The 115,343-nt window shown below is 60.5% G+C and carries 103 protein-coding genes, 2 pseudogenes and 1 riboswitch (2 of these 106 cut by a window edge); of the genes and pseudogenes, 32 read left to right on the top strand and 73 right to left on the bottom strand.

Annotated elements, in window-relative coordinates; all coding sequences use genetic code 11:
* Together ACP59X_RS05400 and rpmB are read right to left on the bottom strand one after the other, a co-directional pair.
* Positions 1–282, bottom strand: partial view of a flagellin N-terminal helical domain-containing protein gene (locus ACP59X_RS05400; protein ID WP_428565863.1) — the 5' portion only. 852 nt of this gene lie to the left of the window's left edge; the window shows 282 of its 1,134 coding nt (coding positions 1–282); the start codon lies at positions 280–282; its stop codon lies beyond the left edge, outside the window.
* 697 nt (positions 283–979) lie between these two features.
* Positions 980–1,186 carry a 50S ribosomal protein L28 gene (gene rpmB / locus ACP59X_RS05395; protein ID WP_428565861.1) on the bottom strand — a complete coding sequence of 69 codons (207 nt, stop codon included), beginning with the start codon at positions 1,184–1,186 and terminating at the stop codon, positions 980–982.
* Between the two features lie 193 nt (positions 1,187–1,379).
* Between rpmB and ACP59X_RS05390 the strand changes: the two genes are divergently transcribed.
* The 10 genes from ACP59X_RS05390 to ACP59X_RS05345 all read left to right on the top strand — a co-directional run bounded on the left by ACP59X_RS05390 (position 1,380) and on the right by ACP59X_RS05345 (position 10,358).
* A complete protein-coding gene (locus tag ACP59X_RS05390; RefSeq protein WP_428565859.1) occupies positions 1,380–1,922 on the top strand; it encodes a YceD family protein in 543 nt (180 codons plus the stop codon).
* A 69-nt stretch (positions 1,923–1,991) separates the two neighbouring features.
* Positions 1,992–2,174: a 50S ribosomal protein L32 gene (gene rpmF / locus ACP59X_RS05385; protein ID WP_006917956.1), complete on the top strand. Its 183-nt coding sequence runs from the start codon at positions 1,992–1,994 to the stop codon at positions 2,172–2,174.
* Complete coding sequence (gene plsX, locus ACP59X_RS05380; protein ID WP_428565855.1) at positions 2,164–3,213, top strand: phosphate acyltransferase PlsX; 1,050 nt, start codon at positions 2,164–2,166, stop codon at positions 3,211–3,213. Before rpmF ends, plsX begins: the two co-directional genes overlap by 11 nt.
* A 25-nt stretch (positions 3,214–3,238) precedes the next feature.
* Entirely contained in the window at positions 3,239–4,231 is a 993-nt protein-coding gene (locus ACP59X_RS05375; protein WP_428565852.1) for a beta-ketoacyl-ACP synthase III, read from the top strand.
* Positions 4,232–4,576: 345 nt separating this feature from the next.
* Positions 4,577–5,305 (top strand): 3-oxoacyl-[acyl-carrier-protein] reductase, encoded by a 729-nt coding sequence (fabG, locus tag ACP59X_RS05370; protein WP_428565849.1) that lies wholly within the window; start codon positions 4,577–4,579, stop codon positions 5,303–5,305.
* A gap of 47 nt (positions 5,306–5,352) precedes the next feature.
* A complete protein-coding gene (locus ACP59X_RS05365) occupies positions 5,353–5,589 on the top strand; it encodes an acyl carrier protein (protein ID WP_009181243.1) in 237 nt (78 codons plus the stop codon).
* A 167-nt stretch (positions 5,590–5,756) separates the two neighbouring features.
* Positions 5,757–7,001 carry a beta-ketoacyl-ACP synthase II gene (gene fabF / locus ACP59X_RS05360; RefSeq protein ID WP_428565847.1) on the top strand — a complete coding sequence of 415 codons (1,245 nt, stop codon included), beginning with the start codon at positions 5,757–5,759 and terminating at the stop codon, positions 6,999–7,001.
* Between the two features lie 94 nt (positions 7,002–7,095).
* Positions 7,096–8,334, top strand: coding sequence for a serine hydroxymethyltransferase (glyA, locus tag ACP59X_RS05355; RefSeq protein WP_428565844.1), 1,239 nt, complete (start codon positions 7,096–7,098; stop codon positions 8,332–8,334).
* A 222-nt stretch (positions 8,335–8,556) separates the two neighbouring features.
* Entirely contained in the window at positions 8,557–9,744 is a 1,188-nt protein-coding gene (locus ACP59X_RS05350) for an AAA family ATPase (protein WP_428565838.1), read from the top strand.
* On the top strand, positions 9,741–10,358 hold the full coding sequence (locus ACP59X_RS05345) for a DUF4276 family protein (RefSeq protein ID WP_428565835.1): 618 nt from the start codon (positions 9,741–9,743) through the stop codon (positions 10,356–10,358). The genes ACP59X_RS05350 and ACP59X_RS05345 overlap by 4 nt, the downstream gene beginning before the upstream one ends.
* A 101-nt stretch (positions 10,359–10,459) precedes the next feature.
* Here the strand turns inward: ACP59X_RS05345 and ACP59X_RS05340 are convergent, their stop codons facing one another.
* The 5 genes from ACP59X_RS05340 to ACP59X_RS05320 form a co-directional block, all read right to left on the bottom strand.
* Complete coding sequence (locus ACP59X_RS05340; RefSeq protein WP_428565833.1) at positions 10,460–11,623, bottom strand: HD domain-containing phosphohydrolase; 1,164 nt, start codon at positions 11,621–11,623, stop codon at positions 10,460–10,462.
* 396 nt (positions 11,624–12,019) lie between these two features.
* A complete protein-coding gene (gene feoB / locus ACP59X_RS05335; RefSeq protein WP_428565831.1) occupies positions 12,020–14,209 on the bottom strand; it encodes a ferrous iron transport protein B in 2,190 nt (729 codons plus the stop codon).
* A 1-nt stretch (position 14,210) separates the two neighbouring features.
* A complete protein-coding gene (locus tag ACP59X_RS05330; RefSeq protein WP_428565829.1) occupies positions 14,211–14,441 on the bottom strand; it encodes a FeoA family protein in 231 nt (76 codons plus the stop codon).
* Between the two features lie 276 nt (positions 14,442–14,717).
* A complete protein-coding gene (locus tag ACP59X_RS05325; protein WP_428565827.1) occupies positions 14,718–14,999 on the bottom strand; it encodes a hypothetical protein in 282 nt (93 codons plus the stop codon).
* Positions 15,000–15,108: 109 nt separating this feature from the next.
* Positions 15,109–15,561 (bottom strand): nucleoside 2-deoxyribosyltransferase, encoded by a 453-nt coding sequence (locus ACP59X_RS05320; RefSeq protein WP_428565825.1) that lies wholly within the window; start codon positions 15,559–15,561, stop codon positions 15,109–15,111.
* Between the two features lie 244 nt (positions 15,562–15,805).
* Here ACP59X_RS05320 and greA point away from each other — a divergent pair, with 244 nt between their 5' ends.
* Complete coding sequence (greA, locus tag ACP59X_RS05315; protein WP_428565823.1) at positions 15,806–16,294, top strand: transcription elongation factor GreA; 489 nt, start codon at positions 15,806–15,808, stop codon at positions 16,292–16,294.
* A gap of 82 nt (positions 16,295–16,376) precedes the next feature.
* On the opposite strand, the gene ACP59X_RS05310 is transcribed toward greA, so the two are convergent.
* Entirely contained in the window at positions 16,377–17,387 is a 1,011-nt protein-coding gene (locus ACP59X_RS05310) for an oxidoreductase (RefSeq protein ID WP_428565821.1), read from the bottom strand.
* Positions 17,388–17,625: 238 nt separating this feature from the next.
* Positions 17,626–18,123, bottom strand: a complete 498-nt coding sequence (locus tag ACP59X_RS05305) for a DUF1269 domain-containing protein (protein ID WP_428565819.1) — start codon at positions 18,121–18,123, stop codon at positions 17,626–17,628.
* A gap of 233 nt (positions 18,124–18,356) precedes the next feature.
* Between ACP59X_RS05305 and ACP59X_RS05300 the strand changes: the two genes are divergently transcribed.
* A complete protein-coding gene (locus ACP59X_RS05300; RefSeq protein WP_428565816.1) occupies positions 18,357–19,526 on the top strand; it encodes a sensor histidine kinase in 1,170 nt (389 codons plus the stop codon).
* Between the two features lie 109 nt (positions 19,527–19,635).
* On the opposite strand, the gene ACP59X_RS05295 is transcribed toward ACP59X_RS05300, so the two are convergent.
* From ACP59X_RS05295 to ACP59X_RS05245, 11 genes are all read right to left on the bottom strand, one after another.
* Positions 19,636–21,279: a sensor histidine kinase gene (locus ACP59X_RS05295; protein WP_428565814.1), complete on the bottom strand. Its 1,644-nt coding sequence runs from the start codon at positions 21,277–21,279 to the stop codon at positions 19,636–19,638.
* A 6-nt stretch (positions 21,280–21,285) separates the two neighbouring features.
* A complete protein-coding gene (locus ACP59X_RS05290; protein WP_428565812.1) occupies positions 21,286–22,509 on the bottom strand; it encodes an HDOD domain-containing protein in 1,224 nt (407 codons plus the stop codon).
* 227 nt (positions 22,510–22,736) lie between these two features.
* Entirely contained in the window at positions 22,737–23,717 is a 981-nt protein-coding gene (locus ACP59X_RS05285) for an AAA family ATPase (RefSeq protein ID WP_428565809.1), read from the bottom strand.
* 22 nt (positions 23,718–23,739) lie between these two features.
* Positions 23,740–25,542 (bottom strand): PilZ domain-containing protein, encoded by a 1,803-nt coding sequence (locus ACP59X_RS05280; protein ID WP_428565806.1) that lies wholly within the window; start codon positions 25,540–25,542, stop codon positions 23,740–23,742.
* A gap of 101 nt (positions 25,543–25,643) precedes the next feature.
* Positions 25,644–26,381 (bottom strand): hypothetical protein, encoded by a 738-nt coding sequence (locus ACP59X_RS05275; RefSeq protein ID WP_428565804.1) that lies wholly within the window; start codon positions 26,379–26,381, stop codon positions 25,644–25,646.
* Complete coding sequence (locus ACP59X_RS05270) at positions 26,378–27,919, bottom strand: BatD family protein (protein WP_428565802.1); 1,542 nt, start codon at positions 27,917–27,919, stop codon at positions 26,378–26,380. Before ACP59X_RS05270 ends, ACP59X_RS05275 begins: the two co-directional genes overlap by 4 nt.
* On the bottom strand, positions 27,916–29,661 hold the full coding sequence (locus ACP59X_RS05265) for a VWA domain-containing protein (protein WP_428565800.1): 1,746 nt from the start codon (positions 29,659–29,661) through the stop codon (positions 27,916–27,918). The genes ACP59X_RS05270 and ACP59X_RS05265 overlap by 4 nt, the downstream gene beginning before the upstream one ends.
* Positions 29,661–30,650, bottom strand: coding sequence for a VWA domain-containing protein (locus tag ACP59X_RS05260; protein WP_428565798.1), 990 nt, complete (start codon positions 30,648–30,650; stop codon positions 29,661–29,663). Before ACP59X_RS05260 ends, ACP59X_RS05265 begins: the two co-directional genes overlap by 1 nt.
* Positions 30,647–31,111 carry a hypothetical protein gene (locus ACP59X_RS05255; protein ID WP_428565796.1) on the bottom strand — a complete coding sequence of 155 codons (465 nt, stop codon included), beginning with the start codon at positions 31,109–31,111 and terminating at the stop codon, positions 30,647–30,649. The genes ACP59X_RS05260 and ACP59X_RS05255 overlap by 4 nt, the downstream gene beginning before the upstream one ends.
* Positions 31,104–32,018 (bottom strand): DUF58 domain-containing protein, encoded by a 915-nt coding sequence (locus tag ACP59X_RS05250; RefSeq protein WP_428565794.1) that lies wholly within the window; start codon positions 32,016–32,018, stop codon positions 31,104–31,106. Before ACP59X_RS05250 ends, ACP59X_RS05255 begins: the two co-directional genes overlap by 8 nt.
* Before the next feature lie 81 nt (positions 32,019–32,099).
* Positions 32,100–33,188, bottom strand: coding sequence for an FUSC family protein (locus ACP59X_RS05245; protein WP_428565792.1), 1,089 nt, complete (start codon positions 33,186–33,188; stop codon positions 32,100–32,102).
* 212 nt (positions 33,189–33,400) lie between these two features.
* On the opposite strand from ACP59X_RS05245, the gene ACP59X_RS05240 reads away from it, so the two are divergent.
* The 3 genes from ACP59X_RS05240 (at position 33,401) to ACP59X_RS05230 (ending at position 36,572) form a co-directional block, all read left to right on the top strand.
* Positions 33,401–34,234, top strand: coding sequence for a threonine/serine exporter family protein (locus ACP59X_RS05240; protein ID WP_428565790.1), 834 nt, complete (start codon positions 33,401–33,403; stop codon positions 34,232–34,234).
* A gap of 17 nt (positions 34,235–34,251) precedes the next feature.
* Positions 34,252–34,707, top strand: coding sequence for a threonine/serine exporter family protein (locus ACP59X_RS05235; RefSeq protein WP_428565788.1), 456 nt, complete (start codon positions 34,252–34,254; stop codon positions 34,705–34,707).
* Positions 34,708–34,940: 233 nt separating this feature from the next.
* Positions 34,941–36,572: a sensor histidine kinase gene (locus ACP59X_RS05230; RefSeq protein ID WP_428565786.1), complete on the top strand. Its 1,632-nt coding sequence runs from the start codon at positions 34,941–34,943 to the stop codon at positions 36,570–36,572.
* 301 nt (positions 36,573–36,873) lie between these two features.
* On the opposite strand, the gene ACP59X_RS05225 is transcribed toward ACP59X_RS05230, so the two are convergent.
* The gene (locus ACP59X_RS05225; RefSeq protein ID WP_428565784.1) at positions 36,874–37,584 is read right to left on the bottom strand and encodes a tetratricopeptide repeat protein; all 711 of its coding nucleotides are present in this window, start codon (positions 37,582–37,584) and stop codon (positions 36,874–36,876) included.
* Positions 37,585–37,706: 122 nt separating this feature from the next.
* Here ACP59X_RS05225 and ACP59X_RS05220 point away from each other — a divergent pair, with 122 nt between their 5' ends.
* On the top strand, positions 37,707–38,267 hold the full coding sequence (locus ACP59X_RS05220) for a LysM peptidoglycan-binding domain-containing protein (RefSeq protein WP_428565782.1): 561 nt from the start codon (positions 37,707–37,709) through the stop codon (positions 38,265–38,267).
* A gap of 37 nt (positions 38,268–38,304) precedes the next feature.
* Here ACP59X_RS05220 and ACP59X_RS05215 read toward each other — a convergent pair whose 3' ends face one another.
* Positions 38,305–39,375, bottom strand: a complete 1,071-nt coding sequence (locus tag ACP59X_RS05215; protein ID WP_428565779.1) for a bile acid:sodium symporter family protein — start codon at positions 39,373–39,375, stop codon at positions 38,305–38,307.
* 130 nt (positions 39,376–39,505) lie between these two features.
* On the opposite strand from ACP59X_RS05215, the gene ACP59X_RS05210 reads away from it, so the two are divergent.
* Positions 39,506–40,279 carry an AraC family transcriptional regulator gene (locus ACP59X_RS05210; RefSeq protein WP_428565776.1) on the top strand — a complete coding sequence of 258 codons (774 nt, stop codon included), beginning with the start codon at positions 39,506–39,508 and terminating at the stop codon, positions 40,277–40,279.
* A gap of 689 nt (positions 40,280–40,968) precedes the next feature.
* Here ACP59X_RS05210 and ACP59X_RS05205 read toward each other — a convergent pair.
* From ACP59X_RS05205 to ACP59X_RS05170, 8 genes are all read right to left on the bottom strand, one after another.
* On the bottom strand, positions 40,969–43,122 hold the full coding sequence (locus tag ACP59X_RS05205; RefSeq protein ID WP_428565773.1) for a SpoIIE family protein phosphatase: 2,154 nt from the start codon (positions 43,120–43,122) through the stop codon (positions 40,969–40,971).
* A 100-nt stretch (positions 43,123–43,222) separates the two neighbouring features.
* Positions 43,223–43,963 carry an SDR family NAD(P)-dependent oxidoreductase gene (locus ACP59X_RS05200; protein ID WP_428565771.1) on the bottom strand — a complete coding sequence of 247 codons (741 nt, stop codon included), beginning with the start codon at positions 43,961–43,963 and terminating at the stop codon, positions 43,223–43,225.
* A gap of 54 nt (positions 43,964–44,017) precedes the next feature.
* Complete coding sequence (locus ACP59X_RS05195) at positions 44,018–44,374, bottom strand: DsrE family protein (RefSeq protein ID WP_428565768.1); 357 nt, start codon at positions 44,372–44,374, stop codon at positions 44,018–44,020.
* An 88-nt stretch (positions 44,375–44,462) separates the two neighbouring features.
* Positions 44,463–45,038, bottom strand: coding sequence for a flavodoxin family protein (locus ACP59X_RS05190; protein WP_428565766.1), 576 nt, complete (start codon positions 45,036–45,038; stop codon positions 44,463–44,465).
* A 14-nt stretch (positions 45,039–45,052) separates the two neighbouring features.
* On the bottom strand, positions 45,053–45,607 hold the full coding sequence (locus ACP59X_RS05185; protein WP_428565764.1) for a flavin reductase family protein: 555 nt from the start codon (positions 45,605–45,607) through the stop codon (positions 45,053–45,055).
* Complete coding sequence (locus ACP59X_RS05180) at positions 45,607–46,176, bottom strand: flavin reductase family protein (RefSeq protein WP_428565762.1); 570 nt, start codon at positions 46,174–46,176, stop codon at positions 45,607–45,609. Before ACP59X_RS05180 ends, ACP59X_RS05185 begins: the two co-directional genes overlap by 1 nt.
* Position 46,177: 1 nt before the next feature.
* Entirely contained in the window at positions 46,178–46,765 is a 588-nt protein-coding gene (locus ACP59X_RS05175; protein WP_428565760.1) for a flavin reductase family protein, read from the bottom strand.
* 10 nt (positions 46,766–46,775) lie between these two features.
* Positions 46,776–47,285, bottom strand: a complete 510-nt coding sequence (locus tag ACP59X_RS05170; protein ID WP_428565758.1) for a nitroreductase family protein — start codon at positions 47,283–47,285, stop codon at positions 46,776–46,778.
* A gap of 117 nt (positions 47,286–47,402) precedes the next feature.
* Here ACP59X_RS05170 and ACP59X_RS05165 point away from each other — a divergent pair, with 117 nt between their 5' ends.
* From ACP59X_RS05165 to ACP59X_RS05155, 3 genes are all read left to right on the top strand, one after another.
* Positions 47,403–47,861 carry a winged helix-turn-helix transcriptional regulator gene (locus ACP59X_RS05165; protein ID WP_428565756.1) on the top strand — a complete coding sequence of 153 codons (459 nt, stop codon included), beginning with the start codon at positions 47,403–47,405 and terminating at the stop codon, positions 47,859–47,861.
* A gap of 306 nt (positions 47,862–48,167) precedes the next feature.
* Positions 48,168–48,399: riboswitch (FMN riboswitch) on the top strand.
* 123 nt (positions 48,400–48,522) lie between these two features.
* Positions 48,523–49,167, top strand: coding sequence for a 3,4-dihydroxy-2-butanone-4-phosphate synthase (gene ribB, locus ACP59X_RS05160; RefSeq protein WP_428565754.1), 645 nt, complete (start codon positions 48,523–48,525; stop codon positions 49,165–49,167).
* A gap of 80 nt (positions 49,168–49,247) precedes the next feature.
* Positions 49,248–50,540 carry a GGDEF domain-containing protein gene (locus ACP59X_RS05155; RefSeq protein WP_428565751.1) on the top strand — a complete coding sequence of 431 codons (1,293 nt, stop codon included), beginning with the start codon at positions 49,248–49,250 and terminating at the stop codon, positions 50,538–50,540.
* 568 nt (positions 50,541–51,108) lie between these two features.
* Here ACP59X_RS05155 and ACP59X_RS05150 read toward each other — a convergent pair.
* A complete protein-coding gene (locus ACP59X_RS05150) occupies positions 51,109–51,837 on the bottom strand; it encodes a YceI family protein (protein WP_428565748.1) in 729 nt (242 codons plus the stop codon).
* 17 nt (positions 51,838–51,854) lie between these two features.
* Positions 51,855–52,490 (bottom strand): nitroreductase family protein, encoded by a 636-nt coding sequence (locus ACP59X_RS05145; RefSeq protein WP_428565746.1) that lies wholly within the window; start codon positions 52,488–52,490, stop codon positions 51,855–51,857.
* A 162-nt stretch (positions 52,491–52,652) separates the two neighbouring features.
* Here ACP59X_RS05145 and ACP59X_RS05140 point away from each other — a divergent pair, with 162 nt between their 5' ends.
* The 3 genes from ACP59X_RS05140 (at position 52,653) to ACP59X_RS05130 (ending at position 59,320) form a co-directional block, all read left to right on the top strand.
* Positions 52,653–54,575, top strand: coding sequence for an aconitate hydratase (locus tag ACP59X_RS05140; RefSeq protein WP_428565744.1), 1,923 nt, complete (start codon positions 52,653–52,655; stop codon positions 54,573–54,575).
* Positions 54,576–54,607: 32 nt separating this feature from the next.
* Positions 54,608–56,557 carry a SurA N-terminal domain-containing protein gene (locus tag ACP59X_RS05135; protein WP_428565741.1) on the top strand — a complete coding sequence of 650 codons (1,950 nt, stop codon included), beginning with the start codon at positions 54,608–54,610 and terminating at the stop codon, positions 56,555–56,557.
* Positions 56,558–57,268: 711 nt separating this feature from the next.
* Positions 57,269–59,320, top strand: coding sequence for a PDC sensor domain-containing protein (locus tag ACP59X_RS05130; RefSeq protein WP_428565738.1), 2,052 nt, complete (start codon positions 57,269–57,271; stop codon positions 59,318–59,320).
* Positions 59,321–59,505: 185 nt separating this feature from the next.
* On the opposite strand, the gene ACP59X_RS05125 is transcribed toward ACP59X_RS05130, so the two are convergent.
* From ACP59X_RS05125 to ACP59X_RS05105, 5 genes are all read right to left on the bottom strand, one after another.
* Positions 59,506–61,344: a cation:proton antiporter gene (locus ACP59X_RS05125; RefSeq protein ID WP_428565736.1), complete on the bottom strand. Its 1,839-nt coding sequence runs from the start codon at positions 61,342–61,344 to the stop codon at positions 59,506–59,508.
* Between the two features lie 141 nt (positions 61,345–61,485).
* Positions 61,486–61,962 carry a metallophosphoesterase family protein gene (locus ACP59X_RS05120; RefSeq protein WP_428565734.1) on the bottom strand — a complete coding sequence of 159 codons (477 nt, stop codon included), beginning with the start codon at positions 61,960–61,962 and terminating at the stop codon, positions 61,486–61,488.
* Positions 61,962–62,630, bottom strand: coding sequence for an HD domain-containing protein (locus tag ACP59X_RS05115; RefSeq protein WP_428565732.1), 669 nt, complete (start codon positions 62,628–62,630; stop codon positions 61,962–61,964). The genes ACP59X_RS05120 and ACP59X_RS05115 overlap by 1 nt, the downstream gene beginning before the upstream one ends.
* A gap of 63 nt (positions 62,631–62,693) precedes the next feature.
* Positions 62,694–63,896 (bottom strand): bifunctional glutamate N-acetyltransferase/amino-acid acetyltransferase ArgJ, encoded by a 1,203-nt coding sequence (gene argJ / locus ACP59X_RS05110; RefSeq protein WP_428565729.1) that lies wholly within the window; start codon positions 63,894–63,896, stop codon positions 62,694–62,696.
* 53 nt (positions 63,897–63,949) lie between these two features.
* Positions 63,950–64,495, bottom strand: a complete 546-nt coding sequence (locus ACP59X_RS05105) for an EF-hand domain-containing protein (protein ID WP_428565727.1) — start codon at positions 64,493–64,495, stop codon at positions 63,950–63,952.
* Between the two features lie 124 nt (positions 64,496–64,619).
* Between ACP59X_RS05105 and ACP59X_RS05100 the strand changes: the two genes are divergently transcribed.
* The 3 genes from ACP59X_RS05100 (at position 64,620) to ACP59X_RS05090 (ending at position 67,855) form a co-directional block, all read left to right on the top strand.
* Positions 64,620–65,744 carry a tetratricopeptide repeat protein gene (locus ACP59X_RS05100; RefSeq protein WP_428565725.1) on the top strand — a complete coding sequence of 375 codons (1,125 nt, stop codon included), beginning with the start codon at positions 64,620–64,622 and terminating at the stop codon, positions 65,742–65,744.
* 254 nt (positions 65,745–65,998) lie between these two features.
* Complete coding sequence (locus tag ACP59X_RS05095) at positions 65,999–66,313, top strand: hypothetical protein (RefSeq protein WP_428565723.1); 315 nt, start codon at positions 65,999–66,001, stop codon at positions 66,311–66,313.
* A 900-nt stretch (positions 66,314–67,213) separates the two neighbouring features.
* Entirely contained in the window at positions 67,214–67,855 is a 642-nt protein-coding gene (locus ACP59X_RS05090) for a hypothetical protein (RefSeq protein WP_428565721.1), read from the top strand.
* A gap of 20 nt (positions 67,856–67,875) precedes the next feature.
* On the opposite strand, the gene ACP59X_RS05085 is transcribed toward ACP59X_RS05090, so the two are convergent.
* From ACP59X_RS05085 to ACP59X_RS05075, 3 genes are read right to left on the bottom strand one after another with little or no spacing between them, the layout of a single operon-like run.
* Positions 67,876–68,121, bottom strand: coding sequence for a hypothetical protein (locus ACP59X_RS05085; RefSeq protein ID WP_428565719.1), 246 nt, complete (start codon positions 68,119–68,121; stop codon positions 67,876–67,878).
* Complete coding sequence (locus ACP59X_RS05080) at positions 68,118–69,485, bottom strand: aldehyde dehydrogenase family protein (protein WP_428565717.1); 1,368 nt, start codon at positions 69,483–69,485, stop codon at positions 68,118–68,120. Before ACP59X_RS05080 ends, ACP59X_RS05085 begins: the two co-directional genes overlap by 4 nt.
* Positions 69,485–70,327 carry a sulfite exporter TauE/SafE family protein gene (locus ACP59X_RS05075; protein WP_428565715.1) on the bottom strand — a complete coding sequence of 281 codons (843 nt, stop codon included), beginning with the start codon at positions 70,325–70,327 and terminating at the stop codon, positions 69,485–69,487. Before ACP59X_RS05075 ends, ACP59X_RS05080 begins: the two co-directional genes overlap by 1 nt.
* A gap of 121 nt (positions 70,328–70,448) precedes the next feature.
* Between ACP59X_RS05075 and ACP59X_RS05070 the strand changes: the two genes are divergently transcribed.
* Positions 70,449–71,378 carry a LysR family transcriptional regulator gene (locus ACP59X_RS05070; protein WP_428565713.1) on the top strand — a complete coding sequence of 310 codons (930 nt, stop codon included), beginning with the start codon at positions 70,449–70,451 and terminating at the stop codon, positions 71,376–71,378.
* A 227-nt stretch (positions 71,379–71,605) separates the two neighbouring features.
* Here the strand turns inward: ACP59X_RS05070 and ACP59X_RS05065 are convergent, their stop codons facing one another.
* A complete protein-coding gene (locus ACP59X_RS05065; protein WP_428565710.1) occupies positions 71,606–73,567 on the bottom strand; it encodes a sensor histidine kinase in 1,962 nt (653 codons plus the stop codon).
* 174 nt (positions 73,568–73,741) lie between these two features.
* On the opposite strand from ACP59X_RS05065, the pseudogene ACP59X_RS05060 reads away from it, so the two are divergent.
* Positions 73,742–74,815 (top strand): annotated as a pseudogene (locus tag ACP59X_RS05060) (YifB family Mg chelatase-like AAA ATPase); the annotation flags it as partial.
* A gap of 460 nt (positions 74,816–75,275) precedes the next feature.
* On the opposite strand, the pseudogene ACP59X_RS05055 reads toward ACP59X_RS05060, so the two are convergent.
* The 8 genes and pseudogenes from ACP59X_RS05055 to tnpA form a co-directional block, all read right to left on the bottom strand.
* Positions 75,276–76,409: pseudogene (locus tag ACP59X_RS05055) on the bottom strand (recombinase family protein); the annotation flags it as partial.
* Between the two features lie 563 nt (positions 76,410–76,972).
* Positions 76,973–78,544, bottom strand: a complete 1,572-nt coding sequence (locus ACP59X_RS05050) for an MFS transporter (protein WP_043637272.1) — start codon at positions 78,542–78,544, stop codon at positions 76,973–76,975.
* 392 nt (positions 78,545–78,936) lie between these two features.
* Positions 78,937–82,155, bottom strand: a complete 3,219-nt coding sequence (locus ACP59X_RS05045; RefSeq protein WP_082140027.1) for a PAS domain S-box protein — start codon at positions 82,153–82,155, stop codon at positions 78,937–78,939.
* Positions 82,156–82,225: 70 nt separating this feature from the next.
* The gene (locus ACP59X_RS05040) at positions 82,226–82,408 is read right to left on the bottom strand and encodes a hypothetical protein (protein WP_043637275.1); all 183 of its coding nucleotides are present in this window, start codon (positions 82,406–82,408) and stop codon (positions 82,226–82,228) included.
* A gap of 850 nt (positions 82,409–83,258) precedes the next feature.
* On the bottom strand, positions 83,259–85,553 hold the full coding sequence (locus ACP59X_RS05035; protein WP_428565704.1) for an ATP-binding protein: 2,295 nt from the start codon (positions 85,551–85,553) through the stop codon (positions 83,259–83,261).
* 278 nt (positions 85,554–85,831) lie between these two features.
* The gene (tnpC, locus tag ACP59X_RS05030) at positions 85,832–87,382 is read right to left on the bottom strand and encodes an IS66 family transposase (protein WP_428565702.1); all 1,551 of its coding nucleotides are present in this window, start codon (positions 87,380–87,382) and stop codon (positions 85,832–85,834) included.
* 49 nt (positions 87,383–87,431) lie between these two features.
* The gene (gene tnpB / locus ACP59X_RS05025; RefSeq protein WP_428565700.1) at positions 87,432–87,782 is read right to left on the bottom strand and encodes an IS66 family insertion sequence element accessory protein TnpB; all 351 of its coding nucleotides are present in this window, start codon (positions 87,780–87,782) and stop codon (positions 87,432–87,434) included.
* The gene (tnpA, locus tag ACP59X_RS05020; RefSeq protein WP_428565698.1) at positions 87,782–88,129 is read right to left on the bottom strand and encodes an IS66 family insertion sequence element accessory protein TnpA; all 348 of its coding nucleotides are present in this window, start codon (positions 88,127–88,129) and stop codon (positions 87,782–87,784) included. The genes tnpB and tnpA overlap by 1 nt, the downstream gene beginning before the upstream one ends.
* A 613-nt stretch (positions 88,130–88,742) precedes the next feature.
* On the opposite strand from tnpA, the gene ltrA reads away from it, so the two are divergent.
* Complete coding sequence (gene ltrA, locus ACP59X_RS05015; protein WP_428565695.1) at positions 88,743–90,047, top strand: group II intron reverse transcriptase/maturase; 1,305 nt, start codon at positions 88,743–88,745, stop codon at positions 90,045–90,047.
* 532 nt (positions 90,048–90,579) lie between these two features.
* Here the strand turns inward: ltrA and ACP59X_RS05010 are convergent.
* The 7 genes from ACP59X_RS05010 to ACP59X_RS04980 form a co-directional block, all read right to left on the bottom strand.
* Positions 90,580–91,320, bottom strand: coding sequence for a hypothetical protein (locus ACP59X_RS05010; RefSeq protein ID WP_428565693.1), 741 nt, complete (start codon positions 91,318–91,320; stop codon positions 90,580–90,582).
* Entirely contained in the window at positions 91,307–91,765 is a 459-nt protein-coding gene (locus tag ACP59X_RS05005; protein ID WP_428565691.1) for a hypothetical protein, read from the bottom strand. Before ACP59X_RS05005 ends, ACP59X_RS05010 begins: the two co-directional genes overlap by 14 nt.
* Positions 91,746–92,258: a hypothetical protein gene (locus ACP59X_RS05000; RefSeq protein WP_428565688.1), complete on the bottom strand. Its 513-nt coding sequence runs from the start codon at positions 92,256–92,258 to the stop codon at positions 91,746–91,748. The genes ACP59X_RS05005 and ACP59X_RS05000 overlap by 20 nt, the downstream gene beginning before the upstream one ends.
* 557 nt (positions 92,259–92,815) lie before the next feature.
* Positions 92,816–93,634, bottom strand: coding sequence for a hypothetical protein (locus ACP59X_RS04995; RefSeq protein ID WP_428565686.1), 819 nt, complete (start codon positions 93,632–93,634; stop codon positions 92,816–92,818).
* 26 nt (positions 93,635–93,660) lie between these two features.
* The gene (locus ACP59X_RS04990) at positions 93,661–94,689 is read right to left on the bottom strand and encodes a hypothetical protein (RefSeq protein ID WP_428565684.1); all 1,029 of its coding nucleotides are present in this window, start codon (positions 94,687–94,689) and stop codon (positions 93,661–93,663) included.
* A gap of 13 nt (positions 94,690–94,702) precedes the next feature.
* The gene (locus tag ACP59X_RS04985; RefSeq protein WP_428565682.1) at positions 94,703–96,856 is read right to left on the bottom strand and encodes a hypothetical protein; all 2,154 of its coding nucleotides are present in this window, start codon (positions 96,854–96,856) and stop codon (positions 94,703–94,705) included.
* A 527-nt stretch (positions 96,857–97,383) separates the two neighbouring features.
* A complete protein-coding gene (locus tag ACP59X_RS04980) occupies positions 97,384–97,551 on the bottom strand; it encodes an integrase core domain-containing protein (protein ID WP_428565680.1) in 168 nt (55 codons plus the stop codon).
* 268 nt (positions 97,552–97,819) lie between these two features.
* On the opposite strand from ACP59X_RS04980, the gene ACP59X_RS04975 reads away from it, so the two are divergent.
* Positions 97,820–98,488, top strand: a complete 669-nt coding sequence (locus ACP59X_RS04975) for a tyrosine-type recombinase/integrase (RefSeq protein WP_428565678.1) — start codon at positions 97,820–97,822, stop codon at positions 98,486–98,488.
* A 147-nt stretch (positions 98,489–98,635) separates the two neighbouring features.
* Here the strand turns inward: ACP59X_RS04975 and uvsE are convergent, their stop codons facing one another.
* Positions 98,636–99,541 carry a UV DNA damage repair endonuclease UvsE gene (gene uvsE, locus ACP59X_RS04970; RefSeq protein WP_428565676.1) on the bottom strand — a complete coding sequence of 302 codons (906 nt, stop codon included), beginning with the start codon at positions 99,539–99,541 and terminating at the stop codon, positions 98,636–98,638.
* Positions 99,542–99,749: 208 nt separating this feature from the next.
* Here uvsE and ACP59X_RS04965 point away from each other — a divergent pair, with 208 nt between their 5' ends.
* Positions 99,750–100,292 carry a MucR family transcriptional regulator gene (locus ACP59X_RS04965; protein ID WP_428565674.1) on the top strand — a complete coding sequence of 181 codons (543 nt, stop codon included), beginning with the start codon at positions 99,750–99,752 and terminating at the stop codon, positions 100,290–100,292.
* 158 nt (positions 100,293–100,450) lie between these two features.
* Here the strand turns inward: ACP59X_RS04965 and ACP59X_RS04960 are convergent, their stop codons facing one another.
* From ACP59X_RS04960 to ACP59X_RS04915, 10 genes are all read right to left on the bottom strand, one after another.
* On the bottom strand, positions 100,451–101,416 hold the full coding sequence (locus ACP59X_RS04960) for a sensor domain-containing diguanylate cyclase (RefSeq protein ID WP_428565671.1): 966 nt from the start codon (positions 101,414–101,416) through the stop codon (positions 100,451–100,453).
* 21 nt (positions 101,417–101,437) lie between these two features.
* A complete protein-coding gene (locus tag ACP59X_RS04955) occupies positions 101,438–103,735 on the bottom strand; it encodes a sensor domain-containing protein (RefSeq protein ID WP_428565669.1) in 2,298 nt (765 codons plus the stop codon).
* Positions 103,736–103,831: 96 nt separating this feature from the next.
* On the bottom strand, positions 103,832–104,155 hold the full coding sequence (locus ACP59X_RS04950; RefSeq protein ID WP_428565666.1) for a GIY-YIG nuclease family protein: 324 nt from the start codon (positions 104,153–104,155) through the stop codon (positions 103,832–103,834).
* A 12-nt stretch (positions 104,156–104,167) separates the two neighbouring features.
* Entirely contained in the window at positions 104,168–106,339 is a 2,172-nt protein-coding gene (gene recD2, locus ACP59X_RS04945; RefSeq protein WP_428565664.1) for an SF1B family DNA helicase RecD2, read from the bottom strand.
* Positions 106,340–106,345: 6 nt separating this feature from the next.
* Positions 106,346–106,756: a nucleoside 2-deoxyribosyltransferase gene (locus ACP59X_RS04940; protein WP_428565662.1), complete on the bottom strand. Its 411-nt coding sequence runs from the start codon at positions 106,754–106,756 to the stop codon at positions 106,346–106,348.
* A gap of 48 nt (positions 106,757–106,804) precedes the next feature.
* A complete protein-coding gene (locus tag ACP59X_RS04935) occupies positions 106,805–107,032 on the bottom strand; it encodes a YcgL domain-containing protein (protein WP_428565660.1) in 228 nt (75 codons plus the stop codon).
* Between the two features lie 218 nt (positions 107,033–107,250).
* A complete protein-coding gene (locus tag ACP59X_RS04930) occupies positions 107,251–107,949 on the bottom strand; it encodes a hypothetical protein (protein WP_428565658.1) in 699 nt (232 codons plus the stop codon).
* Between the two features lie 120 nt (positions 107,950–108,069).
* Positions 108,070–108,687 carry a recombinase family protein gene (locus tag ACP59X_RS04925; protein ID WP_428565656.1) on the bottom strand — a complete coding sequence of 206 codons (618 nt, stop codon included), beginning with the start codon at positions 108,685–108,687 and terminating at the stop codon, positions 108,070–108,072.
* Between the two features lie 400 nt (positions 108,688–109,087).
* Positions 109,088–109,591: a hypothetical protein gene (locus ACP59X_RS04920; protein WP_428565654.1), complete on the bottom strand. Its 504-nt coding sequence runs from the start codon at positions 109,589–109,591 to the stop codon at positions 109,088–109,090.
* Positions 109,592–109,770: 179 nt separating this feature from the next.
* The gene (locus ACP59X_RS04915) at positions 109,771–110,472 is read right to left on the bottom strand and encodes a hypothetical protein (RefSeq protein ID WP_428565652.1); all 702 of its coding nucleotides are present in this window, start codon (positions 110,470–110,472) and stop codon (positions 109,771–109,773) included.
* Between the two features lie 770 nt (positions 110,473–111,242).
* On the opposite strand from ACP59X_RS04915, the gene ACP59X_RS04910 reads away from it, so the two are divergent.
* Positions 111,243–111,671 carry a hypothetical protein gene (locus ACP59X_RS04910; protein ID WP_428565650.1) on the top strand — a complete coding sequence of 143 codons (429 nt, stop codon included), beginning with the start codon at positions 111,243–111,245 and terminating at the stop codon, positions 111,669–111,671.
* A 152-nt stretch (positions 111,672–111,823) separates the two neighbouring features.
* On the opposite strand, the gene ACP59X_RS04905 is transcribed toward ACP59X_RS04910, so the two are convergent.
* From ACP59X_RS04905 to ACP59X_RS04880, 6 genes are all read right to left on the bottom strand, one after another.
* Positions 111,824–112,138, bottom strand: coding sequence for a hypothetical protein (locus tag ACP59X_RS04905; protein ID WP_428565648.1), 315 nt, complete (start codon positions 112,136–112,138; stop codon positions 111,824–111,826).
* 11 nt (positions 112,139–112,149) lie between these two features.
* Positions 112,150–112,869, bottom strand: a complete 720-nt coding sequence (locus ACP59X_RS04900; RefSeq protein WP_428565646.1) for a hypothetical protein — start codon at positions 112,867–112,869, stop codon at positions 112,150–112,152.
* A 13-nt stretch (positions 112,870–112,882) separates the two neighbouring features.
* Complete coding sequence (locus ACP59X_RS04895; RefSeq protein WP_428569810.1) at positions 112,883–113,275, bottom strand: gamma-glutamylcyclotransferase family protein; 393 nt, start codon at positions 113,273–113,275, stop codon at positions 112,883–112,885.
* Between the two features lie 525 nt (positions 113,276–113,800).
* Positions 113,801–114,334 carry a hypothetical protein gene (locus ACP59X_RS04890; RefSeq protein WP_428565644.1) on the bottom strand — a complete coding sequence of 178 codons (534 nt, stop codon included), beginning with the start codon at positions 114,332–114,334 and terminating at the stop codon, positions 113,801–113,803.
* Positions 114,327–114,614 carry a hypothetical protein gene (locus tag ACP59X_RS04885; RefSeq protein WP_428565642.1) on the bottom strand — a complete coding sequence of 96 codons (288 nt, stop codon included), beginning with the start codon at positions 114,612–114,614 and terminating at the stop codon, positions 114,327–114,329. The genes ACP59X_RS04890 and ACP59X_RS04885 overlap by 8 nt, the downstream gene beginning before the upstream one ends.
* A 405-nt stretch (positions 114,615–115,019) precedes the next feature.
* Positions 115,020–115,343, bottom strand: partial view of a hypothetical protein gene (locus ACP59X_RS04880; RefSeq protein WP_428565641.1) — the 3' portion only. 903 nt of this gene lie beyond the right edge of the window; only the last 324 of its 1,227 coding nucleotides appear in the window; the start codon falls outside the window, past its right edge; the stop codon is at positions 115,020–115,022.

Here is a 115,343-nt window from a genome sequence, read left to right as displayed (position 1 = left end):
TTCCTTCATGCGGATAAGCTTCTCGTCGATGACTTGCAGGGCCCCGTCCGCCGTCTGGATCATGGAGATGGCGTCGTTGGCGTTGCGGATGCCCTGGTTGATGCCGGCGATGTCGGCGCGCATGAGTTCGCGGATGGCCAGCCCGGCCGCATCGTCGGCGGAACTGTTGATGCGGAGCCCCGAGGACAGCCGTTGGGTCGAGGTGGCCAGGGCGGCGTACTGGGAACTCAGGTTGCGGGCGGCATTGGCCGCCATGAGATTGTGGTTGATGGACAGCGTCATGACGGTCTCCCCCGGCCTTGCTCCGGTTACAGGCTTGCGGTGACAGAGGAATAAAACGTCCTGGAGCAGCCCTCCCTGGCCGCGATAAAACCGCTCAAACCGTTATGGCGTGAATCAAAGCAAGGATTATGCCCACCGCAAGGCTGTGCCCCGAATAGCAGGCAACCGATACAGCCTTTTTTACCTAGCCTACACTGGTGCTTTACTTTTTTTCTTTTGTTTCAAAGAGAAAGGATGCTGTCGCGTCTTCTTTCCCATCGCAAGACCAGTCCGGCGAAACAGCCCCGCTCTGCCAACCGTCTGACATGGCTCATAATATGAAAAGACGCTTCATCGTGGACATTGCTGTCCTGGCGCGGCGGGCCTGAAAAAATTGCCTCCCCGCTCACGCCTCCACGACAGTGCGGAAAAAACGGCCATGGCCCAAGCGCACCCCCCCCAAATTTCCGACCACAAGAGTTCCATCGCTTCGCCAAAGCCGACCGTGCGAGGCAACAAGAGACCATGATCGCATTGAAACGTACCCGGGAGGCCGCATCAGGCAATGCAAAAGCGATACGCGTTCCAGACGCGGCCTGACGGCTCGCAACAATCGCGACACAAGAGGGGAGATGGCCGGCAAGGCGAGGAGACGGCAATAAAAAAAGGGCGATGCCGGCTTGCCGCATCGCCCTTTTGGGGAACGTGAGGAAAAAAACTAGGCGCTTTTCACGGCCGGCTTGGTCACCACGCCGGAACGCAGGCAGCGGGTGCACACGGTCACGGTGGTCACTTCGCCGGAAGGCAGCTGGGCGCGGACCTTGACCAGGTTGGGCTCGAAGCGGCGCTTGGTCTTGTTGTTGGCGTGGCTGACGTTGTTGCCGCTCTGGGGCTTCTTGCCGCAATGCTCGCAAATCTTGGCCATTATTCGGTTCCTCCCGGAAACATGATTCGCGTCGCCCCCCGCTCGAAAGCCCTTACGGAACCGGCGGCGGCAGCGCGTTTTTCGCAGTGACGCAAAGAATTTTGTGAGGTACATGGGAAGCCCGGCCTTGGCAAGCTTTTTCTTGACAACGGCCGGACCACGGACTAGCACTCACTTCTTCGCGAGGAAACCCATGTCCGAACTCTGGCTCGACATCACCGACCTCCCGGCCGAAGGCCGGGAATTTTCGTTTTCCGACCAGGCCCTGTGGACCGGTCCCATCGCGGAATTCGCCCTGCCCCACGTCCTGACCGCCCCGGGGACCGGCCTTGCGGCCACCTTTTCCGTGCTGCCCCAGACCCGGGGAGCGCTGGTGCGGGGAAAGCTTGCCGGCACGGTCGTCGTGCCCTGCGACCGCTGCGCCGAGGACGTGCGGCTGACCCTCGACGAGGACTTCGAACTCTTCGAGGAAGCGCCCCTGGAAGGCGAGGAAGCCCTGGAACCCGGGCTGCTGCGCCGCCGGGGCAAGGTCCTGGAACTGGACGTGGGCAGCCTTTTGTGGGAACAATACCTGCTTGCCCTGCCGGTCAAGCCGCTTTGCGACGAAAACTGCCGGGGGCTTTGCCCGCGCTGCGGCGCGCCGTTGCGGGAAGGGCCGTGCGGCTGCGCCGAGGCGGACGGCGACCCGAGGCTTGCCGTGCTCAAGAACCTGAAGGTGCCGCGCGGCTCCAACTGAGGCGGCCTTGCCGCTTTCTTGCCGCGCGATTGTGACGCGCTGACCCTAAACCCCTAGCGAGGTATCGCCATGGCCGTCCCCAATAGAAAAATCTCCAAGTCCCGCAAAGGCATGCGCCGCGCCCACGACCACGTGCCCGTTCCCTCGGTCGTGCTGTGCTCCTGCGGCGAGCCCACCTTGCCCCACCGGATCTGCCCCAGCTGCGGCACCTACCGCGGCCGCCAGATGCTGCGGAAGGACGATGCCGAATAACAAGCCGCGCATCGCCGTGGACGCCATGGGCGGGGACTTCGGCCCCCACGTGGTCGTGCCCGGCGCGCTGCACGCCGCCAAGGCCGGCAAGGCCGAGGTCATCCTGGTCGGCGACGGGGACGCCGTGGAGGCCCAACTGGCCCGCTACGACGTCAAGGGCTTGCCGATCTCGGTGGTCCACGCCTCCCAGGTCGTGGAGATGGAGGAAAAACCTTCCGAGGCCATGCGCCGCAAGAAGGATTCCTCCATCCAGGTGGCCTGCAACCTGGTGCGCGACGGCGAGGCCGACGGCGTCATCTCCGCCGGCCATTCCGGCGCCACCCTGGCCTGCGCCATGTTCACCATCGGCCGCGCCCCGGGCGTGGACCGGCCGGCGATTGCCACCTTCATGCCCACGGAGAAGTCCCACTGCGTCATCATCGACGTGGGCGCCAACGTGGACTGCAAGCCCTTCCACCTGCTCCAGTTCGGGGTCATGGCCTCGGTGCTGGCCCAGACGATGCTCGGGCGGGAAAACCCGGCCGTGGCGCTTTTGTCCAACGGCGAGGAATCGGGCAAGGGCAACCTGCTGGTCAAGGAAACCTTCGACCTGCTGCGGCTGTCCTCGCTCAATTTCGTCGGCAACATCGAGGGCCGCGACCTGTTTACCGGCAACGTGGACGTGGTGGTGTGCGACGGGTTCGTCGGCAACGTGGTGGTCAAGCAGGCCGAAGGCCTGGCCTCGTCGCTCGGCCGGCTGCTCAAGGGCGAGCTGCGCCGGGGCTTTTTCGGCAAGATCGGCACCATGCTGGCCCTAAACGCCCTCAAGCGCTTCTCGCGCCTGGTCGACTACGCCGAATACGGCGGCGCGCCGCTGCTCGGGCTCAAGGGCATCTGCCTCATCTGCCACGGCGCCTCCAACAGCAAGGCCATGTCCAGTGCCGTGCGCATGGCCGCCCGCTTCGTGGACATGGAAGCCAACGACCACCTCTCCGAGGCCGTGGCAAAAAACATCGACCTGGCCGGCTCCCGCCGCCAGGCCGCCAACGACCAGCACTAGACACGCCAACAACCTCCCCCATCGCATGAAACACGAAGCCTACATTCGCGGCATCGGCTACTACGCGCCCGAAAAGGTGCTGACCAACGCCGACCTGGAAAAGATCGTCGAAACCTCCGACGAGTGGATCACCTCCCGCACCGGCATCAAGGAACGCCACATCGCCGCGCCCGGGGAAACGGTCAGCGACATGACCGCCCAAGCCGCCCGCGCCGCCCTGGCCGACGCCGGCCTGCCGGCCGAGGCCATCACCCATATTTTGCTCTATACCGTCACCCCGGACTACTTCACGCCGTCGGCCTCCTGCCTGCTGGAGGAAAAGCTCGGCATCCGGGGCCGGGTCGTCCAGGACGTCAACGCGGCCTGCAGCGGCTACCTCTACGGCCTGGAAATGGCCCGGGCCATCCTGGCCCTGCACCCCGAGGCGGTGGTGCTCATGGCCGCGGCCGAGGTGCTGACCTCGCGCACCAACTGGGCCGACCGCCGCACCTGCGTGCTTTTCGGCGACGCCGCCGCCGCGGCCGTGGTCACGTCCCAGGCGCCGCCCGTGTCCCAGGCCCGGGTCATGGACGTGCGGCTTTCCAGCGACGGGTCCCTTGGCCACCTGCTCACCATCAAGGGGGGCGGCTCGGGCCAGCCGTACAAGCTGGGGGACGTCGTCGGCGAGGAATTCTTCCTGGCCATGAACGGCCCCGAGGTCTTCAAGCACGCCGTGCGCAACATGGCCGGCGTGTGCGAGGAAATTTTGTCCGCCAACGGGCTTTCCAAAGACGACATCGCCTTGTTCATCCCCCACCAGGCCAATTGGCGCATCATGGAGGCGGTGGCGAAAAAGCTGTCGCTTTCGACGGAAAAGGTCATGTCCACCGTGGCTCGGTTCGGCAACACCTCGGCGTCGACCGTGGGCGTCGCCCTGGTCGAGGCCCGGTCCGCCGGGCGCATCCCGGCCGGGAGCACGGTGCTGTTGGCGGCCTTCGGCGGCGGCTTCACCTGGGGCTCGGCCCTGCTCCAGTTCTAGGGGGACGCCCCCTGGAAAAGGCGATGGTTTTTAAATAAAAGTCATTTTGCTTTGATGTTGCCCTGAAACGAGCCCGGGTGTTTTTCTCGGGCGCGGCGCCAGGACCCTGTGGCCAGCGCGCCGGCGGCCAGCCGGCGCAGGTGACGCACGGCGCCTCGGGTGCCTCACCGGCCACACCGGGGCAAAGCCCCGGCCCGGGCGGAACGCATTGCCGTGGCCGGGTGTTTCGGCTAGGTTGGCGCCCTGCCCGACCGGGCCTGGGCCCCGCCGGCCCACCCGGACCCCGATCAACCCTTCCGGCAGCGCGCGCCGGGAAAATTGCAAGCGCGACAAGGAGCACTGCCCATGCGTACGGCCTTGGTCACCGGCGGGTCTCGTGGTATCGGCGCGGCCGTTGCCAAACGGCTTGCCGCCGACGGCTTCGACGTGATCCTGACCTACGTCAGCAAGCCCGAAGCGGCCGCCGCCGTGGCCGACGCCATCACGGCCGCGGGCGGCGTCGCCAAAGCCGTGGCCCTTGATACCGGCGACCCGGCGGCCGTGGCCGCCTTTTTCGCCGAGCACCTCAAGGGGGCCGACCTGCACGTGCTGGTCAACAACGCCGGCATCACCCGCGACGGGCTCATCGCGCGCATGAAGGACGAGGATTTCGCCGCCGTCATCAATATCAACCTCATCGGCGCCTTCACCTGCCTGCGCGAGGCGGCCAAAATCATGATGAAGCGCCGCGCCGGGCGCATCGTCAACATCACTTCCGTGGTCGGCCAGTCGGGCAACGCCGGCCAGGCCAACTACGCCGCGGCCAAGGCCGGGCTGATCGGCCTGACCAAGTCCGCCGCCCTGGAACTGGCCTCGCGGGGCATCACGGTCAACGCCGTGGCCCCGGGCTACGTGGAAACCGACATGACCGCCGGCCTGTCCGAGGTCGTCAAAACCGCCTTCGCCGAACGCATCCCCTTGAAGCGCGCCTGCGTCCCGGACGAGATCGCCGCCGCCGTGGCCTACCTGGCCAGCGACGCGGCCGGCTACGTCACGGGCCAGGTCCTCGGCGTCAATGGCGGCATGTACATGTGATCGCAACACAACTGCCTTAGTACTACGCCCACCCTTTGGAGGAAACCATGTCTGTCGCGGAAAAAGTCAAAGAAATCATCGTGGATCAGCTCGGCGTGGATGCCGGCGAGGTCAACCCCGAAGCCAAGTTCGTCGACGATCTGGGCGCGGACTCCCTGGACCTGACCGAGCTGATCATGGCCATGGAAGAGGAATTCGGCGTCGAGATCTCCGACGAGGACGCCCAGCAGATCCAGAAAGTCCAGGACGCCATCTCCTTTATCGAGAAGAAAAAGGGCGAGTAGCCCAAAACGCCCAGTCGGACCGGGGCGCGGAAGCGTGTCGCGTCCTTGAAATCCGCGCCAGCGGGTTTTGAGGAAAATACCGAACCGGTTATTTTTCCGTGGAAAGCCTGTCGCATTTTACACGGAACGCCACACCAGCCCTCGCCCCGGCCGCGGACGGATGCGCCATGACCTTACACCGGGTAGTCGTCACCGGCCTTGCGGCCATCACCCCCATCGGCAACGATCTGGCCACCAGCTGGCAAAACCTTGTGGCCGGCGTTTCCGGCGCGGGTCCCATCACCCGCTTCGACGCGGCGGCCTATGACACGCGCTTCGCCTGCGAGGTGAAAGGCTTCGACGAGAAGCCGTTCATCGCGGCCAAACTGGCCAAGCGCCTCGACCGCTTCACCATCTTCGCCGTCTCCGCCGCCATGATGCTCATGGAGGACGCCGGCTGGAAGATTCCGCCCGAGGAGGCGGCCGACGTGGCCGTCATCATCGGCTGCGGCATGGGCGGCATCGAAACCCTCGAAGCCACCCACACCAAGCTCCTGGCCCAGGGGCCCTCGCGGGTCTCGCCTTTTTTCATCCCGACCATGATCGCCAACATGGCCGCCGGCCAGGTATCCATCGCCGTTGGCGCCAAGGGTCCCAACCTGTGCCCGACTTCGGCCTGCGCCTCGGGCCAGCACGGCATCGGCTACGCCTATTCCGACATCAAGCTCGGCCGGGCCAAGGCCGCCATCTGCGGCGGCGTGGAATCGACCATCACGCCCCTGGCCGTCAGCGGCTTCAATGCCCTGAAAGCCCTGTCCACCCGCAACGACGACCCGCAAAAGGCCTCGCGCCCCTTTGACAAGGATCGCGACGGCTTCGTCATCGGCGAGGGTTGCGGCCTGCTTCTGCTCGAAGAGCTGGAGCACGCCAAGGCGCGCGGGGCACGCATCTACGCCGAGGTCGCGGGCTTTGGCGCCTCGGGCGACGCCTTCCACATGACCGCGCCCCCCGAGGACGGCGAAGGCATGGCCCTGGCCATGAAAGCCGCCCTGCGCGAGGCCGGCATGGCTCCGGCACAGCTTTGCCACATCAATGCCCACGGCACGTCCACGTCGCTCAACGACGCCTGCGAGACCGTGGCCATCAAGTCGGTGCTGGGCGAGCACGCCACCAACGTGATCGTCACGGCCAACAAGTCCATGATCGGCCATTGCCTGGGCGCCGCCGGCGGCATCGAGTCGGTCATGAGCGTCAAGACCATCGAGGAGGGCGTCGTGCCGCCCACCATCAACCTGGACAACCAGGACCCGGCCTGCGACCTGGACTGCACCCCCAAGGTCGCCCGCACGGTGGCCGTGCCCAATGTCCTGTGCAACTCCTTCGGCTTCGGCGGCACCAACGCCTGCATGCTGTACAAGGCGTACGCCGAATAGGGTTTTGCCGGGAAGGCCCGGCGCGAGAAGCACTACTTAAGCAGGGGGGCGGCCGGCAACGGACTCCCCCCTCGCGTTTTACGAGGTTGTTCCCATGGAAGAACTGCTGATTGCCGATCCCGAGGTCGGGCGCGCCGTGTGCCTGGAAATCGAGCGCCAGACCGGCAAGCTCGAAATGATCGCCTCCGAGAACTTCGTTTCCGTGGCCGTGCGCCAGGCCCAGGGCAGCGTGCTCACCCACAAGTACGCCGAAGGCTATCCCGGCAAGCGCTACTACGGCGGCTGCGAGTACGTGGATGTGGCCGAGGACCTGGCCCGCGACCGGGTCAAGGCCCTTTTCGGCGCCGACTACGCCAACGTCCAGCCCCACTCCGGCTCCCAGGCCAACATGGCCGTGTATTTCGCCGCCTTAAAGCCCGGCGACACCCTGCTCGGCATGGACCTGTCCCACGGCGGCCACCTGACCCACGGCTCGCCGGTCAACTTCTCGGGCCGCCTCTACAACATCGTGTTCTACCATGTGAAAAAAGAGACCGGCACCATCGATTACGACGAGGTCGAGCGCCTGGCCAAGGAGCACCGGCCGGCGGCCATCGTGGCCGGGGCCAGCGCCTATCCGCGCATCATCGATTTCCCGCGTTTCCGGGCCATCACCGACGCGGTCGGGGCCAAGCTCATCGTGGACATGGCCCACATCGCCGGCCTGGTCGCCACCGGCCACCACCCCTCGCCCATCCCCCACGCCCATTTCACCACCTCGACCACGCACAAGACCCTGCGCGGCCCGCGCGGGGGGCTTATCCTGTCGCACGAGGAATACGGCAAGACGCTCAATTCCCAGATCTTCCCGGGCATCCAGGGCGGCCCGCTCATGCACGTCATCGCGGCCAAGGCGGTGGCGTTCGGCGAGGCCTTGAAACCCGCCTTCAAGACCTACCAGGGGCAGGTCATCCAGAACTGCCAGGCCTTGGCCAAGGGGCTGCTCGACGCCGGTTTCGACCTGGTGTCCGGCGGCACGGACAACCACCTGGTGTTGGTGGACCTGACGCGGAAGGACGTGACGGGCAAGGATGCCGAGCATGCCTTGGACAAGGCCGGCATCACGGTCAACAAGAACACGGTGCCTTTCGAGACGCGTTCGCCGTTCGTGACGTCCGGTGTGCGCATCGGCACGGCGGCGCTGACCACGCGCGGCCTGGTCGAGGCGGATATCGCCAAGGTCGTGGGTTGGATCGACGCGGCCATCGCCTCCAAGGACAACGAGACCAGGCTCGAGGAAATCCGCAAGGACGTCGAGAAGTTCGCCCGGGCCTTCCCGCTGTTCGCCTGGTAGTAAAGACTTGGGGGTTTCCCCCAAGCCCCTGCCGGGGAGCTTATTCTCCCCGGTTCATATAATGCATCGGGCTGTCGGGATGTTTCGTCCTGGCGGCCCGATGCTGTTTTGTCCGCGCCTTCCCTTGCGGGGAGGAAAAGGCGCGTGTAGGAATATTGGAAGTTAAATTTCCAAGACTTCCGTGGCTGGTCACGTCTCGCCGCGGTTTACGGGAATATCCCTATGCTCATCAAGCGCCTGGAAGTGAAGGGGTTCAAGTCCCTCAAGGACGTGGTCTGGGAACCCGGGCCGCTGACGATTCTGATCGGGCCGAATGGGTCGGGGAAGACGAATATCCTCAAGACGATTGAGTTAATATCTTCTACCGGAAAAGGGGCCTTAGAAGACACCATTCAAATTTTTGGAGGAATATCATCCATCTTCTGGGATGGGACGTGTCGGGACATATACATAGATTTTAAAATAAATATAGGAGAATACGATTATTGCTCTACGCCAACTTACGCGACATATCAAATCAACATCAACAATTCATTATTCTCTTCATCATACACACTAAATCATGAAAAGTATACAACATACAACGAATACAATAGCAAATTTAGCACGCTTATCAACAAAAATTCTACCACAGCGACCATCATAACTGAAGGCACTAATAAACAAATTGAGATAAATAAACAGCCTAGTTTAAACAAAGAAACGATTGTTTCGCGATATAGAGATCGCTTTGACACGGATCATGAGATTAGTGCATTACAATATCTGCTATCCACCATTTCAATACACTATACTATTCAAATCACATCTAGCGCTAAAATACGTTTCCCCTTAATAACGCGTCACGAAACAAATGTTCATTCTGACGGCCAAAACCTCGTCAACGTCCTCCACACCCTCTATTCCGAAAACAGAGACTTCGAAAACGACATCAACACCGCCATGCGTGCGGCGTTCGGCGACGACTTCGACCGCCTCGTCTTTCCGCCAGCGGCGGATCAGCTCGTGCAACTGCGTATCCGCTGGAAGTCCCTCAAGCGCGAGCAATCCATGCTCGACCTCTCCGACGGCACCATACGGTTCCTGTTCCTCATGACCGTGCTGTGCAATCCCGATCCGCCACCACTCATCGCCATAGACGAACCGGAAACCGGCCTGCACCCCTCCATGTTTCCCATCATCGCCGAATACGCGGCCGAGGCATCCAAGCGCACGCAAGTCATCTTCTCCACCCACTCGCCGCAATTCCTCGACGCCTTCGGCGAATACAACCCGACCACCACCGTCACCGTCTGGAAAGACGGCGAAACCAAAATCAAGAACCTCGACGGCGACGCCCTCAAACAGTGGCTCGAACACTACTCCCTCGGCACACTCTTCCTCTCCGGCGACCTGGAGGCCCTGGCGTGAAAATCATCCTCATCGTGGAGGGCGATACCGAAAAAGAAGTGCTCCCCGGCTTCCTCCAACGCTGGCTGGCCGGGAAAGTCGATCCCCTGCCGGCCATAAAAGCGGTCAACACGAGAGGATGCGACAACCACATCAAAGAGTGCGCAACCAAAGCAAGATTGCACCTCGCCGCCCCCGACGTCCTGGCCGTATTCGGCCTGCTCGACCTCCACGGGCCAAAAAACATCCCCGCGAACTGCACCTCGATCAAGGACAAATGCGACCACCTGCGCCAGAGGCTGGAAACGGAAGTCGGCTCGCCCAAATTCAAACAGCACTTCGCCGTGCACGAACTGGAAGCCTGGCTGTTAAGCGACCCGGACATCTTCCCATTGGAAGTCAAACGCGCCCTACCCGCCAAGACCACCCGTCCGGAATCCGTCAACTCCACGGAACCGCCGAAACAACTCCTCGAACGTCTCTACCGGGACAAGACCAGACGCGAATACAAAAATAGAACGGATGGAAGCGTGCTGTTCTCCAAACTCGACCCCGAAGTCGCCCGCGCAAAATGCCCGGCCCTGGCCGCGCTTTTGACCGACCTGCTCGCTGTCGCCCAACAAAGCCACCCGTAACCTCGCCGGGAAAACGAAAACGCCCGGAGCGTTCCCGCCCCGGGCGTGCGATGCGCCACAGCCACACTCGGGCCGCGCCGCCGGAAAAGCCGCAAAGCCCCTCACATGGAACAGACCAGCCGGCCGTCCTCCACACGCAGCACGCCGTCCTCGAAAAGCTTGACCGCCACGTCGCAGACGTCCTTGTCGTAGCGCACCCCCGCCCCGTCCATGATCTCCTGGAGCGCGGCGTCGAGGCCCAGGGCCGGCCGGTACGGCCGGTGGGCCGACATGGCCTCCAGCACGTCGGCCACGGCCAGAATCTTCGCCTCGAGCAGCAACTGCCCGCTTTGCAACCCCTGCGGATAGCCGCTGCCGTCGATGCGCTCGTGATGCTGCAGGACGATGTCCTTGACCGGCCAGGCAAAGGGAATGTTTTTCACGATCTCGTAACCGGCCACGGAATGACGCTGCATCAGCGCCATCTCCTCGGGCGAGAGCCTGGCCGGCTTGGCCAGGATGGCCATGGGGATGCAGACCTTGCCGATGTCGTGCAACAGCCCGGCAATGCGGATGCCCTCGATCTGGTCAAACGACAGGTTCATCTCGTCGGCAATGCAGCAACTGATCATGGAGACCGAACGCTGATGGCCGGCCGTGTACAGATCCCGTTTCTCGTGGGCCGTGGACAGCGACTCCACCGTCTCGTACATCAGGCTTTTCAGGTTGCGATGGCTTATCGTCAACTGCTGCTCCGCCTGGCGGCGCGAGGAAATATCCCGGGCGACGATGGTCACGCCGATGATCTGCTCGTGGAAGCGCAAGGGCGAAATGGTCCAGGAAACAGGGAAGAAATGGCCGTCACGATGGCAATTGATGGTCTCGTAGCGCGAATACGAATCACCGTGGGCAGCCACGGACATATAGGAATCGAAATCCTGGGTGACGCTTTGCGGCACGATCTTCATGATGGACGAGCCGACGATGTCTGCGGCCCGGTAGCCGTAGATGTGCTCCGCCCCGTGGTTCCAGGACATGACCTTCCTGTTGAGGGAGACGCTGACGATGGCGTCGTCGGACGAATCGACGATGGACGCCAGCCGGCTGATCTCCTCGATCTGCTTGCGGCGCTCCGTGATGTCCGTAAAAAGGACCAGTACGTATTTCTCCTCGGTGCCGCTCACTTCCGTCATGCGTATGCGGAAGTACTTCTCCGCATCATTGCCGAGTTTGAGCTTTTTCTCGAAAAGCACTTTCCTGTCTGGCGAGGCCAACATGCGTTGCATATCGCCGGCAATTGCATGCAGTATATTCCCGGCCGTTTCCTTTCCCTGAAAACTGACGAGAAACGCGTCATTTACCGCCTCTTCCTCGCCATCCTTGTTCAACAGGACCGCAGGCAAGGGCAGTTCCTTGAATATCTCATAATACCGTTCCATGGGCGCCTCTGGACGATTGGGCTGCGAGAGGCTTCTATATACGGCATAGCCGGGAGCCCAAGCAATCTGTTTCTCGTCTGCATGCCTTCTTCCTTTCCTGACATAAGACACCTAGCCAAGGCAGGCCTATGCGGACCGGCCCAGCCGGCCGAAAAAAGACGCCCGAAGCCTTCAGGCTTCGGGCGTCTTCGCATCCGGCGCGACGCCGGGCCACCGGTCGTCGCGCCGCAAGGAACCTGGAATCTAGGTCAGAAGGGCCGTACCGATCTGGTAGATGCACACCGAGACCACATAGGCGAGGCACAGGCCGCCAACCACCGAAAAGGCCGCCCACTTCCAGTTGGACTCCCGGGCGATGACCACCACCGTGACCATGCAGGGCGTGTACAGCAGCATGAAGGCAAAAACCGACAGCACCGCCGGCAAGGTCCAGGCCGGATCGGCCGCCAGCCGTTCGCTCAAGGGGTCGGCCTCCTCGGGGTCCACTTCGCCCATAGAGTAGGCCGTGGCCATGGTGGAGACGAAGACCTCCTTGGCGGCGAAGGCGCCGATGAGCGCGATGTTGGCCTGCCAGGGGAAGCCGGCCAGGTTGGTCAGGGGAGTCAGCGCCTCGCTGACCCGGCCGGCGGCGGAATACTTGAGCGCCGCTTCGTTTTGCTCGTCCTCGAAGGGCTTCTGGGCGTCCTCGGTCAGCGAAGCCAGTTCCTCTTCGCCCGCATTGGGGTTGTCGGCCTTGACCTTCTCGGCCGCCTGCTCCTTTTGCAGCTCGTACTGGGCCACGGTGTCCGCAGGCAACTCCGGAAAGGTCATGACCGCCCACATGAGGATGGAAACGGCCAGGATGACCGTACCGGCCTTTTTCACGTACTGCCAGACCCGCTCCCAGGTGTGCAGCAGCACGCCGCGAAGCGTCGGCAGGCGATAGGGCGGTATCTCCATGACAAAGGGCGTGCTCTCGCCCCTGATCACGGTGGTGCGCAACAGCTTGGACACCAGCAGCACGAAGCCCCAGGCGGCCAGCACCACGAAGAACATGGCCCGGGTGGGGTTGTCCGGGAAAAAGGCGGCCACGAGCATGAGGTAGGCCGTGGTCTTGGCCCCGCAGACCATGAACGGCGCCGTGAGGATCGTCGCCAGGCGCTCGCGGGGGCTGCGCAGGGTGCGGGCGCACATGACCCCCGGCACGGCGCAGCCGCCCGGGATGCCGCCGGACATGATCAGCGGCATGACCGACATGCCGTGCAGGCCGAAGATCCGCAGCACCCGGTCGAGCATGTAGGCCACGCGCGCCATGTAGCCGAGGTCCTCCAGGAAGACCAGCATGGCGAACATGATGCAAATCAGCGGCGTAAAGCCGATGACCGAACCCACGCCGCCGATGACGCCGCTGACGATCATCGATTGGAGATACCCCTCGGGGAGATAGGTCGTGGCCACGCCGCTGAGCCATTCGAAGCCGGCTTCGATCCAGCCCTGGGGATAGGCGCCCAGGGTGAAGGTCACCTGGAACATCAGGTACAGGATGGCCAGCATGATGACCGGGCCGAGCAGCTTGTGGGTGACGACCTTGTCGATGGCGTCGGAGTTGTTGCGCCGCAGTTCGTCGCCGCCCCGCACCACGCCCTGCTTGATGAGGCCGTTGATGTAGCCGTAGCGCCAGTCGGCGATGATGGCGTCGGGGGTGGTGGCGCTGTTAATGCGGGTGACAGCTTCGGCCTCGGCGCACAGGCCCACGAGCTGCTCGTGGGCCGGGCCGGCTTTTTTGCCCTCGCCCATGACCTGCTCGTCGTTTTCCAGGTACTTGACCGCCACCCAACGGGGGTCGTAGCGGCCGGCGAGGAAACCGGCCTCCTCGATCACCCGGGTCATGCGGTCGATGACGGGGTCGAGGTCCGGGCCGTAGGAAAGCCGAAACGGCGACCACTTGCCTTGGGCCTTGTCGGCTACCGCGGCCACGGCCCGCATCAGCTCCTTGCTGCCCTGGCCGAGCCGGGCCACGCAGGGCACCACCGGCACGCCCAGCAGTTTGGACAGCTTGTCCACGTCGATGGTCACACCGCTGCGGCGCACCTCGTCCATCATGTTGAGCCCAAGCACCAGCGGCGCGCCGATCTCCAGGAGCTGCACGGCCAGATAGAGGCTGCGCTCCAGGGCCGTGGCGTCCATCATGTTGATGACCACGTCGGGCCGCTCGTCCACGATGACGTTGCGGGCGACCAGCTCCTCCATGGAGTAGGAGGTCAGGGAGTAGGTGCCGGGCAGGTCGACCAGGTGGCTTATGTGGCCGTTTTCCCGGTACACGCCCTCCAGGCGGTCGACGGTGATGCCGGGATAGTTGCCCACCCGGGCCGAGCCGCCGGTGATGGCGTTGAACATCGTGCTCTTGCCGCAGTTGGGCTGGCCGGAAACGGCCACGCGTATGGTTTGCGCCATGCTAGAGCGCCTCCACGGTGATATAGTCGGCCTCGCAGTTGCGCAACGACAGCGTGAACCCCTTCATGCGCACCGCCACCGGATCGGTCAACGGCGCCCGGCCGACGACCATGAGTTGCGTGCCGGGCACAAGGCCCATGTCCCGAATACGGCGGCCCAACTCTCCGCTGGCCGCAACCGCCCGGATACACCCTTTCTGATTGACGGCCAGTTGCCGCATCGACGTGACCATGGTTCCCCTCCTTGCTGCGCACCGCCCGTGTGTTGCGGCGTCGTGACCTATCGACAACCCGTGCGCCTGGGCGCGGGCCGGATTGCCGTGGCGGGTCTTGGTGTAAATGATATTCAATATCATTGTCAACACCCACGAAGGGCCCCGCCCAAGCCATGCCCACGGCCTCGGCCAAACGCAGGGGCACGGCCGCGCCCGGGACCTGCCCAGGCAGCCGCGGCCCCGGTTCGGCCCGGGCCGGTCAACGGCCCTCACGGCCCGTAGGAGAGGAACGCTTCAGACAAGGGGGCAAAATTCACCCGAGCCCAGGCGCTCGGCCCAGCCGACGCCGGCCTCGGCCGCCCGGGAAGCCCCGTCCTGACCGGCCGCCCCGTCCCGGCGCAGGCGATCGCGCAAGACTCTGGCGTTGGAATGGGCGATGCCCTGGGCGGTCATCATGTCCTTGAGGTCGTGCCGCCGGGAAAAGCCCAGACGAATGTTGCCGCCACCGTCCAGATAGACCTGGCAGCACAGCCGTTCCACGAGGTAACGTAGCGGATCCTGACACATTTCCGTCATGATGGGCGCCATCCCTCTGGGAGTGTCGGAGAGGAAACGGGGGAAGAACTTTCGTTACAGTGTCACGAGCGATATGTCATTCGTAACAGCAAGGCAAATGAAAGTTTGTTCAGGCTCGCCCGCCCGACGGGCAAAGGGGGGCACGGGCAGCCAACCCGGACATCAATGCATCAATATCCTTGAAAATCTTCTGACAGGAACACTCAAGCATGCAATTGACCAGGGACTGGGCCGTGTCCCCGGCGGACCGAAAATCCGTGCGCAGGCCCCACACCGCCATGCCCCTGGCATAGGCGTAGCCGACCTCGAAGGCGGTGCCGTCGTCCACCTGCGGCCCGTCCAGCACGGCCACCACCAGGTCGCAGCCGCCAAGGCCGGCCAGGCAGCCGCGAAAGATGTGCCCCTTGGCCGCTGCCCCCATGGCCGGCAAGTCGTCATCCGCGAACAAGTCCCCGGGCCACAGGGCGGCCAGGCCCGGCAGCGCATCGACCCGGTCGCGCAAATGGGCCATGAACCGGCGTTCGGCCAGGCTGAAAAGGGGTCCGGCGAGGTAGACACGCATGGCTGCTCCTGGGGGGCGGTGGTGTGCGGGCCGGCGGCCCGCAGGCCCGGCATCGTAGCCCTGTGGCCCCTCCCCGGCAACCGGGCCGAAAACGGCCGGGCTTGACCGCCGCCACGGGATGGTCTAACCAAAAAACCGTCCGCGACCCAATTAGTCTCCCGCGATCCGCGCGGCCGCGTCCTTCCGGACGAGGCCGCTGTGGTTGGTTTTTTTCCGACAATCAAACCGCTTGCAAGGTATGACGATGGACAGCATTCCCATTACCATTGAAGGCTTCAGAAAACTCGAGCGTGAACTGGAGCGACTGAAAAAGGAGCGGCCCGAAGTCATCCAGGCCATCAAGGAAGCCCGCGAAGAGGGCGACCTGCGCGAGAACGCCGGCTACGAGGCCGCCCGCGAACGCCAAGGCATGCTCGAGGCCCGCATCAATTTCATCGAATCCCGTATGCCGCGCTTCAACGTCATCGACCTGGCCAGCCTCGACGGCGACCAGGTCATCTTCGGCGCCACCGTGGAAATCGAGGACGTGGATACCGGCGACATGAAGAAGTACACCCTGCTCGGCCCGGACGAGTCCGAACCCAGCAAGGGCACCATTTCCATCCTTTCGCCCGTGGGCCAGGCCTTGCTCGGCAAGCGTGAGGGCGACGAGATCGTGGTGGACGCCCCGCGCGGCAAGATCAATTACGAAATCGTCTCCATCACCTTCAACGGCGCCGTCAACCGGGCCTGATCGCCCGCCCCCGGGCGCCGGTATTGGCCCCGCCCCCCTGGGGACGGGGCCAAAAGCGTCTTTGGGGACGCAAGCCGCCGCCTCAGGCCTCGGCGAACAGGCAGCGGTTGCCGGCCGCGTCGTAGCAGCCGCCACAGGACACGCACCGGCTGGGCGACCGGTCCCCTTCCCGCCAGCGCCGGGGCAGTTCTGGCTCGCACAAAAGCGGCCGGGACAGGGAGAAAAAGGCGATCGCCGTTTCGTTGGCGATGCGCTCCATCACTTCGGGCGACCGGTTGGCCCCGACCAGGGCCACCGGCGCGCGGATGGCCGCCGCCACGGCCGCGGCCTCGGGGGCCAGGACCGATTCGGCCTGCTGCGGGCCGTCGCACAGCCCCCGGTTGCCGCCAAGGCCGCTTACCTCCACCAGGTCGATCCCGGCCGCGTCCAGGGCTTGCGCCGCCTCCAGGCAGGCCTCGAACACCCCCGGCGTCCCGTCCAGGTCCCGGCAGTCGAGCTTGACGGAAAGCAGGAAATCCTCGCCCACGGCGGCCCGCATGGCCGCGTGGATGTCCAGGAGCAGCTTGCGCCGCCCGGCCGGCGAGCCGCCGTAAGCGTCGGTGCGGCGGTTGAGGCCGGGATGCAGGAATTGGCTGAGAAAATAGCCGTGGGCGCTGTGGATTTGCGCCCCGGCGTAGCCCGCCTCCCGGGCCAGGCGGGTGCCGTGGGCGAAAAGCGCCGGCAAGGCGTCCAGCTGTGCCGTGCTCGGCTCGCTCACGGCCAGCAGGGCGCCGTCGCGGCCGGCATGGGCCAGTTGCAGCAGCATGGGCACGCCGGCGGCCCGGCCGGCGGCGGTCAGTCGGCCGTGGCCCGGCAGGTGCTGCGGGCCGCACAGCCCGATCTGGCCGGGGATGGCCCTGGCGTCGGGGCTCAGGTACGTCGCGCTGACAATAAACCCGCCGATGCCGCCGGCGATCTGCCGCGCGTCGCAGCGTTCCAGTTCGGGGGTGACGGCACCCTGCGGGTCGGCCAGCCGTTCCCAGGTGGCCGAGCGCAGCAGCCGGTTGGGAAAGGCCACGCCCTTGACGGACACGGTATCGAAAAGCGTCTTCATGGTCGCCTCCTCGCGGCCGGGCTTCCCGGCCCTGGCCGACGAAGATACCCCCGCCTTGGCCCCGGCGGAAGAAGGCACCTGGTGGTGTCCCGGTATGCTCCGCGACACCGGGCGCGGGCGATAAAAAAAGCCCCGTCTCCGGCGAGGCGGGGCCTTGGTGGACATTGCTTGCGGCGACAGGCCGCCAGCGGCATATGGCCCCCCGTCCTCGGGGAGACGGAGCCTTGGCGGACGTTGCTCAGGAGGCGGCGCCGGCGGCGGCCAGGGCTTCCTGGAGCTTGGCCTCGTCGTCGTGGGACAGGGAGGTCTGGAGCACCTTGCCGCCCGTGCCCTTGAGTTCGTCGAGGACCTTGTCCTCGGTCATCTTGCGGATGAGCACGAACAGGACCGAGGAACCGGGGGTCAGGGTCTCGGCCAGCTTTTTCATGAAGTCGTCGTCGATGCCGACATCGGTCAGGGCCCCGGCGGCCGCGCCAGAAGCCGCGCCCACCACCGCGCCGAGCACCGGCATCATGAAGATAAGCCCGATGAGCGCTCCCCAGAAGCCGCCGCCCACCGCCCCGGAAGCGGCCAGGTGGTACATCTGGTGCAGTTTGATCTTGCCGTCCTTGTCCTTGACGGCGACCACGGCGTCCTCCAGATCGACCAGGTATTCCTTTTGCATCTTGAGCAGTTTGAGGCGCACTTCCTCGGCCTTGAAGGCATCATCATAGCCGACGACGATCAGATCGCTCATACGGGACTCCTTGCCGCGCAGTTGGATTCGGCCCCGCACCGGAGCCGGGGCTGCGTTGTGATGCTGTGCCCCATTTCCCGCGCGTTGGCAACACGGCCCGGTCCACGGCCCGGCAATGTCGCCCAATCGTGTTCCGTACGTCGCCTCAGCCACTGCTTGTGGCAGCCGCCGGGCTCGTCTATCCTGCGGCCAGGCCAGTGCCTGCCCCAACCCGTCGCGCCAAGGAGACGTCCATGCCCCCCGCCGACCTGCCCACCGAACGCCTGTCCCGCTTCCGGGAACTGCTTGGCCTGTCCGAGCTCGAGGGAAACCCGCTGGCCCGCTACGCCGCGAGCCTCGGCGCCGCCCCCGGTGATTTCGCCGACCGCATCCAGGCCTTCGTGCGTGAGATGCCCCAATTGCGCATCATCCAGGAAAGCCTGCCCGACCCGGCCAAGCTGCGGCGCAACTGGGAGGAGTGGTTCTCGGGGCTTTTCGCCCAGGGCCTCGGCGAGGCGCTCCTCACCCGGCTGTGGCGCAGCGGCCAGGCCCACGTGGCCCACAACGTGGACCACCGCCTGGTCAGCACGGCCTACGCCCTGGCCCGGCGCCACCTGCACGAACGGGCGGCCGCCGTCCTGCCCGCCCCCGAGTTGCCCGAGGCCTTGCGGGCCATCGACGCCATGGTCGATTGCAGCCTGCTGGTGGAAACCGACGCCTACGTGACCTTTGCCACGCGCTGCGAACTGGAGGTGGTCCAGGGCATCGCCCACCAGGTGCGCAACCCCATCGCGGCCATCGGCGGCCAGGCCCGGCGCCTGCTGCGGCGGCACGGCCAGGAGCCGGACGTGGCCGAGGCGGCCCAGGTGGTGCTCGACGAGGCGGCCCGCCTCGAGGCCCTGGCCCGGTCCGTGTCCCGGTACATGGACGTCACGGCCCGGGAGCCGGCCCCGGCGGCCACGCCCCTGGCGGCCTTGCTCGACATCGTCCGCAGCCGGGTGGCCGCCCTGCCCGGCCGCCAGGACACGGCCTTCTCGGCGGACATCGTCCCGTCCGACCTGGCCCTGGCGCTGTCGCCCTCGGACCTCGACGCCCTGCTCGGGGCGCTTTTGGACAACGCCTACCGCTACGCCGCCCCGGGCGACCCCCAGGTGCGCCTGACCTGCCGGGAAAGCCCGGGCCGGCCGGGATTTGCCACCCTTTCCATCGACAACACCGGCCAGACCCTGTCGGCCGAAGACCTCACCCGCATCTTCAGCCCCTTCCACTCCTCGGACCCCCAGGGCACGGGCATGGGCCTGGCCACGGCCAAGACCATCGCCCGCAAGTATTCCGGGGCCATCGCCATGAGCCTGCTCGACCACGGCACGCGCTGCCTGGTCAGCCTGCCCCTGGCCACGGCCGGGGCCGAGGCGCCGGCCTAAGACCAAATCCGGCGCATGACGCCCGTCAAGCTCGAAACTTATACAACTCTATCTGTTTGGTAGACGCAGCGCCGGTCCTGCCTGCGAAAGAGAACCGGAAGAGGCGCCGTCAGGGCCGCACCGATGCGCCGGCCGGGCGCGGCAGCATGCAGCACAGCGTGGTACCGGCGGCCTCGTCGCTGACGCAGCTTATGGTGCCGCCGAGGCTTTCCACGATGAGCCGGGCGCTGTAGGCGCCAAGCCCGGTGCCGCCGGCCTTGCCGCTGGTGGCGTATTTCTCGAAGAACCGGTCGCGGATAGCCTCGGGCACGGCCCCGGCGTTGTGCAGGCTCACCAGGACCATGTCCCGCCCGAGCACCGCGACCGCCACTTCGCCGTCCCGGGGCGAGGCTTCCACGGCGTTTTTGAGCAGGTTGGCGAACAGCGAGAAAAAAAGCAGCTCCTCGCCGAGCACGGTGACCGGCCCCGCCAGGCCGGACGCGCCGTCGGTCTCGAACCGGATGGCCACGGCCTTGGCCCGGGTCAGGGGGGCCAGGTCGCCGGCCACGCTCTCCAGGACCCGGCACAGGTCCACCGGCCGGGGATCGAGCACGTACGTCCCGGCCTCCATCTTGTAGAGGTCCAGGGACAGGTTGATCATGCCGAGCATCTTGAGCCCGGATTCCTTGATCATGCCGAGCAACGGCCGGACATGGCCCGGCAGGTCCGGGTCGTCCATGAGCACGTCGGGCAGGCCGATGATGCCGGTCAGGGGGGCCTTGAGGTCGTGGCGGGTCATGCGCTCCACGTCCTCGCGCAAGGATTCGAGCTTTTTTTGCTCGGAGATGTCGACGAAGCTTTCGATGACGCAGTCCCGGCCGGCCAGGCTGGCCCGCACGGCGGTCTTGAGGATGAGGATCTCGCGGCCCGTGGCGTCGCGGATGCGCCGTTCCACGCAGGAAAGCGTCTGGCCGCCGTCGATGATCGGGCAGTTGCCTCGCTGGGCCGGGCAGAAGCAGTCGAAGCACTCCCGGCCGACCAGTTCCTCCCAGCCCCGGCCGACCATGGCCGCGCCGGCCGGATTGATGTCCACCACGGCGTGGCTGGCCGGGTCGATGACCGCCACCCCGGCCGGCAGGGAATCGATGATGACCCGGACCTCATCGTAGGCCCGCCGCAGCGCGGCCGTGCGTTCGGCCACCTTGCGTTCCAGGCCCTGGTTGGCGGCGGAGAGGTGGCGGTAGAGGAAATAGCTCTCCAGGGCGGCCGCCCCGGCATTGAGGACCACGGTAAAAAGGGCCAGGGCCTGGTCCGTGGCCTCCTGGCTCCCCTGGCGCAACAGCCCCAGGCACACGCCCCGGACCCGGGACGGCGTGGCCAGGCGATGGACGGCCAGGCGCCCGTCCCGGCCGCGGGCGCGAAAAAACGCCGGCCCCGGCTGGTCCAGGACCAGGGCCAGGGAATGGTCGTCGATGAGCGAATCCAGTTCCGCCTCGGGGTCGAAGCCCGGCGCCTGGCCCAGCGCCAGGGACAGGACCATGTCGTGGCTGGCCTCGTCGACCAGAAACAGCGCCACCGCCTCCAGGGGCAGCAAGTCCCGGACCCGGCCGGCGATCTCGGCCAGGATGGGCTGCGGGCTTTCCAGGCGGGAATAGCTGGTGTCGAAATGGCCGAGCCCGGCGGCGGCGGCCAGGGCCGCAAGCGCCTCTTCCTTTTCCCGGGACAGGCTCTCCACCCGGGCGGTGAGAAAGGCGATGCGCGCGGCGTCGTCCACGGTCCCCTACCCGACCAGGCTGGCCACGATGTCGTCCACCTGCCGCCGGGCCTGGGACAGGGCTACGGCCAGCAGGCTCGGTTCGATCCCCAGCCGTTCCCAGGCCGCGCCGTCAAGGGGCGGCACCAGGGGCGAGCCGTTGGACCCCAGGCCCAAGGCCACGGTGGCCACGTCGGCCACATGGACGATGGCCGCGTCCAGGTCCGCGCCGCCGGCCAGGTGATGCCCGCCCACGGCGCTGGCCAGTTCCGGCGGCAGGTGCCACTGGGCGAGCAGCGCCCGGCCCACGGCGGCGTGGTCAAAGCCCAAAAGCGCCCGCTCGGCCGCGACCAGCGGTTCGCCCCGTTCCCAGGCCAGGCGCATGGCCCGGGACATGGTGCGGGGCAGGCGCCGCAGCAGCACCAGCCGGCCCAGGTCGTGGAGCAGCCCGGCCACGAACAGCCGTTCCTGGGACAGGCCGCCGACATGGGCGCCGAGCACCCGGGCCAGGGCGCCGCAGCCCACGGCATGCTCCCAGATCTGGCGCATGGTCAGGCAGCAGGAGGGTATGTCCCGGAACCGGTCCACCACGGCCACGCCCAGGGCCAGTTGGGCCAGCTCCCCGGCCCCGATGCGCATGACGCCCCGGGCCAGGGAATCGATGGGCCGGGCCAGGCCGTAGAACGGGCTGTTGGCCAGGCGCAGGAGCCGGGCGGCCAGGCTGGGGTCGTCGCCGATGATGCCGGCGATGCGGCCGGCCGAGGCGCCGGGGTCGTCGATGGCCTCGCGCAGGCGGAAATAGATGTCCGGAAAGCTGGCCAGGGAGGGGTCGTCGGCCACCAAGGCCTCGGGGCCGGGCGGGAGCGGCTCGGCTTCCCCGGCCTCCACCGGGGGCGGGGCCACCGCCGGCACCGGGCAACGGTCGGCCCGGGCCAGGTCGCGCAGGCAAAACCCGTACAGGGCCGCCACGGCCGGATGAGCCCGGTCGGTGAGGACGAACCGGGCGTCCAGGGCCTGCCAGACGTCGTTGGGCGAAGGCGCCGCCTCGCCGCCGGCGTCGGGAACGGCCGTTGCCGGGGGCTCCCCGCCCGGGGCCAGGCAAACGGCGCTCACTCCCCAGATGCGCAGCACCCGCAGGTGGTTGGGCAACAAGACCGTGCCGGCGGACAGCAGCATCCGGCCGTTTTTGCCGCACACGTCCGCGCCAAGCACCAGACCCGGCTGCAGTTCGTCGATGGGAACCTTGGCCATGTCGCACCGCCGCCACTGCCATCGTTTCGGGCAGGGGAAAGGCTGCCCCGGCCACACGACATGATGATAACGGCAACCGAGCCACCGGGCAAGGCGCGTCACCCGTCTCGATCACCCCGCCGTCCCGGGACCGGGGCCGCCCCCTGGCACAGGGCCTTTACGGGACAGGGGCCGTGTCCCGCAGCAGGGCCGTCACGGGACCGCGACCATGTCCCGGAACAGGGCCGTCACGGGACCGGGACCGTGTCCAGAAGCATGGCCGTCACGGCCGCGGGCGTGAGGCCGTCGGCCAGGGCCTCGTAGGTGCACAAGATCCGGTGGCGCAACACGTCCGGGGCCATGGCCTTGATATCGCCCGGGGTGACGTAGTCCCGGCCGTCGAGCAGGGCCCGGGCCCGGGCGGTCCTGGCCAGGGCGATGGCCGCCCGGGGCGAGGCGCCGTAGGCGATGCGGCCGCCAAGGGCGGCCAGGCCGGCCGGCACGGGCTCCCGGGTGGCCCCGACCAGGGCCACGATGTAGTCGAGGAGCCGCTCGTCCAGGCGCACCGTCCCGGCCAGGGCCGCCAGCTCCAGCACGTCCTCGCGGGAAAGGGCGGCCGGCGCGCTCGGGGCCTCGGCCAGGCAGGCCCGGCGCACGATCTCCTTTTCCTCGTCCGGGGCGGGGTAGCCCAGGACCAGGCACAAGAGGAACCGGTCCACCTGGGCCTCGGGCAGGGGATAGGTGCCTTCCTGCTCGATGGGGTTCTGGGTGGCCAGGACGAAAAAGGGCTCGGGCAGGGGGAAGGTTTCGCCGCCGATGGTCACCCGACGTTCGGCCATGGCCTCGAGCAAGGCCGACTGGACCTTGGACGGCGCCCGGTTGATCTCGTCGGCCAGAAGGATGTTGGTGAAAACCGGGCCCTTGCGCACGACGAAGCTGCCCGTGGCCGGCTTGTAGACCTCGGTGCCGGCGATATCGGCCGGCAACAGGTCCGGGGTGAACTGCACCCGGCGGAAATCGGCCCGCACGGCCGTGGCCAGGGTCTTGACCGCCAAGGTCTTGGCCAGGCCGGGCACGCCCTCGATGAGCACGTGGCCCCGGCAGACAAGGGCCGTCAGCAGCCTGTCGGCCAGCGCGGCCCGGCCCACCAGGACCGTGGCCATGGCGGCCCGGAAGGCCGACACGCGCAAAGCCGCCTCGGCCAGCCGCGACGGTTCGATTACGGACATGGGAAGCCTCCGGCGCAAGCGGTCAGCGCCCGATGGTATTGCGGAAAATCCAGTCGGTTATCAGAAAAATGCCGTCCTTGCCCACCGGGGAGAACCGCACCAGCCGGTCGTGGCGGATTTCGCCGGCCTCCATGAATTGAAACCCGACGTACTTCTTGCGCAGCGGCGGAAAATCCCGAATGCGCTTGACCTCCAGCCGCAGCCCGAGCTTGAGGTCCGGGATGCCCGTACGGCCCACCAGATGCATCAACGCCAGCAGCGGATGCTCCTTGCTGCTGTCGATGAAATAGTCATGGGCCGGGGCGTCCTGGTGGATTTCCAGCATGAGGCCGCCGGCCGACAGGTCCCTGATGTGGCAATGGGAGGCGCTGTCGGGGATGATGCAAAACGGTGCCGGCCATTTCTCCATGGTGCTGAAGGCGGCCCAGTCCGCCTGCGGGCTCGGCGAGGCCATCTCGAAGGCGGCCAACTGGCTCGGGTCCAGGGGCAGGCGCTTGTGGGAACGCCTGGTCAGTTCGAAGGCGGCCGGCAGGGACAGTTCCACCAGGCAATGGGACGGGTCGGCCTCCTCCACGGCCAGCACGTTGGAACGGAAATCGAGGTAGGTACTTTTGCGGTTGGCGCCGGCGATGGAAAAGTAGCCGTGGACCTCCTGGCCGGGCCGGGCCTCGTTGAGCCGGTTGCCGCGCGGCGACTGGACGGTCATGGAGGCGTCGCCGAGCCCCTTGATATGGCAAGGATTGATGGCCGAATCGTTGGGGTCGTCGAACAGGCGGAAATAGAGGATGCTTTTCTGCTTGAAGGCCTCGTCGAGGACGGTGCGTTCCTCCACGCGCATGCCCCGGGCGGGCGGGGCCTTTTTCTCCTGGATGGCCTTGGCCGCGTCCAGGGTGCGCCGCAGCCAGAACATGGCGGCGACCCGGCAGACCAGCGCCTGGGGCGGATCGCCGCCCATGCGGAACCGGGAGTCCGACGACAGGCGGGCGCTTAAGTTGTCGAACCGCTCCAGGACATGGCGAAAAACCTCCAGGGCGCCGACATCGCCGCCACACACCCCCGGCGTTTCGCCCCGGATCGCGTCGAGATAGTCGCGCAACCCGAAGGCCTTGGGGATCTCGCCGAGAACCAACACGCCGTAGCGGTCCACGGGCGGTGCCTGCCCAGCCGCGGCGAACAGTTTGCGAAACAGCTTGGCGATAAACGGCGTCTTGTACTTCGCCTCAATGAGGCGGGCGGTGAATTCGAACACGGGCGTCGAGAGCAGGGGCAGCAGGACGACCGACCCGATGGACCGGACGTACCAGTGGAAGACGTCTCGATCGGAGAGCATCTTGCCCAAAACGCTGTCCTCGAACTTGAGGACATAGTCAAAGGTGTTGAGTTCGATGCAAAAGACGTTCTCCCGGGCGTCACTTTGCCGGTGTAGGAGCCAGCGGTCTTTGTCTTCCTCCCGCAACCAGCGCCAGCGATGAAAATACATCTCACCAACGATATAATCGAAATAGCGCCGCTGATTGAAGGCGTTTTTGAGCAGCTTGAGTATGGCCTGTTCCAGGGCGGCCCTATCGTTTTGGCTGGCCACCAATCCCTTGTTGACGAGCCAATGCGGCAACGCATCGTCGCGTCCCATGGCATAGCGCATGACGTCGGTAACGACCTCACCGGTGTCCACCTGCCGCAGCAGATGGTCGCCTATGCCTCTGGCCAAATCCAACGCAGCGTCGGCAAGCACCGGTTTAGCCGCCGGTTCGGGGGTGCGCGAAGCGAGCCGGCCGAAATGCAGGTCCAAACCGGTTCGCACCACTGGGAGCAAAGCCTCTTTCATGAACAAACATCCCGTCCCGAAAGGGTTGCGCTGGCGCGATGGTCTTGCGATAGCAGATTGACTCTTTTTCGCAAGGCTTCGCCGCGCGCGGGGGTAATATCCTACGGACGCAAGGTGGCGATCCGGTCACGGAAGAGCCAACCCACCCGGCCGTCCCCGGTGCGGACAAGCAGCCGGCCGGCGCGCTCCCGGCCGATGGCCACGAGTTGCCCGGCGGCCAGCCCCCCCAGGGGCTCGGCCCCCGCCTCGGGGGCGCTGGCCAGGGTCGCCTCGGCCAGCACCACCCCCCGGGGCCACAGCCTCCCGGCCAGACTCGCCCAGCCGACCGCCAGCCAGAGCACGGCCACGGCCGCTCCCGCCGCCAGCACCGACGGCCGGGGCAGGCGACGGCCCCACACCCGGCCGGCGGCCAAAGCCAGCCAGAAACAGGCATTGGCCCCCAGGGCGGCCAGCCACAGCAGCCATGCCGGCAGCCACCCGGCCAGAAACCAGGGGCCGGCGAACAGCGCCCCGGCATCGAGGCCGGCGGCGGCCAGGGCCGCGACCGTTTCCGGGTCTCCCGGCCCGGCCAGGGCGGCCTGGCGCAGCCAGAAAGCGGCCCAGCCGGGCTGCCCGGCCATCCGGGCGGCCAGGGCCGCGTCCAGGCAAAAGGCCGGGCCGGCCTGTTGCGGTGCGGCGGCAAAGGCCTGGGCAAAGGCCTCGGCCGCGCCGGCGAAATCGCCCGCGCCGTAGGCCTGCCGGGCCGCCCCGGCCAAGGCCCGCTCCCCGGCCACGGCCCAGCCCGCCAGGACGTACAGGCTCAGCAGGCCGCACCAGGCGCCAAGCAGCACGGCCCTCATGACCCGATCCTTCGCGCCGCGGCCAGGGCTTCCCGCCGGGCGGCTTCCAGTTCCCCGGGCGCGGCCGGCCGTCCGGCGTAGAGCAGCCTGTCGAGCCGGGCCAGCACCGACAGGCCCGCCGTGTCCGGCCCCGGCCCCGCCGTTTCGGCCCGGGCCAGGGCGCGGCGCAGGGCCTCGGCGGCCTGGACGGCGTCCGGTTCCCCGGCCGAGGCCTTCGATGTGCGGCGCCGGCCCGGCCAAAAGGTCAGGCCGTAGACAGCCGGCGGAAAGAGCGCCCAGGCCAGCCGCCAGCCCCAGGCCGGCGGGCCGGCCGGCCGGTCCCGACCCGTCCCGCGCAAGGCCGGCGCCGTCCCGGGGTCCGGTGACGACGGCGCGGCGACGAAGGTTTGCGGCCCGGCTTCGAGGGTGCGGTAGGCATCGGCCTCGGGATCGAAGGCCGCCAGGCGCACGGCCGGCAGGACGTACGCCCCGGCCGCCTCGGCGCCCAGGGCATAGCGGAAGACCCGGCTGCCCGAATACCCCGCCGGTGTGGCCGCGACCTCGCCCTCGGCGGGAAGCTCCCGGACCGTCAGGCCCGGCGGCGCCTCCAGCACCGGCGGCCGAGCCGCGTCGAGGTTGCCCCGGCCGGACAGGACCAGTTCGTAGACCGCCCCGCCCTCCCCGGCCGCGCGAACCAGGCGCGAGGCCAGCTCCAGGCGCCCGACCAGGCCCGTAAAGGGCGCCGGGCCTTGGAAGGCCGGTAGTGCCCGCACGGTCAGCGCACGGCCGGGGCCGGCCAGCACGGTTTCGCCGGGGCTGCCCGGCAGGCCGCGCAACCGGGCCGTGGGGCCGGCCAGGGACTGCGCTCCGGCGTGCAGCGGCGTCAGCAGATAATCGATCGCGGCCGTCACGTAGGCCTTGGCGCCCAGGCGCAGTTCGCCGTCGCGCTGCCCGGGCAAGGGCGTCACGGCGAAACCGGGAAAGGCCGGCGGCTCGATGGACACGCCCGAGGCGGCCACGGCCCGGTAGAGGCACACGGTGTAGACCACGGCCTGGCCGACATACGGTCTGTCGGCGGCCAGGGAGACGTCCAGGAACAGGTCGCGCCCGGCCAGCCCCTTGGGCGGCGCGGGGCGTGGCCCCACCCGCACGGTGACGGGGGCGGTGGTCAGGCGCTGCCCGCCCGTTTCCACGGTCAGGGCCGGAACGGTCAATTCGCCCGCCCGCCGGGGAATGAGCTCGAAGCGGTAGGCCGAGACGGCTTCCCCATCCCGGCCGCGCGCGCCCACCGCCCGCCCGCGCGGGGTCACGGTCCAGTCCGTAAGCTCCGGCACGCCGATGACCGCCGCCTCCCGGCCGGGGATGGTCACCCGCAAGGTCAGGCTCTGGCCGACCACGGCCGGCCGGCCGTCGATTTCGGCCGTAGCCGTGGCCGTAGGCGTAGGCGTAGCCGTAGGCGTAGGCATGGGCGTAGGCGCCTGGGCCCGGGCGCCCCCGGCCGCCAGGGCCAGGCCGATGGCCAGCAGGGTCGCACCCCATGGCTGAAAAAACCGCTTCACCAGTCCTTCTCCACCGTCGGCCGGCCGTAGCCCGGCGTTTCGGGCAGGCCCACCCGGTCGGGCACCCGCGACAGGATGGGATCGTCCGCCCCGCCGGCGCTGGCGGCCTGTTTCTCGCCGGCCTTGCGGCCCTTGGCGGCGGCCAGGGGCACGGCCTGGCGCCCCGGGGCGGTCGTATCCGGCCGGCCGGGCGCCTGGTCCGCCTCGGTTGCCTGGTCGTCCTCGCCGCCGGTCCCGTCGTCGTGGCCCACGGGGGCCGGCGCCTGACCGGGACGGTCGGCCTGCCCCTCGTTGCCCGTTTCGGGGGGCGGCGTCCGACCCGGTTTGTTTCCGGTATCGGCCGCGTCCGGTTCCGGTTGCGGCGCCCGCAGCCGGGAGCGCAACCAGTCAAGATTGGCCCGGGCGTCGGCATCGTCGGGGGCGACGGCCAGGGCCGCTTCGTAGAGGCGCATGGCCGCCTGGGCATCGCCTTGGCGGTAGGCGGCGTTACCCTGGTTGTAGAGGGCCTTGGCCCGCAGGACCGGCGTGGCCGCAGCGGCGGCCGCCCGGGCGAAGAGTTCCCCGGCCCGCTCGAAACGCCCCAGCCGATAGCTGGCCGCGCCGACGTCGAACAAAAGCTCCGGGCTGTCCGGGGCGAGGACCCGGGCGCGCAAAAACGCCTCCAGGGCGGCCGTATCGTCCCCGGCGGCAAAGGCGTCGAGCCCCTTGGCCACGAAGGCCTGGGCCTCGTCCCCGGCCGACCGGGCCAGGGCCAGGCCGGGCACGGCCAGGCCGAGGCACAGGCACAGGGCGGCCACCACGGTCCGTGGCCCAAGGCTCAGATCGCCAAGCAACAGCAGCAAGCCCACAAGCCCCCAAAACGGCGTCCGGTCCGGCGAGGACGCACCGGCTGCGGTATCATTGGCCGGCGGGGCCAGGGCGGCCAGGGCGGCGGCCACGCCCGCGGCGGGATCGGGCGCTTGCGGCGCCAGGCGAAAGGCCTGGCCGCCCGTTTCCCGGGCCACGGCGGCCAGGGAGGCCGCGCCCACGCCCACAAGGACCGGCGCGCCCGAGGCGTCGCGCAGCATCCCGTTTTTCCCCAGCGGCACCGGCACCGGCACCGGCCCGCCCACGGCCACGGTGACCACCGGCGGGCCACCCGGACGACGCTCGCCCCCGTCGCGGGGGGCAAGCGTGTCCTCGCCGTCGCAGACGAGCAGCACCGCCCCGGCCTCGGTTGCGGCCAGGGCCAGCCGGGCGGCCTCCAGGGCGGCCGGTATGGAGGTGCCGCCCAGGGGCGCCGCCTCCGGGGAAAGGCTGTCGAGAAAAAGGGCCAGCCCGGCCCGGTCGCGCGTCAGCGGACAGGCCAGCCAGGCCCGGCCGGCAAAGCCCACCAGGCCGACCTCGGCCTCGGGCAGCCGGGAAAGGACATCCAGGACGAGGGCCTTGGCGGCGGCCAGCCGGTCCGGGCTCAGGTCCCGGGCCAGCATGCTGCGTGACACGTCCAGGGCGATAACAAGCGACAGCCGCCCGGCCGGCGCCGGTACTCCCGGTTCGCCAGCCCCGCGCGGCCCGGCGGCGGCCAGGCACAGGCAGGTCAGTCCGGTCAGGAACAGGGCGTTTTTGAGGCCCCGCCCGGGCGTGCGGCCAAGGCCGGGAAAAGCGGCCATGGCCCTATGGCGGCGACGGGCCGCCAGGTGCAAAAAGCCGGCGGCCACGGGCACGGCCAGCAGCAGGGCGAGCCACAACGGCCTGGCGAACATCACGGCAGCCTCAGGAACCGCGTCGCCGCCAGCTCGGCCCAGGCCACGAGCAGGCAGACGGCCACGGCCAGGGCCAGGGGAGCCAGCGCCGTCTCCTCGGCCCTGGCCACGGGGACCATGTCGCTTGGCGTGCGCGCCCCCACGGCATCGATGGCCCGGGACAGGCCGTCGGGATCGCTTGCCCGCCAAAACGTGCCGCCCGTGGCCCTGGCCAGTTCGGTCAGGGCCGAGGTGTCCACACTGGCGTCCTCACGCACGATCTCCTGGCCAAGCAGGGGATGGTTGACCAGAAAGGGGGCCGGCCCGTCGCCGCCCACACCCACGGTATGCACGGCCACGCCCCGGTCGGCAGCGGCCAGGGCGGCCGTTTCCGGACGCAACTCCCCGGCATTGGCCCGGCCGTCACTTAATACGACCACCGCCTTGGCCAGCCCAACTGCCCCGTCCAGGCGTTTGACGGCCAGGGCCACGGCATCGCCCGTGGCCGTGCGCCGGCCGGCCGCGCCGACGGCCAGCCGCGACAGGGCACGGACCAGCGCCTCGCGGTCGGCGCTTGGCGGCAAAACGACATAGGCCCGGCTGGCGAAGGCCACCAGGCCGATGCGGTCCCCGGGCCGGGACCGGGCGAAGCGCGCGGCCTGGTCGACCACGGCCTCCAGGCGGCTGACCGTGCGGTCGCCCAGGGCCATGTCCAGGGCGGCCATGGATTCCGAGATATCGATGGCCAGCATGATGTCCACGCCGCGCCCCCGGTAGGCCAGGCTCTCCCCGGCCAGGCGCGGCCCGGCCAGGGCACAGGCGACGAGGGCCAGTCCCAGCAGGCGGCAGGCCATGGGCAGGCGGGCCCAAAGCCCCGGCCGCCCGGCAACGCGCCAGGGGCCGATATCGGCCACGGGCAGGGCCGCGGGCCGGCCCAGCCACCGGACAAGCAGGGACAGGGGCAGGGCCGCCAGCAGCCACAGCCATTCGGGGCGGGCCAGGGCGATCATGGCAGCGGGGCCGTGGCCAGGCGCCTGGCGGTTTGGGCGTCGCGGCGGCGCGTTTGGGCGTCCAGGCGGTGCCCGGCGTAGCAGACGGCCTCGGCCCGGCGCAGCAGTTCGCCCGCACCACCGGCCAGGGCCGGGCCGAGGCGCGGCAGCACCGCTTCGAGTTCGGCCGTGGTCATGGCCGTGGCAAAAACGCCCAGGCGCACGGAGACAATCCCGCGGGCGATGGCGGCCAGGCGGAAGGAGTAGTCCCGGTCGGTAAGCCCCGGTGCCTCGCGCTCCAGGCCGTCCAGGTCGTGCCGAGCCGCCAGAAGGGCCAGCCGGGCGGGTGTGTGCCGCCCCCGCCGCCAGCGCCATACGGCCAGGCCGGCAAGCACCGTCAGGCCCAGCCCGGCAAGCAGGCCGACCGGGCCGGCCGGTTCGGGCAGCGGCACCGGCCCCTTGATGTCGCGGATGTCATCCATGGGCGGCGTTACCCCGGCCCGGCCGGGCGTATCCGGCCCCTTGGGCGCGGCCACGGAAATGGGCGGCCAGGGCCGGGCCGGGATGGGCGGCCGGGTCGATGGCCACCACCCCGGCCCCGGCCCGGCGCAGGGCGTCGAGGCGGGCCTGACGCGCCTGCTGGTGTGCTGCGGCCAGCCGGGCCCGGGCGGCCGGGCCGGCGCAATCGAGGGTCAGGCGCCGGCCGGTTTCGGCCTCGACCACGGTGACGATGCCCGCCGGCGGCAGTTCCCTTGCCGCGTCGCCGGACACGGCCACGGCCGTGACGTCGTGGCGGGCGGCCAGTTTGCCCAGGGCGGCGGCGAAATCGGCGCCCGCGAAATCGGAGATGCAAAAAACCGGGCTGCGGTGGGGCAGCGTCGCCGCAACCAAAGCCAGGGCCGGCCCGGGATCGGTGCCGCGCCCCGTCGGTGCGGTCCCGGCCAGGGCGGCGGCCACGGCCTGTTCCTGGCCCGGCCCCTTGCCGGGCGGGACAAAGGCTTCCACCCGGTCGGAAAAAAGCACCAGCCCGACCCGGTCGCGGCTTGCGGCCGCGCTTCGGGCCAGGATGACGGCGGCGAGCGCCGCGGCAAAGGGCGTATCGCCCGGCCCGGCCCCGGCGGCCATGGAGGCGCTTATGTCCACGGCCAGCATGACCGTGCGGGCGCGCTCCTCGCGAAAGCGCTTGACGAAGGGCCGGGAAAGCCGGGCCGTGACCTTCCAGTCCATGGCCGCCACATCGTCGCCGGGCGCGTATTCGCGGGATTCCTCGTATTCCAGGCCCAAGCCACGATAGGCCGAACGGTAGCCGCCGGCCAGGGTGTCCCGGGCCAAAGGGAATCCGGCCAGGCGCACCCGGCGCGCGGCGGCCAGAAGCTGCGAGGCCTGCATGTGTTTTCCGCCTCCCTGCGACCGGCTCCGTCCGGTACGCACCTCAAAGGTAGCAGTGCCGGGGCCAAGGGGCAACGCGGGTCAGTCCTCCTCGCCGGCCCGCAAGCGGCGCACGATCTCGCCGGCGTCGGCGGCGCAGGAGAGCATGCCGTGCATGAAACTGAAAAAGTGCATGACTTCGCTCAAATCATAGGCGGCCGGGGTCCGTTCGCGGCGCATGGCGCCCAGCTTGTCCCGGGCGGCCCGGACCCGGGCGCCGAGGGTTTCCAGGCCGGGCAGGGGCTCGCTGCGGCGAAGCGACCCGGCCAGCCCCGTCAGCACCGCCGCCGTGGCCGCCTCCAGGCCGGCCAGTTCCCCGGGCAGGTGGCGATGAAGCCCCGAACCCCGCCATTCGGCCGCCACGTGATCCATGGCCAGGACGTGTTCGAACAGGCGCTCGGCCCGGTACAGCAGCATGGAGCGCCGCGCCCCGGCCTCGCCGCTGCGCCCCTCCACCCCGGCCTCGCGGCGCAGTTCCCGGCAGCGGGCCAGGGTGCGCAGGATGCGGTCCTTGAGCGCGAATACCTGTCGCTCGACATAGTCCTCCCGCAGCCGCCCCTCGACCACCAGGGCGAAATAGGCGGCCACGTCCTCGAAGACGGCGGCCAGGCCGTGGTCCAAAGCCCGGCTGGCCCGGGAGGGCAGCACGAACACCGAAACGGCCAGGGCGGTGAGGATGCCGAGCGATATTTCGAAAAAGCGGTCCAGGCCCAGTTGCCAGGGCGACGCCCCGGGATGGCCGGCCAGGATGACGATGACGGCCGTGATGCCGGCCACGCGGGAGCTTTCCCGCAGGCTGGCCACGCTCGTGCAGGCGGCCAGGGTGACGAAAACCGCCCCGCCCACGGCATACCAGGTCTGGCCGCCCAGGTAGGCGGCCATGGCCCCGGACACGGCGCCGATGGCCGTGCCGGCCAGGCGCGTCCAGGAGGCCCGGATGGAGCCGCCGAGGTTGGCCTGCATGACGATGACGGCCGTGACCACGGCCCAGTAGCCCTGGGGAAGGCGCAAGGCCGTGACCAGGGCCAGCGTGGCCACGGCGGCCGCGGCGGTGCGCAGGGCGTGGCGCAGCCCGGGGCGTTGACTGACCCGCGACAGCGTCGCGGCGAGGTTCCGTATACGGATCGGCACAGCTGCTCCTTGGCAAAACGCGGGCTCTTTACGCTCGAAGCGCCGGCTTGCCTAGCCCCCTCGGGCAGCCCCCTCGGGCAGCCGCCGCCGGCACCCCGCCGGCCGGCGGGGACCGGCAGATTCCCGTTGCGCCCGGCCGCGAAGCGGCTTAGAAGGCCCCGTGGCGGGCAGTCTTCGGGCAGCCTGCGCCAACATTGCCCCCCGCACACGCCATGACAGACGCCCCGCCCCCGTTCGAACCTTCCGTACCCGCCGCGTCCGGCCCGGCCGTCGCCCCTGCCGTAGCCGCCGCGTCCAGCCTGGCCTCGGTGCTGCCTCCGGTCATCCGGGCCGGGGCGATCATGTTCGGCGCGGGCGGCGAAATCGTCACGGTCCGGCGCGTCATCAACAGCCTGCTCGTGGGCGCAAGGCCCCAGCACCTGCATATTTTCGTGGCCCACAACGCCTTGACCATCACCGTCGTGCGCGGCCAGGAAACCCTGACCATGGTGCAAAGCATCGACGGCCACGGCGTGGATTTCAACAAGATCGGCGCCATCTACCGGCTGGCCAAGAAGGCCCAGCACGACGGCCGCGCCCCGGCCAACCTGGCCGAACGGGTCAATGCCGTGCGCTTCGCCACGGCCGTCTATCCGCGCCAGGTCAGCGCCCTGGCCGTGGCCCTGGCCTGCGGGGCCTTCGCCGTCATCTTCGGCGGCGGCGCGGCGGCCTTCGTGGCCACGGCCCTGGCCGCCTTCCTGGGCGCCCATACCCGGTTTTTCCTGGCCAGCCTGCGCTTCAACGTGGTGCTGGTCTTCGCCGCCAGCGCCTTTGTCGCCACCTCGGCCGCCCTGGCCCTGGGCACCCTCGTCCCCGACCACCACCAGATCGTGGAAACGGCCTGCGTCCTCTATCTCATCCCCGGCGTGCCGCTCATCGACGCCTTCGAGGAATTCATCCGGGGCTACGTCACGGTGGGCCTGACCCGGGCGGTCATGGGCCTGGTGATGGTCATGGCCCTGGCTTTGGGCATGGTGCTGGCCCTGAGCCTGCGGGGGATCTGGTGACGGCGCTTCCCGGCTTCGTGAGCGACACCCTGTACCTGGCCCCTTGCGGCGCCCTCGCCTCGGTGGGGTTCGCCATCCTCTTCAACGCCCCGCCGGGCACGTTGCGCTGGTGCGCCGCCTGCGGCGCGCTGGGCATGGGGCTGCGCACCATCGCCCTGGCCCTGGGCCTTGGCGCCGAGCTGGCCACCCTTGTGGCCGCCACGAGCGTGAGCCTGTTCTCGTTTTGGCCCCACAAGCGGCTGCTGTTGCCGACTCATCTTTTTTCCATCCCCGGCGTCATCAACATGGTCCCCGGAACCTATGCCTTCCGGGCCATGACCGGGTTCATGCGCTTCGCCGACACCCAGGACGCGGCCACGTTCTTCCAGGCCTGCCACAATTTCCTGACCATGACCTACATCCTCATGGCCCTGGCCCTGGGCCTGGTCCTGCCGAGCCTTTGCCTGCGCATCGACCGCCGCAGCCTGACCTGAACCACCCGCCCGAGCCGACCGAACGCTCCCGCCCGGGATTGGCGGCCGGGGATCGCTTGCCTGAAAGCCCTGAACATGCTAATTATATGCTGGGTCCGGATTGACCATAGGGCTTGCATGCTTGGTCCGCGCATGGAGTTGTCCGCCGTGCATCCGACACGCCGCTTCCCCCCGGGCGATCCTTTTTGCGCCACCCCCGCGAACGCTTTTGGGCCGAGGGCTGGAGTCGTGGCATGAGTGGCAGCCGCGTCCTCGTCTGCGGCGGCCCGGATCGCGACGCCCGCCTGCTGGCCGCCCGGTTGGCCGCCCCGGGCAGGCGCACCGCCGCCTTCTCCCTGGATACCATGATCCGCCTCGAAGCCAAGGCCCTGCCCGACATGGCCGTTGTTGCCCTGTTCGAACCGGCCGACCAGGCCCGCCTGGACGAGGCCCTGGCCGGCCTGGAGGGACGCCCTGTCCATGTCCTGTTCCTGGCGCCGGGCGATTTCGCCGTCCCGGCGGAGATGGCCGCGGCCCTGCGCATCTTTCGCGGCCTGGATGCGGCGGGGATCGGCGCCCTCCTCGACATCCTGGCCGAACGCGACGCCGCCGTGCGCGAAACCATCGGGGCGACCGCCTGGCGCGAAGCCTTCGAAGCGGGCTTTCCGGGGTATGTCATCGCCTGCGACCCGGACCTGCGCGTGGTCTACGCCAACCCGCCCGTGGCCCGGCGGGCCGGGCGCGACCCCCTCGGCGAGCCCTGCCACACCATCTTCCACGGCCGCAGCACCCCCTGCCCCTGGTGCCCGCGCGAGGCCGTGGCCGACGGGCAGCAGGTGGCCATGGAGATCCAAAGCCCGTTGGACGGCAGATTTTTCTCCTCGACCAGCGCCGCCCTGCGCCTGCCGGGCCGCAAACCCCTGCTGCTCACCCTGTTTTACGACGTCACCGACCGCAACATGGCCCTATCCCGGCTCAAGGCCCTCAACCGCGACCTCGAACGCCGGGTGGACGAACGCACCGACGCCCTGGCCCGCCAGACCGAGGATATGGCCAAGGCCAACGAACGGCTGCGCGAACTCGATGCCCTCAAATCCGGGTTCCTGGCCACGGTCACCCATGACCTGCGCACGCCGCTGACCTCGGTGCTGGGGTTCGCCAAGCTGACCAGGCGGGACTTCATCAAGGATTTCATGCCTTTTTCCGAGGTCAGCGACAAGTTGCGGCGCAAGGGGGCGCGCATCGCCGAAAACCTGGGCATCATCGAGGCCGAGGGCTCGCGCCTCACCAGGCTCGTCAACGACTTCCTCGACCTGTCCAAGATCGAGGCCGGCCGGCTGGACTGGAACGACCGGCTCGTGGACGCGGCCGCCGTGGCCCGGGCGGCCATCGACGCCGTCACCGGCGAATACGAACAGAACCAGGCCATGGCCCTGGTCATGGACATCCCGCCCCGGCTGCCGCCGTTGCGTCTGGACCCGGACCGGCTCATGCAGGTGCTGATCAACCTGCTCACCAACGCCGTGCGCCACACCGGCGAGGGCGTGGTGACGCTTTCGGCCAGCCTGCTGGCCACGCGACGGCTGGAGCTGCGCGTCTCGGACACCGGCCCGGGCATCCCCCGCGAGGAACGCGAACGCATCTTCGACAAATTCCACCAGGCCCGCCGGGGCGACACGACCGCCGACTCCCCGTCCCGGGGCACGGGGCTCGGCCTGGCCATCTGCAAGCAGATCGTGGACCGCTACGGCGGCAGCATCCGGGCCGAGGACAACCCGCCCCGCGGCACGTCCTTTGTCGTGGAACTGCCCGTGGCCGCCGGCGACGCGGGTGACCTGCCGCCCAAAGCCGCCGTGGACCGCGAGGCCGACCGGCCCGCCTCCTGACGGTGCGACGCGGGCGCGCGCCGGCGCCAGGCCTTTACCCGTAAAATGCCGCCCGACCGCCCCGCCCCTGCGCTGCAACACCTGTCGTTTCGCCGGGGTGCGCCCCCCTTGCACCATCCGCCGGCTGTCTCGAAAAGACCACGCGCCCGACTCCGTGTCCGCCAGGCAAGGAGGCGCGGACGGCGCGGACGCGGCACTCGGGTCGCGTCCGCGAAGAGGACATTTGCTTGTTCGAATACAACACCAAGGAATAATTATTTTTTCATAAAAAATACCATCGTATTTTTTAAGGGACGCAACACTAGATGTCGTTGAGGTCGATGGTGCGCGGCGCCGGTTTGGCCTTGCCGGCCTCCTTGCCCGGGCCGCCGGCCGGGGCCGACGGGGCTTGCAGGTCGGAACCCGTGGCACCCGACCCGCGCGACGGTGCCGCGGACGAGGACGCGGCCGGCGTGGCCTTGCCCCGGGCGGCGCACAAGGTCCGCACCGCCTCCAGCCGGGCCCTGGCCACGGCCAGTCCCGCGTCGCGGCGCTGGGCCTCCTGATAGGCGGCCAAGGCCTTGTCGCACTGCCCCGTGAGCAGCAGGGCGTCGCCAAGGCCCACGGCGGCCTGGGCATCCTTGCCGCCGGCCCGGGAAGCCGCCTCGAGCAGGTCGCGGGCCTTGGCCGCGTTGCCCTCGGCCAAGGTCGTCAGGCCAAGCCCCTCCATGGCCGGGGCATACCCGCCGTTGGTGGACAGGGCGGCGGTAAAGGCGCGGTCGGCCTTTTCCCGGCCGTCCTTGGCGCAGGCGATCCCGGTGCGGGTCAGGAGCTCGGCTCCGGCGCCGGGGCCGGCCTTGGCCAACTCGCGGCAGGCCGTGGCGTAATCCTTGCGGTCGAAAGCGGCATTGCCCGTGGCCAGGGAATCGCCGGCAGCGGGTTCGGACGAGGAAAATTTCATGGCGCCGCAGCCAGACAGGCTGACAAGCAAAAGAGCCAGGGACACGGGCGCGGCAAGACGGCGAATGGGCATGGGCCTCACCTCCGGTGGACAGCAATACGCGATGCCACGGCTATCCCAAAGCCGGTCCCGATTGTCAAATCGACGCAGGGCTGCTACGTCGGTAAAAAATCGACGCAACCCGGAGGACGGCCATGATCCGGCGCGCGCTGCTTTCCCTTTGCCTGCTTTTCGTCGCAAGCCCGGCCCCGGCCGGCGACATCGCCCATGTCGCCCGCCCGGGCGATACGCCCGTGGCCCTGTCCAAGGCCTACCACGTGTCCGTGGCCGCCATCCTCGCCCACAACAAGGGCCTCGACCCCTGCCGCATCAAGGTCGGCGACGTGATCCTCGTGCCGGCCCCTTCCCAGGCCCCTTCCCAGGCCCCTTCCCAGGCTCCGGCCCAGGCTCCGGCCCAGGCTCCGGCCGCGCCGGGCAAGGCCCCGGCCCAGGCGGCCTCCCCGCTGCCCGACGAGGAACCCCTCGGCGTCCGCTATGCCGTCATCCCCGGCGACACCCCGGCCGCCATCGCCGAACGGTTCGGCATCCCGCTGGAGGTCCTGTCCCGGGCCAACCCGGGCATCGACCCCAAAAACCTGGCCGTGGGCCGGGTCCTGTCCATCCCTCAGGGCATGGCCTGCCCGCCGCCGGCCGTGCCCGTCGCCCGGCCCGGCGAAAAAAATACGGGCGCGCCCCTGGTCACCGATTTCCAGTGACCGGCGGCGCGCCCGCCTTGCCTGCCGCGACGTCCGCTCAGTTCCGGGCCCGGGCCACGGCCAGGGCCGGTTCGCCCATCTCCGCCGGGCTCGCCTCCGGCCTGGCCATCGGCGACTCCGCCGCCTTGAACCGGTCGGCGAACCGGCCGGCCATGATCGAGCACACGAACAGCTGGAGCTGATGGTAGAACATGATCGGCATCACGATCATGCCCAGGGCCGGATGGGCGCCGAACAACAGCCGGGCCATGGGCACGCCCGAGGCCAGGGTCTTTTTCGAGCCGCAAAAGATGGCCGTGATGCGGTCCTCCATGGAAAAACCCAGCCACTTGGACACCTTCGACGAGATGAAAAGGGCCATGGCCAGGAAAACCGCCGCGCCGCCCATGGTCAGGGCGATGACCTCGATGCCGTTGTTCGTCCACAACCCCGACTTGACCGAGTCGCAAAACGAGCCGTAGACGAGCATCAGGATGACCAGCTTGTCGAAAGCATTGATGCACTTCTTGTGCCGGGCGGCCAGGTTGCCGAAGACCGGCCGCAACACCTGGCCCAGCACGAAGGGCAGAAACAGCATGGTGGCGATGTTGACCACCGACTTGCCAAACGACATGCCGCCCGCCCCCTCCATGTCGATGACCAGGCCCACGATGGCCGGCGTCAGCGCGATGCCGAGCAGGCTCGACAAGGTGGCGTTGAATATCGCCGCCGGCACGTTGCCCTTGCCGATGGCCGTCATGGCCACCGACGACTGGATGGTCGACGGCAGGGCGCACAGGTACAAAAAGCCGAGCATCAGCCCCTCGGGGATGATGCCGCCAAAGGCCGCCCGGAAGGGAATAAAAAGCAGCGGAAAGGCCACGAAGGTCAGGGACTGCACGAGCAGGTGCAGCTTCCAGCGCGACATGCCCTGCTTGAGGCTCTGGGTGGACAGGGCCAGGCCGTGGAGCAGAAACACGGCGAAAATCCCCATGTCGGAGACCGTCTCGGCATGCATCGCCCCGCCCGTGGCCCCGAAACCCGGGAACAGCGTGGCCAGGGCCACCGCCGCGATCATGCCCGCCAAAAACCAATCCTTGGCCATCTTGCGAAAAATCCTGCCCACCATGTCCGTCTCCTTGGCCCGCCGGCCGCCTGGTATTGCGGCGCGCCGTCCGCCGCGCGCGCCTGGGAAGTACCTAAGCATGGACGGCGCGGCCGTCTCGCGCTAGATTGACAACGTATAGCGAGAAACGGACATGGCGACCCTGCGAACCCTTCCCGCCCTGGACGGCCTGCCCCGGCAGGTCTATCCGCGCAGCGAAAGCCTGCCGCCGGACTCCACCTCGCCCGCCCACAGCCACCCCTTCGGCCAGCTCTCCTTCGCCGGCAACGGGGTGCTGCTCGTGCGCACCGAAACCGGCAGCCACGTGGCCCCGCCCCAGCGGGCCGTCTGGGTGCCCCCCGGCATGGCCCACCAGGTCGCCGTCTCGGGCCGGGCGGAAATGCGCAGCCTCTACATCCGGGCCGACCAGAACGTCTTTTGCCCGCCGCGCTGCCAGGTGCTGTCGGTTGCGCCCCTGGCCCGGGAACTCATCCTGGCCGTGGCCGCCCTGCCCGTCGACTACGACGAGGCCGGGCCGCCGGGGCGGCTGGTGGCCGTGCTCCTGGATCAGCTGGCCACCCTGCCCGAGGCGGGGCTGAGCCTGCCCTGGCCCAAGGACCCGCGCCTGACGGCCATCTGCAAGGCCCTCGGCAACGCGCCGGACGACAACCGGCCCGCCACCGCCATCGCCCGAGGAGCCGGCATGACCGAACGCACCCTGGGCCGGCTGTTTCTGGCCGAAACAGGGCTGACCTTCGGCGCCTGGCGACGCCGCTTCCGGCTGCTGGCCTCGCTGTCGCTGCTCGAAGCGGGCAAAAGCGTGACCGCCACCGCCCTCGAATGCGGCTACGACTCGACCTCGGCCTTTATCGCGGCGTTTCGGGAAGCCTTCGGCGTCACGCCCGGTGCGTTCGCCCGGCAGGAGTAAGCGATACGGGAAGAGGCCTCCGGCGGCCGGGACGCTGTCCCGGACCCTGCCAGGGCGCTGCCCTGGACCCGCCAGGAGGGGATGATCCCCTCCTGGACCTCCCCGATGGGTGCGTGCGGAGGAATGGTCGGGAATGACGGGCGGCGGAGCTTCGGCCGTTGTGGTCGCGGAAAGGGGCCTGCCGACACTGGCCGCAAGGCCGGCCAGCACGGCAGGCCCCTTTCCGCGACCACGGGCGCCAGCGGCGAAGCGCCGCATTAACAAAAAGATCAATACGATGTTGCATGCGGCGTAGCGCCGCGTGGGAAAAAAAATCGGCACGGACGGACGGGCGCAGAACAAACGTCATAGCCTTTCAAGAGGCTTCCAAAGCAAAAATTCCACACCCCTCGGCCCGCAGGGCCGACGGCTGGGCGAGGCCGGAATTTGGCCTTTCGAGCCAGGAGCGCAGCGACGGCATCGAAAGGCCCAATTCCGGCCTCGCATCTTCGCGCCGCACCCGCCAAGCCTCCCGGTGACCGCAGCCCCTCCCGCCCGCCACAGCCGACCGGGGGGTTCGGGGGGAGTGACTCCCCCCGATGGGGTCTGGGGCAACGCCCCAGTGGGGTTCGGGGCAACGCCCCGATGGGGCCTGGGGCAACGCCCCAGTTCGGGTAGGCACGGGTGTGGCAAAGCCGAGCAACTGGGGCCTAGGCTTGACCCTCGTCCTCGGGCAGCACCTTGATGGCCACGAGGGTCACGTCGTCTTCGGGCTGCACCTCGCCGAGAAACGCGCGCAGCCCGGCCAGTACGGCCTCGACAATCCGCTGGGCCGACTCGCCGTGGTGACGGCCCAGCAGCGCCCGCACCCGGTCCTTGCCGAACATCTCGCCGGCGGCGTTTCGCGATTCCCACAAGCCGTCGGTGGCCAGCAGCGCCACCTGGCCGGGTTTCATGCCCTCGGCGGAATTCTCGGCGTACCGGGCCTCGGTGACGATGCCCAGCGGCGGCCCGCCCTTGTCCGGGATGTCCTGGGCCAGGCCGGTTGCGGCATCATACAGGATGATGGGGTCGTGGCCGGCGCGCACCCAGTGCAGGCGTTTTTTCTCGGTGTCGATGGCCAGGTAGAAAAGCGTCATGAACCGGCCGGAGTCGGCCAGGTCGGCGCACAGGAGCTTGTTGACGTCGTCGATGACGGCGGCCAGGGAGCCGGGCTGGAAGGAGCGCATGCGCAGGAAGGCCCGGGCGGTGGTCATGAGCAGGGCGGCGGCGATGCCGTGGCCGGTGACGTCGCCGATGATGACGCCGAAACGGTTCTTGTCCTCGTTGGGTTCGTGGATGAAATCGTAGTAGTCGCCGCCGGTTTCGTCGCTATAGAGGCTCAGGCCGGCGATGTCGAAGCCGGGCAGGCCCGGGGCGGCCTGGGGCAGGAGGTTGCGCTGGACTTCCTCGGCCAGGGCCAGGGCCTGGCGCAGCAGCTCGTTTTTGCGCTGGATTTCCAGGCGCGCCTCGTTGATTTCCCGGTTGATGACCCGCATCAGGGCCTGGGAGCGGTCCTTCTGGGCTTCCAGGCGTTCGCGCGAGGCTTTCGCCCGGGAAAGCGCCCGGGTTAGCGACCGGATCTCGCGTTCGAGGCTTTCCCTTTCGCCGGCCGGGCAGGGCAGGCCGTCGGCTACGGGGCGCACGGCCTTGGCCGGCTCGCCGCCGAGCACCACGGTCACCAGGGAGCCGCTTTGCAGGTGCAGGGGCAGGCCCGGGGCGGCGGCACTCAGTTCACCGTGGCAGGAAAAGCCGGCCAGGGGCGTGCCCGGCGGCAGGGCGGCGGCGAGCTGTTCCACTTCCTCCTCGGCCTTGGTGCCGAGGATGTCCTTGCGCGTGGCGCAGGAAAAAAGCAGCGCGCCGGCCGGCCGGAAGCCGGTTTTCACCTCGTGGCCCAGGCTTTTGGCCATCTCGCGGATGTCGGCCAGCATTTCCGGCCGGTCGGCCTGGGCCAGCTGGACCATGGCCCCTTCGGGCACGCCGGCCGGGAACTGGATGCTGCCGTCGCCTTCGCTGAAAAAGGCCGGGGCGCGCAGGATGAAGTCCTTGTGCTTTTCGCAGGCGATGGCCAGGGGCAGTTCCGTGGCCGGTTCGGCGTGGGGGCCGAGGTAGTGGCGGTAGAAATCCAGCGCCGAGCCCTCGCCGATGCGGTGCACGACCGTGCCCTCGACGCCCGTGACCCGGGCCAGGCCGCCCACCGGCCGCCAGCCGCGCGACAGGCGGAAGGTGACGGGGATGTCGCCGGTAAGCAGCAGGAAGGGCGCGGCGTGGAGGAGGATCTCGCGGTTGAAAAACTGGCGCAGCGGCCGCCGGTCGGTCAGGTGCCGGCCGGCCAGGCCGCCGAAAAGCAGGGCTTTCGGGCCGATGGCGGCGGCCAGTTCCTGGCCGAAGTCCTGTGCCCCGCCCCGGCCGCCGTCCGGGAAGGCCAGGCCGAGGGCGACCTCGCCGGGGAGTCCCCCGCGCACGGCCTCGAAGGCCTCGCGGGCTTGCCGGCGGGGATCGGTCCCGGGCGCGGCGAAATCCCGGGCCACGCCGGTGTGTCCGGTGATGCCGTCTCCGGCGAAGGCGACCAGCAGCACCGAATCGTCGCTGACGCCGCCGGTGCCGGACATTTCGCCGGCCGAGGTCGCGCCGGCCAGCGGCACGCCGGGAAAGACGTCCTCGATGACCGCCAGGATGGCGTTGTGATCGTAGCCGACGCCGGCGAAAAGCAGCAACCCGGCGGGCGCGGCGCCGCCGAGCTGTTCACGGCAGGACGCCACCGCGCCCCGGGCCGCGCAGTCCGCGTCCAGGCACCTGGCGTGCCCAACGGCCATGCGCAACATGAAAACCTCCGGGCCATGGGTCGAAACACGATGGGATGATCGGACACGGCCGGGCCATGCCCATTTGGCAAAGATCGGTCTTTTTCGACAAAAGGCAAGGTCAGGTCATGTACCAGCCGCCGTTGACCGAGACGGTCTGGCCGGTGACGAACGCGTTTTCGGCCAGGGCCACGACCATGGCGGCGGTCTCCTCCACCGTGCCGAACCGGCCCACGGGCAGGAAATCGGGCTTGGCCACCGGGTTGTCGGACACCATGTCCGTACTGATCAGCGCCGGGGCCACGACGTTGGCGGTAATGCCCTCCTTGGCCAAGTGGGCGGCGTAGAAATGGGCCAGGCCGTGCAGGCCGGCTTTCGAGGCGGCGTAGTGCGGCCCGACGATGCCGCCGCGCTGGGCGGCGACCGAGGAGATGAAAACGAGGCGCCCGAAGCCCCGGCGGCGCATGTCCGGCAGCACGGCCTGGGCGCAGTAAAAGGCCGAGCAGAGGTTGACGGACAGGGCGGCGGCAAAATCCTCGCCCGTGACGTCGGCGATGCTGCGCGGGCTGGCCACCCCGGCATTGGCCACCAGGATGTCCACCGGGCCGAGGCCCTCGCGCACGGCCGCAACCAGGCGCCCGACCTGCGCCTCCACGGACACGTCGGCCCCGAAGGCCAGGGCGCGCCGGCCCATCTCCGTTATGGCCTCGACCACCTCGCGGGCGGCCGCGGCATTGCCGCGATAGCCCACGGCCACGTCCGCCCCGCGCCGAGCCAGGGCCAGGGCCACACCCCGGCCGATGCCCCGGCTCCCGCCGGTGACCAGGGCGACTTTTCCGGCAAGCGGCGTTTCCTCGGCCATGCCACACCTCCCGTGTCATCTTGCGTGGCGCAAGCCGCGAGGGGCGGCTTGGCCCTATACGCTTAACACCTTCCAGCCGTCTTTCAAATAGCGGGTCATGGCTTCGCCCGTATAGAGCACCGTGATGCCGAGGCCGGCCAAGGCTTCGGCCACGCCGTACCGCTCGGCGCAGGCCCGGCAGGCGAAGACCTCGACGCCGGCGGCCTGGCAGTCGGCCACCTCTTCCTGAAGCGCCGGGTCCCCGGCCAGGACATCGGCCGACGGACCCCACACGAGCAGGTGCACCCGCTCCCACCAGCCCTTGAGCCGTGAATTTTGGGCATACATCAGCGCCATGTTGCGGGCGGCCTCGGGGTCGCGGCTCACCCACAATACCACGAGGCCGGGGGCCGCATCCGTTTCCGTGACCATGGGGATTGCCTCCTCGTTGCAGGCGGCCGCCGACCGGGGGAAGGGCCGGCGGCCGGAAAGCGGCGGGCGAGCCGGCCCGCCGCGGGGGTCAGCCGTGGAGCTTTTGCAGCACCCAGGCCATGTTCTTGCCGAGGTTCTCCATGGTCTGCATGCCTTCGTCGTCTTTTTCCACATCACCGGGTTCCAGGCCCCGGCCGAGGTTCCAGTAGCTCGAACCCGGCACCACCACCTGGTTGATGAAATAGAAATGGTTGATGGCGTCGAAGACGGCGATGGCCCCGCCGCGCCGCACGGCCACCACGGCCGCGCCGACCTTGCGGGCGAGCAGGTAACCGTTGGCCAGGGCGACCATGCCGGCCCGGTCGATGATGGACTTGATGTTGGTGCTGACGTTGGCGAAGTAGGTGGGGGAACCGAGGAGGATGCCGTCGGCGGCCACCATCTTGTCCAGGACCTCGTTTAACATGTCGTTTTTGACCACGCAGTGGCCGTCTTTTTTCTCCCAGCACTTCATACAGGCCAGGCAGCCGTGGATGGATTTCCCGTGCAGCTGGAGCATCTCGGTTTCGATGCCGGCGGCCTCGATGGGGGCCAGGGCCGCCCGCAACATGGCGGCGGTGTTGCCGTCCTTGCGGGCACTGCCGTTTATGGCCAGGACTTTCATACGGATTCTCCCTTCTAGCGTTTCTTGCCCACGCTCCAGGCGTCGGCCAGCTGCCCGCCCATGGCCCAGTAGCGGTTGTCGGGCATGGTGAGCAGAAGCGGTTTGTATTTTTCCACGTCCGGCTTGCCGTTGGTGAGCACTTCACCATCGGCCCAGGCGGCCTTGATTTCGCCGATGAAGAAGGCGTGCTGCGGCAGTTCCACGGTCTGGGCCAGCGTCAGCTCCAGGCACAGCGGGCACTCCCGGATCATGGGCGCGCCGGGCGTGTCGCCGTAAAACAGGTCGAACAGCGCGCCCTTGTCCACGTTGCGCCCGGAAACCAGGCCGCAGTAATCCGTCAGTTCCACCAGGCCCTGGCCGGGCAGGCACAGGGAAAAGGCGCCCGTCTCCCGGATGCCCTGGCCCGTCCACTGGCGGCGGTTGATGGACACGCCGAGCAGGGGCGGCTTGTGCCCCACCCGCGTCAGCCAGGCGGCCGCCATGAAATTGGCCCGTCCCGCCACCATGGTCCCGACCAGGGCCACGGGCATGGGCGGGAAGGCTTCCGGATCGAGGCGGACCTTGTCCATTATTTGAGCTCCTTGCCGATGGAAAACCCCAGGCCCAGGTCCGGGCCGATGCCGTAGTAGTGCCGGTCCTCGGGGGCGTAGAGGATGGGGCTTATGGCCACGGGGTCGGGCTTGCCGTCCTTCAGGCAGGCTTCGTCGACCTTCACGTCCAGGACTTCGCCCACGAACATGGTGTGCATGCCGAGGTCCTGGATGTGGACGACCTTGCATTCGAGCACCAGCGGGCACTGCGCCACATACGGCGCGTCCACGAGTTCGCTTTTGACGGCCGTGAGGCCACAGGCGGCGAACTTGTCGTGGTCGCGGCCCGAGGTGATGCCGCAGTAGTCCACCTTGGCCACATCCCTGGCCGCGGCGATGTTCACGGTGTAGGCCTTGCGCTCCATGATGGCGGCGTAGGAATGCCGGGGCTTTTGCAGGGAAACGGTCACGCATACCGGCTTGGAACAGCAGATGCCGCCCCAGGCCGCGGTCATGAGGTTGGGCTTGCCGTCGGCGCCGTAGGTGCCGATAAGCCAGGCCGGGGTGGGCAGGGCCAAGGTCTTGGGGCCGAGGGATACTTTCGCCATGTCACTTCACTCCTTTGGCGGCCAGATAGGCCGGATGGTCGCGCCCGGCCCGCCAGCAGGGGGCCACGGGTTCGCCGAGCGAGAAATACCAGCCGCTGGAATAATCGAACAGCAGCGGCCGGGCCTTTTCCAGATCGACCTTGCCGTCGTGCAGGCAGCCCTCGGCCACATGGCTGGCCACGAGCTCCCCCACGAAGACCTCGTGGGCCGGCAGGTCCATGACGTCGTGCAGCCGCAGTTCCATGTTGACCGGGCACTCCCGGATCAGGGGCGCGTTGCCCAGGCGTCCGTAAAAGACGTCGAAGACGCCCGACTTGTCCACGCTCCTGCCGGAGACGATGCCCACGTAGTCGGCGGCCACGGCCATGGAAACGCCCGGCAGGCCGATGGAAAAACTCCCCGATTGCCGGATGCCCTTGGCCGTGTGCCGGAACTTCTTGAGACTCACGGTCAGGTATTGGGGCGGGGCGTTGTTGAGGATGCCCACGTGGGCGATGGCCAGGAAGTTGGGCCGGCCGTCGACCAGGGCGCCGACGATGGTCGTGGGCATGGGGTACAGGGCGCACACGGCGCCGATGTCGCGGTGCATGGCCGGCTCGCTACCAGGCATTGCGGTGGATGCGTTCGGGCTTGAAGCGGTCCAGGCGCTTGAAGTCCTGGGCCGGGTGGCCAAGGACCACCAGGGCATGGGCCGAAACACCGTCCGGCAGGGCCAGCAGCCGGGCCATGGCCGCCATGCGGTCGGCCTGGGGGTAGAGCCCGCACCAGACCGAGCCAAGGCCCAGGCCCCGGGCGGCCAGCATCAGGTTTTGTACCGCAGCCGCGCAGTCCAGCACCCAGTTGCCCGGGTATTTCTCCAGGGCGTGCTCGGCCGCGACCACGATAGCCGCCTGGGCGCTCTTGCACATGGCCGCGTAGGGATGCACGCCCGGGATGGCATCGAGGGTCGCCCGGTCGGTTATGACCACGAAATGCCAGGGCTGCTCGTTGCCGGCGCTCGGCGCGGCCATGGCCGCCCGCAGCACGGCGTCGAGGTCGGCCTCGGTCACGGGCTCGGCCGTGAAGGCGCGGATGCTGCGCCGGGTGTGGATGGCTTCCAGAAGATCCATGGGGCCTCCTTTACGGTTTCCGCTTTACGCTTTGGGGAAATTCTGCCAGTATGGCCAAAAACGCAAGAAGGCACAAAAAAGTTCTGTAGTACCTTTTTGGATACCAGGAGGCTTCCCATGGGCGTACCAGGGATACCGTGCGGCCGCAGACGGTGTCGCGGCAAGGAATATTCGTGCAGCATGGAACTGTCGCTGGCGGTGATCGGCGGCAAGTGGAAACCGCTGATCCTGTGGCATCTGCGCGACGTGGGCACGCTGCGCTTTTCGGCCCTGCGCCGGACCATGCCGAGCATCACCCAGAAGATGCTGACCCAGCAGTTGCGGGAGCTGGAATCCGACGGGCTGATCACGCGCACGGTTTTCGCCGAGGTGCCGCCGCGCGTGGAGTACGGGCTGACCGAACCCGGGCGCGACATCATCCCCATTTTGGAGGCGCTTTGCCGCTTCGGCCGACAGTTCGAGGAGCGTTTTGGCGTCGAGGCCGCCCCGGCGCCGGGCCACAAACCGGCCCAGGAGCCCGATACCCCCGAAAGCGAGGACGAACTGGAAACCCCCGGCCGGGTGGCCGCGCGCTGAGGCGTGGCTCCGTAGGGGGCGCGCCGCCGTGAGGTGTCGCCCCTAAGGGGTGCATGGTTTCTATCCAGTTTCCCCCTTAAATCGTATAGTTTTCGTCCGTAACGGGCCGCGTTGCGGCCACGGCCGCGCCGAAGCCGCCCCACCGGGGCCGGGCGGGGTCCCGCGTCGGGCAGGAATCAAACCATATTATTTTAGTCTGCTATTGTCTCTCCGGTCCGCCGGTCCCTCCCCGGCGGCCCTTTTTTCATGCCGCCCGCCGCCCCGGCCCAGGCTTGCCAAGCCGGGCCGCCGGGACTATGAAGCTCCCGTTGTCCTCAGGGCGGGGTGGAAGTCCCCACCGGCGGTATCCCGGGAAACCGGGGAGCCCGCGAGCGCTTTCCGGCGAGGCGACAGGGCGCGCGACACACCGTGCCCCACGGGGGAGACCCCGGCGTCGCCACGCTGCCGGCCGCATGCCCGGCCCCACGCGTCGGAAAGGTCAGCAGACCTGGTGCAAGGCCAGGGCCGACGGTCACAGTCCGGATGCAAGAGGAGCAGACGGCGTTTCCCGCCGCCGGGTCGTTCCGGCGCGTGGCCGACGCGGCGCTTGTGCGCCGTGTCCGGTCGTCTCATTTTCCGCCCTGATTCTGGCCATCGCCACCACCTCTTCTCGGAGCGCGCCATGAATCAGTCCTATTCCGGTATCGCCAGCCAACATCAAAGCGTCATCGCCGCCATCGCATCCCTGCGCCAGGGCGGCGGCATCGTCGTCACCGACGACGCCGACCGCGAAAACGAGGGCGACCTCATCTTCGCGGCCGAAACCCTGACCGTGCCGCAAATGGCCATGCTCATTCGCGAATGCAGCGGCATCGTCTGCCTGTGCCTGACCGAGGAAAAGGCCCGGCAGCTGGATTTGCCGCCCATGGTCGCCAAAAACACCTGCAAGAACGGCACGGCCTTCACCGTCACCATCGAGGCGGCCGAGGGCGTGACCACCGGCGTTTCCGCCTCCGACCGGGTCAAAACGGTCAAGACCGCCACCGCCCCCCAGGCCCGGCCCTGCGACCTGGCCCGGCCCGGCCATGTCTTTCCGCTCATCGCCAAGCCCGGCGGCGTGCTCGCCCGGCGCGGCCACACCGAGGCCACCGTGGATTTCGCCCGCCTGGCCGGCTTTGCCCCCTACGGCGTGCTGTGCGAACTGACCAACCCCGACGGCACCATGGCCAAGGGAGGGCAAATCGAGGCCTTCGCCGCGCAACACGGCTTTCCCCTGGTCACGGTGGAGGCCCTGGCCGCCTACCGGCTGGCCATCGGCGACAAGTAGCGCCACGATCGGGCCGGCCGCGGGGCATGACGCGGCCGGCCCGCTTGCCACCTTCCGTCGGCTGGCTTACATGTCGCAACATGGCCTCCCCCAAAGCCGGCCCGGTCCGCCGCTGCCCCTACAAAAGTAGCCTCACCCTGCGCTACGTGATCGCCCTGTGCTTAGCCGGGGTCCTGTCCGTGGCCACCTATGGCCTGTTCCGCCAGGTCATGGCCGCCATCGACCATGCGGCGGAAGTGACGGCCATAAGCGGCTCCCAGCGCCTGCTCACCCAGCGGGTGCTGGCCCAGTGCCTGCTTTTGGCCGCCGCCGACGACGAGGAAGCCCGCCGCGACATCCGCGCCCGCCTCGCAAGCGCCGTGGGCACCCTGGAGGCCAACCACAACCGCCTCCTGGCCGACATCGCCGACCCCGACTCCCTCCTCGCCCGTTCCCGGGAATTGGAAGCCATTTATTTCCAGCCGCCATTCCATCTCGACGAACGCATGCGGTTTTTCATCAAGAGCACCCGGGAGTTCTTCGACGCGGACTCCGGCCGGCCGGCCCTGTCCGATCCGCGCTTCCTCAAGGTCCTGGCCTACGGCGAAAACGAACTGCTGCGCGACCTCAATGCCGTGGTCCAGGCCTACCAGCGCCAGGCCCTGGCACGCTTGACCACGCTACGCCGGGTGGAAATCGGTTCCACGGCCGCCATGCTCCTCCTGCTCGTCTCGGTGGGGCTTTTCATCCTGCGGCCCATGGTGACCCGCATCTGCGCCGACCGCGGCCGCCTGGAATCCGCCAACCGGGCGCTGACGGAACTGGCCGTCACCGACCAGCTGACCGGAGCCAACAACCGCCTCAAATTCAACGAGGTCCTCGGCCACGAACTGAAACGGTCCGACCGCTACGCCGCCCCCCTGTCCGTCATCATGTTCGACATCGACCACTTCAAACGCGTCAACGACGATCACGGCCACGCCGCCGGCGACGCCATGCTGCGCGAACTGGCCGCCCGCGTGCGCCACTCCATCCGCCAGGTGGACTGGCTGTTTCGCTACGGCGGCGAGGAATTCGTCGTGGCCGCGCCCCACACCGGCCTGGCCCAGGCCGCCGCCCTGGCCGAGAAACTGCGAGCCCTCGTCGCCGCCACGCCCTTCCCCGGCGATATCAATGGAAGCATCAGCCTCGGCGTGGCCCAGGCCATCCCCGGCGAAACCGTGGAAGCCCTCATGGGACGCGTGGACGCGGCCATGTACCGGGCCAAGGAAGGCGGCCGCAACCGCGTCGTCGTGGATGAGGCCGCGGGAGTGGCGGGAGCGGCCGGGATCGGGGACGAAGGGGTGGAAAGGGACGAAGGGGATGAAGATGCCTCCGGCGGCCGGGGGGCATGATGCCCCCCGGACCCCCTCTATGGGGAGGCGGCAGGCGGGTGGAGGTTTGGTCGGCGGGCGGTTGTCCGTCGGCGAGGCCGCAATGGCCCCTTTCGATGCCGTCGCTGCGCTCCTGGCTCGAAAGGGGCCATTGCGGCCTCGCAAGCCATCGGCCCTTCGGGCCGAAGGGGGTGGAATTGTTGCTTTGAAAGCCTCTTGAGAGGCTGTTCCGTTTGTTCCGCGGCCGTCCGTCCGTGCCGGTTTTTTCTTCACATGCGGCGCTACGCCGCTGGCAACATCGTATTGATCTTTTTCTTCAAATGCGGCGCTTCGCCGCTGGCGCCCGTGGTCGCGGAAAGGGGCCTGCCGTGCTGGCCGGCCTTGCGGCCAGTGTCGGCAGGCCCCTTTCCGCGACCACAACGGCCGAGGCCCCGCCGCCCGACGTTCCCGACCGTTGCCCCGCACGCGCCCATCGGGGAGGTCCAGGAGGGGATCATCCCCTCCTGGCGGGTCCAGGGCAGCGCCCTGGCAGGGTCCGGGACAGCGTCCCGGCCGCCGGAGGCCTCTTCCCGTCCTCGCCTCCCCGGGGCTATTGCCCCTGCACGCACCCTGGCCGCTTGGCCAGGGTTTCGCCGGCCAGGCGCATGTCCACCGTGTCGCCCACGGCGCCCATCTTGAAGTATTTGCCCGTGCCCACGTGGTATTCCAGCCGGTTGAGGGAATAGACGGCCTCGAAGCCCGAAACGTCCACGCAGGGCATCATGGGGTGGGGCTTGGTGCCCAGGGAGCGCACCGGGATGGTGACGGTTTTCGTCACGTCCTTGATGGTGAGCTTGCCCGTCACCTTATAGATGTTGCGGCGAAAGGGCGTGACGTGATCGCTTGTGAACTTCATTTCCGGATAGGCGGCCGTATCCAGGAATTCGGCCGTGTTGAGGTGCTTGTCGCGGGCGGCCACGCCGGTGTCGACGCTGGCGGTTTTGACGGTGAAAGTCACGCGTCCCTTGGCCGGGTGTTGCGGCGGGATGTCGATGGTACCGGCCACGGCGTCGAACCGGCCGGCCACCGGGGCGAGGATGTGGCGGATCCAGAAGACGGTGGAGGTATGGGCCGGGTCCAGGGTGGCGCCATCGACGACGGGGCTGGCCGGTTCGGCCGGCTTGGCGGACTCGGCCGCTTTGGGCGCATCGGCCGGTTTGGCCGGCTCGCCGGCCTGAGGCGGCGAACCGAGGAGCAGGGAATTGGGGGCTTGGGCCTTGACGGCGCCCGGAGCCGACAACAGGCCGACCAGAAGGATCGTTGCGGCGAGGGAACGCATGGTGTTGCTCCTTGGCCCTATTCGGGCAGGGTATAAAGGATATCGTCGGGGCCGAACCGCCATTTGGGCGGCGCGACCGTTGCGCCGGGTTTGAGGTGGCCCACGGCCATGAGCAGGGGAATCCAGAACCGCTCGGGGATGCCGAAGGCGGCGCGCACGCCGTCGTGGTCGAAGCCGTCCATGGGATGAGTGACGTAGCCGGCGGCGGCGGCGGCGTACATGACGGTCATGCCGAAAAAGGCGGTGTTTTTGACGGCAAAGGCCAGGGATTTTTCCGGTGTTGCGCCGTAGAGGCTATCGACCGCCCCGGCGAAGGTGTCGCGCTCTTCCGGTTTGTAGCGGCCCGACTGCATCAGGTAGGAGAACTGGCGCTCGAAGGAGGGTTCGTACATCTTCCAGGCTTGCCTGTCGGCCAGAAACAGCAGGATGACCGGGGCCTCGGTGACCTTGGGCTGGTTCCAGGCCAACTCGCGCAGCTTGGCCTTGCGGCCCGGGTCGCGCAGCACGGCCACCTTCCAGGGCTGGAGGTTGAAACTCGACGGGGCACGCACGGCGGTTTCGAGAATCGCCTCCAGGTCGGCCTGGGGCACGTCGCGGTCGGGGTCGAAGAAATTGACGGCCCGGCGGACCGCCATGACATCCTTGAAGTCCATGGAAAGCTCCTTTTGCTGATGCTCCCCGTTTGCGCCCGGCCGGGCGGGCTGTCAATACGCCTTGCCCAGGCCGCCGGCCCGGCCCCTTGACTTCGCCGGCCGGGGAAGGCATGCAGGCCGGACATTTTCCCCCTTTCCCGATACAGCAAAAGGACCCCCCTCATGCCCCTTAATTTGACGCAAAAGATCATCAAGGACCATCTTGTCGCCGGCGAAATGACGCCGGGGTCCGAAATCGCCCTGCGCATCGACCAGACGCTCACCCAGGACGCCACCGGCACCATGGCCTACCTCCAGTTCGAGGCCATCGACTTGCCGCGTGTGCGCACCGAACTGTCCGTGAGCTACGTGGACCACAACACCCTGCAAATGGGTTTCCGCAATCCCGACGACCACGCCTACCTGCGCACCGTGGCCGCCAAGTACGGCATCGTCTTCTCGCCCGCGGGCACCGGCATCTGCCACCAGCTGCACCTGGAGAATTTCGCCAAGCCCGGCAAGACCCTCGTCGGCTCCGACTCCCACACGCCCACGGCCGGCGGCGTCGGCGCCATGGCCATGGGCGCGGGCGGCCTGTCCGTGGCCTTGGCCATGGCCGGCGAGGCCTACGTCATCGCCATGCCCAAGGTGGTCAAGGTCAACCTGACCGGCCAGCTCACCGGCTGGGCCACGGCCAAGGACGTCATCCTCAAGCTTTTGGGCCTGCTGACCGTCAAGGGCGGCGTGGGCAAGGTCATCGAGTACGCCGGCCCGGGCGTGGCCACGCTGTCGGTGCCCGAGCGGGCGGTTATTACCAACATGGGCGCGGAACTGGGCGCCACCACCTCGATTTTCCCCAGCGACGCCGCCACCAAGGCCTTCCTGACCGCCATGGGCCGGCCGGAAGACTTCACGGAACTGTCCGCCGACCCGGACGCCAGCTACGACGAGGTGGTCGAAATCGACCTGTCGGCGCTTGTGCCCATGGCCGCCGCGCCGCACATGCCCGACCGGGCCGTGACCATCGCCGAGCTTGCCGGCCTGAAAGTCGACCAGTCCTGCATCGGCTCGTGCACCAACTCGTCGTTCGCCGACCTCATGGCCGTGGCCGACATCCTCGAGGGCAAGCGCGTCGACCCGACCACGGACCTGCTCATCGCCCCGGGCTCCAAGCAGGTGCTCAAGATGCTGGCCGCCCGCGGCCGCATCGACGCGCTGCTCGACGCCGGGGCGCGGCTGCTCGAATGCGCCTGCGGCCCGTGCATCGGCATGGGCGGCTCGCCGGTTTCCGGCGGCGTCAGCGCCAGGACGTTTAACCGCAACTTCGAGGGCCGCTCGGGCACCCAGGACGCCAAGGTCTACCTGGTCAGCCCCCAGACGGCGGCCAGGGCCGCGCTCGATGGCGCCTTCACCGACCCGGCCACCTGGGGCGAGGCCCCGGCCAAGGCCGAACTGCCGGCCGACGCCCCGAGCATCCGCGGCCTGTTCCTCTATCCGCCGGCCGACGGCGCGGACGTGGACATCAAGCGCGGCCCCAACATCGCCCCGCTGCCGCCGTTTACTCCGCTGCCGGCGGCCATCGAGGCGCAAGTGGCGCTCAAGGTCGGCGACGACATCACCACGGACCACATCCTGCCGGCCGGGGCGCAGATCACCGCCCTTCGCTCCAACATCCCGGCGATCAGCGAATACATCTTCAGCCGGGTGGACGCCGAGTTCGTGCCGCGCATCAAAAAGCTCGGCAAGGGCGTGATCCTCGGCGGCGAGAACTACGGCCAGGGGTCGAGCCGCGAGCACGCCGCCCTGGGCCCGCGCTACCTGGGCGTGGCCGCCGTGGTGGCCAAGTCGCTCGCCCGCATCCACCGGGCCAACCTGGTCAATTTCGGTATCCTGCCGCTGCTTTTGGCCGACCCGGCCGACTATGACCGCATCCCGGCCGGCGCGGCCATCCGCCTTACAACCGGGACCATCACCCCGGGCGGCACCACCACCATGGCCGTGGACGGCGTCGGCGACATCGCCGTCAAAAACGACCTGACCGCCCAGGAACTGGAGATCATCCAGGCCGGCGGCCTGCTCAACCGGGTCCGGGGCGCGCGGGCCTAAGGCGCGCCGCCGCCCCCCACCGAGGAGAAACCATGCTCGATCCCATGCGGAAATACGCCCAATCCTGGGGCATCAAGATCGTCTTCGGCCTGATCATCATCGTCTTCGTCTTCTGGGGCGTCGGCAGCTTCCACGGCGACAAGGCGACGATGGTGGCCACCATCAACGGCGAGCCGGTCCTGATCAAGGACTACGAGAAAGCCTACCAGGAAAGCCTGCGCCTGGTGAAAAGCCGCAACCCCGACGTCACGGACAAGGACCTGCAGGAAGGCGGCTTCCGCTGGCAGGTCTTCAACAACCTGGCCACCACCCGGCTGCTGGAGGCCCAGGCGCACACGCTCGGCATCTCCGTCTCCCCGGACGAGCTGCGGGCCGAGATCGCCAAGATTCCGGCCTTCCAGAACGAGTCCAAGCAGTTCGACGCCAAGCGCTACGAGAACCTGCTCAAATCCAACGGCGTGACCCCGGGCGAGTTCGAGGAAGACCTGCGCCAGCAGCTGCTGCTGGAAAAACTGGCCTCCTACATCAGCCTGCCGGCCACGGTCAGCGAGGGCGAGGCCCGGTCCATCTTCGAGTTCATGCGCGAACAGGCCGTCATCCGCTACATCCCCTTCAAGGCCGAGGACCTGGCCAAGGGGTACGCGCCCACGGCCGACCAGATCAAGGCCTACTACGAGGCCCGCAAGGACCAGTTCGCCACGCCCGCCCAGATCAAGATCGATTTCGTGGAGTTCACGCCCAAGGCCATGTCCAAGCCGGCCGAGGTGAGCGACGCGGATATCCAGGCCGCCTACGCGGCCAACCAGAAGAAGTACGCCAAGCCCGAACAGGTGCGGGTGCGCCACTTCCTCATCATGCTGCCGGCCGACGCGCCCAAGGAAGCCGTGGACGCGGCCGAGGCGAAACTCAAGGACCTGGCCGCCAAGCTCAAGGCCGGGGCCGATTTCGCCAGCCTGCTCCCGAAAAACCCCAACAACCCCGAGGGCCTCATCGGCGAGGACTGGGCCTGGTTGCCCAAGGGCAGCCTGCCCAAGGAATTCGGCGCCTTCGAGGACAAGGCCTTTGCCCTGAAAAAGGACGAAATCAGCGAGCCCGTGCGGACTTCGCTTGGCCTGCACCTGATCCAGGCCGGCGAGCACCAGCCGGCCGGCGAGAAGCCCCTGGCCGAGGTGACCGACGACATCCGCACCGAACTGGCCGAACAGAAGGCCGCCGACCGGCTGACCAAGGCCCTGGACGCGGTCCAGGAAAAGGTCGCCTCGGGCGAGGACCTGGCCAAGGCCGCCGCCGCCGAGAACCTGGAAGTCAAGGCCTCGGCCTTTTTCGACCAGCAGACCCCGCCGGCCGACCTGGCCCTGTCCGAACAGGCCCTGGCCGCGCTGTTCAAGATGCAAAAGGGCGAGGTCTCCGACACCCCCCTGTCCACCCAGGACGGCTTCGTCCTGGCCCGGGTGACCGACGTCAAGCCGTCCGGCTTCGCCCCCCTGGAAGACGTCACCGACGTCATCAAGGACCGCCTCGTCGCCGAGGAAGGCCAGAAGCGGGCCCGGGCCAAGGCCGAGGAAACGGCCAAGGCCATGGAGACGCCCGAAGGCCAGCAGAAGGTCCTGGCCGAGGCCAAGGACAAGGTCGCCACCTCCGAGCCGTTCACCCGCCAGGGCTTCATCCCGGGCCTGGGCATGGCCCCGGTGCTGGTCCAGACGGCCTTCGAGGCCAAGGCCCCGGGCTGGTTCAAGGCGGCCTACGCCGTGTCCGACGGCTACGTGCTGGCCGCCCTGGACAAGCTCGTGCCGCCCGACGCGGCCCTGTGGGACAAGGAAAAGGACCGCTGGCTCCAGACCCTGGCCCAGACCAAGCGCACGGAACTGTTCAACGCCTATTTGAAGACCGTGCAGGAGTCGGCCAAGATCGAGATCATAAACGACCAGATCCTCGGCCCCCGGCCCACGCCCGGCGGCGCCCCGGCCCAGGCCGGCAAGTAGCCCCCCTCCGTCCGTACGGGGCGCGGCCAAGGCCGCGCCCTTTTTTTTCCCCTTGCCCCTCCCCGGGGCCGGGCAGGCAAGGCCGCAGCCGCTCGCCCCGCACGGGAGCGTCCAAGCAACACCGGCCGCAGCGACAGCTCCCCGCCCGCAACGGATCAGCCCTCAACGAGCCCGACACGCGCCTGGCCACAGGCCTCCTGCGACAGGCCGCGACCTGGGCCTTCACGACAGCCCCACCGTGGCCGGCCGGCCGCCACGGCCTGACTCCGTGATCCCGGCCGCGAACACGATTTCGGCTATACCAGTGACGCACCAAGACGATATTGACAAATATGTCTTTTTATGCTTCAAGGTACATAAGCAGCATGCACCGGCGCCACAGCCTCGCCCACGACGCGGCACGCCGGCGGCCGGGTTCGATCGGGACCGACGAAGCCGGTGGGGCGGCGGATTTTTCTTTTGCAAGGGCACGAATGTGACGCAATCGCCCAAACAATGTCACCGAGGGTCTTCCCTGAAACGGTATCGTCCTGGGGAAGCGCTCGTTGCATTGACAAATATGCAAGGACCGAATGCGCCCCGGGTTGACCCCTGCCGCGCACCCCCGACCGGTCGCATCGCCTGCACCTGCCCGGACGTCCCGCCTGCCTGCCGCTTCGCGCCGACGTCCCGGCCTACCCCTTGCCGACGTGCCCATGGGAGGCGGAAGTCATGAACAAAGAGCTGATCAAAAAACACGAACAGGCCTTGTTGCGGGCCATGGCCGGCGTGGAGAGCTGCCAGGGGACCTTAAGCCGCCTGGACCGGCAATGGACGCGGGCGACCCTGACCGGCAAGATCAATTGCAGCCGCATCGCCCAGACGCTCATTGATTTCATCATCACCACCCAGGACAACTTCACGGTCCTGCAAAAAAACCTCGTCGACACCCTGGTCCTGGAAAACACCCAGAAGGTGGTCCTGGAGATCACCGCCGTGGCCCAGGTGGCCATCGACATCCTCAAGCGCAACCTCTTCGAGCGCACGGCCGACGTGGGCTTTCTGGCCACCGACGACGACCTCGTCCGGTTCCTCCTCGACGAGGCCGGCGACCGCGAGGCCACGGCCCGCATCGAGGAGCGGCTGCGCGAATACCGGGAAAAATACACCGTCTACAACGAGATCATCGTCCTCGACACCGACGGCCGGGTGCGGGCCCACCTCGATGCCCAAAACGACATCCGCCGCTCGGCCGACCCGCTGCTCGCCGAAACCCTGGCCGCGCCCTCCTACGTCGAAACCTACCGGGAAAGCGACCTCGTTCCCGGCCGGGGCGAGGCCCTGCTCTATTCCCAGGCCATCAAGGACCCGCAAACCGGCGCGCCGCTCGGCGTGCTGGTCCTGGTTTTCGATTTCGACGGCGAGATGGCGGGCGTTTTCGACAACCTCAAGCGCTCCTCCGAGGACATCGTCATCCTCATCCTCGACGAGGCCGGCCGGGCCATCGCCAGCAGCGACCCGGTCAAGGCCCCGCGCGGGCGCACCTATGCCCTCAACCAGCGCGACGACTTCGCCATGACCCAGTTGCGCGGCGAGGCCTACCTGACCAAGACCCTGGCCACCAAGGGCTACCAGGGCTTTTTCGGCCTGCCCTGGTACGGCCAGGTCCTCAAGCGCGTGGCCACGGCATTCAAAAACGGCACCAACGGCCATGGCCTGGACGAAACGGCCATCCGCAAGAAGGCCATCTTCTCCGGCCGGCTGATCACCGTGGAGGAGGCCTCGGAAAACGTGCTGTCCGACCTGGAACTGGTGGTGCAAAACGGCGAGATCATGGCGGCGAAAAAAACCGTCCAGGCCGACACCTCGGAGAAGGTCGAGGCGCAGGCCCTGCCCCACGTGCTCAACGAGGTCAAAAAGATCGGCGACCAGGTCCAGCAGGTCTTCCAGACTTCCACCGGCGGCCTGTTAAAACTCGTGACCTCCTCGCGCCTGCACGACGTCCAGTTCCTGGCCGCCCTGGCCATCGACATCATGGACCGCAACCTCTACGAGCGGGCCAACGACTGCCGCTGGTGGGCTTTGACCTCGGATTTCCGGCGCATGCTCGAAGCCTCGCCCGTCGCCGCCGAGGACCGGGCCCGCATGCGCGAGATTCTCGCCTACATCAACAGCCTCTACACCGTGTACACCAACCTCTTCGTCTACGACCGCGACGGCCGCATCCTGGCCTGCTCCAACCCCGACGAGCACCGCCAGGAAGGCCGCCGGCTGACCGCGCACTTCGTGGCCGAGACCCTGCGCCTGACCGATTCCCAACTCTACCGCGTCTCGGGCTTCGAGGCCTCCGACCTCTACGAGGACCGCGGCCAGGCCCGCCATACCTACATCTACAACGCCGCCATCACCTCCCTCGACCGGCCGGAGGCCGTCCTTGGCGGCATCGGCATCGTGTTCGACTCCGAACCCCAGTTCCTGTCCATGTTGACCGACGCCCTGCCCCGCGACGGCGCCGGCCACATCCTGGAGGGCTCGGAAGGCCTGTTCGTGGAGCCAAACGGCAAGGTCATCGCCTCCACCAACCCCGAGCACGCGCCCGGCGATATGGTGGACCTGGCCGGCATCTTCTGCCAACTGGCCTGCGGCCAGTCGACCTCCCACCTGGTGGCCGACGACGACAAGCTCTACGCCGTGGGCTGCGCCCACAGCACTGGGTACCGCGAGTACAAACGCGACGGCGGCTACGTCAACGACCTGCTGGCCGTCATCAAGGTCCGCATCTAGTACCGCGGCCTGGTTATCGTCGGCATGATGGGCGCAGGTCGGGCGAGGCGATGCTCGCTGGGCCGTGACGCTCCCCCGGCGGCAAACCGCGTTCGCAGCCAGCCCGGGTAGGCCGGACAGATGCCACAGGCGCCAAAGACCCACGCGGCCTCCCTTGCCCCTACCGGGCGCGGAGGCCGCGTTTTTCATTGGCCGGGGCCGTGTTCCGGGGCCGGCGCCGGCGACCCTTCCGCGCCGGCGGTCATGGCCACGATCTTCCAGCCGGGCTTGGGCGTGAAATCGGGCTGGTCGGTAAAGGGGAGCACGCGCCCGTCGGGCGAGACGGCGAAAAGCGGCAGCCTGTCCTGTTCGCGTTGCTGGGCCTGGTAGGCCTCGTAGGGGAATTCCTCGGTCAGGGCCGTAGTCTTGACGCGCCCACCCCGGGCAAGCCGGGCTTCCAGGGCCGAAAACGTGGCCGCGGCGGCGAACAGGGAACGCCCGGCGAACTTGAACCGACGCTTTTCCGCCGGCGACCCGCTCTCGGGCCGTTCGGCCCGCACGCAAAAAATGGCCTCGGGCGGAAATTCCGTGCGGTAGTAGTGCGCGACCAGGGCGTTGCCGCCGGGTTCGGGCGTCAGGGCCAACAGGCGGCCGATGCCCGTGAGGTCCAGGTGGCGGTCGGCATGCTCGGACACGGGATTGCCCCAGTAGGCCGGCAGCCCCATCATGCGCGCCTCGCGCACGTCCGAGCGGTCCTCGTCGGCCACCAGGACGGCCAGACCCTGGTTTTGCAGCTCTGCGGCAATGGCCAGGGCCACGGGATTGGCGCCGACGACCAGGAACCCCGTTGGCGCCGGTTCCCGCGCCCCCAGCCAGTTGGCCAGGGGCGCGGCGGTGAAGCTTTGCAACAGGATCGTGCCCACGATCACGGTGAAGGCCAGGGGCACCATGAGCGAGGCCTCGGGATACCCGGCCGCCTGCAGGCGCATGGCGAACAGCGAGGAGATGGCGGCGGCCACGATGCCGCGCGGCGCGACCCAGGCCAGCAGATGGCGCTCGCCGGCCGTGAGCTTCGAGCCCAGGGCGCACAGCTGGGCGCTGATGGGCCGGGCCAGGAACTGGATGGCCGCGAAAACGCCCAGCGCCCCGAAGCCCAGGGCCTTGAAGGCGGCCAGGTCCACCCGCGCGGCCAGGAGAAGGAACAGGGTGGACAAAAGCAGCAGGCTCAAGCTCTCCTTGAAGGCCAGGATGTCCTCGAGCTCCACGATGTCCATGTTGGCCAGCCAGATGCCCATGACCGTGACCGCAAGCAGCCCCGATTCCGGGGCCAGGGCATTGGAGGCGGCAAAGACCGCCACCACCAGGGCCAGGGTCACGACGTTGTGCAGGTAGCGCGGCAGGAGGTAGCGGCGCAGCACCGTGCCGAAGGCCAGGCCGGCCAGGCCGCCGAGCACCAGGCCCACGGCCAGGATGCGGCCGAAGACCGCCGCCCCGGCGGCCAGCTCCCCGCTTAGGCCCTCGACTAGGACGAACTGGTAGACCAGCACGGCCAGGGTGGCGCCGATAGGGTCGATGAGGATGCCTTCCCACAAAAGCACCCGGCCGACGTTTTTCGACGGCCGCACCGTGCGCAGCATGGGCGCGATGACGGTCGGCCCCGTGACCACCATGATGGCCCCGAACAGGCAGGCCAGCTCCCAGGGGAAGCCGAGCAAATAGCGCGTGGCCAGGGCGGTGAGGCCCAGGGTCGCGGCCACGCCCAGGGTGATCAGGTTGCGGATGACCGATTCGAGGCCGGCGATGTCGCGAAAGCGCAAGGTGATGCTGCCCTCGAACAGGATCACGGCCACGGCCAGGGAGATGCAGGGAAAAAGCAGGTCCCCCAGCAGCGCGTCCGGCCGCAGCCAGCCGGCCACCGGCCCCACGGCGAAACCGGCGGCCAGCAGAAACAGGATGGCCGGCAGCCGCACCCGCCAGGCGACCCATTGGCAGGCCGCGCCCAGGGCCAGGATGGCGGCCAGGGCCAACGGGATATGTTCGTGCATCGTGCGCCTCCCGGCCCCGGCCGGCCTGGCCCGGGGCTCGTGTCACGCCCGCGCGGCCCGCGTCGGCCCCGCTATCGGGCGCGCTTCCCGAAGTACGCTGTTTGCATAAAAAATACCGGCATGTTTTCGAGGGTCGCCGGGCTAGACGGAAACGAAACGGACCGAGCGGATGCCGGCCCCTTCCTCGCAGTCGAGCAGGGCCAGGGAGCCGCCGGGCTGGCAGGCGCCGGGGTTGATCAGGCGCAGGCCCCCGATGCGCGTATCCTCGGCGGCGTGGGAGTGGCCGAAAAAGACCAGGTCGTAGCGCCCGGCAAAGGCCTTGGCGATGCGCGCGGCCAACCCCGGGCGCGGCCCCCAGCCATGGGTGACGGCCAGGCGCCGCCCGCACAGGTCGCGCTCCAAAAGCGGCGGCAACTGGGCGGCCAGGTCGTATCCGTCGGAATTGCCGGCCACGGACTCGAAGGCCGGGTGCTGGAGCAGGTAGGCCCAAAGGCCCGCCCCGGCATGGTCGCCGCAATGGTAGACCCGGTCGGCCGGGGCCAGGTGCCTGGCGTAGACGGCCTCGAACCAGGCGCTCGGGCCGCCCAGGTGGGTATCGGAAAGGACGGCCAGGCGCATCACGGCTCCTCCCCGGAGGGCTGGGGGGCCTTCGCGGCCGGGGCGGACTTGCCGTTCTTGCGGTTCCACCACTTCCGGTCGGGGCCGTTGAACCACCATTCGGCGTGATCGGTAGTGGCCACGACCGTGGCCAGTTCCCGGCCGGCCTCGGTACGCAGCCGTTCCATGGCCGCCTCGATCCAGGCGGCGGCGTAGCGGTTGCCCAGATCGAGCTCCTCCTTGAGGTTGGCGATGAGGTCGATCTGGTCCGCGTCCTGGGCCAGGGCCGCCTCGGGGGTGGCGGCCGCCTCCAGCTCGTCGTGCAGGGGCAGGACCGTGGCCGACAGCCCGGTGCCGGCCAGGGCGTCGACCAGGGCCCGGCGGCTGTCGCAGGTGTTGTAGAGCTTGTTGACGTAGTTGAAATCGCCGGTGCGGGCCTCGGGCAGGTCGTGGAACAGGCACATGGCCATGGTCCGCAGGGGGTCGGCCCCGGCCCGGCTGGCCAGGACAAAGCCGATCAGCGCCGTGCGGAAGCTGTGCTCGGCCACGTTTTCCGCACCCGAGCCCAGGAACTGGTAGCCCGTGCGCGGCGTCTTGCGCAACATGCCGGCTTCGAAGAGCAGGTCGGCCAGCCTGGTCAGCCGGTCCCGGTCGCTCATGTCCACCGTGCCTATTTCGGGGGAAGTCATGGAAGCCTCGTCGGATGGGCCACGGGGCGGCGCAGCCTTTCGCGCGCCGCCCCGAAACGCCCGTTACGTGCGGTAGTCGGCGTTAATCTTGATGTAGTCGTAGGTCAGGTCCGAGGCCAGCAGCAGGTAGCGGCCCGGCCCCTTGCCCAGTTCCACGTCCAGGCTGACCTCGCCCCGGCGCATGTGCGGCGCAAGCAGCGCGTCCAGGTCCTCGGCCACGGGCATACCCTTGACGAAAACCGGCACCCCGCCGATGCGCACCGAGACCTCATTGGGGTCGAAGTTCGCCCCGGACCGGCCCAGCGCGGCCACGATGCGGCCCCAGTTGGCGTCGCGGCCGAAAAAGGCCGTCTTGACCAGGGGGGAATTGCCCACGGCCCGGGCGGCCAGTTCGGCCTCGGCGTGGCTGGCCGCGCCCTGGACCTTGATACGCAGGATCTTGGTGCCGCCCTCGGCGTCCTGGATGAGCATGAAGGAAAGCGCCTGGCAGACCTCGATCATGACCCCGAGCAGGGCTTGCCGGCCCTCGGCCGAGTCGATGACCACCTCCGAGGCGCCGTTGGCCAGGGCCAGGACGCAGTCGTTGGTGGAGGTGTCGCCGTCCACGGTGATGCTGTTGAAGCTGCGGTCGGCGGCGGCGGCCACGGCCTCCTGCCACCACAGCGACCCGACCTTGGCGTCGCACAGCAGCACGCCGATCATGGTGGCCATGTTGGGGGCGATCATGCCGGCGCCCTTGGCCATGCCGAGCACGCGCACCTCGCCGGCGTCGGTTTTGAGGCTCCCCCAGGCGATTTTCGGGAAGGAGTCCGTGGTCATGATGGCCTTGGCCGCGGCCACGGGAGAGGCCTGGCCGAGGCTTGCCGCCAGCGGCGGCACGGCGGCCTTCCACTTGTCCATTTTGAGCCGCGCCCCGATGACGCCGGTGGAAGCGGGCAATATCTCCTCGGGCGAAAGGTCGGTGGCCCCGGCCACCAGGGCCAGGGTGGCCCGGCAGTCGGCCAGGCCGGCCTCGCCGGTGCAGGCGTTGGCCTGGCCGGCGTTGACGAGGATGGCCCGGGCATGGCCGCCCGAGGCCTGGAGCGTTTCCCGGGCCACCAGGACCGGGGCAGCCTGGAAGAGGTTCTTGGTGAACACGCCGGCGGCCACGGCCGGGACATCGCTGGCAATAAGCGCCAGGTCGTCGCGGCCGGTGGTGTACTTGAAGCCGGCGGCGGCGGTGGCGAAGGAAAATCCCTTGGGCAACGGGATCACGGGAGAGGTCATGGAGGCTCCTTGTCTTGACTGCGGTCTCATGTCGGCCGTGCCCGAAACGGGCGTCACGGGGCCTTGCGCGCGCCCGGCGCGCCGGGGGCCAGGGGCGGCGGCGCGGTCATTTCCTCGCGGGTCAGCACGCCGTCGTCGTTTTTGTCCAGGCGGCGAAATTCCCGCTCGTGGAAGCTGCGCCACTCCTCCAGGGTCACCCGGCCGTTGTGGTCCGCGTCCATGGCCTCGAACAGCCGGCCCATGTTGGGCGCACCGGCCGGACGCGGCCCGCCGGCGGGCGGGAGGCCCAGGCCGGACCCGGCGGGCGCGGCCATCGCCGGCGCGACGGGTGCGGCCATCGCCGGCGTGGCCTGGCCCGGTGTCGTCGTGGCGGACGGGGCGGGCGCGGCGGCCTGGCCCACCGGGCCGTAGAGGGGCCGGCCCTGGGGCGGGGCGGGTGCCGCTGTTTGGCCCGTGGCCGGCTCGCCCGGCTGGGGCGGATAATCCGGCGAAGGATAGGAGGTCTCCACGGCCCGCCGGGCCGGCGTGGCCGTGCCGCCACAGCCGAGGCACAGGCAGGCCATGGCCAGGGACAGGCAAAAAGCCCAGAACTTCGGCATGAAGCGACTCCTCCGCGACCGCCGGGCGCAACCGCCGGGCGCAAGCCCATTTCCCTACACCAAACCGCCGCACCAGGCCATAGCCGGACTTGACAGCTCCCCGGCCGTTTGCCAAGGCCCGGCCATGCATCCGCGTATACCCGCCTTCCTGCTCGCCGCCCTGCTGGCCGTGGCCATCCCGGCCCGGGCGGCCATGAACCTGGACGACCTGCTTTTCTACGGCACGGAATCCCTGGCCCGGGGCCGTTTCGACCAAGCCTCCCAGGCCTTTGGCGAAGCCCTGGCCCGGGACCCGGAAAACGCCTACGCCAAGGGCCGGCTGGCCCTGTCCAAGGCCGCCGCCGGCCGCCTGGAGGAAGCCCGGCAGTTGCTGGGCGCGGCCGTGGCCGCGCGCGGCGACGACCTGTTCGCCCTGTGGACCCTGGGTTGCCTGGACCTTTTGGAAGGCAAGCCCGAGGCGGCATCGGCCAGCTTCGCCGCCATGGCCCAGGCCGACCCGGGCAATGTCCGGGCGAGCCTGGGCCAGGGGCTGGCCGCCCTGGCCGCCGGCCACCTGGCCGAGGGCCTGGGGCACCTGGCCGTGGTCCAGGCCCATCCCGACACCGACCCCCTGGCCCACGCCCTGGCCGGACAGGCCCTTTTCGCCTCCGGCGCCCCGGCCGGAGCCCGGCTGGAACTGGAAACCGCCCTGGAACTCGACCCGCGAAACGCCGCCGTGCTGGATCAGCTGGGCCTGGTCTACAAGCGGCTGGGCAAGGCCGGCCTGGCCAAAAGCGCCTGGGAGCAGGCCCTGGCCGTGGACGGCGAGGACGCCCGGGCCCGGTTCTACCTGTCCCGGCTGGCCGAGGACGAGGGACTGGCCGCGAGCCTGTCGGACCGGCCCGAGGAGGCCAAACGGGCCTATGAACGGGCGCTGGGCCTGGACCCGACCAACGCCGCCGCGGCCAAGGCCCTGGGCCTGCCCATTCCGCTGGCCCCGCCGGCCGCCCCGTCCGGGGAAACGACGGCCAACCCGAAGCTGCGCCGGCCGGCCACCCCAACCGATACCCCGCCCCGCCCCCGGCCCAACCCGGCGCGCAAACCGGCAAAACCCCTCCCCGCCGCCCAGGCCAAGGCCGCCGGCCAGGACCCGGCCAAGGCCGCGCCGCCAACCCCCGAGGCGTCCGCCGCGCCGGCCCCACCGGCCACACCGGCCACATCCGCTTCACCGGCCACATCGGCCTCACCGGCCTCCCCGGCCGTTCCCTGATGCCGCGTCCGCGAAAAGCCCGCGGACGCGTTGTTGCGGGCAACAGCCGGGGCTGTTTGTTCTCTCAAAATGACGGCGGTTGCCAGGGGACACGTCGCGCGCGCGTCCAGGCGGCCCCCCCTGCGACGGTCGGGCCATCCCGGCGGCCCAGCCCGCACGGTCCGGGGCAGCCCGGCGGCACGGTTGACGGCCAGGCTCGATTTGACCATGGTTGGGGCCTCAGCCGCCGGGCACCACCCAGGAAAGGAGTCCCCATGCGTTACCCGATCATCCTGCTGGCCCTGGCCCTGCTCCTTGGCCTGGCCGCTACGGCCAAGGCCCAGGGCTTCGGCCCGAAAACCTACGCCGACTGCGTCATGGTCAATGCCAAGCGGGCCGCCTCGCGAGACGGCGGCATGCTCATGCGCCGGGCCTGCAAATGCCGTTTCCAGGACCCCAAGGCCAGCGAGTGCCGGCAATACTCCCAGACCGCCCTGGACTGCATGATCGGCAGCCTCGTGCCGGTCGAGCGCGACGAGGAGGCCTGGGGCGTGGAGCGGGCCTGCCGCAACAAGCACCCGGTCCAGTAAGGCGCGCCGCCAAGACGCCAAAAGGCCACCCGGTCAACCCGGACGGCCTTTTTTTGCGCCGCAAGCGGCCTCGCCACACGCCATCACTGGCCCGGCCGCCGCGTTCCCCGCCCAACCCCGCGCACCGGCCAGGACCGGACACGACGGTAAGCGGCCCGGACCGGACACGGCGGCAAGCGGCCCCAGCCCGCCATCCGGGTTTTCTTCCGTGGGAGGGGCAGCCGCAGCCACAACAAGCATACAGCCACAGCGAACACGCGGCCCCAGCCCGCCATCCCGGCCGCCGGCCGCCCAAAAGCATCGGACCGCAGACAAGCCACAACGAGAAAGCGGCCCCAGGTCGCCATCCCGGGGCCGCTTTCGGAAATGTCCTTTTCGGAGGAAGGATGTTTTGCTTATAGCAACTGCCGTGCCAAGGCTGAAAATTCAGAGAAATATCGTTTTATTTAAAAGAGATAACAACACAGCTACGAAAGGGACTCCGGGTCATGGCCCGAAAACGGGCCGGATACGGTACAAATGCTTTTACCCGCCCGGCCAAAGCCGGCAAGTACTGTTCAGGAATTTGTACGACACCCCCTCCTCTCAAAATAAAATACATTATTTCAGTATATTGAAAAATACGTCAAAGCTCCTCGCCCCCTTCTTTGCCGCCTCAGGGCCGGCCAAGGCCTGGCCGGATCGTCGGGCGGGTACAAATCCTTGTCCCGGCAGGCAGCGGCACGGCACCGCCGGGCCAGGCTGGAGCGTGGGCTGTGGCGACGCGGCGAGAAAGCCGGGGCAGGCCATGCCCCGCTCTCGCCTTGGGCGGTTTTTCCGCCCGGGGACGCAACCAGGGGGAGGCAGCCGGCGACATGACGAACGACATTTCGAGACACTGCGCCCGAAGGGGAGCGAGATATGGATTTTTTGGTCACGGTCCCGGGCTTGCCGTCGTTTTCGTTCGTGCCGCCGCACAAGGAAACCCGCGGGCCCCAGGCCCCTTGCCACTGCGGCGAGGCCTGCCCGAAAGCCCGGCGTGCCGGTGGCTGCCTGGCCCTTGGGGCCATCGACGGCGTGCTGGATTTTTTCTCGGACGTGGTTTCGTATGAAACGGCGCTTGTGCTGTGCCACCACGGCGGACGCACGGCGGTCTACGAGGAAACCGGCCAGCGGGCGGCGGCGCGGCTGCTTCTGGCCGGCATGCAGCGTTCGGGCTGCCCGTTTTTCGCCCGTTTCGCCGCCCTGCCGGCGGACGCACCCCTGGGGAGCGCCTATACGGCCCTCGGCCGGCTGCTGGCCGCTCTGGCCGGCGGCGAGGCGGCGCCGCAGCCCCAGGGCCTGTCCGCCCTGGAGCAGCTCGCCGACGAAGCAGAGGGACACCTGGCCGTGGTGCTGGGTGAGGCCAAACGGCGCTGTCGCCGGGACGCGGCGGTCAATGCCGTGATTTTGCTGTGCAACGGCATCCGGCTGGCAACCGAGGCGATCCGGGAAAAACAGGCCGCACAGGCGTCCGGGCCACGGCGGCATCACGGCCCCGGCAAGCGGCCCACGGCCGGATGAGGGGAGAAAGGGGCCTGGGCCTACTGGCCGGCCAGCAACCGGTTGCGGCGGCGGCGGAGGATCTCCAGTTGGGTTTCCAGGACGAGCTTTTCCTGCTTGGCGGCAAAGATCTCCTGGGCATAGTACACCCCCGCCCGGCAGTCCTCGGCGGCCATGAGTTCACGCACCTGCTTTTCCACAGCCGCTTTCCGTTCGGCCAGCGCCACCGATTCCGCGTCCAGGGCCGCGATCTGCTCGTCGGCCGTCGCCTGTTGCCCACCCGTCATGCATCCTCCACGATCAGGGACTTGATGTTGCAAAATTCGATCAGCCCGTAGCGGGCCAGCTCCCGGCCGTAGCCCGAGCCCTTGATCCCGCCGAAGGGCAGGCGGAAGTCCGAGCGCGGCACGGCGTTGACCGCCACCATGCCGGCCTCGATGCGCCGGGCCAGGCGCAAGCCGCGCGCCGTGTCGGCCGTCCAGACGCTCGCCCCCAGGCCGTACGGCGAGGCGTTGGCCAGGGCCACGGCGTCCGCGGCGTCGGCGGCCGCGGCCACGGCGGCAACCGGCCCGAACAGCTCCTCGTCGAAGGCCGGCATGCCAGGGCGCACCTCGGCCAACAGCGTCGGGGCGTAGAAAAAGCCCGGGCCGGGCAGCCGCCGGCCGCCCAGGACCAGCCGCGCCCCCATGGCCACGGACTTCCGGACCTGGCGGTCGAGGTTGGCCAGCAGATCCTCCCGGGCCAGGGGGCCGACGGTGGTGGACGGATCGAAGGGGTCGCCCGGCCTGTGGGCGGCCAGCCGTTCGGCCAGGCGCTCGGTGAAGGCCGGATAGAGCGGCGCCTCGACGAGGAAGCGCTTGGCCGCGATGCAGGCCTGGCCGCACACCCGCATGCGCGCCGTCTCGGCCGCGGCGCAGCAGTCGTCAAGGACGGCGTCGGCCAGGACGATGAAGGGGTCCGATCCGCCCAGCTCCATGACCGTCTTTTTCACGGCCGCCCCGGCCAGCGCCCCCACGGCCGCCCCGGCCCGGGCCGAACCGGTGAGCGTCACGCCGCGCACGGCCGGATGGGCCACGGCCTCGGCCACCAGGGTGTTGTCGATGCGCAAAAGCCCCAGCACCCCGGGCGGCAGTCCGGCCTCGGCGCAGGCCGCCTCCAGGGCCAGGCTCGACCCGGTGACGTTGTGGGCGTGCTTGACGGCCACGGCGTTGCCGGCGGCAAGCAGGGGAATGGCGGCGCGAAGCACCTGCCAATACGGAAAATTCCAGGGCATGACCGCCAGGATGACACCCAGGGGCTCGTAGACGACCAGCCGCCGGCCGGTTTCCGAGGGGATGGGCTCCGGGGCCAGCCAGCGGGGCGCCATCTTGGCGTAGAACCGGCAGGCCCGGGCGCAGCGCCGCACCTCGGCCCGGGATTCGGGCCAGAGCTTGCCCATCTCCCGGCTGGCCAGCCCGGCCAGTTCGTCCAGGCGGGCCTCGAGCCGGTCGGCCAGGCGCGACAGCACGGCCAACCGCTCGGCCAGGGCGACATCGCGCCACCGGACGTAGGCCTCGGCGCAGGCATCGAGAACCCGGCGGGCGGCCGGGGCGTCCTGGGCGGGATAGCGGGCCAGAACCTGCCCGGTCGCCGGATTTATGCTGGTGAACATCAGTTGCGGTACGGCAGCGACGGTGGGACCATGCGCGCTCCTTCGGCGGCCACCTCTACCTGTTTTGCCGTGCCAAGCCAAGCCTGGCCGGAACCGGTGGCCCTGGCCAGGCCCCAGGCGCCCTGAAGGAGGATGCTCGTACCGCTTAAGGCCAGCACCACCAACACCACCCGGGTGAAGCGGCCTTCGCCGAGGCGCCCGCAGCCGGCCATGCCCAGGCCAATGCCGCCAAGCAGGGCCGGCAAGGCGACCAGGTAGTCCGACAACACCTCGGGCGTCACCAGCCCGACCAGGGACTGGGCCCCCACCACGCCGAACCCGGCCAAAAGGAAAAAGGAGGTCAGCGTGGCCCGCACGCTGTCGCGGTCATAGCCCTGGCGCAGCACCCACATGGCCACGATGGGGCCGTTGACGCCGATGGCCGCGCCCATGCAGCCGGCGGCGAACCCGGCCGCCAGACCGAGCCCCCGGCCCGGCCGCCCCCGCACCCGGGCCGGGCGCAGGGACAGGGCCACAAACGACAGCACCACCGCCGCCATGGCCAACTTGAGCCAGTCGCCGGGCACCGCCCCCAACGCCCTGGCCCCCACGGCCACCCCCGGCAGGGACGCCCCGAAAAGCAGCAGCAACGCCCGCCAGCGGATGTGGCCAAACAGCCGGCTGACCAGGACGACATTGATGGTGACGGCCAGCAGGCAGCACACGGGCGTGGCCAGCCGCAGGTCCATGACCAGGGCCAACAGCGGCAAGGCCAGCAGGGTGGAGCCGAATCCGGTCAGGCCTTGGGTGAAGCCGCCGAGAAAGGCGGCCAGGGACAGGGTTACGAGGTGGGCGGTAGCCATGGGATCCTTGTCTGGAAAAGCGTCGATGTTCGGGAAAAGCAAACCTTGCGAAGCCTTTTAATACGCGATAACAGGTGCGGCAAACGAAGATATTCGCACGGTTTGTTCGGAAAAATCGAATATGCTCGACCCCTGGCAACTGCGCACCTTCCTGGCCGCGGCCGACGGCCTTTCCTTTCGCCAGGCGGCCAAGGACCTGTCCCTGGCCCCGTCCACGGTCACGGCCCAAATCAAGGCCCTGGAAGACGCCCTGGGCGTGTCCCTGTTCCGCCGCAGCCCGGGGCAGGTGGTCCTGACCGAGCACGGCCGCCGGCTGCTGGGGCCGGCCCGGCGGCTGCTCGACCTGGAAGCGGCCATCCGACGCGATGTCGGCCAGGACGGCGACGCCTGGCCGGAGCTGTCCCTGCGCCTGTCCGAGAGCCTGGGGCTGGCCGTGGCCCCTGTAGCCCTGGCCGCGGCCCGGCGCGACTTTCCGGGCCTGCGCGTCAGCATGGCCACCCACTCGCGCCGGGGGCTGGCCCACGACCTGCGCCAGGCCGTGGTCGACCTGGGGCTTTTTTTGGGCGAGCCGTTCGCCGCCGACGGCCTGGTCATGGAGGAGATCCACCGGGAGCCGCTGTGCGTCATCGCCGCGCCGGGCTCGCCCCTGGCCGGCCGGGAGGCGGCCTGGCCCGAGGACTTCGCCGGCCGGGAGCTGTTCGTCACCCGCCACCTCTGGAGTGCCCGGCGCGGCTTCGAAAACGCCCTGGCCCGCCATGGCGTCTGCCCCGGGGCGGTGACCACCTGCACGAGCCTGCCCGTGGTGGCGCGTTGCGTGGCCTCGGGCGACGGCCTGGCCCTGGCGCCCTGGCTGGCCGTGGCCGGGAAGCGGGCGGCCGGCAGCCTGGCTGTGCTGCCCTGGGCCGAGGAACCCCTTTTCGCGCCGGTACTTGCGGTCTACCGGGCCGGCAAGCCCCTGTCCCGGCCAGCCGCGGCCTTTCTCGAAGCCGTGCGCCAGGCCCTGGCCAGCCTGCCGCCGGCCCCGGCAGCGCCACACCAGGAGGCCCGGTGAGGGCCTGCGGCTGCCAACCAGCGTGAGCCACCCGCTTGTTGCGGGGACGCGCCTCCCCGATGCCCCCGGTGCCCCACCCTGGAGGCAGCCCGCTTCGGGCGGCAGCCGACGCCAGCGCCATGGGCGAAACCGCGTCGGGTGGCTCCGACGCAGGCGACAGAGGCATAGCCCGCCTCGGGCGATCCCGAAGCCAGGGGGAAGCCCGGCCGGCAAGCCCCGCAACGCGGTCAACGCGCGGGGGGCGCGGCGTCCAGGCTCTGGGACAGGGGGAGTTCCAGGATGAAGGTGCTGCCGCGGCCGAGTTCGGATTCGGCCCAGACCCGGCCCTTGTAGTGCTCGACGATCTGGCGGCAGATGGCCAGGCCCAGGCCCGTGCCCTTGGGGCGTTGGCCCTCGGCCACGGTGTCGCCGGCCTGGGCCTGGTGGAACTTGTCGAAAATCTTCTCCAGCGACTCCCGGGCCACGCCCTGGCCGGTGTCGCTGACCTCCACCCGCAACCGGCCGTCGGCCACGGCGGCCCGCAGGCGCACCCGCCCCTCGTCGGTGAACTTGGCCGCGTTGCCGAGCAGGTTGACCAGGACCTGGCTGAGGCGGTCGGGATCGATGAAAAGCGGCGGCAGATCGTCTGCCACGTCCATGGTAAACCGCACCTCGGGCTTGGCCTCGAAATCGGCGCTCACGGCGGCGGCGGCCCGGCCGATGAGCGCGGCCGCGTCCACCACGGCGTCGCGCCATTGGGCCTGGCCGGATTCGATCTTGGACAGGTCGAGGAAGTCGTTGATCAGCCGGGTGAGGCGCTCGCCCTCGCTTTCGATGATGTTCAAGTTGGCCACGATGCGTTCGGCCTGGCTGGTGAGGCGCTGGTGGCCGGCGGCGAAGGGGGAGAAGAATTTGGCGAAGTCGCGGGTGATGAGCTTGGCGAAACCCATGATCGAGGTCAGGGGCGTGCGCAGGTCATGGGAAACCGTGGCCAGAAAGCCGGATTTGAGCCGGTCAAGCTCCTTGAGGCGCTCGTTGGCCGCCTGTAGTTCGGCCGCCTTCTCGGCCAGCCGCCTGGTGCGCTCCTGGACGGCCTCGCGCAGGTGGCGGTTGAGGATCTCCAGGCGGCGCTCGGCCCGGACCCGGGCCGTGACGTCGGTGAGGGTGCCCTCGGTATACAGCGGCAGCCCGGCGCCGTCGCGCACCAGCCGGATGTTGAGCAGCACCCAGATGGTCTGGCCGTCGCGGCGCTTGAAGCGCACCTGGAACCCGGTCAGGCTCCCCTCGGCCAGCAGCCGGGCGACCATGGCCCGGCGGTCCCCGGGGTCATGATAGAGCTGGAGGCTGACGTCCACGGCGTTGGCCAGAAGCTCGCCGGGCGAACCATAGCCGAGCATGACGGCCAGGGCGGCGTTGGCCGAGAGCATGCGGCCGTCCAGGGTGGTCTGGAAAATGCCTTCCGTGGCATGCTCGAAGATGTCGCGGTATTTGCGTTCGGCCGCGGTCAGGCGGCGCACCGACTCCCGCATGGTGCGGCCCAGGCTGCCGAGTTCCCAGCGCAGGGCATCGAGCTGGCGGGCGGCCTCGGGATCGTCGGGCGCGGCCAGCCCCAGGCTCACCCGGGCGGCGTAGCCTTCCAGCCGGGACAGGGGCGCGATGATCCGCCAGCGCACCACCAGGAGCGCGCACAGCGCCAGGGCGGCGTTGAGCCCCAGGATGCGCAGCACGCTACGCGTCAGCGCCGAGTCCAGCTCCCGTTCCATGAAGCGGCGGGAACCGAAGACTTCCACCGAGCCCACCGGGGTGTTTTCGAAGCGGGCTTCCCGTTTTTCGCTGATGACGTCGTCCAGGGCCGGCCGTTCCGTCAGGGGGGAGGCCCGCCAGGCCCGGTCGCGCACCCGGCCGGCATAGGGCTTGTCCTGCCCCCGCTCCGTGACCACCACCGCGGCGATGATTTCGTTTTGCATCAGCCCGTCGATGAGCCGGACGACCTGATCCTTTTCCAGGTACCACAAGGACTGGGACAGGCTTTCGGCGAACTGGTCGGCCGCAAGGGTGACATCGCCGCGCAGGTCCGTTTCCAGACGCTCTTTTTCGCCCTGGTAGTCGAGGATGCCGAAAACGGTCAGCAGCAGGGTATTGACACACACCAGCGTCACGACGACCGCGCCGCCGACGGAGCGCGTCAGGGAAAAGCGGGCAAGGGACATGCAACGGATTCCCGGTGGGAGGTGAGGTCACAAGGGCGCTGCCGCCAGGGGCCGTCGCCGGAAATACCGGCAACACGCTGCCGAGGCTACCATCGGACCGGCCAAATGGAAAGTCCGCCCGGGGCAAAATCCTTGCGCCCTCATCGGTCCCGGGATATCGATCCGTCAACGCGTATGAGCCTTTCCATCATCACCACCGGCGCCCTGCTGGGCATCGAGGCCCATCCCGTCACCCTGGAAGTCGACCTGTCGCGACAGGGCATGCCGTCGTTCACCATGGTCGGCCTGGCCGAGGGGGCGGTGCGCGAGAGCAAGGAGCGGGTGTTCGCGGCCCTGCGCAATGCCGGGCAACGGCTCCCCCCGGCCCGCATCACCGTCAACCTGGCCCCGGCCGACATGCGCAAGGAGGGGGCCGGCTACGACCTGCCCCTGGCCCTGGCCCTGTTGGCGGCGATTGAGGCCTTCCCGGCCGAGGCGGCCAGGGGGCTTTTTTTTACCGGCGAGCTGTCGCTGACCGGCGAACTCAAGCCCGTGCCGGGCGTGCTGCCCCTGGCCGCCCGGGCCCGGCGCGAGGGGGCCCGGGGCATCGTCGTGCCCAGGGCCAACGCCGCCGAGGCGGCCGTGGTCGAGGGGCTGGACGTCTTCGGCGCCGACGACCTGGGCCAGGTGCTGCGGTTTCTCGGCGGCGAGGAGGCCTTGGCCCCGGCCATGGCGCCGTCGTTCGACGCCGCCGGCGAGATGGCGGCCTTTGCCGAGGATTTCTGCGAGGTCAAGGGTCAGGCCCATGCCAAGCGGGCGGTGGAGATCGCGGCGGCGGGCGGGCACAACCTGCTGTTCATCGGGCCGCCGGGTTCGGGCAAGACCATGCTGGCCAAGCGCATCCCGAGCGTCCTGCCGCCCCTGGGTTTCGACGAGGCCCTGGAGGTCACGACCATCTATTCCGTGTCCGGCCGCCTCGACGGGGCGGGGCTGCTCACGGCGCGGCCCTTCCGCAGCCCCCACCACACCATTTCCGACGCCGGGCTCATCGGCGGCGGCTCCTATCCCCGGCCGGGCGAGGTGTCCATGGCCCACCGGGGGGTGCTGTTCCTCGACGAGCTGCCGGAATTCAAGAAATCGGCCCTGGAGGTGCTGCGCCAACCCCTGGAGGACGGCAGGGTGACCATTGCCCGGGCCAGCATCTCCCTGGCCTACCCGGCCGACGTGATGCTGGTGGCGGCGATGAACCCCTGCCCGTGTGGAACACTTCTCCAACATCAATAAATACATCAATATCAACGAGTTGGCCTGTAACCCGAATTTCTCTAACAATAGATTTGAGCCGCAAAGCCTTCCCCACATCGTCTAAAAATTCCCAATTTGTGGCAAACGAACAGAGGTTTTCGAAAGAGGTGAGAAGAAACGTTTTAGTTGTGTCCTTCTCATTGATTAACCCGACAAGGTGATCCCTTGTCGCCTTGGCCTCGTCTATTTCTTTCTTAAGAACAGCGTATCTTCGATCAAAATCGTCACCATCTATTCTATTGCATTCTAAAGCACCCAACAAATTGTCAAGACGATTTTGTAACAATTGAATGTTTGATTCTATTTGCGACAAGTCACAAGCATTTATTTTGCTATTAGAATTTTGTGTATAAAATAGATCTAAAATTTTTTGCTTGTCAGTCAAAAATTCTTTGTTTTCCGAAAGTGCTAACAAACTGTCAGCAACATACTTCTCTATTTCTACGGAAGGTATATTTAACCCAGAACAGGCTTCAAGACCTTTTTGCATGCGATTTACGCATTTATAGTACCCATAAGTTTTGTCAGAATTTTTCTTGGAAGTAGTATTGCCAGCCATCGCTCCGCCGCACAAACCACATTTCAATATGCCTGAAAGCAAATAGTTGCGCTTACTGTTCGTCGGCTTCGTCGATATCGACTTTAGCATCGCTTGGACAGACTCATAAGTATCAACATCAATTATCGAAGGATGTTGTCCGTCACAAATAATCCAATCCTGCTTGTCTTGAGCAATTAACTTACCAGTTACAGGGTCACTCCTCCTTTTACCATACCACGTTTTACCTATATATGTAGGATTTGTAAGAATTCTATGGACTGAAACAGTTCCCCAGTGCCCACCATTCCGTGTTCTAAAACCCTGATTGTTAAGAGCGTGGGCAGTCTTTCTTATGCTATTGTGAGAAATAAAGACCTGAAATATATTATTAACGACTTTAGCCTCGCTTTGGTATACATATAATTTTTTCTGCTCAGGATATAAACTGGCACTTTGCAAGGAAGCGTCTGGGCTTTCAGTGCCTAAACCAATGAGGTGCTTAGAGTACAGTTCCTGAGTAGTGTAACCAAATGGGACAACACCTCCATTCCATTTGCCTAATCGAGCACGATGCGACATGTCTACAGACACACGTTCAGCTACCAATTCTCTCTCAAACTGTGAAAGGACTCCTATAATCTGACGTAACAACCTACCATGTGCGGAGGTCGTATCGATATTTTCTGATATACTTGCGAAGCGAATGTTAATCCCTTCAAAAAATTCTGTTAAGTACATCAAATCTTTCGTTGACCTTGTTATTCGGTCAAGTTTTGTCACAAAAACAGATGTTATCAATCCTGATTCTGCATCCCTAAGCAAGTCTTTAAGTGCGGGTCGGTTAGTGTCTTTGGCGCTAAAGCCAGCGTCCTTATACAACTTAAAAACCGGTATTTGGTTTGCTACACAATATGCACGGAGTCTTTCCTCTTGCGTATGCAGCGAATCTTTGTCGATTTGGTTGGCAGTAGATACTCGAACATATATACCTGCGCTAGCGGGAGGGGTGCTATTCATTGTGCTCACCGAGTCCATATTTTAAGCTACATTAGATCAAGAAATCTATAATATCAACCAGGGAAACCTGCCAACGCAAAAAATATACAATTCCTTGTCGTCTGTTTATTTTGTAATTGTATGTAGATTTTTTTACGACCATTACGACCTTTCACAAATTTGTAACAACCTAAAATAGCGACACATCATGGCTATACATCGGTTTCTTCCAAAAAACAGCTTACCTTTTTATCGCAGTCGCGACGTTTTACAGTGGGATAAGAACCTGAACGTTATTGCTAAGGTGTGAAAAAGCTTTCATTTAGCGAACTTCACCCATGTTTACAGCCATTTAGGCCCGAGTAAATCCGGTCAAATCCTATGGGTTCCGACTAGGTTTACCTACTCCACCCTCCTGACACTTGGCGTGTCCGGGTCTGTTTCTTAGGCCAAAATCTTTCGGTACTCTACCACAGAACGTTGGCGCTTGTTGGCTCATAGTTGGTCGGAAGCGACTAAATTCAAACGCGGAGCAGCAACCCCAGTTGTCCGGACAAGGGCAATCAGCGCCCCTTGGCGGCAACTCACTCATCATCCTGGACTGAGCCAGCAAGTGGATTCTCCTTTGGGCATCTGCGGCGGCCGATGATCAGCAGAGCCATGATCGCCCCAGCCAGTGCAATGCTTCCAAGGACCGTCATGCTCATAGCGATTGTTGAGGCTTGCGCTGAAACCATGGCGTTTTCCACCATTGCTGCTGAATCGGAGGGCAGCGACTTGAGGATGGCTGCGGCTACTGCATCGTTCCCGTCTTTGACGGCTTGCGCATATTCCAGGCCCTGCTGGAGAAACGGCTTTCCGGCCAAAGCTGTCCACACCTTGTCAAGAGAATGAGCCCCCATGATCGATGTGACCAGGGCGACACCTAGCGCGGCCGGTACGTTGAATGTCATCTGAAGAAGACCGGAGCCCATGCCTGCCTGTTCGGGCTTGAGTGTACGCATCCCGGCCGCATTGCAGGCTGGCAAGGCGATTCCAACGCCTGCTCCCATCAGCGCCAAGGGGATGATGAGTTCGCCCAGGGTTGTCTCCCGACAGAAGGTGCCCATCCAGAACAACGCGACGGCCTGCATGGCCAGTGCAGCCACAATGGGAATTCCCGGTCCGATGTGGTCGATAAGGCGACCTGCGGGCGGTTCAAGCACCATGCAAGTTCCGGTCGTGATGACGATGACCCAACTGGCCATCACTGGCGAGTAACCAAGAACTTCGATGAAAAACAGTGATCCCACGACGGTCAGCATAGGGATATAGACGAAACCGACGGCGCTTTCGGCAAAAAAAGCGCCGGAAAAAAGACGCTCACGCCACAGGGAAAAATCGACGAGGGGACAATCTGTGCGGGTCTCGACAATGCCGAACAAGGCGAGCAGCACAACGCCGACCGCCAGAGCCCCCCAGGTGCTAGGGGTACCCCAGCCGTTGCTGGCGTTTTGCAATCCATAGGTAACAAAGGTGATCCCAAGGCCGCCGAGGACGAGACCGATGATGTCATAGCGGCCGGAAGACAGTACGCTGCAATAGTTCCTTGTAGCCGCCAGAGTGACGAGAATGACTGCGGCAGTCAGCGGCACGGCGAGCCAGAAGACCCAGCGCCAACTCAGCAGATCGTGCATGTAGCCCGCGAATATCGGACCGACCAGCAATCCGAACCCGTGGGCAAATCCCCACAAGCCGACAGCGAATCCACATCGGGAAGCGGAAAATGCGTTTACGACGATGGACAGGGTGGCCGGTGCTGAAATACCGATGCCGATGCCTTGCATTGTGCGCCCGGACACCATGAGCAAGCCGCTCGTGGCCATGGCGGACAGGATGAGGCCGCCGCCGAAAACCATATAGCCGATCACAATCATGCGGACCTCGCCCACGAGGTCGCCGAGGCGACCGCCAGCGATCAGCGCCGTGCCGAAGGCAAGGCTGTATGAAGTGATCGTCCAGGCCTGCATCGACAGGGACAGGTCGAGATCATCTTTGATTGTAGGCAAGGCGGGACCGATCACCGTGCTGAACATCTGAGCAATGAGCGCGCCAAAGCTCATGGCTGCCAGAATCCCCCAGGCGCTGGCGTTGGCCCTGCTATTCGTTTCACTCATTGGCAGTTCCCTTCATTATTAAAAGAACTATTGTATTGAATTCCTCTCTCTTCGTGACAGTGCATCGATTATTACAACGCATAACAATACAAATGACAAAATTAAATATCACACCTTAGGCCACTGCCCCGCACACAAGCTATGAGTTCATGACCAAATGAGGGGCTAATGTTCCAAGCGACTATCCTCGAATAACGAGATCTAGGTCAACGAACTCGGCAACAAGCAACAGCAAGAGCCGCCAGTTTCTCACATCAATACCCCGTCGGAACATTACACACGCTTGGGCGAGTTGTCCTGACCGGCGAAGGACGGCAGCGGCGGCAAGGAGGAAGCGCCGATTGCCTTGATCATCACGCAAACAGATAGACATCATCGTGTAATAACCTAAATTAAATGGGAAAATCGTGTTCTATTGTTTCTTTTAATTCACTAAATCTTTTCTCTAGCTCAGGAATAAGGCTTTCAAGCACGCCACTATCTCTATTTTTTCCAGCTTGCTCCATTTTTAAAGCAGTTTCTAACATACGTTTTCCACTCACGTTCGCAGCAGCTCCCTTGATACTATGAGATATTCGTTCAGAAATCTCAAATTCACATGTCGCAATGCTTTCTCGCAATCGTTTCAGCTGAATAGGGATATCTCCCAGGAATGTTCTGATGACATATTGCGCTAAATCCTGATCGTCCATCATCCTGACCATCATGGACCTTTTATCGAATACGGGTAGTCCATTTTCTTTTATAGCAATCTCATCTGTGCTGCGCTCCGGGGGGAGCGTAGACTGATTTGGCGACTCCTCACTATGATTCGGCAACCACTTGGCAACGATCTCAGAAAGGATTTTGGCAGAGACAGGCTTTGTAATATAGTCATTCATGCCTTTTTCAAGGCATTGTTCCCGATACCTAGGCATTGCGTGTGCGGTCATGGCGATGATCGGAATGGCATGATCCAGTACAGCACTCTGGGGATTTCGAACCCGCCTTGTCGCCTCGAACCCGTCCATCACGGGCATCTGAACATCCATAAGAACCAAATCGTAGGAAATATTCTCGAGGGTCCGCAAGGCCTCTACGCCGTTAGCGACCGCATCCGTGTGCACACCAAGCTTGTTGAGGATCCCCACAGCCACTTGCTGGTTTGTGATATTGTCTTCCACGACGAGAATTCGTCCAGTACGTTGCAACGGAAGTATTCGGTCCCTGGCAGATTGCCGTGTGATGATCTGAGGACTATCCTCGCGAGGTGATTCGGACAGGACACGTTGCAGAATGTTCAGCAGATCCCTGCGACGTATCGGTTTGAGCGCATACGCACGAAAGCCGGCTTCAAAAAAACGCTGGGAGTCGCCGTGACTTCCCATGGAAGTCAGCATTACCATCGCGACCCCGGCCAGGCGGGGGTCCGCTTTGATGGCCCGACCCAAGGCCAAGCCGTCCATACCCGGCATTTGCATGTCGATGACGGCCAGACGATATGGAGCATTCTCCTCTAGTCCACGGTACAAAGCCCCCAAGGCCTGCGGAGCATCCTGGACATCAAGGGGAAGCATTCCCCAGTTAGTCATATTGATCGTCAGAATTTCGCAATTAGTAATATTATCATCCACAACAAGCGCTTTCACATCTTTTAGAATCGCTGGAGAAAGCGTATCTTGTGAATAGTTTTTTTGTTTATCTATCAAAATGGTAAACCAAAATTCTGCACCATGACCATCTTTACTGTTAACTCCTATTTCGCCACCCATCATCTCTACAAGTTGCTTGGATATGGAGAGGCCTAATCCTGTTCCACCATAATTGCGTGTAGTAGAGTAGTCTGCCTGAGCGAACTTTTCGAATAAAATAGAGTGCTTTTCTTCAGGAATACCAATACCTGTATCTCGCATTGAGAAGCACAAAAGACATTTATTATCTTGTTCCTCACACAGGATGACCTTGACGCTCACCTCACCCTTAGAAGTGAATTTGATGGCGTTCCCAGCAAGGTTATTGAGTATCTGCCGCAACCGACCTGGATCACCTCGCAAGGAGACAGGGACATTAGTATCGACGAAACAGAGGAATTCTAAACCTTTTTCATTAGCACGCAAAGCCATTGCGTCAGAAAATTCGTCGACAAGATCCAATAGGTCGAAATCGAGTATTTCGAGATCAAGTTTCCCCGCCTCTATCTTGGAAAAATCTAGAATATCGTTGATAAGATTGAGGAGCGATTCTCCGCTTGATCGAATGACCTCCGCGTAGTGCTGTTGTTCGGTTGTGAGATCGGTGCCAAGCAGCAAACCGGTCATCCCGATGACGCCGTTCATGGGGGTTCGTATCTCATGGCTCATATTGGCCAAAAACTCGCTTTTTGCCTGAGTTGCGGCCTGGGCCTGACTCAACGCTTGATCCAAGGTGATGTTATTGATCTCCATCTGCTGAGCAAATTTATGCAATCGTTCCTGGGCAATTTTGTAATCGGTCATATCGGTGTGGGATCCTGCCATGCGTACTGGCACCCCCGCATCGTCGCGTACCGCCTCCCCACGGGCAAGTATCCATCTGTAAGAGCCATTCTTGTGACGCATTCTGAACTCAATACTATATCTCTGAACAATCGAGTGAAGATACTGATCAATATAATCAAAGACACGATCTTTGTCTTCAATATGAATGAGTGACTCAAACGTGCTAAAAACATTATCCAACTCATCTTCCCGATATCCAAGTTGCTCTTTCCATTTACGCGACAGGTAAAGGTCTTCTGTGCGCAAATCCCAATCCCATATGCCATCATTTGAACCATTTACTGCCAATTCAAACTGTTCTCTAGATCTCTGCAACTCAGCTTCGGCCGCCTTCCTGCCTCTGATATCAATAAAGCACTCCAGATACTTTTGTTTTCCCCGAACAAGGATAGGAGTGACTGTCTTAAGAACAGGGAGTTTAGTTCCGTCGGCACAAAGCATAATCCGATCCGAATTGTCTATTTTCTGCCCAAGATCTCCTATTGGGCAAGTGCATTCAGAGGCTGGGCAAAGAAATTGGTGACAGCGATTACCCTGAATTCGATCAGGAGCTGCCCCAAACATGTTTGCCGCAGCTGTATTAACAAACTCAATGTTTCGTGACTCAGCATCAATGATAGCCATTCCAATGGGAAGGCTTTCCATTATGGTTCGTTGTATTTCATCATTCTCTTGCTTTGTTACCTCCGCATTTTTTCGATCCGTAATGTCAATGACAAACCCTTGGTAATGCATGACGCATCCATCCGTATGATGCACGACCCGAGCATTCCGTGATACCCAGAACGTGGAGCCATCCCGACGCCGAAGTTGGCATTCGTGATTAACAATACATCCAGTGGCGTTCAATAATTTTAAAAAAAAATCCCTATCAGAAGGGTTTACGTATGTTTGCGTAGCGATATCAGTAATGGACGACATTAAATCTTCCGGGGATTCATAGCCGTGCATCACCGCCAACGCAGGATTGACAAATAAAAACCTTCCATCTGGTGTTGACTTGAAAAACCCAATAGGAGCATCTAGGATAACACTGATTGCCTCATCTGCATCTTTATTATTAAAATTTTGGTCAAGTGTATGATGAAGTGACATACTTGGCTCCTATCCTATGAAGAAGAACTAGCAAATCTAAGATTTTGTATTGCCCATGTATCGATCCAGTTCAATGCCACTTCGTCCTGTCGATCAGGCCGCGCTTGTCTAATTCCCCGGCCTTGTAGCCGTCGAAGTCGAAGCGCTTTTTTACGGGACTCGACTGCTTACGCTTGGTTCTCAGGATCACTAGGGTGATGACCGTGCCGATGACGATGCCGGCAAGAGTTACACCAAGGATGAAGATGTCCATACGACTATCCTCGGATGATAAGATCTAAGTCAACGTACTCGGCAACAAGTAAAAGCAAAGCACGCCAGTTCCTCACATCAACGCTTCGGCGGAACATTTCCCGCGCTTGGGCGAGTTGTCCTGATCGGCGAAGCGCGGCAGCGGCGGCAAGGAGAAAGCGCCGATTGCCTTGATCACCACGAAGATAGATCGCCAGCACGGGTCTGGTCATACTTGACCATAGCAGGGCCGCGCTTTCATTGTCACTAATTGTCCCATCAGCAGGCAGGGATTGTCCGGCATGAAAATGTCTGAAAAAAATCCGGCGGACCAGGGTGGCAAGTGGCGCAGTTAACGCTCAGATTCGTCATGGTCCCGATCTTTGGGCTTTTTCTTGCCGAACCACTTGGCCAAAATTAAGGAGCCGTAACCCGCGACTCCAGAAGCACCTACGGCTATTCAAGGGGCGCAGGTGCCCGTTCCTACTCCAAATACGGACAGGTAGACCAAGACCGCGCCGCCAACCAGCCAGGCAAAGACGGTGGTGAGTTTGCTTTTCATAAAGATCAACCCTGAACTGGACCTTTTGGTCAACCACGGTATGCCCGACAACCGGACACACTTACCAGCTGCATTCTCTGCGACACGTTGCCCCAACACATCGAAATTTCGCTTCTATTTTCACTAGACAGCGGCAGCGAGTGAAACAATCCAATCTGACCCACCGTCCAGGTCTCAATAGCGCATCCAGCACTTTGAATTCACGTGAAAATTTCCCAGGACACCGGCGAGATTTTGAAAAATGTGTCCACCCGTGATGAAACTAATAAAAGACCGATGCCGCAAGGCGACAGGAACAACAATTACTTCTTTATTGTATGTTGCTATGCTGACATTTCGCGACGTTGGAATCCTTATCATGCGGAATAAGTGGCAATTCAATGAGGAAGGTCGTTTTGTTTTCCGACGAAACAGAAAACGAGATGTCGCCACCATGGGACTTGGCTATTAGTCGTGCGCTGTATGTCCCTAATCCTGTGCCGTGTTCTTTTCCATAACTAAAATATTTGGTAAATATTTTTTTTGACACATCTTCATTGATTACTCCAGGATTAGTTACGGAAATATACGAACAATCCGACAGAACGTAACAGGTTACTTCTACCACAGATCCATCAACTGACGCTTCAACAGCATTTTTTACAATATTAAGAAGCATATTTTCAATTAAAAACTTTTCGCCAAACACAGTGCAACTATCTGGACTATTGCATTTGCACTTGTTAGAAATCGTAATTTTTTTATGAATACAAATACTATGAAGTGTTTGAAGTACATTGCCGAGAACTTTTGGCAATTCAAATGGCATTCTTTTCGGGCAATAAACTCCACATTCCATTTTGTATAATTTGTCAGATGAATCAACGAGATTGATTACCTGTTGGATGGAGTTAAGTATTAGTGGGGCGACATTGCGAAGGCCATCGCCAATATCTTCTTGTAGAGCCAAGGACGCCAGAGAGTGTAATCCAGCAAGAGGAGATTTAATGTCATGACGTATTATCATTTCAACATCGTTGCGAAATATTTCAGCTTGCCTTCGCTCTGTTATATCTTCTGCTGAATATATAAAATATTCAACTTCACCATCTTTGTCAAATTTTGGATGTTTTGTTACAGACAAAAGTCTTGTCTCGTTATTTCCGTCTCGCACCCATTCCTCTGTGTTTATAGTTCTTCTTCCTTTGATAACGGCGCGGTTCTTTTCAATTATTTTTTGAGCAACTTCATGCGGAAAAATCTCGTCAATTCTTTTGAATTCTACCTCCTTCTTGCTTTTGCCGAGAAATGTGGCGTGAGAGTCATTGACGGCACCATAAGTAGACTCATCGAGCTGGTACCATACCTGAAGATGAATCGTGTCGAGTAACACTTTTCTATCTTCAAGGTCTTTCAATATTTGTGCATCTGCCTCTTTTCTCTTCACAATATTTTCTTTAAATACTTGAACAGATCTTGCCATATCGCCAATTTCATCCGAGTCGCTAGAATAGGGAACATCCTGGTTGTTCTCGTTCGACAGTTCAGACATGGTTTTTGAAAGAGCTTTTATTCTAAAAGAGACTTTGACTTTTATGTACAGAAACAACGCAATGGAGATGGTTAGAAATGAAGCAGAGTAAAATATTGCTTCGGAAAGTGATTTTTTAGAAAATGCCAGCCTTTCCATTGCATACTGATTTGTCGTCGTTATGGCGGATTCCATTAGGGGGGCGATTGAATTCAAAGCATCGACCATTGTTTTTTCGTAAGCTTGTTTTTCGTATGGCAATTTCTGCTTTGAAAATATTGCATCAAGACTTGATTTTTGAATCGGAACAAATTGGTCTATGTATTTTGTATTAAAATTTTTCAAGGCCATGTTGAGTGCTGCATTGTCAAGTAGCCTTGCTGATAGCCTAATGTCTTGGATTAATCGCGATGTGACACCTTCTAGCTTAAATACTTTAATGAGGTCATTGTCAGAAAGCACTCCGTCAGTTCCATAGGCCGAAAGCACCAGGGAGCATTCCGGACCTGCTGAATTGCGTAGAGACAAAAGTTTTGATTTTATGGTAAAAAATTCACGCGACGTGCCATCGATGATTTTTATGTCAGAAGTTAGGGCAAAGAGTAGCTCCTCCAGGCTGTCAATAAACTCTGTCATCGTATCAAACCAACGAGCAACAAGTTTGTTGTCCCTGTCTGTTAGAGGTATTTTCATTTCGCAATCTACGGCATTTCGCAACGTTGACACTGATGTATTAAACTCAACAGGGCTGGTTTCTATGTTGATGAATTTATCTTTTTTTAACGCATTGATTTTGGTTATAGCATTTTGTAACGCTTTTTCGCCTTCGCTTCTTTGCTTTGCTATGAACACTCGATTGTTTTCCATTGATTCCACGGGGCCGGAATCTCTGAGAACAACATTCACCCGTCCTCTTTCAAATCCAAAATGCTGTACGGCATCGTACAGATCATCTGAGATATCGTTAATTTGACAGATATAATCAGCTTTATTATAGACATCAATCGAGTGCATTATGTTTGTTAGTGCTGCCGCTGTGTATAGTCCAATAAGAACAAGCAAGACTGTACTTAAGAGTCGTTTTATCGTAAGCATCCAGTTTTCCTTTGGAACTAGGGAACTGATTCGTCCAACGGGAGTACATTTTTTTTACCATATACTTCCAAATAACCCAACACCTCAGTCCGAGTGCGAAGCACGCCTTACCGAGTGAAATCTGACCGTGCATGATAAACGCTGGGAAACGAGATGAGGTAAGCAAGGGAAAAAACCAGTTTTGCTAGCTGGATGCCCTCTGGGGAACAACTTGGGGTTCACCGATCGTAAGCGGTTAATCAGGCCCTTCTTGTGGGAGCCACTGAGGGCGGGTAAGGTCAGGACGGGATAATGAGGCTTTTGGGGTCAAGGTATTGAGGCAGGAGCGCCTTGCGCTGGGCATCGGTGGTGGCCGCCGGCAAGTACTCGAAGAGGTAGCGGAGATAGCGATATGGCTCCAGGCCGTTGGCCTTAGCGGTCTCGATGAGGGAGTAAATGGTGGCCGAGGCGTCGGCTCCGCGTGGATGGCCTGAGAATAGCCAGTTCTTGCGGCCCACGGCAAAGGGGCGGATGGCGTTCTCAGCCAGGTTGTTGTCCGGGCGCAGCCGGCCGTCCTCCAGGTACACGACCAGCCGGTCCCACTGCTTGAGGGCATAACTGATGGCCTTGCCAAGCAGACTCTTGGGCGGGGTGGTGGCGACGCGAGCATCAAGCAGCGCCTTGAGCTTGTCCAGGATCGGGCTGGATTTTTCAGCCCGCAGGGCTTTGATTTGCTCCGGCGCAAGCTTTTGCTTTTCGGCTTGGCGCTCCACACCGTAGAGCTTGCCGATCAGGTCCAGGACGGTATGGGCCGTGCCCCCCGCAGCCTTTTTGCCAGTAGTCTTCTCGAGCTCGACAAATTTTCGCCGGACATGGGCCATGCAGCCGAGATGGCGGATGCCTTCGCGTTCGCCCAGGGCCTCGTAACCGCTATATCCGTCGGTCTGGAGATAGCCTTGGTAGTCGCCAAGAATATCTGCGGCCACACTGCCGGCCCGAGTCGGGTGATAGCGAAAGAGCACGACCGGTTTTCCCGGCGTTCCGCCCCGGGCGACCCACATGAATGATTTCGTGGTATTGGCCCGGCCTAGTTCGGCAAGCACCTGGACTGTGGTCTCGTCCATGTTGACGATAGGGCCGGAGCGAATCTCCTCAATGATCAGGTCGATGAGCGGATCACAGGCCTTGGCTACCCGGATCATCCAGCCAGCCAGGGTTCCCCGGGAGATGTCCAGACCCAGGCGGGCGAACTGGTCCTCCTGGCGGTAAAGGGGAAGCGCATCGGCGTATTTGGCTATCGCGACATGGGCCAAAAGGCCCGGGGTGACGATGCCCTGGGGGATAATCTGGAGCGGCATGGGTGCAGTCTTGACCGTCGGCCCGTCGTCTTCCACACCTTCGCAGACCCGGCAGGCGTATTTGGGCCGGATGTGGCGGACGACCTGGATTTTGGCGGGCACGATATCGAGCTTCTCGCTGACTTCCTCGCCGATGCGGACCAGAACCGCGCCGCAAGGGCAGGCCTTTTCCGATTCCGGTAGGTCGTGGAGAACCTCCACCCTGGGCAGATCGGCGGGGATGGGCCGGCGACCGCGTTTGCCACGGGTATGGGGCGGGGTGCAGGCTTCCTCGAAGGTTTGCGGCGTTTGCTCTTCCACGGTCTGTTCGGCTTCGTCGAACAAGGAGAGTTGTTGCGACTGGCCGGTGCGGGGATTTTTCTCGGATTTGGGACCGTAGATGATCAGGTTCAGGAGCCGAAGGCGCTGCTCCAATTGGGCAATCTGCGTCTGATGATCGGCAATGACGCTCTTGAGGACGGCGGGGTCGTCAGGGAGGGAATTGATGTCCACGGCCCGAGCAATATGCCAGTATTATTCAATTTAATCAATACAATACTGGTCAAAAGAGCGTCGAATATTCTAGCCGAGAATGCCCTTTTACAGCGAGGGGATCAAGTCCGTCGAGCAGCCAGGCGAGCTGCCTGGAGTCGATGGTCAGCACCTCAGCTTCTCGGGTCGGCCAGCGGAACGCATGGCGCTCCAGGCGTTTTTGCCACAGACAGAAGCCGTTGCGATCCCAATATAGCAGCTTGATAATCGTCCGGTTGCGGTTGCAAAAGCCAAACAGATGCCCGGCGAATGGATCGAGTTGCAGTTGCTGCGAGACGAGGATGGAGAGGCCATCAATGGCCTTGCGCATGTCCGTGGCCCCCAAAGCCAGATAGACCTGGACGCCGCTTGCCGGCAACATCACAGCCGCCTCAGCGTGCGAACAAGTTTCTCAAGCACTGGCGCGGCGAAGTCGCCCCGAATTTCGATCCTAAAGCCGTCACCCGCATGCACCAGAATCGGTTCCAGTGGCGCGATGGTCGTCTGGGACAGGGCTGGCAGCGGCACGGGAACAAAGGTGACTGCGGGTACGGCCCCTTTGCCGGGCGTTGTGCCGAACCGCTTCCGCCAGTAGTTCAGGGAACTCTGGGAAAGGCCATGCTGCCGACAGTAAGCCCCCTGACTCAGGCCACTGCGTTGCCAAGTCGCAATATGTTCGGACCAGTACGCTGCCTTCTCGGAACATTGCTCCGTTGCTGATGTTGCCATGGCTGTCCCTCCTGTGGAGCAAACCATGACAGAAAACTCAAGAGGCGTAAGATGGACCTCTTTTGACGCTTAGTGCGCCGGTCACACCGGCATGGAGTAGAGGATGCAAGAGCCTTACGGTGAAGGGATAGCGCCCCACACCGACCCCGAGTCATGCGTTGACGGTCGCGAGGCCGGCGGCGAAGCGTTGACAGGGGCACGCACGGGCCAGCCATTGAGCTGCGAAATTAAATCGTCCGGGACGCCGACGCTGTTAAGCGAAGCGGAAGGCCACGCCGAGGGCGGCGCTATGCGCGAGCCACCTGAGGGTCCTGCGCAGTCGAAGACCCTGCGCACGTGCGGAAACTCCATGGACGGGAACCGGGAGATCCCAGGGACTCCCTCCTCTGATGGTGAGGATGGACGGCCGGGAAAGGCTGGAAGCCATACGCCCGGCATGTACGTCTCTGGGAAGTCGGATGGCTGCATAGTACCGGGGAAGCCGCCGAACAAAGGCAGGGGAGACCTACCTGCGGAGGTGGTGGAGGGAAGGCGGTCAACCAAGGGAAACGCGGAGCAGACGGCCACACCCCGGACACAGGGCCGGGCAGGTGTGTCGTCCGGACTGCAACGCGTGCGAAAAGTGGCAAGGGAGGACAAGGATGCACGGTTCACCTCACTGCTGCATCATGTGACCACGAAAGCGCTGCAGGACAGCTACTTTGCTCTGAAGAAGCTGGCCGCCCCGGGCGTGGACGGAGTCACTTGGATGCAGTACCAAGAAAACTTACCTGGACGGCTGAAAGAACTACACGAGAGGGTCCACTCTGGCGCATACCGCGCGCAGCCCTCGCGGCGGGTCTACATCCCCAAGCCGGACGGCCAGTTGCGGCCACTCGGTATCGCAGCCCTGGAAGACAAGATCGTCCAGCACGCGGTGGGGGAAGTGCTCTCAGCCATTTACGAGGAGGATTTTCTGGGCTTCTCCTACGGGTTCCGGCCGGGGCGCGGCGCGCACGACGCGTTGGACGCCTTGGTGGTCGGGCTGACCCGCAGGAAGGTGAATTGGGTGCTCGACGCGGACATACAGGGATTCTTTGACACCATCTCCCACAAATGGATGCTCCGCTTCCTCGAACACCGGATCGCCGACAAAAGAATTCTCCGCTTGGTGAGCAAATGGCTCCGGGCTGGAGTTTCCAAGGACGGCGAGTGGTCCCGGACAGAAGTTGGAACGCCACAGGGGGCGGTCATATCGCCGCTGCTGGCAAACATCTACTTGCATTATGTCCTGGACCAGTGGGCGCATCACTGGCGGCGCAACTACGCCAGCGGCGACATTATCATCACGCGTTATGCTGACGATTTTGTCATGGGGTTTCAGCACCATACAGAAGCGATTCGTTTCCTCGCCGAACTCAAGGCCCGGCTCAACCAGTTCGGACTGGCTCTGCACCCTGAAAAGACCCGGCTCATCGAGTTCGGGAGGTTCGCCGCCGACAACCGGCGTAAACGCGGTGAGGGCAAGCCCGAAACCTTCGATTTTCTGGGTTTCACGCACCTGTGTGCAAAGACCCGGAACCGAGGATGGTTCCTCGTCAGGCGTAAAACGGTGAAGAAGCGTTTGCGCGCGGCGCTCAAAAGGATCAAGACGGCTCTACGCGGGCGTATGCACGACCCCATATCCGAGGTCGGCGACTGGCTCAGGCGAGTGGTGCTCGGATACTATCGGTATCATGCAGTACCAGGAAATTGCGAAGCCATGCGGACGTTTAGAGAAGACTTGATTCGTAACTGGTATAAGGTGCTTCGTCGCCGAGGCCAGAAGCGGCGCATCAACTGGCAGGCCTTCAGTCCAATCGTCAGCCTGTGGATCCCCACGCTCAAAGTCATGCATCCTCATCCAAACCAGCGCTTTTACGCCAAACACCCGAGGTAGGAGCCCAGTGCGGTAGTTCCGCTCGCTGGGATCTGTGCGGGGGGCCATCCGAAAGGGTGGTCCCTACCGCCACCCACCGATCTAAAACCTGACTCACTGTCCCGTTCTCAATAGCGCTTCCAGCACACTGAATTCACGTAAAAATTTTCCAGGACACCGGCGATATTTTGAAAAATGTGTCCACCCGTGAGTCCATAACAAAAAAAGGGTTATCCCGAAGGATAACCCTTTGATTTGCTTGGCGTCCCCAAGGGGATTTGAAACCCCTGTTACCGGCGTGAAAGGACTTTCATTTAGCGTACTTCACCCATATTTACAGCCACTTAGGTCCGAGTAAATCCGGTCAAATCCTATGGGTTCCGACTAGGTTTACCTACTCTACAATCCTAGGCTCGCGAAGAAAGACACATCGTCTAACAAGGGGTCTAAGGCCGCAAAACGCTGTAAAGTAAAACGAGGAACTGATTGGAAGACATCTGACGGGAATAATCTTAGCACAACAAATATGGTCAGATTCAAATCAAATATTTAACTATGTAGATGACAACTGTTTTTTTGGATCGAATGAAACTCCATCTACTTGCAAGCTTTTTAGACGCATTTCGATGGAAACTTGTCCTTCTGTTGCGCATCTTTCAATCATAACCTTCAAACGCCTTAAATCATCATTAAGGTCTTTGACGATACTGGAAGAAGTGTCGAGCAAGTCATCAACTGTTCTTTTCAATGATGAAATTAGGAATTCCTTGCCAAATTCATCATTTCCCATAGAAGCACAAATATCTTTATACTCTGTCAAAGCCTCTTGCCTAATCTCTTTTTGAAGTTCTTTATAATCCAGGAGGCGACGCTTTATCATGTCTTGAGCTTTGTCGATCAAGTCTATGTGCAGTTGTGAAATATTGGAAATAAACTCGGCGACGAGTGTGTTATATTCTCGTTGATAATGGATTATTGCATCTGAAATATCTTTTTGCCTTTGCAAATCTTGGTCTTTAGTAAACTGAAGTATCTCATTGTTAATGCGGTTAACTTCTGTTTCCTTTTTAATCTCAAGATCAGCGATAAGCTTAAGCCGATCGGACTCTAAGTCTGCAAGTATTTTAACTTTTTCAACTTCGTTGCAATGAAGCAACTTTTCTCTAGCCAGATCACGTTTATGCTGAAATGATTTTAATGGCTCACTTGTCCATTCTAAAATACCTTCTACCGAACGAGTTACAGCATCACCAACTTTGCCTACAGTAGTTGCGAACAAATCAATTATCCCCATAATCTCCTCCCGAAGCTTGTATTTTTCGCTTTAGTTTAGCCCTCTGTTTATATAAAGCAGCACGGATCTCATCAATCCTGTCTCTGCTTACCGTCGATGCGTTTAAAATAAATTCTAAACCATCTTTTTGGGCCGAAATCATGGATCTAGCCAAATCAAAAGAAACATCCGATTGGAATTCAGAAAAAACTGTAACAATTCTTGAAACAAGCCCCGCTTCAATATTTAAAAATTGTAGATTATCAATTGATGTTTCAAGCCATTTACTGAGCCAAACATTTTTTAAATATGACAGTAATATTTGTTGAACAGCAGGGTCGGACTCATAAAGGTACACGTTTTTTAGTATATCCGAAGATGGCTTGACAAACTCTAAAAGCAAAAGCTCCCTACCCTTTTTGAGAAAGAGCAATTGTTCTAATATATTAGTCGTCGGCAACTGCATTGCTTTTTTCTTTAGAATTTAAGGTGTTGAAGACTTCACTTTTCTTTGCCCTAAGCTCTCCAATAATATCCACAGAATGGGTGGAAACAATTTCATTGCTCAGATTAAGACTTTTTGTATAACAAGAAACAAGTTCTTGAAGCCAGCTAGACGCTATTTTGCTATCAATTTCGGCTTTTTTTAAGGATTCTGAGGCATCTTTTAAAATTTGCGTGAAAAAATTCGATCTCTCCCTGCGAAGATCTTCTTGAACAGAGTGCACAAATTTAATTTCCTCCTTGTGCTCTTTAATAAGCATCAAATAGTTTTTTTCAAAAGTATAAAACAAGTCTAATTTTTTGTTCAATGATTCAAAATCGATAAAATTTTCTAATTCTCCAGAAAATGCCGTCAAAAACTTACTAGAAACATCTGCAGGTATATTTTGTTCGCTCAAAAAATTACGAATTTTATCCACACTAAAAGAAGCATTGGCATTGTTTGAAGTAACCATGTTTGTGACTCCCGAAGTAGTAAAAAAAACATGTGCAGGATTGCACTAATAATTATCAAAAATTGTAGTTTACACACACTGAGAATGGAATATTTTACTCCCATCGAGTTAAGAGGTGCTAGAAAAAAAATTATCCGAAACTTTAATGTATTTCCAACTAGTCGGCGTCGCCAACCTGGGAAAAATCGATTCAAAAGACAGCAAACCAAAAAGGTTGTCATGTTTTGGCTTACATTGTGAGGATGTTTCTCCCCCATCCTATGTAAGCTTTTTACCGGAACATTATGAATAGAAAAAAATTTTGACTCAACAACCACAAATTCGGCAAAACTAAGGCCATCCAGAGCTCGCCGACCAATGGACACCTTGAACGTGATGTCTTCGTATCGTCAGATGAAACCGGCTTTTTGATAAGTTTTCAACCGTACTAAAATAAGACGTCGAGGCCAGATGTATTAAATATTCCAAGACAATAATCATTCTTAGAAAACAGATCAATCGAAAATGTGCAGTAGAAAACAAAAAATACTATATAAATTAAAAAATTAGATGGACATTTAAAAATCATCAATTCTATTTACCATTGAAAATGTCAGAAGGATCGTTAAAAAAATCACCCAACCGCTTATAAAGGCCATGGAACGAATTTTGCTCTTTTTTTTTGAGCATGAGTCCTTGTCGTTAGGGACAAATGTCATGTCATATACTTTAGAAGAAGTCGCTATCCAAGAATTAACCTTACAAAAAAAACTTATATCTTCCGAAGAAAACAAAAAGACAAGAAGCCCGGTTTCATGAACCGGGATTGCGAGTCTATGCAACTCGTTGCTTACAACATCTTTAGTTTGTTCGCAGTTCCAAACCCTTGCAATTGGATAAGTTTCGGAACCAAGACGAGGCAAACAATTATTCACCACGCTATAAAAAAGATCTTTGTTAAATATAATTATTCTATTTTCCTGTTCATCATTAAAACTGTTGTTACAGATATCTACGAATGCTTCCCAAGATTTAGCCGCGAGGATACTTATTTTACGCAAAAAAACTTCGTCTGCTTGAATCAAAATTCCTGCAAATATTAGACGCCCAGTATGATCTAGCACCTTGCGCTCTAAACCGGTTACATAGAGGAATAAATGCTCATCCAAAGAAAAAATAAATACTGCGCGCTGGCTAACTGGCAAAGAATAGGAGAAATCAAGCATACCAACTAGTGACGAATTTTGAGAGGACTTTTTTTTAATTCTTTGTTGTATAAATAGCTTTGCTTTCTGTAGAAGCTGCGGTTCTGCGCAAGGTATGCCGCCATCAGCATACCAGTGGTAATCCTGATCTTGTCTATAACCTGCAGTAAAATAGTACAATGATCTATCCATCTATTTTCTCGTTACAATTCATCAAGTTATTCTATCAACATCTTAAATCCTTCCCCACTTGTTTTGGTGTTTTTTCGAATTTCTTCTCGCACTTCAGCTAAACTATCACCAATAAACAAGGATAAAAATTTATCGAACATACTTTTTTCTTCTAGTCGTTTTTTAAGAAAGAAGTCAAGCAAATAGTATAATGGCTGTTCACAATTTTTTGGGGTGAAAACTGCGTTGGGAGAAATTTTCCTAAAATAAATCTCAGAGACTGAGTCATTTTCTTCATACTTAAACCTTGAAAAGACAACACATCCGGTAGTGAGGACTGGCGTTATAGCTAAAGTAGTTCTTTTAGAATAGCCATTACCCTTCAACATGTTTATAAGGCTTCCATATGTTTCCTCAATAGCCGAAATTGGATTGATCTTTGGCATCGAATCAAGGTAATACTTTTCACCTCGTGTTGGAACAAGCAAGACCAATTTATTATTGCAACTGTCCTCAAGCCCAGCTTGGATAATTTCTTTAACAACTTCTGGTTTATTGTACATTGTTGCATGAGTAGCATGGTCTTCCATCACGAAAGGCATGTCTACAGCAACCAAAATTGCATCTGAAATCTTACATAACGTTTCCAATTTATCTCTGTTCTCATCCTTGACGACCCAACCACCAGGGAAATCATAGAAATTTATAGACAAATGCGAAGGCTTTTTCCCCAAGTTGAAAGAATAAACTTTTAGTTCTTCAGTGCCAGTCACACCATATTTATTGTAAACCTGTGTTTCTTGTCGGTTACACATCCTGCGAAGTTCGGAATAAGCATTGTCAAGATCGTTTACACCTTCAACTCTCCTAACTTGTCCGGCCAATAAGGCATTAGCATTTGTAAGTTGATTATACATGCATGCTAGCAAAGAGGTCTTTCCCACTCCCCGTCCGCCAAGCATTGTAAAATGCAAAGTTTTATCCGATAAAAAATGCGTTTGTATCCCTTTTAAAAAATTGACAACAGAGGGAGAGGCAGTCTTGAGCAAAATATTAATAAGATCTTTTTTGTTCATTTCGCACTCATTCCTAGTGTAAAAGGAAATTTGGTTTAGACTCTACATGGGATTGAATGTTACGGCTTAATTCATCGACTCTATTTTTAAGTCGCGATCCCCCCTCTAGTGGACTAAATTTATCAGGCCACAGGTCATTCTTTAGCAAGTTGTACAAAAAAAACCATTGCAATTCTACTTCAGTCGAACGTATTGCAATATCTTTAAATTCTTCAGCGATAGCAAAAACTGCTCTATTAGGCTCTTGAGATATGTCGTTAAGCGCTCTTCGCATCTCAAACAATATTTCACTATATATAGTATTTAGATGCTCATATATCCTTTCCGATGACTTATCGTCTTCGGGCATAGGCAACACTTCCAGTGACATGCCGTCTATTGGATCCAAGAATTGACGAATCCTATGCTGGATAAGCCCCCTATATGAGAGATGAAAGGTTTCCAACAATTGCAAGGCCTCATATATATCTTTTAAATCTGATAATACATTTTGCTTTCTAATGAAAGCCATCAGATCTTCCAGCAATGTGTCATCATTTGTAAAATAATTCCCAAGGGCACCATCTCTAGCCAATATACTAACAATCTCGTTCTTGACGCGCTGGATAGGTGCATTTAAAGTTTTGTCGAGATCTAAGAATCTGCGAGAGAGATGTGTTCTAACTATGTGCATAGCCTCTCCGTAAGCATTTACTGATCCTCCCAGACGAGGAATAAGTCTTGACAAAAGCTGTTCATCAATACCCATGTCATTCGTTGCTTCGTTTAGAATTCGTGAAAAACCCTCTTTAAAATCTTCACTTGGATCGTTTCGATACACCCTTATGTTTGTAATCAAATTTTGCAAAGATTCCTTTAAATTGTCAATTGTTGATTGACATAAGCGTATAAACTCATTCCCAGCTGAATTTGCGTGAGAATTGACAAAACTTACAAGCTTCACCCTCAATCTTTCACCTTGCTCAGCGCAAAAATCAAACTTATCTTGCAAAGATAGACATAAACTTTGGTCTATCCGATAAATATTGTCCTTCAAATACGATATGATCTGATTTAAAATTTTTTCACACGCCTCTTGTCCGTTAGAGCAATCCGCAATTATGGAGTCTACAGTATAAAGATGATTAACTTGCATTGTTGACTTCATTTGTTCACAATTGTGAAAATTACTCGGATTTTTAGTAGAATTCAAAACTTGAAAGGAGCAATCCTCCAACTTAGAATGCGAAAACCCTTGACTGGCTATGCTATACAAATCAACATCTTCTTTTGTCCATGAATCGCCCTTGTCACTTGGCATTCTAACAAAAAGAACAACATCAGCTTCTGGCCCAATAGTCTCTACTACTCTCTTGTCCCCTCCGAGACCAGTTTCTCCTAAACCCGGCAAATCTATCAATCGCAATTGATGAGCATTTGTGTTGGGGAATTTACAAAAAATTTCAACTTTTTCTACAGAATGAAAAGTTCTACTATCCCCATCTTGCGTTACATATGAGCGCACTTCTTTTGTTGCAATGGAACTAGGGACAGCGCCAAGAAAACTTTCGTATTTTGGGGCGTCTCTTTGGATTTCCAATAAATGTTCAATCCAATTCCTTTCATGTGTATCAGAAGCAGAACATGCATCAGGCATCTTATATATCTTAAATTCATCAAAATCCCGCGGCAAAGGCAGCCGAAGAGAATCAAAGTATTGGGCTATAACTTTTTCCATAAAATTCGCTTTGGTATAAAAATGCACTTTAGCCTTAGAAACCTCCTCACTATTAATAATATCGCTTCGAACAGCTGTGCAAAAACTTTTATTTCCATCGGGTATTTCCGTCGAACTTAATGATGTCAACGATTGCAATAGACGACTTTTCCCATTACGCGCCCTTCCGACAACGACAATATTCAAACTATTTCTGTCAAAACGTTTGAGTGCTTTCTCAAAGTCCATCTGCACTTCACTTAAAGTCTCCGCAGCTGAATCTAGATCATCTAAAAAATTATCATCAACGAATAAAGAGGGTGTGTTATCTTTATTTTTTAATTCTTCAATAATTTTTTTCATCTCCACAAAGTCTTTTTGTAATGAAAAAAAATCTATAGCCTTGTCTGCAATGCTCTTAGCCAACAAATTTCTCTTCTGAATTATATTAGAAATCTCTATTGCACGCATTTCAACGCTCCTCAGAAAGTTTGTAATTCTAAGCAACAAAATTTTACGTTGCCACGACAAGCTTTAACTAGGTGATAATGTATTTGCCTTCAAAAAAACTGCCTAAACATAAATATCACATCAAATCGCCTCATTAGCACCAAAAGACCAGCAACTGAAGCTGGTGGGTTAATAACTGCGAACTGAAATTAAAACTGTAAATCGATAAGCTACTCAGGCGGTGATTTTAAAAATCACTCTGCCGCACTACTTTAAAAAAATCTTGGATCGAGCACGGGCACAAACCACAACGGAGACAAATTCACCCGCTAGTTTAAAGCTAGCTGGCTAAAAGCCGAGGGTTTAAACCTCAATAGCCGAAAATTTAACAATTACGTTTTCACATGCACAGTTACTACCCCAATCATCCCTGTTTTGTATAGCCCTGACCTGACGGGAATCTTCGGATCAGTCAAGTGTTGAGGGGGGGGCCTAATTTTGGGCAGCTATCAATCAATCATGCGGGCATAAGCGTCCAGCGTCATCACTCACAGGCTTGAGTGAAGCCTCACACCACTGTAAAGTCTTCGCCAATCTTTGATGACGACCTTGCTCTCCACCTGGAGCCTGAACAACTCCATGGACAAACACTCATCCCGAATTTTGCTATTTAAGCCTTCACTCTGCCAGGGGTTGCCAGGACCAATCAAGTCCATGCCCAGCCCTTGATCAGCTCCCCAGCGCAAAAGCGTCTATGACCCCTTTAACAGTGGCAACATCAAGGTCCCCTTCTCGAAGGGGCCAACCCACCATTTTCTGCTATCGGGCGATTCTATGCCTACCATTACACGAAAGTCTCAATTATCGTGTAGTAACCCATCGAATTTGATCGACTTTTCTCGGAAAGCCCCTTCCCATGACCAGAAAAATCCATTAGATTTACACGCATACGTTTAAATAACCGTGTAAGCCCGAGGTGACCCCATGAACCACCTGACAGCTCGCCAAAATCTCCCGGCCTCCATTCAACCGCAAATGGTTGAAGAGATCCCTTACCTTCTTCCGGACCAGGTCGCCGCCCTGACCACTGCCTTCCAGGAATGGTTCGATGACGCCGCCATCCGTCCCTCCACCCGGAAAACTCGTGGACGTTATTGGCTGGCGTTTCTCTTCCTTCGCTTCACCGGGGCCAGGTTGGGCGAAGTGCTTTCACTTAACGATGTTAACGATATCGATTACCGCGCTGGTGATGTCAAGTTGGTAACGCTCAAACGCCACGCGAAGACAGACCATGCTGGACGAAAAACCAAATCCGTCCCCGTGCGGCTCGTGCCGGTGCCGCCGTCCATCATATCCGAGCTTGCAACATACCTAGCCCAATATCCTGACCAACGTGGTCGTGTATTCATGCTAGATCAAGGCAACATGCGCCGGGTCTTTTATGACAGAGCCAAGGAAGCTAATCTGCCCCGTTCTTTGTCACATCCTCATGTCCTCAGGCATACACGGGCTATTGAAATGACGCGTCTCTCCGTTCCGCTTACGGGAGTACAATCCATTTTGGGACACTCGTCTTTAAATACAACAGCGATATACACCCGATTGAGCAACCACGAAACCAAACAAATTTTGCATCAGGTTGGTTTGATATAACGTATATTATGATTTGTTCCTCATCCATGACAAATCAGCGCGCAAAACGACCCGGCACCAGAGTATCCTCCGACACACAGGATACAATCGGGCAAATCGGGTAAATCGGGCAAATCGGGTTCAATCAACGACGGCCCCATTCCGCCCTCACCGCTCCTTACCCAGTGCGCCCATTAACTGGACCACCGCAAGCTCCTTAGCTTTGGCTTCGACGTCCACGGTCATCTCACGCCCCAGCCAGCATACTGGGAAATCCTTCAGGTCGATGAAATCGGCATGCGGTTTGTGATTTCCTTTGCCCCAACCATTTTTGGGCGAAGAAACGTGACAGTACTGTTCGCGTTTCACGGCTGCCCAGGTGCCTGCGGCCAGATCCGTGGCCTCAAGCTCGGTGAGGCCATCCGGATTGCACCGATGGTGATGGACGTCGTAAACCAATGGAATGGAGAGCGAGTGGCACACAGGGAGCAAATCGCGCACAGTGTAGCTGACGTCGTCGTTTTCCAACGTGAGTCGGCTGCTTACTTTCTTGGGTAGATCCTTGAACGCTCCGCTCAAACGCTCAAGAGCTTGCGCCTTGTCCCCGTAAACGCCGCCGGCATGGATGTTAATCACATCCGCCCCAATAGCGTCTGCCCAATCGGCCTGGCAGCAAAGTTCACGAATGGAATTTTCCGTCACTTCCTCTCTTGGCGAGGACAGCAGGATAAACTGGTCCGGATGGAAGCTGAGTCGGATACCATTATTCTTCGAAAAGTTCTTTGTCGCTGCCAGCAGGTCATTGATTTCCTCAACCTCAGGCAATTCTTCAAGCCGGTAGCCCGTAACAGGGTGTGTCATCCGGGGAAAGAACTGGGACGAGATTCTGAAAGCGCCAATACCCAGACGATGAACAGTCTTGACAGATTCCAGCAGACTTTTGGCGTTGTGAAGGCAAATCCCAGATACTTTTTCCAAGCGCGTTTTGACCGTCAAGTTCAACAAGGCTTTCGCCGTGGTCGTTCTAAACGATATTTTTTCTTCAACAAATAAGCAGCAAAGCCCAAATCGCATAACCCTCCTCGAAAGCCCTTACACCCAAATTTCTGCGTTAGAGGCCAAATGGTTTTCCGGAAAGAAAATTGTCTTTAGCCACTAGCGTTTGTATTTTACTCCGAATATTTTATAAAAATTTTTAATCTTCGATGAAATGCTCTTTCGAATTGACATTTAGTTTTTTGATGGTAGATACATGTCAACGTCAACAAACAAGGAGTCAACCATGATTGATAAAGAAATTTGGGCGGAAGCTCTCAATCTTGCCAAGGACCAGCTGCGTCACGGGAAAGTCCATTTTAGCGAACTCGAAGTTGTCACCAAGAGCATCTACGAAAAGCTTGATTCTCTGCGGTGCGGGCCGGTTATCGATATCACTGCCGAACCCATGAAACAGATTGAAGCCCAGCGCCACGAGAAGACTCGTAAGTGCGTCAGGTGTGCCCTCTGTGGTGCGGAGTATAAAACTCTCACTAAAAAGCATCTTGCTTCTCACGGCCTTACCCGCGAAGAGTACATGCAGAAGTTTGATGTCAAGAAAAAGGACATGTCCGTCAAGGTCGCCCGCAAGACTACTTCTGGTGAAGACAACCCCCTGAAGCAAATGCAAATGGTGATGAAGGAATTTAGCGTTGCCCGGGGTGAAGTCAAAAAATTCGTCACGGACAAGGGCTTTGACGGCCTGAAGGGACTGGCCGCTGCCGCCAAGGAAAAGAACGTAGGCATCATTGAGTTACTGCAGGGCAGCGCGGAAAGCAAAAAGAAATAACATCCTAAGCTGCTTGGATTCCATGCCCACGCCTTCCCCATTACTGAATGGTTGGCGTGGGCTTTACATTTTAGGCTATCGACTCCGGTTGTGTAAGCGACTTATGCTCTTCGAATAATTGTTTTTATTTTAGCAACTAGCGTCGAGTTTCTACCAGTTTACAGCACAATAACTTTATTCTTACCAGTAGACTTTGCAATAATCAGTGCATCATCACTTCTCTTAAAAAAACTATCGCAATTGTCATCTTGAGTCAGCATAGCAACTCCAAAGCTTAATGTCAGTCGCAATTCTATAGAATCCGAAGCAAAAGTTTGAGTAAAAATAGATTCACGGATTCGCTCTGCGAGCTGCACGGCTCCAGCAATTTCTGTTTCTGGAAGCGCAATTCCGAATTCTTCGCCCCCGACCCGACCAAATATATCAGCTTGTCTTAAAGTCAACTTCACTTCCACACACAACCACTTTAGAACACTGTCTCCAACAATATGACCGTACAAATCGTTTACTTTTTTAAAGTCATCAACATCAATCATTAATAATGTCAGATGCCTTTTATATCGCTTTGACCGCCAAACTTCTTCTTCTAGTTGCCTAACAAAGAAACCTCTGTTATAAATGCCCGTAAGATGATCGTGATTTGCACAAAACAATAAGTCATGTTCGAATTTTTTCCTTTCAGAAATATCAACAGCAGCCCAAACCACTCCTTGCCACAGGGCATTTGAATTTATAGCTGTCCCTGACAACTCACATAAAACAGTGGTTCCGTCTTTTTTCTTCAATGGATATTCACACGTTACAGTTTTAGTCTCAGCGGTTTTCGCCCAAAATTTCTCTCCGAACTCCACACCCCGTTGTTCATCGAGATGAATCATATGCACTGAATTGCCAAGCATCTCCTCTTTACTGTATCCGAACATTTCAGCCAATTTGTTATTTACTTCTGTAATAATACGGTTATTGGTAACAACAAGAATTCCTATTGAGGAACTATTCAATATACTTTCTTTCCAAGACAAGCTTTCGGACTTGGCAAGAGACAGGGCTTCAAGCTCAGCAATGCGTTGTTGAGCTATTGCAAGATCATCGACTAGTTGGTCGTTTGTTTTATTTGAACGCAAAGTAACACCTCATAACATCTGTTAAGTGAGCGAGGGGCAAGCTTTTTTAGATATAACGAGAGGGATGTCAACTAAAGACAAAGGCCTAGAGCATAAATAGCCTTGGCCCAATTCGCAACCTAACTCCCGGAGGATTTCGAGCTGCTCAACGGTCTCAATGCCCTCAGCAACAGTTTTTAGACGAAGACTATGAGCCAATGTAATGATCGCACGAACGATTTCGCGATCTCCTTTACCGCATGTCAATCTGCTGACAAAGCTCATATCCACTTTCAGGCTGTCCAAGGGCAATTTTTGCAAAACACTCATCGAGGAATACCCCGTTCCGAAATCGTCGATGGCAATGCGCACGCCCTTCTGTTTTAGCTTATCAAGAATGCAAGCTGAATCTTCAGGATGCTCCATGATAGAAGATTCTGTAACTTCAAGTATCAAGGCCCACGGTGGCAGACCTGTTTTGCATAGGGCTTGCTCGATCATGTCAATCAAACCTGGTCGTGCAAGCTGCCTGGGAGAAATATTGACAGACAAAGTAAGACTGTCATCTGAAGGCAAATTCGGCATCAACCCGACAAAATCCAAACAAGATTGGTTTAATACGAACTTACCAAGTTCATATATAAAACCGGACTCTTCCGCTGCAGGTATAAACTCTCCAGGACTTATAATGCCGCGATGCGGGTGACGCCAGCGAAGAAGGGCCTCAAATCCAGACAACTGGCCATTTTTAAGTACAAATATAGGCTGGTAGACAACAAAAAATTCCTTGGCCTCAAGTCCGCGACGCATATCATTTTGCAAATTAAGGTTGAGGATAGCTGCTTCATGCATTCCCTCTTCATAGACAACTAGTTTCTCAATTCGGGAAATTTTTGCATTGTGCAATGCAATATTCGCATTCCTCAAAAAGGTTTCAGGAGATTGCTGTCCATCATTACCATATGCAACGCCAAAGCTTGCGCTAATCTGCAACTCATGAGAGTTTATGGCTAACGGAGCAACTAGTACATCTTGCACTTTACCAATAACTTGAGTCACTTCCGATTTATCAATATCTGTCAGAAGTAAAATGAATTCGTCTCCGCCATAGCGACAGACTGTATCAGTTTTTCTAGCACAACATTCAATCCTATGCGCAACTTCACACAAGACCAGATCGCCCACTTCGTGACCGAAGCTGTCATTAATAGACTTAAAACTATCAATGTCGATAAATACTACCGCAAAGTTATGCTCTTTATTTTTAGAAAGACGCTCATTCGCCTGAGAAATACGTTCAATGTAAAGGGTCCGATTAGCTAAACCGGTCAACGGATCGTGGAGCGCGCGGAATGACAGCTGTTGCTCTAGTTTCTTTTGTTCGGTGATGTCGATACCTACGCCGACAAAATATATTTTTCCTTCAATTTCCAAACGAACGGCAGTAAAATAAAATGGTATTTTCTCTCCATTCTTTGTTTGAAGATCCGCTTCCTCAACAGCGCTACCACCACGCACAACGCGATTGATGGCATCTGTAATTTTTTTCTGGGCAAGCTCATCGCCCTTGTACCAGTCAAGAAGGTGCATTTGAGAGAGTTCTTGACCAGAGTACCCTGTAATTGATTCATGCTGCTTATTCCAACGGACAAGCAATCCTTCGTCATTATAAAGATACAATAAACCAGGAACACTTTCAAGCACTGCATTTGCAAATTTACGCTCTTCTGCCAATATAATCTCTGTCTGTTTCCTCTCTGTGATGTCTTGCAAACTCACTAATACTTGATCAATCCCGTTAATTACAGCTCTACTCGTTGAAACTTGCCCCCAAAACATACGCCCATCTCGAGTTTTACACTGCCACTCGAAGGATAAAATATCCCCTTTGAGAGTTTGGCGAATTCGATCTACAGCCTCGTCCTGAGTATAAGGAGAAATACCGGAACTTATTTTGCCCACATCTAGTTCAAGGAATTCTTCTCGACTATACCCAAAAGTTGCACATGTCCTAGCATTTACATCTATTATTTTACCGTTCCTAGGATCATGAATGAAAATACAGTCACTTACAGAATCAAATATTGTTTTGAAACGCTCCTCGCTTTCAGAAAGTGATTTTTGATGATTGATATTTTCCCTTTCGTATCTTTTCAAAACTATATACAGCATGACCGAGATGATACATATATAGAGCCATCCTTTAAAAGTGCTAAGCATTGTAATAGTTTGAACAGAATCTGAGAACAGCATGCCGACTGCCCTGTCAGAAAAAAGAACCCATAGAGCGCTGACGATTGCGTAGAAGACAACAATCTTCGACGGTTTGAGGCGAAGCATATCAGACTCCAATGACTTAGATAAATAGAGGGGACACGCTTACACCCACTAGGTGTTTTTAAGCAGAACCGTGGTTTTCATTTTTCTAAACCTATATCAATCACTATTTGAATTCTTTTTTTTAGAAAACCGGAAAAATGACGATTGATTATTACTCGCCATACCATCAGCGAACTCATTCAAAATGGATACCTTCTTGTCCCTGTGTACCTTTTTAATTCGATACTCAGCTCTTGAAGCTTCAGATCTATTTGCAAAAGGGGCACTAGAAACAAGGAGAACGGGCCTTCGGCTGCATGTGTATTTAGCTCCGCCAGGCAATAATCCATTATGTTCATCAATCCTACGGGTCACGTCACACGTTATTCCACAATACAATGTGCCATCGGAGCACTTAAGTATATAAACATACCAGGGCACGAAGTTGTCTCTTTACTTTCCGAGCTTAATTCTTTTGTCTAAATAGGTGTTCCTAAATGACGTCTTATTATTTCTTACGGCCATACCAAGCGCTTTCTTTTGGCCAACGAGGACAACGAGCTTCCGCCCCCGAGTAATTCCAGTGTATATTAGATTTCTCTGTAGCATTATATAGTGCTGCATCATAATAGGAATAACAATCGCCGGATACTCTGACCCCTGAGATTTGTGAATCGACACGCCATAAGCAAGTACCAACTCATCTAGATCAGAATATTCATATTTAACTTCCCGGCCATCAATGGCTAGGACAACTTCTTGTTCTTCTGAATCAATTCTCGCAATCCGCCCGATGTCACCATTAAAAACTTCCCGGTCATAGTCATTTTTGATCTGCATGACCTTGTCGCCGACTCGGAACGTCCTTCCTCCACGGGCGAGTTCCTCACCTCGAGGATTGAGTGCTTCCTGAAGAGCAGTGTTAAGGTTCGCGGTCCCGACAACGCCTCGGTTCATGGGGGTTAATACCTGGATGTCGTCGATGGGGTCCAGGCCAAACTTTTTCGGAATCCGCTCCTTGACCAAATGGATGATTCGCTGCAGCGCTCGGTCTGGTTCATCCTCTTGCACGAAATAAAAATCATCACCCTCCATTTTCGGCCGCAGGTCAGGCATGACGCCCTTGTTGATCCTGTGGGCGTTGACGATAATGGAGGATTCTTGGGCCTGCCGGAAAATTTCATTCAGCTCCACGACCGGAATGGCTCCAGAAGCAATCACGTCCTTGAGCACGTTGCCGGCACCAACCGAAGGCAGCTGGTCCACGTCACCCACCAGGATCAGAGTGGCCGGCTTCGGGATGGCCTTGAGCAGATGGTGCATCAGAATGAGGTCAATCATGGACGCTTCGTCCACGACAATCAGCTCACAATCGAGGGGATGGTCCTCGTTCTTCTGGAAGCCGCCTTTCTGCATGGAGTACTCAAGCAACCGGTGGAGCGTCTTGGCTTCATGACCGGTGGCTTCGGACATGCGCTTAGCTGCACGGCCTGTCGGTGCCGCCAGGAGGATGTGCTTGGTAATCGCGGAAAAAATCTTGAGGATGGCCCGGATAATTGTCGTTTTGCCAGTCCCCGGCCCGCCAGTAATGACCAGGACTTTGCTCGTGGCGGCGGCCTTCACCGCTTCCACCTGCTTCTCGGCCAAGGTCATGGACAGCTTTTCCTGGACCCATTCCACTGCCTTCACGGCGTCAATGGCGCGGACACCCTTGGCGGCAGCCTGAAGCGCCTTGAGCCTCGCCGTCACCTGCTTTTCGGAAAGATGGTATTTGGCAAGATAGACGGCTTCAACCGGCCCACTTAGGCTATCAAGGGTTTCAGCGACAATCTTTTGCTCTCTTGCCAGACGACCGAGGGCATCAGTCAGAACTCCAGCCTCCACTTCCAGAATCTCAATGGCCTTCTCGATTAATGGTTCCCGGGGATAAAAAACGTGTCCTTCGTCGGACAACTGGTGAAGGACGTAGAGAATGCCGGCTTCGGCCCGGAGTGGCGAGTTTTTGTCGAACCCAAGCTTCTGCGCTATTTTGTCCGCTGTGACGAAGCCGATACCGAAAATATCGTGGGCCAGCCGGTAAGGATTCTCCTGGACGACGGCAATGGATTCGTTTTTGTACTGCTTGTAGATTTTTGTGGCGTATCCGGAGCTGACGCCATGGGTCTGGAGAAACAGCATTACGGAGCGGATTTCTTTCTGCTCCTCCCAGGCCAGACCGATCATGCCAACCCGTTTGGAGCCGATGCCCGGCACCTCAACAAGCTTCTGGATGTCCGCCTCAATGACATCCAGTGTGGCCTCCCCGAACAGCTTGACGATGCGCTTGGCCATGACCGGTCCGATGCCCTTGATCAGGCCCGACCCAAGGTATTTTTCGATTCCGTGGACAGAGGCGGGGGTAGTCGTCTTGTAGTATGTGAGTTTGAATTGCTCACCGAACTTCGGGTGGTTACCCCATTCACCCTTCATCTTGATGATCTCGCCTGGGGTGGGGCACACCATATTGCCAACGACGGTTACGAGTTCACGGCGGCCATACACCTTGACTTTGGCAATGGTGTAACCGCTCTCTTCGCTGGTAAAAGTGACCCGTTCTATCTGACCCTGGAGGTCTGCTAGATCCATGGCTATCTATAGTAGTTCTAACAATTCGGAAATGCTTTTCGCGATTCCTTTGCATGAACACTCGATCATGCAATTCACCATTGAATGACTTGTATCTCCTCCATTGCGGAAATCAGTCCTGATTCCATAAATAGGTATATTCTTGGCGAAAGCATAGCCGATCTCCCATGAAGTCCCGTCATCAACTTGAGTCCCATCGAGGAGAGCAACTAAAATATCACATTCGTCAATGGTATTCATACATCTCTCAAAAATATGTTCCTTGGCTTTAATCCCAAGAGATAATAAATGCTCCTCGTCAAATAGATCGCCTGGCCAGATCGCTGTATGGCCTTTCTGATTCAGAGCAGACGTAAATTTCTTGTGCCAATCTCGGTCAGCTTCAGTAAACAATGGACCAGCCTGATATATTTTCATTTCGAATCCTCTCCATTTTTTTGCATCAAGGACAGACACCATGACTCACTACAGCTTCAACACGCAATATCCATCAGATATTATTTTAGCTTCAATCTCTTTGTAGCGTAAAGCTATAATTTCTGTTTCCTTTGATTGCTCGCGGGAATTTCGCAAAAATTGAATTTTCCCTAGATGTTCGATCACCCCCTCGGGAACTCCCGAGAGATTGCCTTCTACTTTTGTGAAAAGGTATATCCGAAGATTGCTCTTGCTTTGATGAATCGCAAAAATCACTAGCGTCTACTCCCTGTAGCAAAACATTTAATGTGCTGTGTCAGAAAATCTCACGACATAGAGCGCAATAAAAGAGAGAAATCGAAGAAATCTTACTCCCCACCATTCACAATTTCTCGTTGAAATTTTACCATTTATATTTTGAATTTATCACTACCAAGAACAAAGAGCCAGGGGGAGCCTTAAGCCCCCCCCTTACCCACAACACCACAATCACACTATAATTTATCTTTCACAATATCTAGCACAGCTGAATCTAAATAGTGGTTAGCGTAGCCAGAATCACTTATCAATTTTTTACACAGACCAGAAAGATTTTGGTATTTTAAAGAAATCGTAGAATACAAATTGCAGTTCAAAAGCCGGAAGCACGCGTTATAATCGACAAACCAAAGTCCGAAACTACGCATCGCAACACGGAGATTGTCAATATAACTTGCCGCCTCGTTATAGTTGCATTCGTATTCTTTAATGTAGTCGATTGCTGTCTTTTGGAATTCTGTTTCGTTAATACCTTGCGACCACTTGTCGCCATTAGACATTTTCGGTTGCCCAGTCTTGTACACCATCGTCCTTACATAACGCCGCACAGCGGAATTGGCTATTTCTTGAACGGGACTATCTTTAAATTCAAACTTAAATTTTTTACAATAATCCACAGATCCATTAACCATCGCTATGGTTTTTTTAAGACGCTTTTTTTCAACATAAATGCCATACTTGTGCTTTTGAAATTTGAATTCAAAAGAACTCTCAATTTTAAAAACGTCTGACTTTTTGTAATATCGATATGCCTTTTTGTTAATGCCCAAACCTAGCACATGCCTAGGGTCGCCGTATAAATTTTTAATTATTGGAATTGACCATCCTCTGTCTAACAATTCCTGCATCTCAAAACAATCATCATATATACTCATAAATTCCTCCTTGAACTTGTTATGGAGGACCATACATCAAATAAAAAATATTGCAATATCTATCTTCAAAATCAAGGGATATCTCTTTGTCCCTAAAAAAGTTCTTGCCCAGACACTTTGTCAGCTAGCGACATCAATATTTCGGCTTTCAATAAATTTATACAGTGCTTGCCGGCTCACGCCAAGGATCTTTGCAACGGATGCCTTCGGCACTTTCAATGTGATGAGCCTCTTGATCTCATCAACATGTTCATCCATTTTCGATTTTCCAAGACTACCTTTCTTGCGACCAAGGACCTTGCCTTGTGCCTTGGCGCGTTCAAGACCATTTTTTGTTCGCTGGCTCAAAAAGTCACGCTCAAGCTCAGCAAACATCCCGGACAGGTAGATGATACACTTGGATGCCATATCAGAGTCACTTCGGGTATTGATTCCCTGCTTGATGGCGATCAGCGCCACTTCCTTTTCCTTCAGCTGCTCCACTATCTGAACCATCTCCCCGAGCGAACGACCAAGCCGCGACAACTCGCTGACGACAACGGTATCCCCTGGAGCCAAACGAGCCAGCAGTTCGTCAATGCGCCGTTCCTCCGTGGTCTTCCGGCTGGAAATCTCCACCTCCACGAATTCGTCAACTCGGATGCCGGCCTGGTTGGCAAAATTTAAAATTTCCAAGCGTTGATTGTCCAGCTCCTGCCTAGATGTCGAGACCCTCAAATATGCCCAGGTCGTGCTCATTTGTTGCTCCGTGGGTAAATGTCAACTTCAATGGCTATTCTATAATTTAAATGGACAATATCCGTCAACTAAAAATTGGTGTTTCGATTGACATAAATGCACTGCTATGACGTTCGATTATGGTTGACACATGGTACTCATCTCAGCGTTTTTGATCACGAAGTCTCCTTGCTCCTCTTCTCCGCCAATCATCCATCTCGCCTTCAAGCCGCCAGATCCCCGAAGCTGACCTGGACATTTTAACCACCAATTGAGTGTCCCCTGCCTGATGCACCAAGAAAAAAGGCCCCACCCCCAGAAAGGAACGGGACCTTTTCTTGTTATATATAAATGAAATTGGAAAATTTGCATCTTAATGGACAGGTTGGGCTGCCAGTTTTGTGATGATCACCCGTCCTTACTATCCATCAACTTTAATTAAAGCGTCTTCTGGAAGTTCACAGCTAATACAAAGATCTTCAATGGATGGAAACTCATCATAAGGCACATCGGAATCCCATGAATAACTAGCTATCCAAGTAACCCCTTTCTTATATATCCTTTCCGGCCATGTCAGCGAAGTGCAATAATCTTCATCACAATACTCAGCACACTTATCCATATCTACTTCATAAATCAACCTAAATTCCATCCCTACACCCAATAATCTTAAGAGTCGTAATGCCTCATCACTCACGCCACCCAGTCCAATGCCGATACCTTTTATTTCTTCGCACATCCATTCTAAATCATCATCAGTGTAATTACCTTGATAACCGCTACTCATTGCATTGCCAATGCTATTAAAAGTTTCAGATAATTCACCGAGTTTCCCCTCAATTCTATCCATATTTTCATTGATTTTTACAATAATCTGATCTCTGGTTATGCTACCAATAACTTTTTCAACTGCAACATTAGACATGATACAATTCATCCATTACTTCGTTAAATTTAAAGCCGCCAGCCTCAGGATAATTATAAGCCACAGTTTTAAACTGAAGCCAACAAGACCTTCAGGCATATATACAGCATCTTTATAAAATCATTTAAGTTGCAAAAGTTTTTGCATCTAGTTTTGAATGATATTTTCCCATTATCTCTTTAGGCCACTTGCTCCCGTACTTTCACGCAGGCCTCCTGGTAGGCGGCCATGGCAGTTTGATAGGCCACGATGGCCTGGGCATCTGCCTTGTTGAGCCGGACTTCTTCACCATCAACATAGATGCGGAAGCCCCCGTAGATTTTTCCGTTCCAGCCACCAACGGGGTAGCAGGCCGGCCGCTCAGGCCTGGGGATGGCGGATACAGCTGCTTCCTGGGACTCGTGCATGGCTTGCTTTTTTTTGAGCAAGGCCACATCCCACGGCTTGATGTTGTTTACAACTTTGGGATTGAGAGGGGCCAGGGCCACGATGGAAGCGGCTACATCATCATCCGTTATCCATTCTATTTTTCGCACCCAGCCTTTTTGGTGACTGCTAAAAGATAACATTTCCATGAAGTTCCCACTAATGTCCCCCCATTTATACCCCAAAGATTTAATCTCTTCCTTGCGGGGTTCGGTGCCCCCGGTAAGTGCGATCTGAAATACCGGGACATGGCCGCAAGCGCCAGGAAAGGGCAGCAATGAGATAGTGGCCGTGATGGGCTTGAGAGCGTCGGACTCGCGCTTCTTGGCCGCCCAGCAAGATGGGCAATCCTGGTTGGCCATCCATTCAATCTTGCGCTCGCGTTCGTTGTGTTTACCGTACAGGGCGACCGTCCTGGAGTGTCCACAGGTGTGAGTTATATCGTACTTTGCCATTCTCTTACTCCTTCTATTATTATTTTGAACCTTAAACCGTCAGTTCCAGGACTGTATAAACAATAATTTTCCGAAAAAGTCAAGCAATATTTTCGAAAAACTGTCTAAGTATCGTAGAACAAAATTTTTATTGCGTATAATTTCTGACCATACATAAAGTATAACTTCAATACAGCATACAATTTGTATTGTATTTTAGTATAATGCATTATGATTGTACTTTAATGGTGCCTGCCTGAGTAATATTATCGTATTAATCTGTCGCAATAAACTGAAATATATGATTTTTTTGAAAACATTCTTCCTGCCCTTTGGGATTGTTGCACTTGTCACCGCGCCCGTGGCCCCCCCCTATTGGTGCCAGATCGCTCGCACGAAACTTGATATCTTCGGATTTGAGCAGCGAACCGCCCTCAGGCTGCCACTCTATCTGGCAACGGTCCCGGCCGAATTCGCGTCGCCGGCCGGGGACTATATCCATAATAGGCTCGCCCTGAACGAGTTATGTCAAGTTGTGAGGCGACCTCATTGTTTAATGAATTCCATTTGAAGCATCGAAGAACCCCCAGTCACTTAAGCCGAACCACTCCTGCCAAGCTCCTTCCTCTTCACCCGCACGAAAATGGTTGAACAGCCAAGTCCACTTTAGGGACCCGATTTGGCTCAAAAGTGGGGCCACCTGGAGTCGCGGAAACGATCTAGGTTCCTCGTGACGGCTATCGTCTTCTCAGTGAACTTCGAAGAATATCTAAAACTAAGCGAGGAAGCACATGTTACTTTACCATTTTACGTGCAGACATCATGCAGCGAACATCATTAACCAAGGTATTGTAAACACAACCGAGTCAAATATTCATGAAAAAATTAAGCACTATGGTCCTGATGTTGTTTGGATAACCAACCACATATTATTTAACCAAGGCTGCATTGATTTAAGAAATAAATGCCGTTTACCAAAAGAATTCAAAGAAAATTTTGATAAACATGCGATAAGAATAACAATCGACATATCCGATGCCCAGCATTGGCCAATTTGGAGCTGCAAACATAAAATTAAAAAAGGATGGTACAGAAGATTGGCTCGGTCAGGAGATCCACAATCCTGGTACGTCGTTGAGAGATGCATTACTCAAGACGACTGGATTATTATTGAGGATGTGCAGAAAGGAGAAGTGCTGTGGGAAAATCAATGTCTGTAGTTTTACTTTGCAAAAATAGCATGGCCAAATGCTGCCCACAAATAAATGGACCTGTGTCCAGGAATAGACATATGTAAATAAAATACCCAGGACAAGGCACGGCTTGTATGGTTGCGGCGTAATGAACCAGAAGCTTGCCTTGTCCTGCAGAATTATTTGTTGAAATTTAGGGATATCTTTTTTTCATGGATTTGAATCGCTTCCATAATTAGCTTTCTTAAGCCTACAATCCTACTTCTTTCGTCAATGTTGCCACGAAAAATAATCGACTTGACTTGCTCAATATCGACAGCCATGCCCCGGAAGGAAGCAATGTAAACTTTTTGGTTACTTGCAATTAAATCTACGAGTAAGACATACCATTCATTTTCATCGCTATTTCCCTGGGACTGGGTCAACAAGCTAACGGTTGCTCGCCCTAAATGGTCCTCGTAGGAGATAAAGGTCCTTCCAGTTAACGTAAACATACCACCTCCAGCTAGTGGATTTGAGAATATATTTTACTTTTATTGTTCTCGATTATATCTTGGTGGATTGTGCCAATACAATCCGCCAGGACTCGAAAAATATTGTCATAATATTTAAATCGAAGCGCACGGCTTAACTCGATTTGAACAATCTTGAAATTACGCCCATATCCTTTATACGCTGGCACACGTGGGTCGCCGTTAATATGCCAATAAAGGCACTTGCTACCGATAAACTTATTATTCAACAGAACGTTATTGCTACCGGAATCGCTGAGCAACAAATTCAAATAGTCTGCAAAGCTGTCTTCACATAACGCACCCCAACGAGTCCCAATTTCGATGTCTATCGATTTCAAATCAGTAGAGAAGCCATTTTTCATCCCGTGAAGCGAAACATACAAGAAGCAATTGTCAGCCAATCCTTCTGTATTTAACACATTTTTATGTTTTAGAATGTGGTACAAAGCTTTACGTTGTTGTGCGTGTGCTTGAACCGAGGCAACATTACTAAAGTCAATATCACGGTTTAGGTCTGCAATTGTCCGAGGCATGAGTGCCTGGATGACTCCGGCTCCTGTTGCTTCAGCTAGGTCGTGTGAAAGCTCCATGGTTCTCTCGTCGGACTCATTCGGCTCACCGGAACAGTGCGGGGCATCAATAATAACATGGACACGGGAATCCCCAGGCCAATACCTGACGTAGTCCATATATTTGTAGTTAACTTTCACGGCAACATTCTCGTTATTTATTGTTGTTTCGATTTAGCCAATCACCGGACTGAACAACCGTGCCGTGGTGGATGCCGTAATAAAAATACAACCAACTCAACATGTTCATACCATTATCTAACCGGACTGGCGTCAGCTCCCGATGGTACCCGTGACGTTCACCGTCCCGATGGCCTTCCAGCGCATCCAGCGATTTTACTAACTTATTGTCCCAGACCATAAACACTTCTCCTTTAATGGTAGAGGTTTCTGGTTCCTTGTGAACAAATGGAATTCCTGAAGAGGACATTGTGTACTTATTTGCGGTCGTCGCAGAACCGACAAATTCAAATCCTTCTTTGCCGTCAAGTAGTCGCTGATAGTTTGACTGCACCCGCCTAAGTGTCCCATAAACAAATAAATGCATCGGATTCACTTTCGTCTCTCCATTGGCTGAAATCTATGGATCGTCGAATATACGTACCCAAAAATTTGTCAACTCGAATTTTTACTTTAAGAAAAGTAATTTTCAATAAAACATTTATAAAAGATTGGAGGTGCTTACATGATATTCGAATGTGATATATGCGACGTGACAATCCCTGAAAACACCTATTATTATTCACTTAATTTAAATTATGAGAAGTTTGAGGAAAATGGTATAGCTGTCGCTACGAGCAACTGTTTGCTCACCCTATGCGAAAATTGCATTGGCAGCCTGCCCGTGGGTAGGATGCTATCGTACGGAGTGCGGATGGGTGGCGAGACTGGTTATGAGCGCTATAAGCAGATAATAAAAATATTTAATGGCGATGAAAAAAATTAAATAAGCAACTACTAATAATTGTTTAACTCAACTTCAAAAAAAATAAACAAACCCCCTAGATCCATTAAGGCCCAGGGGGTTCTGTTGTGTTCCTTGCGAGTTGCTCAGAAAGGGAAAAAACAAATATTATATATTGTTGGAAGAATTTAACGCGATTGCCTCAATCCTTCCATTATCTTTGACTAAGTCTAAAATAATTGAGTTCTTTGCCGCCAGTGATTTGAGTGCACGATGATAAGAGACAGGCACTCTGGCGTCATCTTCTTGAATATCACCGATTCTGTCATTCAATTTTTTAATATAATTTAAAACTAGTTTATAATCTACACCTGATGTTGAGTTGAATTCACTACTTAAATAATTTAAAAAATTCAGCACAACCTTTTCAACTTCAGCCACTTTAATTTCTTCTACAATAACTGGGGGCTTTGCTTGTGGCAACCACGCTATCAGTCCCCATGCATGGCCATCTTCGTAATCAAATTTAGCGACATTTAGCAATTCTCGTTTTTGCAATAAATGGAAAGCACGACGAACAGAAACCAAGTTTGACCGGGAGCGCGGAAGTTCTAAATACTCAAGAACTTGATCCACGCCGATATAGTCGTCATCATTTAGTAGATAGATAATTGCTCGTTGTAATTTGCCGAGCCTAGTCATTGGCACCATCTCTTAAATGCGGATAATCATGTAACATTATTCGCTTGTTTTTAAACGACAATCGCATTTTACGGCGTTGCTCTTGCTTTGCAAATCCTTGGTCAATTGGTCTCGAGGCTGGATCTGGAATAATATTTTTATTTCTTATTAGTACAAGTTTTAGTCTGAAAATTTTATACAAGTTTGTAAAGCACTTTTGCGGTGTATCACCCAACATATCTATGTCATGCTTAATTGAGCCAGCTTTAAATATTAAATTATATAATTTATTACTTTTCATTTTTTCCTCAAAATATTTTATAATAGTTTTTTCAAGAAAACAAAATTCACTTTCGGGCTTTTACTTTAACAATAGCAACAATCAATAACCGCTCTATAATTTATACTCGGTTCAAGCCTAGCTTCTTTATGCCTCAAATTTGGCGTATACGCGGCGTTTCGAGGCAGAGGGAGGGCAAAGGTCACCCTGAGCGGCAAAACGCAGCCAGCGGCATCCTGGAGGGAAATAACCCCTTGCCCACAATTATAGGTCCAATCGGTCAAATGCTGGCCGACTAAACCTGCACACCGCGATTCATGTAAGCCATGGCAGACCCGACAGGCACTTGGCACCCTGGAACAAACCATTATCTTCACCGCCATGGCCCAACCATTTATAATGGATGCGTCGCCGTCGCAGCATGCACTATCCCTGGAATCTGTCTAAGTAATCGTAATTGTAAACAGTGCCATCGTTAACATCCTGCAGCAGCTCCTCAAAATATTCTGAAATCTCCCGGTTGCTCAAAAATGATCCATTAATATTATTATTCAGCATCGACACCTTTTTAATATGAGTGCTAAAAAACGTTGCCAAACATTTCCTTTCAATCGACAACTGTTTCGCGAATACTCTTTGGTTATATATTTCAATACCATTTTCACCATTTAAAACATTCTGCTCCCCATCTTCAATTGCTTCCAAGAGACTTTTTCTAATAATATCATACGGTTCAACAGGACTTGCCAG

This window comes from Solidesulfovibrio sp. DCME (genome assembly GCF_049995385.1).
Classification (GTDB): domain Bacteria; phylum Desulfobacterota; class Desulfovibrionia; order Desulfovibrionales; family Desulfovibrionaceae; genus Solidesulfovibrio.
This window is presented reverse-complemented; position numbering and strand designations above follow the sequence as displayed.

Coding starts and splice junctions, on each gene's coding strand:
- ACP59X_RS05085 (WP_428565719.1), bottom strand. CDS start 68,121: ATGACGGGTGGGCAACAGGCGACGGCCGACGAGCAGATCGCGGCCCTG.
- ACP59X_RS05230 (WP_428565786.1), top strand. CDS start 34,941: ATGAGTGGCAGCCGCGTCCTCGTCTGCGGCGGCCCGGATCGCGACGCC.
- ACP59X_RS05155 (WP_428565751.1), top strand. CDS start 49,248: ATGGCCTCCCCCAAAGCCGGCCCGGTCCGCCGCTGCCCCTACAAAAGT.
- ACP59X_RS05105 (WP_428565727.1), bottom strand. CDS start 64,495: ATGCCGAAGTTCTGGGCTTTTTGCCTGTCCCTGGCCATGGCCTGCCTG.
- uvsE (WP_428565676.1), bottom strand. CDS start 99,541: ATGCGATTTGGGCTTTGCTGCTTATTTGTTGAAGAAAAAATATCGTTT.
- ACP59X_RS04940 (WP_428565662.1), bottom strand. CDS start 106,756: ATGAAAATATATCAGGCTGGTCCATTGTTTACTGAAGCTGACCGAGAT.
- recD2 (WP_428565664.1), bottom strand. CDS start 106,339: ATGGATCTAGCAGACCTCCAGGGTCAGATAGAACGGGTCACTTTTACC.
- ACP59X_RS05325 (WP_428565827.1), bottom strand. CDS start 14,999: ATGACGGAAATGTGTCAGGATCCGCTACGTTACCTCGTGGAACGGCTG.
- ACP59X_RS05135 (WP_428565741.1), top strand. CDS start 54,608: ATGCTCGATCCCATGCGGAAATACGCCCAATCCTGGGGCATCAAGATC.
- ACP59X_RS05280 (WP_428565806.1), bottom strand. CDS start 25,542: ATGAAAGAGGCTTTGCTCCCAGTGGTGCGAACCGGTTTGGACCTGCAT.
- ACP59X_RS05065 (WP_428565710.1), bottom strand. CDS start 73,567: ATGTCCCTTGCCCGCTTTTCCCTGACGCGCTCCGTCGGCGGCGCGGTC.
- tnpB (WP_428565700.1), bottom strand. CDS start 87,782: ATGTTGCCGGCAAGCGGCGTCCAGGTCTATCTGGCTTTGGGGGCCACG.
- ACP59X_RS05260 (WP_428565798.1), bottom strand. CDS start 30,650: ATGATCGCCCTGGCCCGCCCCGAATGGCTGTGGCTGCTGGCGGCCCTG.
- glyA (WP_428565844.1), top strand. CDS start 7,096: ATGGAAGAACTGCTGATTGCCGATCCCGAGGTCGGGCGCGCCGTGTGC.
- ACP59X_RS05120 (WP_428565734.1), bottom strand. CDS start 61,962: ATGCGCCTGGCCGTCCTTTCCGATACCCACCTGGGCGGCCCGAGCGCC.
- ACP59X_RS05320 (WP_428565825.1), bottom strand. CDS start 15,561: ATGCGTGTCTACCTCGCCGGACCCCTTTTCAGCCTGGCCGAACGCCGG.
- ACP59X_RS05050 (WP_043637272.1), bottom strand. CDS start 78,544: ATGAGTGAAACGAATAGCAGGGCCAACGCCAGCGCCTGGGGGATTCTG.
- ACP59X_RS04910 (WP_428565650.1), top strand. CDS start 111,243: ATGTTACTTTACCATTTTACGTGCAGACATCATGCAGCGAACATCATT.
- argJ (WP_428565729.1), bottom strand. CDS start 63,896: ATGACCTCTCCCGTGATCCCGTTGCCCAAGGGATTTTCCTTCGCCACC.
- ACP59X_RS05125 (WP_428565736.1), bottom strand. CDS start 61,344: ATGCACGAACATATCCCGTTGGCCCTGGCCGCCATCCTGGCCCTGGGC.
- ACP59X_RS05250 (WP_428565794.1), bottom strand. CDS start 32,018: ATGCAGGCCTCGCAGCTTCTGGCCGCCGCGCGCCGGGTGCGCCTGGCC.
- ACP59X_RS04990 (WP_428565684.1), bottom strand. CDS start 94,689: ATGAACAAAAAAGATCTTATTAATATTTTGCTCAAGACTGCCTCTCCC.
- ACP59X_RS05265 (WP_428565800.1), bottom strand. CDS start 29,661: ATGTTCGCCAGGCCGTTGTGGCTCGCCCTGCTGCTGGCCGTGCCCGTG.
- ACP59X_RS05180 (WP_428565762.1), bottom strand. CDS start 46,176: ATGGCGAAAGTATCCCTCGGCCCCAAGACCTTGGCCCTGCCCACCCCG.
- rpmB (WP_428565861.1), bottom strand. CDS start 1,186: ATGGCCAAGATTTGCGAGCATTGCGGCAAGAAGCCCCAGAGCGGCAAC.
- ACP59X_RS05040 (WP_043637275.1), bottom strand. CDS start 82,408: ATGGACATCTTCATCCTTGGTGTAACTCTTGCCGGCATCGTCATCGGC.
- ACP59X_RS04915 (WP_428565652.1), bottom strand. CDS start 110,472: ATGGCAAAGTACGATATAACTCACACCTGTGGACACTCCAGGACGGTC.
- ACP59X_RS04975 (WP_428565678.1), top strand. CDS start 97,820: ATGAACCACCTGACAGCTCGCCAAAATCTCCCGGCCTCCATTCAACCG.
- ACP59X_RS05275 (WP_428565804.1), bottom strand. CDS start 26,381: ATGAGGGCCGTGCTGCTTGGCGCCTGGTGCGGCCTGCTGAGCCTGTAC.
- ACP59X_RS05130 (WP_428565738.1), top strand. CDS start 57,269: ATGAACAAAGAGCTGATCAAAAAACACGAACAGGCCTTGTTGCGGGCC.
- ACP59X_RS05075 (WP_428565715.1), bottom strand. CDS start 70,327: ATGGCTACCGCCCACCTCGTAACCCTGTCCCTGGCCGCCTTTCTCGGC.
- ACP59X_RS05045 (WP_082140027.1), bottom strand. CDS start 82,155: ATGTCACTTCATCATACACTTGACCAAAATTTTAATAATAAAGATGCA.
- ACP59X_RS05100 (WP_428565725.1), top strand. CDS start 64,620: ATGCATCCGCGTATACCCGCCTTCCTGCTCGCCGCCCTGCTGGCCGTG.
- ACP59X_RS04895 (WP_428569810.1), bottom strand. CDS start 113,275: ATGCATTTATTTGTTTATGGGACACTTAGGCGGGTGCAGTCAAACTAT.
- ACP59X_RS04955 (WP_428565669.1), bottom strand. CDS start 103,735: ATGCTTCGCCTCAAACCGTCGAAGATTGTTGTCTTCTACGCAATCGTC.
- ACP59X_RS05255 (WP_428565796.1), bottom strand. CDS start 31,111: ATGGATGACATCCGCGACATCAAGGGGCCGGTGCCGCTGCCCGAACCG.
- ACP59X_RS05205 (WP_428565773.1), bottom strand. CDS start 43,122: ATGTTGCGCATGGCCGTTGGGCACGCCAGGTGCCTGGACGCGGACTGC.
- ACP59X_RS05150 (WP_428565748.1), bottom strand. CDS start 51,837: ATGCGTTCCCTCGCCGCAACGATCCTTCTGGTCGGCCTGTTGTCGGCT.
- ACP59X_RS04995 (WP_428565686.1), bottom strand. CDS start 93,634: ATGGATAGATCATTGTACTATTTTACTGCAGGTTATAGACAAGATCAG.
- ACP59X_RS05080 (WP_428565717.1), bottom strand. CDS start 69,485: ATGTTCACCAGCATAAATCCGGCGACCGGGCAGGTTCTGGCCCGCTAT.
- ACP59X_RS05090 (WP_428565721.1), top strand. CDS start 67,214: ATGGATTTTTTGGTCACGGTCCCGGGCTTGCCGTCGTTTTCGTTCGTG.
- ribB (WP_428565754.1), top strand. CDS start 48,523: ATGAATCAGTCCTATTCCGGTATCGCCAGCCAACATCAAAGCGTCATC.
- ACP59X_RS05220 (WP_428565782.1), top strand. CDS start 37,707: ATGATCCGGCGCGCGCTGCTTTCCCTTTGCCTGCTTTTCGTCGCAAGC.
- ACP59X_RS04930 (WP_428565658.1), bottom strand. CDS start 107,949: ATGAGTATATATGATGATTGTTTTGAGATGCAGGAATTGTTAGACAGA.
- ACP59X_RS05210 (WP_428565776.1), top strand. CDS start 39,506: ATGGCGACCCTGCGAACCCTTCCCGCCCTGGACGGCCTGCCCCGGCAG.
- rpmF (WP_006917956.1), top strand. CDS start 1,992: ATGGCCGTCCCCAATAGAAAAATCTCCAAGTCCCGCAAAGGCATGCGC.
- ACP59X_RS05005 (WP_428565691.1), bottom strand. CDS start 91,765: ATGCAGTTGCCGACGACTAATATATTAGAACAATTGCTCTTTCTCAAA.
- ACP59X_RS05175 (WP_428565760.1), bottom strand. CDS start 46,765: ATGCACCGCGACATCGGCGCCGTGTGCGCCCTGTACCCCATGCCCACG.
- ACP59X_RS04985 (WP_428565682.1), bottom strand. CDS start 96,856: ATGCGTGCAATAGAGATTTCTAATATAATTCAGAAGAGAAATTTGTTG.
- ACP59X_RS05285 (WP_428565809.1), bottom strand. CDS start 23,717: ATGTCCGTAATCGAACCGTCGCGGCTGGCCGAGGCGGCTTTGCGCGTG.
- ACP59X_RS05010 (WP_428565693.1), bottom strand. CDS start 91,320: ATGGGGATAATTGATTTGTTCGCAACTACTGTAGGCAAAGTTGGTGAT.
- ACP59X_RS05165 (WP_428565756.1), top strand. CDS start 47,403: ATGGGCGTACCAGGGATACCGTGCGGCCGCAGACGGTGTCGCGGCAAG.
- ACP59X_RS04980 (WP_428565680.1), bottom strand. CDS start 97,551: ATGGACTTGATTGGTCCTGGCAACCCCTGGCAGAGTGAAGGCTTAAAT.
- ACP59X_RS05200 (WP_428565771.1), bottom strand. CDS start 43,963: ATGGCCGAGGAAACGCCGCTTGCCGGAAAAGTCGCCCTGGTCACCGGC.
- ACP59X_RS05035 (WP_428565704.1), bottom strand. CDS start 85,553: ATGCTTACGATAAAACGACTCTTAAGTACAGTCTTGCTTGTTCTTATT.
- ACP59X_RS05095 (WP_428565723.1), top strand. CDS start 65,999: ATGCGTTACCCGATCATCCTGCTGGCCCTGGCCCTGCTCCTTGGCCTG.
- ACP59X_RS05190 (WP_428565766.1), bottom strand. CDS start 45,038: ATGAAAGTCCTGGCCATAAACGGCAGTGCCCGCAAGGACGGCAACACC.
- ACP59X_RS05145 (WP_428565746.1), bottom strand. CDS start 52,490: ATGGACTTCAAGGATGTCATGGCGGTCCGCCGGGCCGTCAATTTCTTC.
- ACP59X_RS05070 (WP_428565713.1), top strand. CDS start 70,449: ATGCTCGACCCCTGGCAACTGCGCACCTTCCTGGCCGCGGCCGACGGC.
- ACP59X_RS04920 (WP_428565654.1), bottom strand. CDS start 109,591: ATGTCTAATGTTGCAGTTGAAAAAGTTATTGGTAGCATAACCAGAGAT.
- ACP59X_RS05300 (WP_428565816.1), top strand. CDS start 18,357: ATGCCCCCCGCCGACCTGCCCACCGAACGCCTGTCCCGCTTCCGGGAA.
- plsX (WP_428565855.1), top strand. CDS start 2,164: ATGCCGAATAACAAGCCGCGCATCGCCGTGGACGCCATGGGCGGGGAC.
- ACP59X_RS05310 (WP_428565821.1), bottom strand. CDS start 17,387: ATGAAGACGCTTTTCGATACCGTGTCCGTCAAGGGCGTGGCCTTTCCC.
- ACP59X_RS05240 (WP_428565790.1), top strand. CDS start 33,401: ATGACAGACGCCCCGCCCCCGTTCGAACCTTCCGTACCCGCCGCGTCC.
- ACP59X_RS05195 (WP_428565768.1), bottom strand. CDS start 44,374: ATGGTCACGGAAACGGATGCGGCCCCCGGCCTCGTGGTATTGTGGGTG.
- ACP59X_RS05115 (WP_428565732.1), bottom strand. CDS start 62,630: ATGACTTCCCCCGAAATAGGCACGGTGGACATGAGCGACCGGGACCGG.
- greA (WP_428565823.1), top strand. CDS start 15,806: ATGGACAGCATTCCCATTACCATTGAAGGCTTCAGAAAACTCGAGCGT.
- ACP59X_RS04905 (WP_428565648.1), bottom strand. CDS start 112,138: ATGTTTACGTTAACTGGAAGGACCTTTATCTCCTACGAGGACCATTTA.
- ACP59X_RS05365 (WP_009181243.1), top strand. CDS start 5,353: ATGTCTGTCGCGGAAAAAGTCAAAGAAATCATCGTGGATCAGCTCGGC.
- ACP59X_RS05340 (WP_428565833.1), bottom strand. CDS start 11,623: ATGCAACGCATGTTGGCCTCGCCAGACAGGAAAGTGCTTTTCGAGAAA.
- ACP59X_RS05290 (WP_428565812.1), bottom strand. CDS start 22,509: ATGGCCAAGGTTCCCATCGACGAACTGCAGCCGGGTCTGGTGCTTGGC.
- fabG (WP_428565849.1), top strand. CDS start 4,577: ATGCGTACGGCCTTGGTCACCGGCGGGTCTCGTGGTATCGGCGCGGCC.
- ACP59X_RS05225 (WP_428565784.1), bottom strand. CDS start 37,584: ATGCCCATTCGCCGTCTTGCCGCGCCCGTGTCCCTGGCTCTTTTGCTT.
- ACP59X_RS05215 (WP_428565779.1), bottom strand. CDS start 39,375: ATGGTGGGCAGGATTTTTCGCAAGATGGCCAAGGATTGGTTTTTGGCG.
- ACP59X_RS05390 (WP_428565859.1), top strand. CDS start 1,380: ATGTCCGAACTCTGGCTCGACATCACCGACCTCCCGGCCGAAGGCCGG.
- tnpA (WP_428565698.1), bottom strand. CDS start 88,129: ATGGCAACATCAGCAACGGAGCAATGTTCCGAGAAGGCAGCGTACTGG.
- ACP59X_RS05375 (WP_428565852.1), top strand. CDS start 3,239: ATGAAACACGAAGCCTACATTCGCGGCATCGGCTACTACGCGCCCGAA.
- ACP59X_RS05305 (WP_428565819.1), bottom strand. CDS start 18,123: ATGAGCGATCTGATCGTCGTCGGCTATGATGATGCCTTCAAGGCCGAG.
- ACP59X_RS04885 (WP_428565642.1), bottom strand. CDS start 114,614: ATGAAAAGTAATAAATTATATAATTTAATATTTAAAGCTGGCTCAATT.
- ACP59X_RS05170 (WP_428565758.1), bottom strand. CDS start 47,285: ATGGATCTTCTGGAAGCCATCCACACCCGGCGCAGCATCCGCGCCTTC.
- ACP59X_RS05330 (WP_428565829.1), bottom strand. CDS start 14,441: ATGGTCACGTCGATGCGGCAACTGGCCGTCAATCAGAAAGGGTGTATC.
- ACP59X_RS04965 (WP_428565674.1), top strand. CDS start 99,750: ATGATTGATAAAGAAATTTGGGCGGAAGCTCTCAATCTTGCCAAGGAC.
- ACP59X_RS05350 (WP_428565838.1), top strand. CDS start 8,557: ATGCTCATCAAGCGCCTGGAAGTGAAGGGGTTCAAGTCCCTCAAGGAC.
- ACP59X_RS05000 (WP_428565688.1), bottom strand. CDS start 92,258: ATGGTTACTTCAAACAATGCCAATGCTTCTTTTAGTGTGGATAAAATT.
- ACP59X_RS05185 (WP_428565764.1), bottom strand. CDS start 45,607: ATGGACAAGGTCCGCCTCGATCCGGAAGCCTTCCCGCCCATGCCCGTG.
- ACP59X_RS04890 (WP_428565644.1), bottom strand. CDS start 114,334: ATGACTAGGCTCGGCAAATTACAACGAGCAATTATCTATCTACTAAAT.
- ACP59X_RS04925 (WP_428565656.1), bottom strand. CDS start 108,687: ATGAGCACGACCTGGGCATATTTGAGGGTCTCGACATCTAGGCAGGAG.
- ACP59X_RS05140 (WP_428565744.1), top strand. CDS start 52,653: ATGCCCCTTAATTTGACGCAAAAGATCATCAAGGACCATCTTGTCGCC.
- fabF (WP_428565847.1), top strand. CDS start 5,757: ATGACCTTACACCGGGTAGTCGTCACCGGCCTTGCGGCCATCACCCCC.
- feoB (WP_428565831.1), bottom strand. CDS start 14,209: ATGGCGCAAACCATACGCGTGGCCGTTTCCGGCCAGCCCAACTGCGGC.